At 50.0% G+C, this 97,810-nt stretch carries 102 protein-coding genes and 2 pseudogenes (1 of these 104 only partly in view); 59 read left to right on the top strand and 45 right to left on the bottom strand.

Going from position 1 to position 97,810, the window contains the following annotated elements:
* Nucleotides 1-142: 142 nt before the first annotated feature.
* The 3 genes from D9597_RS13750 to lpxL all read right to left on the bottom strand — a co-directional run bounded on the left by D9597_RS13750 (nucleotide 143) and on the right by lpxL (nucleotide 3,682).
* Nucleotides 143-829 (bottom strand): hypothetical protein, encoded by a 687-nt coding sequence (locus D9597_RS13750; RefSeq protein ID WP_130222915.1) that lies wholly within the window; start codon nucleotides 827-829, stop codon nucleotides 143-145.
* 534 nt (nucleotides 830-1,363) lie between these two features.
* Nucleotides 1,364-2,590: a multidrug efflux MFS transporter MdtG gene (gene mdtG, locus D9597_RS13745; protein ID WP_130222913.1), complete on the bottom strand. Its 1,227-nt coding sequence runs from the start codon at nucleotides 2,588-2,590 to the stop codon at nucleotides 1,364-1,366.
* Between the two features lie 171 nt (nucleotides 2,591-2,761).
* Entirely contained in the window at nucleotides 2,762-3,682 is a 921-nt protein-coding gene (gene lpxL, locus D9597_RS13740; RefSeq protein ID WP_130205487.1) for a kdo(2)-lipid IV(A) lauroyltransferase, read from the bottom strand.
* Between the two features lie 223 nt (nucleotides 3,683-3,905).
* Between lpxL and D9597_RS13735 the strand changes: the two genes are divergently transcribed.
* Nucleotides 3,906-4,958, top strand: a complete 1,053-nt coding sequence (locus tag D9597_RS13735; RefSeq protein ID WP_130222911.1) for a rhodanese-related sulfurtransferase — start codon at nucleotides 3,906-3,908, stop codon at nucleotides 4,956-4,958.
* Between the two features lie 41 nt (nucleotides 4,959-4,999).
* Here D9597_RS13735 and D9597_RS13730 read toward each other — a convergent pair whose 3' ends face one another.
* The 10 genes from D9597_RS13730 to mdtH form a co-directional block, all read right to left on the bottom strand.
* Nucleotides 5,000-5,575: a YceI family protein gene (locus tag D9597_RS13730; RefSeq protein ID WP_130222909.1), complete on the bottom strand. Its 576-nt coding sequence runs from the start codon at nucleotides 5,573-5,575 to the stop codon at nucleotides 5,000-5,002.
* A gap of 3 nt (nucleotides 5,576-5,578) precedes the next feature.
* Nucleotides 5,579-6,145, bottom strand: coding sequence for a cytochrome b (locus D9597_RS13725; RefSeq protein ID WP_130215864.1), 567 nt, complete (start codon nucleotides 6,143-6,145; stop codon nucleotides 5,579-5,581).
* A gap of 261 nt (nucleotides 6,146-6,406) precedes the next feature.
* Nucleotides 6,407-6,520, bottom strand: a complete 114-nt coding sequence (locus D9597_RS13720) for a YceO family protein (RefSeq protein WP_001253741.1) — start codon at nucleotides 6,518-6,520, stop codon at nucleotides 6,407-6,409.
* 47 nt (nucleotides 6,521-6,567) lie between these two features.
* Entirely contained in the window at nucleotides 6,568-7,686 is a 1,119-nt protein-coding gene (gene solA, locus D9597_RS13715; protein WP_130222907.1) for an N-methyl-L-tryptophan oxidase, read from the bottom strand.
* Nucleotides 7,687-7,800: 114 nt separating this feature from the next.
* Nucleotides 7,801-8,055, bottom strand: coding sequence for a biofilm formation regulator BssS (gene bssS, locus D9597_RS13710; protein WP_000414435.1), 255 nt, complete (start codon nucleotides 8,053-8,055; stop codon nucleotides 7,801-7,803).
* Nucleotides 8,056-8,339: 284 nt separating this feature from the next.
* Nucleotides 8,340-8,585: a DNA damage-inducible protein I gene (dinI, locus tag D9597_RS13705; protein ID WP_130222905.1), complete on the bottom strand. Its 246-nt coding sequence runs from the start codon at nucleotides 8,583-8,585 to the stop codon at nucleotides 8,340-8,342.
* Nucleotides 8,586-8,658: 73 nt separating this feature from the next.
* Entirely contained in the window at nucleotides 8,659-9,705 is a 1,047-nt protein-coding gene (gene pyrC / locus D9597_RS13700) for a dihydroorotase (protein ID WP_130222903.1), read from the bottom strand.
* 105 nt (nucleotides 9,706-9,810) lie between these two features.
* Nucleotides 9,811-10,371 (bottom strand): lipoprotein, encoded by a 561-nt coding sequence (locus D9597_RS13695; RefSeq protein WP_130222901.1) that lies wholly within the window; start codon nucleotides 10,369-10,371, stop codon nucleotides 9,811-9,813.
* A 133-nt stretch (nucleotides 10,372-10,504) separates the two neighbouring features.
* On the bottom strand, nucleotides 10,505-11,152 hold the full coding sequence (gene grxB / locus D9597_RS13690) for a glutaredoxin 2 (RefSeq protein ID WP_064670262.1): 648 nt from the start codon (nucleotides 11,150-11,152) through the stop codon (nucleotides 10,505-10,507).
* Between the two features lie 63 nt (nucleotides 11,153-11,215).
* A complete protein-coding gene (gene mdtH, locus D9597_RS13685) occupies nucleotides 11,216-12,424 on the bottom strand; it encodes a multidrug efflux MFS transporter MdtH (RefSeq protein WP_130222899.1) in 1,209 nt (402 codons plus the stop codon).
* A gap of 235 nt (nucleotides 12,425-12,659) precedes the next feature.
* On the opposite strand from mdtH, the gene rimJ reads away from it, so the two are divergent.
* The 4 genes from rimJ to murJ all read left to right on the top strand — a co-directional run bounded on the left by rimJ (nucleotide 12,660) and on the right by murJ (nucleotide 16,472).
* Nucleotides 12,660-13,244: a ribosomal protein S5-alanine N-acetyltransferase gene (gene rimJ / locus D9597_RS13680; RefSeq protein WP_130205501.1), complete on the top strand. Its 585-nt coding sequence runs from the start codon at nucleotides 12,660-12,662 to the stop codon at nucleotides 13,242-13,244.
* Nucleotides 13,245-13,254: 10 nt separating this feature from the next.
* Nucleotides 13,255-13,902, top strand: a complete 648-nt coding sequence (locus D9597_RS13675; protein ID WP_064528533.1) for a YceH family protein — start codon at nucleotides 13,255-13,257, stop codon at nucleotides 13,900-13,902.
* Nucleotide 13,903: 1 nt separating this feature from the next.
* Nucleotides 13,904-14,827 (top strand): Gfo/Idh/MocA family oxidoreductase, encoded by a 924-nt coding sequence (locus D9597_RS13670; protein WP_130215874.1) that lies wholly within the window; start codon nucleotides 13,904-13,906, stop codon nucleotides 14,825-14,827.
* 109 nt (nucleotides 14,828-14,936) lie between these two features.
* Entirely contained in the window at nucleotides 14,937-16,472 is a 1,536-nt protein-coding gene (murJ, locus tag D9597_RS13665) for a murein biosynthesis integral membrane protein MurJ (RefSeq protein WP_130222897.1), read from the top strand.
* A gap of 39 nt (nucleotides 16,473-16,511) precedes the next feature.
* Here the strand turns inward: murJ and flgN are convergent, their stop codons facing one another.
* The 3 genes from flgN to flgA all read right to left on the bottom strand — a co-directional run bounded on the left by flgN (nucleotide 16,512) and on the right by flgA (nucleotide 17,960).
* Complete coding sequence (gene flgN / locus D9597_RS13660; protein ID WP_130205509.1) at nucleotides 16,512-16,928, bottom strand: flagella biosynthesis chaperone FlgN; 417 nt, start codon at nucleotides 16,926-16,928, stop codon at nucleotides 16,512-16,514.
* A gap of 4 nt (nucleotides 16,929-16,932) precedes the next feature.
* On the bottom strand, nucleotides 16,933-17,226 hold the full coding sequence (gene flgM, locus D9597_RS13655; RefSeq protein WP_130205511.1) for a flagellar biosynthesis anti-sigma factor FlgM: 294 nt from the start codon (nucleotides 17,224-17,226) through the stop codon (nucleotides 16,933-16,935).
* 74 nt (nucleotides 17,227-17,300) lie between these two features.
* Nucleotides 17,301-17,960, bottom strand: coding sequence for a flagellar basal body P-ring formation chaperone FlgA (gene flgA / locus D9597_RS13650; RefSeq protein ID WP_130222895.1), 660 nt, complete (start codon nucleotides 17,958-17,960; stop codon nucleotides 17,301-17,303).
* A 153-nt stretch (nucleotides 17,961-18,113) separates the two neighbouring features.
* On the opposite strand from flgA, the gene flgB reads away from it, so the two are divergent.
* The 11 genes from flgB to flgL all read left to right on the top strand — a co-directional run bounded on the left by flgB (nucleotide 18,114) and on the right by flgL (nucleotide 28,054).
* Nucleotides 18,114-18,530, top strand: a complete 417-nt coding sequence (gene flgB, locus D9597_RS13645) for a flagellar basal body rod protein FlgB (RefSeq protein WP_130216143.1) — start codon at nucleotides 18,114-18,116, stop codon at nucleotides 18,528-18,530.
* 3 nt (nucleotides 18,531-18,533) lie between these two features.
* On the top strand, nucleotides 18,534-18,938 hold the full coding sequence (flgC, locus tag D9597_RS13640; RefSeq protein ID WP_001196460.1) for a flagellar basal body rod protein FlgC: 405 nt from the start codon (nucleotides 18,534-18,536) through the stop codon (nucleotides 18,936-18,938).
* Between the two features lie 11 nt (nucleotides 18,939-18,949).
* On the top strand, nucleotides 18,950-19,645 hold the full coding sequence (gene flgD / locus D9597_RS23190) for a flagellar hook assembly protein FlgD (protein ID WP_064528545.1): 696 nt from the start codon (nucleotides 18,950-18,952) through the stop codon (nucleotides 19,643-19,645).
* Between the two features lie 24 nt (nucleotides 19,646-19,669).
* Nucleotides 19,670-20,875 carry a flagellar hook protein FlgE gene (gene flgE / locus D9597_RS23185; RefSeq protein ID WP_130222893.1) on the top strand — a complete coding sequence of 402 codons (1,206 nt, stop codon included), beginning with the start codon at nucleotides 19,670-19,672 and terminating at the stop codon, nucleotides 20,873-20,875.
* A 19-nt stretch (nucleotides 20,876-20,894) separates the two neighbouring features.
* Nucleotides 20,895-21,650 carry a flagellar basal-body rod protein FlgF gene (gene flgF, locus D9597_RS13625; RefSeq protein WP_130222891.1) on the top strand — a complete coding sequence of 252 codons (756 nt, stop codon included), beginning with the start codon at nucleotides 20,895-20,897 and terminating at the stop codon, nucleotides 21,648-21,650.
* 158 nt (nucleotides 21,651-21,808) lie between these two features.
* Nucleotides 21,809-22,591 (top strand): flagellar basal-body rod protein FlgG, encoded by a 783-nt coding sequence (gene flgG / locus D9597_RS13620; RefSeq protein ID WP_000625837.1) that lies wholly within the window; start codon nucleotides 21,809-21,811, stop codon nucleotides 22,589-22,591.
* Between the two features lie 43 nt (nucleotides 22,592-22,634).
* Nucleotides 22,635-23,330, top strand: coding sequence for a flagellar basal body L-ring protein FlgH (gene flgH, locus D9597_RS13615; protein ID WP_130222889.1), 696 nt, complete (start codon nucleotides 22,635-22,637; stop codon nucleotides 23,328-23,330).
* An 11-nt stretch (nucleotides 23,331-23,341) separates the two neighbouring features.
* Nucleotides 23,342-24,439: a flagellar basal body P-ring protein FlgI gene (gene flgI, locus D9597_RS13610; RefSeq protein ID WP_130215886.1), complete on the top strand. Its 1,098-nt coding sequence runs from the start codon at nucleotides 23,342-23,344 to the stop codon at nucleotides 24,437-24,439.
* A complete protein-coding gene (flgJ, locus tag D9597_RS13605; protein ID WP_130215888.1) occupies nucleotides 24,439-25,380 on the top strand; it encodes a flagellar assembly peptidoglycan hydrolase FlgJ in 942 nt (313 codons plus the stop codon). Before flgI ends, flgJ begins: the two co-directional genes overlap by 1 nt.
* A gap of 65 nt (nucleotides 25,381-25,445) precedes the next feature.
* Nucleotides 25,446-27,089 (top strand): flagellar hook-associated protein FlgK, encoded by a 1,644-nt coding sequence (gene flgK / locus D9597_RS13600; protein WP_130222887.1) that lies wholly within the window; start codon nucleotides 25,446-25,448, stop codon nucleotides 27,087-27,089.
* An 11-nt stretch (nucleotides 27,090-27,100) separates the two neighbouring features.
* Nucleotides 27,101-28,054, top strand: a complete 954-nt coding sequence (flgL, locus tag D9597_RS13595) for a flagellar hook-associated protein FlgL (RefSeq protein ID WP_130215892.1) — start codon at nucleotides 27,101-27,103, stop codon at nucleotides 28,052-28,054.
* Nucleotides 28,055-28,225: 171 nt separating this feature from the next.
* On the opposite strand, the gene rne is transcribed toward flgL, so the two are convergent.
* On the bottom strand, nucleotides 28,226-31,411 hold the full coding sequence (gene rne / locus D9597_RS13590; RefSeq protein WP_130222885.1) for a ribonuclease E: 3,186 nt from the start codon (nucleotides 31,409-31,411) through the stop codon (nucleotides 28,226-28,228).
* Nucleotides 31,412-31,983: 572 nt separating this feature from the next.
* Between rne and rluC the strand changes: the two genes are divergently transcribed.
* Nucleotides 31,984-32,943 (top strand): 23S rRNA pseudouridine(955/2504/2580) synthase RluC, encoded by a 960-nt coding sequence (gene rluC / locus D9597_RS13580; RefSeq protein ID WP_130222883.1) that lies wholly within the window; start codon nucleotides 31,984-31,986, stop codon nucleotides 32,941-32,943.
* Nucleotides 32,944-33,054: 111 nt separating this feature from the next.
* On the opposite strand, the gene yceF is transcribed toward rluC, so the two are convergent.
* Nucleotides 33,055-33,639 (bottom strand): 7-methyl-GTP pyrophosphatase, encoded by a 585-nt coding sequence (yceF, locus tag D9597_RS13575; protein ID WP_064528833.1) that lies wholly within the window; start codon nucleotides 33,637-33,639, stop codon nucleotides 33,055-33,057.
* Between the two features lie 198 nt (nucleotides 33,640-33,837).
* Here yceF and yceD point away from each other — a divergent pair, with 198 nt between their 5' ends.
* From yceD to D9597_RS13465, 22 genes are all read left to right on the top strand, one after another.
* Complete coding sequence (gene yceD / locus D9597_RS13570; protein WP_001174481.1) at nucleotides 33,838-34,359, top strand: 23S rRNA accumulation protein YceD; 522 nt, start codon at nucleotides 33,838-33,840, stop codon at nucleotides 34,357-34,359.
* 51 nt (nucleotides 34,360-34,410) lie between these two features.
* A complete protein-coding gene (gene rpmF, locus D9597_RS13565) occupies nucleotides 34,411-34,584 on the top strand; it encodes a 50S ribosomal protein L32 (protein ID WP_000290727.1) in 174 nt (57 codons plus the stop codon).
* A gap of 80 nt (nucleotides 34,585-34,664) precedes the next feature.
* Nucleotides 34,665-35,735 carry a phosphate acyltransferase PlsX gene (gene plsX / locus D9597_RS13560; protein WP_074399521.1) on the top strand — a complete coding sequence of 357 codons (1,071 nt, stop codon included), beginning with the start codon at nucleotides 34,665-34,667 and terminating at the stop codon, nucleotides 35,733-35,735.
* Between the two features lie 67 nt (nucleotides 35,736-35,802).
* Entirely contained in the window at nucleotides 35,803-36,756 is a 954-nt protein-coding gene (gene fabH / locus D9597_RS13555) for a beta-ketoacyl-ACP synthase III (protein ID WP_130205541.1), read from the top strand.
* A 15-nt stretch (nucleotides 36,757-36,771) separates the two neighbouring features.
* The gene (gene fabD, locus D9597_RS13550) at nucleotides 36,772-37,701 is read left to right on the top strand and encodes an ACP S-malonyltransferase (RefSeq protein WP_130215900.1); all 930 of its coding nucleotides are present in this window, start codon (nucleotides 36,772-36,774) and stop codon (nucleotides 37,699-37,701) included.
* A gap of 12 nt (nucleotides 37,702-37,713) precedes the next feature.
* On the top strand, nucleotides 37,714-38,448 hold the full coding sequence (fabG, locus tag D9597_RS13545; RefSeq protein WP_001008542.1) for a 3-oxoacyl-ACP reductase FabG: 735 nt from the start codon (nucleotides 37,714-37,716) through the stop codon (nucleotides 38,446-38,448).
* A 210-nt stretch (nucleotides 38,449-38,658) separates the two neighbouring features.
* On the top strand, nucleotides 38,659-38,895 hold the full coding sequence (gene acpP / locus D9597_RS13540; RefSeq protein ID WP_000103754.1) for an acyl carrier protein: 237 nt from the start codon (nucleotides 38,659-38,661) through the stop codon (nucleotides 38,893-38,895).
* A gap of 89 nt (nucleotides 38,896-38,984) precedes the next feature.
* Nucleotides 38,985-40,226: a beta-ketoacyl-ACP synthase II gene (gene fabF, locus D9597_RS13535; RefSeq protein WP_130205545.1), complete on the top strand. Its 1,242-nt coding sequence runs from the start codon at nucleotides 38,985-38,987 to the stop codon at nucleotides 40,224-40,226.
* 119 nt (nucleotides 40,227-40,345) lie between these two features.
* Complete coding sequence (pabC, locus tag D9597_RS13530) at nucleotides 40,346-41,155, top strand: aminodeoxychorismate lyase (protein ID WP_130222881.1); 810 nt, start codon at nucleotides 40,346-40,348, stop codon at nucleotides 41,153-41,155.
* Nucleotides 41,156-41,157: 2 nt separating this feature from the next.
* On the top strand, nucleotides 41,158-42,180 hold the full coding sequence (gene yceG / locus D9597_RS13525) for a cell division protein YceG (protein ID WP_064528577.1): 1,023 nt from the start codon (nucleotides 41,158-41,160) through the stop codon (nucleotides 42,178-42,180).
* The gene (gene tmk / locus D9597_RS13520; RefSeq protein ID WP_130205551.1) at nucleotides 42,170-42,811 is read left to right on the top strand and encodes a dTMP kinase; all 642 of its coding nucleotides are present in this window, start codon (nucleotides 42,170-42,172) and stop codon (nucleotides 42,809-42,811) included. Before yceG ends, tmk begins: the two co-directional genes overlap by 11 nt.
* A complete protein-coding gene (gene holB / locus D9597_RS13515) occupies nucleotides 42,808-43,812 on the top strand; it encodes a DNA polymerase III subunit delta' (protein WP_130215906.1) in 1,005 nt (334 codons plus the stop codon). Before tmk ends, holB begins: the two co-directional genes overlap by 4 nt.
* 10 nt (nucleotides 43,813-43,822) lie before the next feature.
* Complete coding sequence (locus tag D9597_RS13510) at nucleotides 43,823-44,620, top strand: metal-dependent hydrolase (protein WP_130205555.1); 798 nt, start codon at nucleotides 43,823-43,825, stop codon at nucleotides 44,618-44,620.
* Nucleotides 44,621-44,914: 294 nt separating this feature from the next.
* Nucleotides 44,915-46,348 (top strand): PTS glucose transporter subunit IIBC, encoded by a 1,434-nt coding sequence (gene ptsG / locus D9597_RS13505; protein WP_000475698.1) that lies wholly within the window; start codon nucleotides 44,915-44,917, stop codon nucleotides 46,346-46,348.
* Between the two features lie 498 nt (nucleotides 46,349-46,846).
* Nucleotides 46,847-47,206 carry a purine nucleoside phosphoramidase gene (gene hinT, locus D9597_RS13500; protein ID WP_054445830.1) on the top strand — a complete coding sequence of 120 codons (360 nt, stop codon included), beginning with the start codon at nucleotides 46,847-46,849 and terminating at the stop codon, nucleotides 47,204-47,206.
* Nucleotides 47,207-47,208: 2 nt separating this feature from the next.
* Nucleotides 47,209-47,586 carry a YcfL family protein gene (locus D9597_RS13495; protein ID WP_130222879.1) on the top strand — a complete coding sequence of 126 codons (378 nt, stop codon included), beginning with the start codon at nucleotides 47,209-47,211 and terminating at the stop codon, nucleotides 47,584-47,586.
* A gap of 13 nt (nucleotides 47,587-47,599) precedes the next feature.
* Nucleotides 47,600-48,241: a penicillin-binding protein activator LpoB gene (lpoB, locus tag D9597_RS13490; RefSeq protein WP_130205559.1), complete on the top strand. Its 642-nt coding sequence runs from the start codon at nucleotides 47,600-47,602 to the stop codon at nucleotides 48,239-48,241.
* Nucleotides 48,222-49,046: a thiamine kinase gene (gene thiK / locus D9597_RS13485; protein ID WP_130222877.1), complete on the top strand. Its 825-nt coding sequence runs from the start codon at nucleotides 48,222-48,224 to the stop codon at nucleotides 49,044-49,046. Before lpoB ends, thiK begins: the two co-directional genes overlap by 20 nt.
* Before the next feature lie 10 nt (nucleotides 49,047-49,056).
* Nucleotides 49,057-50,082, top strand: a complete 1,026-nt coding sequence (gene nagZ / locus D9597_RS13480) for a beta-N-acetylhexosaminidase (RefSeq protein WP_130222875.1) — start codon at nucleotides 49,057-49,059, stop codon at nucleotides 50,080-50,082.
* A 22-nt stretch (nucleotides 50,083-50,104) separates the two neighbouring features.
* Nucleotides 50,105-50,647, top strand: coding sequence for an alpha/beta hydrolase YcfP (ycfP, locus tag D9597_RS13475; protein ID WP_075331716.1), 543 nt, complete (start codon nucleotides 50,105-50,107; stop codon nucleotides 50,645-50,647).
* Nucleotides 50,648-51,041: 394 nt separating this feature from the next.
* Nucleotides 51,042-52,346 carry an NADH-quinone dehydrogenase gene (gene ndh, locus D9597_RS13470; RefSeq protein ID WP_064528597.1) on the top strand — a complete coding sequence of 435 codons (1,305 nt, stop codon included), beginning with the start codon at nucleotides 51,042-51,044 and terminating at the stop codon, nucleotides 52,344-52,346.
* Between the two features lie 226 nt (nucleotides 52,347-52,572).
* Nucleotides 52,573-53,112 carry a glycine zipper 2TM domain-containing protein gene (locus tag D9597_RS13465; RefSeq protein ID WP_064528599.1) on the top strand — a complete coding sequence of 180 codons (540 nt, stop codon included), beginning with the start codon at nucleotides 52,573-52,575 and terminating at the stop codon, nucleotides 53,110-53,112.
* A 62-nt stretch (nucleotides 53,113-53,174) separates the two neighbouring features.
* Here the strand turns inward: D9597_RS13465 and comR are convergent, their stop codons facing one another.
* Nucleotides 53,175-53,807 (bottom strand): TetR family copper-responsive transcriptional repressor ComR, encoded by a 633-nt coding sequence (gene comR / locus D9597_RS13460; protein ID WP_130205569.1) that lies wholly within the window; start codon nucleotides 53,805-53,807, stop codon nucleotides 53,175-53,177.
* 240 nt (nucleotides 53,808-54,047) lie between these two features.
* On the opposite strand from comR, the gene bhsA reads away from it, so the two are divergent.
* Complete coding sequence (bhsA, locus tag D9597_RS13455; RefSeq protein WP_130222873.1) at nucleotides 54,048-54,305, top strand: multiple stress resistance protein BhsA; 258 nt, start codon at nucleotides 54,048-54,050, stop codon at nucleotides 54,303-54,305.
* Between the two features lie 81 nt (nucleotides 54,306-54,386).
* Here the strand turns inward: bhsA and ldtC are convergent, their stop codons facing one another.
* From ldtC to D9597_RS13440, 3 genes are all read right to left on the bottom strand, one after another.
* Entirely contained in the window at nucleotides 54,387-55,349 is a 963-nt protein-coding gene (gene ldtC, locus D9597_RS13450) for a L,D-transpeptidase LdtC (RefSeq protein ID WP_165383547.1), read from the bottom strand.
* Between the two features lie 144 nt (nucleotides 55,350-55,493).
* A complete protein-coding gene (gene mfd, locus D9597_RS13445) occupies nucleotides 55,494-58,940 on the bottom strand; it encodes a transcription-repair coupling factor (RefSeq protein ID WP_130222871.1) in 3,447 nt (1,148 codons plus the stop codon).
* Between the two features lie 127 nt (nucleotides 58,941-59,067).
* Nucleotides 59,068-60,138, bottom strand: coding sequence for an acyltransferase family protein (locus D9597_RS13440; protein WP_130222869.1), 1,071 nt, complete (start codon nucleotides 60,136-60,138; stop codon nucleotides 59,068-59,070).
* A 261-nt stretch (nucleotides 60,139-60,399) separates the two neighbouring features.
* Here D9597_RS13440 and lolC point away from each other — a divergent pair, with 261 nt between their 5' ends.
* From lolC to cobB, 5 genes are read left to right on the top strand one after another with little or no spacing between them, the layout of a single operon-like run.
* Entirely contained in the window at nucleotides 60,400-61,599 is a 1,200-nt protein-coding gene (gene lolC / locus D9597_RS13435; RefSeq protein WP_000284714.1) for a lipoprotein-releasing ABC transporter permease subunit LolC, read from the top strand.
* Complete coding sequence (gene lolD, locus D9597_RS13430; RefSeq protein ID WP_001033695.1) at nucleotides 61,592-62,293, top strand: lipoprotein-releasing ABC transporter ATP-binding protein LolD; 702 nt, start codon at nucleotides 61,592-61,594, stop codon at nucleotides 62,291-62,293. Before lolC ends, lolD begins: the two co-directional genes overlap by 8 nt.
* Nucleotides 62,293-63,537, top strand: a complete 1,245-nt coding sequence (gene lolE / locus D9597_RS13425; RefSeq protein ID WP_042003467.1) for a lipoprotein-releasing ABC transporter permease subunit LolE — start codon at nucleotides 62,293-62,295, stop codon at nucleotides 63,535-63,537. The genes lolD and lolE overlap by 1 nt, the downstream gene beginning before the upstream one ends.
* A gap of 28 nt (nucleotides 63,538-63,565) precedes the next feature.
* Nucleotides 63,566-64,477, top strand: coding sequence for an N-acetylglucosamine kinase (gene nagK, locus D9597_RS13420; RefSeq protein WP_130205577.1), 912 nt, complete (start codon nucleotides 63,566-63,568; stop codon nucleotides 64,475-64,477).
* 15 nt (nucleotides 64,478-64,492) lie between these two features.
* Nucleotides 64,493-65,314, top strand: a complete 822-nt coding sequence (gene cobB / locus D9597_RS13415; RefSeq protein ID WP_000952736.1) for a Sir2 family NAD+-dependent deacetylase — start codon at nucleotides 64,493-64,495, stop codon at nucleotides 65,312-65,314.
* Between the two features lie 137 nt (nucleotides 65,315-65,451).
* Here cobB and D9597_RS13410 read toward each other — a convergent pair whose 3' ends face one another.
* Genes D9597_RS13410 through potA form a run of 6 tightly spaced genes read right to left on the bottom strand, consistent with a single transcriptional unit; the run spans nucleotide 65,452 to nucleotide 70,564 of the window.
* Entirely contained in the window at nucleotides 65,452-66,237 is a 786-nt protein-coding gene (locus D9597_RS13410; RefSeq protein WP_130222867.1) for a TPM domain-containing protein, read from the bottom strand.
* A complete protein-coding gene (locus D9597_RS13405) occupies nucleotides 66,234-66,695 on the bottom strand; it encodes a DUF3592 domain-containing protein (protein ID WP_130222865.1) in 462 nt (153 codons plus the stop codon). The genes D9597_RS13410 and D9597_RS13405 overlap by 4 nt, the downstream gene beginning before the upstream one ends.
* 57 nt (nucleotides 66,696-66,752) lie before the next feature.
* Nucleotides 66,753-67,799 carry a spermidine/putrescine ABC transporter substrate-binding protein PotD gene (gene potD / locus D9597_RS13400; RefSeq protein ID WP_130215933.1) on the bottom strand — a complete coding sequence of 349 codons (1,047 nt, stop codon included), beginning with the start codon at nucleotides 67,797-67,799 and terminating at the stop codon, nucleotides 66,753-66,755.
* Nucleotides 67,796-68,590, bottom strand: a complete 795-nt coding sequence (gene potC, locus D9597_RS13395; RefSeq protein WP_000580316.1) for a spermidine/putrescine ABC transporter permease PotC — start codon at nucleotides 68,588-68,590, stop codon at nucleotides 67,796-67,798. Before potC ends, potD begins: the two co-directional genes overlap by 4 nt.
* A complete protein-coding gene (potB, locus tag D9597_RS13390) occupies nucleotides 68,587-69,444 on the bottom strand; it encodes a spermidine/putrescine ABC transporter permease PotB (RefSeq protein WP_060773672.1) in 858 nt (285 codons plus the stop codon). Before potB ends, potC begins: the two co-directional genes overlap by 4 nt.
* The gene (gene potA / locus D9597_RS13385) at nucleotides 69,428-70,564 is read right to left on the bottom strand and encodes a spermidine/putrescine ABC transporter ATP-binding protein PotA (protein ID WP_130205581.1); all 1,137 of its coding nucleotides are present in this window, start codon (nucleotides 70,562-70,564) and stop codon (nucleotides 69,428-69,430) included. Before potA ends, potB begins: the two co-directional genes overlap by 17 nt.
* 249 nt (nucleotides 70,565-70,813) lie before the next feature.
* On the opposite strand from potA, the gene pepT reads away from it, so the two are divergent.
* Complete coding sequence (pepT, locus tag D9597_RS13380; protein WP_130205583.1) at nucleotides 70,814-72,040, top strand: peptidase T; 1,227 nt, start codon at nucleotides 70,814-70,816, stop codon at nucleotides 72,038-72,040.
* Between the two features lie 48 nt (nucleotides 72,041-72,088).
* On the opposite strand, the gene roxA is transcribed toward pepT, so the two are convergent.
* The 8 genes from roxA to rluE form a co-directional block, all read right to left on the bottom strand.
* A complete protein-coding gene (gene roxA / locus D9597_RS13375) occupies nucleotides 72,089-73,210 on the bottom strand; it encodes a [50S ribosomal protein L16]-arginine 3-hydroxylase (protein ID WP_130215935.1) in 1,122 nt (373 codons plus the stop codon).
* Nucleotides 73,211-73,285: 75 nt separating this feature from the next.
* Nucleotides 73,286-74,746 carry a two-component system sensor histidine kinase PhoQ gene (phoQ, locus tag D9597_RS13370; protein WP_130222863.1) on the bottom strand — a complete coding sequence of 487 codons (1,461 nt, stop codon included), beginning with the start codon at nucleotides 74,744-74,746 and terminating at the stop codon, nucleotides 73,286-73,288.
* Entirely contained in the window at nucleotides 74,746-75,417 is a 672-nt protein-coding gene (gene phoP, locus D9597_RS13365) for a two-component system response regulator PhoP (protein WP_130205589.1), read from the bottom strand. The genes phoQ and phoP overlap by 1 nt, the downstream gene beginning before the upstream one ends.
* A gap of 162 nt (nucleotides 75,418-75,579) precedes the next feature.
* Nucleotides 75,580-76,950 (bottom strand): adenylosuccinate lyase, encoded by a 1,371-nt coding sequence (purB, locus tag D9597_RS13360; protein ID WP_130222861.1) that lies wholly within the window; start codon nucleotides 76,948-76,950, stop codon nucleotides 75,580-75,582.
* Between the two features lie 3 nt (nucleotides 76,951-76,953).
* Nucleotides 76,954-77,595: a high frequency lysogenization protein HflD gene (hflD, locus tag D9597_RS13355; protein WP_001297479.1), complete on the bottom strand. Its 642-nt coding sequence runs from the start codon at nucleotides 77,593-77,595 to the stop codon at nucleotides 76,954-76,956.
* Between the two features lie 35 nt (nucleotides 77,596-77,630).
* Nucleotides 77,631-78,737 carry a tRNA 2-thiouridine(34) synthase MnmA gene (gene mnmA / locus D9597_RS13350; protein ID WP_130222859.1) on the bottom strand — a complete coding sequence of 369 codons (1,107 nt, stop codon included), beginning with the start codon at nucleotides 78,735-78,737 and terminating at the stop codon, nucleotides 77,631-77,633.
* Between the two features lie 53 nt (nucleotides 78,738-78,790).
* Nucleotides 78,791-79,252 (bottom strand): phosphatase NudJ, encoded by a 462-nt coding sequence (gene nudJ, locus D9597_RS13345; RefSeq protein ID WP_022296361.1) that lies wholly within the window; start codon nucleotides 79,250-79,252, stop codon nucleotides 78,791-78,793.
* A 9-nt stretch (nucleotides 79,253-79,261) separates the two neighbouring features.
* The gene (gene rluE / locus D9597_RS13340) at nucleotides 79,262-79,915 is read right to left on the bottom strand and encodes a 23S rRNA pseudouridine(2457) synthase RluE (protein ID WP_130222857.1); all 654 of its coding nucleotides are present in this window, start codon (nucleotides 79,913-79,915) and stop codon (nucleotides 79,262-79,264) included.
* Between the two features lie 171 nt (nucleotides 79,916-80,086).
* On the opposite strand from rluE, the gene icd reads away from it, so the two are divergent.
* Complete coding sequence (icd, locus tag D9597_RS13335) at nucleotides 80,087-81,337, top strand: NADP-dependent isocitrate dehydrogenase (RefSeq protein WP_000444487.1); 1,251 nt, start codon at nucleotides 80,087-80,089, stop codon at nucleotides 81,335-81,337.
* 188 nt (nucleotides 81,338-81,525) lie between these two features.
* Here icd and D9597_RS13330 read toward each other — a convergent pair whose 3' ends face one another.
* Nucleotides 81,526-81,867, bottom strand: a complete 342-nt coding sequence (locus D9597_RS13330) for a DHCW motif cupin fold protein (protein WP_130222855.1) — start codon at nucleotides 81,865-81,867, stop codon at nucleotides 81,526-81,528.
* Between the two features lie 331 nt (nucleotides 81,868-82,198).
* Between D9597_RS13330 and D9597_RS13325 the strand changes: the two genes are divergently transcribed.
* A complete protein-coding gene (locus D9597_RS13325; protein ID WP_130205599.1) occupies nucleotides 82,199-82,915 on the top strand; it encodes a YebC/PmpR family DNA-binding transcriptional regulator in 717 nt (238 codons plus the stop codon).
* 393 nt (nucleotides 82,916-83,308) lie between these two features.
* On the opposite strand, the gene D9597_RS13320 is transcribed toward D9597_RS13325, so the two are convergent.
* Nucleotides 83,309-83,638 carry a YkgJ family cysteine cluster protein gene (locus tag D9597_RS13320; RefSeq protein WP_130205601.1) on the bottom strand — a complete coding sequence of 110 codons (330 nt, stop codon included), beginning with the start codon at nucleotides 83,636-83,638 and terminating at the stop codon, nucleotides 83,309-83,311.
* A gap of 454 nt (nucleotides 83,639-84,092) precedes the next feature.
* On the opposite strand from D9597_RS13320, the gene D9597_RS13315 reads away from it, so the two are divergent.
* The 4 genes and pseudogenes from D9597_RS13315 to D9597_RS13300 all read left to right on the top strand — a co-directional run.
* Nucleotides 84,093-84,470: a DUF302 domain-containing protein gene (locus D9597_RS13315; protein ID WP_130222853.1), complete on the top strand. Its 378-nt coding sequence runs from the start codon at nucleotides 84,093-84,095 to the stop codon at nucleotides 84,468-84,470.
* Nucleotides 84,471-84,747: 277 nt separating this feature from the next.
* Complete coding sequence (locus D9597_RS13310) at nucleotides 84,748-86,271, top strand: cyclic diguanylate phosphodiesterase (protein ID WP_130222851.1); 1,524 nt, start codon at nucleotides 84,748-84,750, stop codon at nucleotides 86,269-86,271.
* 130 nt (nucleotides 86,272-86,401) lie between these two features.
* Entirely contained in the window at nucleotides 86,402-86,620 is a 219-nt protein-coding gene (gene ymgF / locus D9597_RS13305; protein WP_130215949.1) for a cell division-associated protein YmgF, read from the top strand.
* A gap of 48 nt (nucleotides 86,621-86,668) precedes the next feature.
* Nucleotides 86,669-86,812, top strand: a pseudogene (locus D9597_RS13300) (autotransporter outer membrane beta-barrel domain-containing protein); the annotation flags it as partial.
* A 57-nt stretch (nucleotides 86,813-86,869) separates the two neighbouring features.
* On the opposite strand, the gene D9597_RS13295 reads toward D9597_RS13300, so the two are convergent.
* The 5 genes from D9597_RS13295 to minC all read right to left on the bottom strand — a co-directional run bounded on the left by D9597_RS13295 (nucleotide 86,870) and on the right by minC (nucleotide 89,808).
* Nucleotides 86,870-87,205: a YmgD family protein gene (locus D9597_RS13295; protein WP_074399524.1), complete on the bottom strand. Its 336-nt coding sequence runs from the start codon at nucleotides 87,203-87,205 to the stop codon at nucleotides 86,870-86,872.
* Between the two features lie 3 nt (nucleotides 87,206-87,208).
* A complete protein-coding gene (locus tag D9597_RS13290; RefSeq protein WP_064528662.1) occupies nucleotides 87,209-87,553 on the bottom strand; it encodes a YMGG-like glycine zipper-containing protein in 345 nt (114 codons plus the stop codon).
* A 453-nt stretch (nucleotides 87,554-88,006) separates the two neighbouring features.
* Entirely contained in the window at nucleotides 88,007-88,273 is a 267-nt protein-coding gene (gene minE, locus D9597_RS13285; RefSeq protein WP_001185664.1) for a cell division topological specificity factor MinE, read from the bottom strand.
* Nucleotides 88,274-88,276: 3 nt separating this feature from the next.
* The gene (minD, locus tag D9597_RS13280; protein ID WP_064528664.1) at nucleotides 88,277-89,089 is read right to left on the bottom strand and encodes a septum site-determining protein MinD; all 813 of its coding nucleotides are present in this window, start codon (nucleotides 89,087-89,089) and stop codon (nucleotides 88,277-88,279) included.
* A gap of 23 nt (nucleotides 89,090-89,112) precedes the next feature.
* Nucleotides 89,113-89,808, bottom strand: coding sequence for a septum site-determining protein MinC (minC, locus tag D9597_RS13275; RefSeq protein ID WP_130215951.1), 696 nt, complete (start codon nucleotides 89,806-89,808; stop codon nucleotides 89,113-89,115).
* Nucleotides 89,809-89,933: 125 nt separating this feature from the next.
* Here minC and D9597_RS13270 point away from each other — a divergent pair, with 125 nt between their 5' ends.
* From D9597_RS13270 to umuC, 6 genes and pseudogenes are all read left to right on the top strand, one after another.
* Complete coding sequence (locus D9597_RS13270) at nucleotides 89,934-90,227, top strand: YcgL domain-containing protein (RefSeq protein WP_130205736.1); 294 nt, start codon at nucleotides 89,934-89,936, stop codon at nucleotides 90,225-90,227.
* Between the two features lie 71 nt (nucleotides 90,228-90,298).
* A complete protein-coding gene (locus D9597_RS13265; RefSeq protein WP_130205613.1) occupies nucleotides 90,299-90,958 on the top strand; it encodes a fumarylacetoacetate hydrolase family protein in 660 nt (219 codons plus the stop codon).
* Between the two features lie 90 nt (nucleotides 90,959-91,048).
* Nucleotides 91,049-91,495, top strand: a complete 447-nt coding sequence (locus tag D9597_RS13260) for a YcgN family cysteine cluster protein (RefSeq protein WP_205712811.1) — start codon at nucleotides 91,049-91,051, stop codon at nucleotides 91,493-91,495.
* 37 nt (nucleotides 91,496-91,532) lie between these two features.
* Nucleotides 91,533-91,703, top strand: a pseudogene (locus D9597_RS23590) (hypothetical protein); the annotation flags it as partial.
* A 1,515-nt stretch (nucleotides 91,704-93,218) separates the two neighbouring features.
* On the top strand, nucleotides 93,219-93,638 hold the full coding sequence (locus D9597_RS13250; protein ID WP_130205617.1) for a translesion error-prone DNA polymerase V autoproteolytic subunit: 420 nt from the start codon (nucleotides 93,219-93,221) through the stop codon (nucleotides 93,636-93,638).
* The gene (gene umuC, locus D9597_RS13245) at nucleotides 93,638-94,906 is read left to right on the top strand and encodes a DNA polymerase V catalytic protein (protein WP_130222849.1); all 1,269 of its coding nucleotides are present in this window, start codon (nucleotides 93,638-93,640) and stop codon (nucleotides 94,904-94,906) included. The genes D9597_RS13250 and umuC overlap by 1 nt, the downstream gene beginning before the upstream one ends.
* Before the next feature lie 45 nt (nucleotides 94,907-94,951).
* Here umuC and dsbB read toward each other — a convergent pair whose 3' ends face one another.
* Together dsbB and nhaB are read right to left on the bottom strand one after the other, a co-directional pair.
* Entirely contained in the window at nucleotides 94,952-95,482 is a 531-nt protein-coding gene (gene dsbB / locus D9597_RS13240; protein ID WP_130215958.1) for a disulfide bond formation protein DsbB, read from the bottom strand.
* A gap of 145 nt (nucleotides 95,483-95,627) precedes the next feature.
* Complete coding sequence (gene nhaB / locus D9597_RS13235; RefSeq protein ID WP_130222847.1) at nucleotides 95,628-97,169, bottom strand: Na(+)/H(+) antiporter NhaB; 1,542 nt, start codon at nucleotides 97,167-97,169, stop codon at nucleotides 95,628-95,630.
* 221 nt (nucleotides 97,170-97,390) lie between these two features.
* On the opposite strand from nhaB, the gene fadR reads away from it, so the two are divergent.
* Nucleotides 97,391-97,810, top strand: partial view of a fatty acid metabolism transcriptional regulator FadR gene (fadR, locus tag D9597_RS13230; RefSeq protein ID WP_130215962.1) — the 5' portion only. 300 nt of this gene lie beyond the right edge of the window; the window shows 420 of its 720 coding nt (coding positions 1-420); its start codon is at nucleotides 97,391-97,393; its stop codon lies off the right edge, out of view.

Raw genomic sequence — 97,810 nt, 5'->3', positions numbered from 1 at the left:
CGATTATGCGGGATACTTACATGTTCTTGATGCGTTTGGTATTGTATTAATACAAGTTCCACTAGGTGAGCTACTACAGATACTTTTAATCATGGTTGGTGGTAGCTAACATAAGGCTGTATCATTAGATACAGCCTTATGTTTACTCTTTTCTGTACTCAATAAATACATCCTCAAATGAGGAGTCATTTAGTTTATCCATATAATTGCCAACTAAATTTAATGCTTTAAAATATGCTGTTTTATCTTCTTCAATTTCTTTATACTCGCCTATTTCTCTAGCTTTTTTTGAGTTTTCAATGGTCGTGCGGATAGATACATTGTAGGTTCTTATGGCCTTAGCCAATACAAGTAAATTAAAATCTTCAGCGATCTCAAATCCCCATATGTTAAGATGCATTCCATGAGTATTTGCTTCTAATGTTAATTCATCAAGTTTTGCAATTGAAGATGTTAATTTTTCAACTGTTGAATTGTACTGTTCGCTATTGAGTATAATTAAATCCATGCGGAATAATTTTCCTATTTCAGGATTTACCTTTAGCATTTCTAATGCAATTGCTTGTGTGCTATCAATAACAGCCTCGCATTTTTTGAAACCTTTTTCGTTTATTTTTCCATTCAACCATTTTTTTACTTGATATGCGGAATATATCGCTAAGCATAATGCACAAACTGCTACTATAGATGACAACCCTGGGGCAGTGATTTTTTTTGGGTTTTTATATAAAACCCAAGTAATAAACTCTGTAAGTAAAATACCAATTAGCATCCATCTTATATGAGTGAGTTGGAACCTTTCTAATAACTCTTTAATCCATTTTTTCATCTTATCTAAAGCCTATAAACTGAACAGTATGGCATATGATATGTCAATAAATATAGAAATGAAATCTGTATTATATAAAAAACGGATATATTCCATTTAGATAAAAAACTAGCGTCGTACCACAGATCATTTGTATTGAATAACTTTTGAGCCCATGAACATGGGCAGGTCGCAACGTTCAGATGGGTTTAAGTATTCATGACATAGCTATGATGACAGTTCAGTGCAGACGACGAAGTATGGGAGGTATGGGAACTTTGAGGGATACGGGATGAATGACATTTCAGTATAGGTATATCAATTTATCGTGATGAGTTGAATGGTATGAAAGTAACATGTGGATCGTTAATCGTTTTTTATGTTAACACTCGTTTTCGACTTTAACATAACGTGTTGATTTTTAATAATGTAATTTTGTTCTTAAATTCTTCAAGCGTTGCGTACATAGTCATCACGATTCTCCCTTTGATTTGATGATGTATTCAGGGAAAGAATAGCTGATTATGCGCTTTTGCAAGTATGAAAGGCGAAAAATCAGCCTGTCACTTGGGGCAATCGGCGGCGACGCAAACTGTTCCAGGAATAAACCGCGTTAAACAACACAACTCCTGCGGTGACCAGAAACACTGCGCGGAAACCATAGTTTGCCGAGATAGCCGCGCCCATCAATGGTCCCGTAACGTTGCCAATATCACGAAATGACTGGTTGTAGCTGAAAATTCGTCCGGCGATTTGGTTTGTTGAGTTATAGACCAGTAGCGTTTGTACTGCGGGGAGTAACGCACCATCAGCGGCCCCGAGTAAAAAGCGTAAAACCCCCAGTTGGAATGGTGTCTGGACGTAAGACATAGGGATTAACAGCAGCACAGAAAAGAGCAGCGCCGTTATCAGGATCTTCTCTGGCCCGATACGATCCCCCAGTTTGCCAAGTCGTGGCGCGCTAAGTAGCGCAGCCACGCCGGGGACCGAGGCAATCATGCCGCTGATAAAAGCAACATTACTGACATTCCCCGCCAGTTCGCGGACATAGAGTGTCAGGATTGGCGCGATTGAACCGGTGGCGACCTGGATGATTAATGTTGTGACAAACAGGCTAAGTACCAGCTTCGGGTTTTTAAGCGATGTCACGACATCCCGCATGTGCAGCATCTCTTTTTTGCTGACTGGCTGGAATTTCTCTTTGATACAAAATAGGGTGACGAAAAAGCAGAGTATTAGCACACTGGCGGTAATAAAAAATACCGGGCGTAAGCCGTAGTTATCGGCGAGCAAGCCGCCAGCCATGGGGCCGAGCAGTGCGCCGCTAACGCCACCGGTAGAAAGCGTACCCAGCGCCCAGCCGCTTTTATTGCGTGGGACCTGAGTGGCGATTAGTGCGTTGGCATTAGGGACAAATCCACCGAGCAGACCCAGCAATGCTCGCAGGATCAGAAATTGCCAGATATTTTGCACTACCCCCATCAGCACCATCACGATACCCATCCCGAGGGCAGAGCGCAGGAGCATAATTTTTCGACCTTTTCGGTCAGCTAATCCTCCCCAGAACGGAGAAGCAATGGCGGAAAATAGAAAGGTAATACTGAAGACAATCCCTGACCACATATTTAGCGCCGAGTGACCCGTAACGCCGAGTTGCTCAACGTAGAGGGGTAAGAACGGCATTACCAGACTGAAGGCGGCGCCGGTAAGAAAACAGCCAAGCCAGGCAACGAACAGGTTTCGTTTCCAGTTTATGGGAGTGTCATTTTCACAGGGTGACATAGCAATCCGCTGTTGGTGCGCCAGGGCGCGGTGAACAAGAGAATAAAAGATAAGCACACTAATTATGCGCCTGACTTATAAGTGACGCAATGCAGAGAGCTTTTATCGCTAAATCAGGGGATTTGATGCTGATGTGCCGGATGCGATGCTGCGCATCCGGCATAAAGAAGGTTAGTAACGTGAAGGAACGCCTTCCGGGCGCGTTTTGAAGCGGCGATGCAACCACATGTATTGTTCTGGCGCCATCATGATGCATTTTTCAACCACTTTGTTCATCCATGCGGCGGTGGTTTCAGCGTTATCCAGAGGCGGTGAACACTCTGGCGGCAGCATGATCAATTGATAACCTTTGCCGTCCGGCTTACGACGAGGGACAAATGGCACCAGACATGCGCCGGACATTCGTGCCAACATCCAGGTGCCGCTAGTGGTTGCCGCCTGCTCAACAGCGAACAATGGCACAAAAACGCTCGAGCGCGGACCGTAATCGTGATCCGGCGCATACCAGACGACTTCACCTTTTTTAAGTGCTTTAATCATCCCTTTTAAATCTTTGCGATCGAGCATCGATTTATTCGAACGCAGGCGGCCCCAGGTTTGCAGCCAGTCGATCAATGGATTGTCATTCGGGCGATAAACCCCGATCCCCGGCTCCTGCATTCCAAATTGTCGTGCACCGAGTTCCAGCGTCAGAAAATGGATGCCAACTAACAGGATGCCACGCTTTTGCGCCTGCACGTCACGGACATGCTCCATGCCGATAACTTCCGTCCAGCGGGCAACCCGACTTTCTGGCCAGAACCATGCCATGCCGGTTTCCATCAGTCCCATGCCAACGGATTCAAAATTCTTAATCACCATCTGCTGGCGCTCTTGTTCGCTCATTTCCGGGAAGCACAGTTCCAGGTTGCGATGCACAATTTTGGCGCGTCGTTTCATTAAACGTAACGCCAGTCGCCCCGTCGCAATGCCAAGGCGGTAGATGATTGGGTAGGGTAACTGAACGACTAACCAAAGTACGCCAATACCCAACCAGGTTAACCAATAACGCGGATGAAGCAGTGCGGTGGAGAACTTGGGTAGATTCGTCATATCAATCCTGTCTTTCAACCTATACGGGCAATTGTATGTATTGTCGCATTTTTTCGCCCTCAACCAAAATTTGAGGCTGAAGACTGGGCGAAAATGCCGCGCATGTAAACTATTAATAATTTTTAATGCGCAAATGTAGCGTAAAATGTGTGGATGTTAATTTGCGATTATTGCTATATCATGCGCCGGATTTTACTTTCCCACCTCGCAGGAACCGTACACCATGCCAGTGTTACACAACCGAATTTCCAACGACGCACTGAAAGCCAAAATGCTGGCCGAGAGTGAACCGCGCACCACCATTTCGTTTTATAAATATTTCCATATTGCCGATCCTAAAGTGACCCGCGATGCTTTATATCAGCTATTTGCTTCGTTGAATGTTTTTGGCCGGGTCTATCTGGCACATGAGGGGATCAACGCGCAAATTAGTGTACCAGCGAGCAACGTCGAGACATTTCGCGCACAGCTTTATGCTTTTGATCCTGCGTTAGAGGGTTTACGCCTGAATATCGCGTTGGATGATGATGGGAAATCCTTCTGGGTGCTGCGCATGAAGGTCCGCGAGCGGATTGTCGCCGACGGGATTGACGATCCTCAATTTGATGCCACCAATGTCGGGGAATATCTGCAAGCGGCGGAAGTGAATGCCATGCTTGATGATCCCGATACGCTGTTTATCGACATGCGCAACCACTATGAATATGAAGTCGGTCATTTCGAAAATGCGTTGGAAATTCCGGCTGATACCTTTCGTGAACAACTGCCGAAAGCGGTTGAGATGATGCAGACGCATAAAGATAAAAAAATCGTCATGTACTGCACTGGTGGCATTCGTTGCGAAAAGGCCAGTGCCTGGATGAAGCATAACGGCTTTAATAAAGTCTGGCATATTGAAGGCGGCATTATTGAATACGCCCGTAAGGCGCGTGAACAAGGCTTACCAGTGCGTTTTGTTGGCAAAAATTTCGTTTTTGACGAACGGATGGGCGAGCGCATCTCTGATGAAATTATTGCACATTGCCATCAGTGCGGCACGCCATGCGACAGCCATACCAACTGTAAAAATGATGGCTGTCACTTGCTGTTTATCCAGTGTCCGACGTGTGCTGAGAAATTCAAGGGGTGTTGTAGTGAGATTTGCTGCGAAGAGAGCGCATTACCGCCAGAAGAACAACGACGCCGTCGAGCCGGGCGAGAAAATGGCAATAAAATCTTCAATAAGTCGCGGGGACGCCTGAATACGACACTGGGCATACCTGATCCTGCGGAATAAACATCATTGCCGGATGCGCGTCATCCGGCAACATTTCAGCATTATTTCTGCTGTACACCTTCCACCGAAATAATCAGATCAACTTCCTGAGAGGCCGGACCTAAATCTGACTTGATATTGAAGTCTTTCAGCTTAATTTTACCTTCAGCTTCGAAGCCTGCACGTTTACCACCCCATGGGTCGTCGCCCTGACCAATCAACTTCGCTTCCAGCGTTACTGGTTTAGTTACGCCATTCAGTGTCAGATCACCTGTGATATCCAGCTCGTCACCGTCTTTCTTTACGCTAGTGGACGTAAAGGTTGCCTGCGGATATTTTGCTGTGTTGAGGAAATCCGCGCTGCGCAGATGTTTATCGCGCTCGGCATGGTTGGTATCCACGCTGGTGGTGTTAATGGTGACATTGACTTTATCGGCAGCCGGATTCTTTTCATCAAATGTAAAAGTACCGTCGAAATCTTTAAAAGTGCCGTAAACCCAGCTGTAGCCCAGATGTTGAATGCGGAAATTGACAAAGGCGTGCTGGCCTTCTTTGTCAATTTTGTAATCGGCAGCGATAGCTGAACCGGTAGAGAACAACAGGGAAGCGAAGGTTAAACCAAGCAGGCTTTTTTTCATTTTTTATACTCCATAGTCAGATGACGACTTTCCCAGCATGCGCTTCAGGGTGTCGTCTTTATCGATGAAATGATGTTTCAGCGCCATAAATCCGTGCATAACTGACAGGACGACGACACTCCAGGCAAACCAGAAATGTAGAGCTCCTGCTAAGTCAGCTTGCGTGCCTGCGTCGGCAAGCGTTGCGGGTATTTCAAACCAACCAAAGATGCTGATGGGTTTGCCATCGGCGGTCGAAATAAGGTAGCCGCTCAAGCCAATAGCAAAGAGCAAAAGATAAAGTGTCAGATGGCCTGCTTTCGCTCCGTAACGTATACCGGGGGAATAGCTTTTCAATGGGCCAGGCGGAGGAGAAATCAAACGCCAGAGAACGCGAATAACCAGCCCCATCATTAACAGAATACCGATACTTTTATGCAACTCTGGCGCCTTGTGATACCAACCGTCGTAATAACTTAACGTTACCATCCACAAACCTAAAGCAAACATGCCATAGACAATAATTGCCGTCAGCCAATGTAAAGCGGCAGAAATAACACCATAGCGTTGAGGGGAATTTATGAATTGCATAACTGCATCCAGAACATATTCACGAGGTAATGAAAATGGCCTGTCATGAGATGAATTGCAACTTAAAAACAACAATCCGAATGATATTTATTTTTATTTCAATAATTTTGATTTAATAATGAAAGAACCTTCATAAGTTTAGTGGTTCCAGGCTGAGGGATGTCTGGTGAATGCTGCTGCGACTGGAATAAGCTTATTCAAATTTTCACGCCAAATGAAAGGGAAATTAAATTTTTGTCAGTTTGTGTCAGCGCCTGGTGATTAAAAATAAAACACATAGATCAGATCCATAATCGCCAATACCCCCCAGAGAAAAAGATAAAGCATGAGATGTTCGCGAATATTATTGATGAGATAGTTCACCAGGCGACGCATTAAAAGCTCCTGTAAAAACGGCCTCAACTTGGAGGCCGTGATGATGATTATTGGAAGCGGGAAAGCCGGAATGGCGTTAAATCAAAATCGATTTTTTTGTCTTGCGCAAAGTCAGCGGCTATTTCCCCTAATATCGAAGCAAATTTAAAGCCATGCCCACTCAGGCCGGTAATCAGTAGCGTATTAGCGTGTCCGGGTAGGGTATCGATAATAAAATCTTCGTCAGGCGAATTATCATAGGTGCAAGCAGCGCCATACAGGCAGCAGCCGATACCAGGCAACACACTACGTAAGAATGGGAAAGCTTCGGAACCGTCACTGTCGATTTCCGCAAACGGAACACGTTCATCCGCTGAATGAATGACCTGACCACCGTTATGTTTCCCAATCTTCAGAGCATCGTTTTCCGCCGGAAAACCGTAGTATTGATCGCCATTGGGCAATTCACCGGTAAAGGCCGGGAATTTATTCTTCACGCTATAGCGGCCATCGGCCTGATACCAGGCGAATACTTTACGTACGGGCTGGATGGGCAGTTCTGGTAGCAGCTCTTTTACCCAGGTACCCGCACAGACGATCGCTTTCTTCGCCTGGTACTCGCCGTCCGCCGTTTCAATAGTTACGCCGTTATCGTCATGACGAATTGCGGTGACCGGACAGTTAAACAGTTGCGCGCAGCCAGCTTCATTCGCCAGTTTGATCCAGGTTTTAATTGCCAGTTCGCTGCGTAAAAAACCGGAATCGGCCTCAAACAAGCCGATGTAATTGTCAGGGACGCGTATTTCCGGCCAGCGGGCCATAATGGTCTGTGCATCCAGTTTTTCGACGTTGAGTTGCCATTGTTCCGCGCTGTGGGCGACATTGGCGAGAAACTCGGAGTCGGCAGGGCCGAGGTTGATGACGCCGGAGCGCACAAAAACGGGGTCTTCTTCGTTGTGACGGGAGAGTTCATCCCACAGGGTTTGCGCACGGAGTACTAGCGGGACATACTTTTCGCCTTCGCCATAAGCATGGCGAATTAATCGGGTATCTCCGTGGTGGCTGCCGTGTTGATGTGGCGGCATATGGCTGTCGGTCATCAGCACTTTCAAACCGGCCTGGGTGGCATAATACCCGGCTGCAGCGCCTACGGAACCGCTGCCAATAATGATGAGATCGTATTTCATTTTTTTCTCTCTGCTCTCATGGTTTAAGCAGAGTAAATAAGTAACAAACGATATACAACCCAGAAATGGTAAAGGCACCGTTAAGGTGCCTTTTGGGTGGATGGTCATGTCATGTTAATGACGACGATACTCATTGACATGGAAATCACCAGATTCAATTTTGGCGATTCCTGCTTCTAATATCGAAATAAATTGTCTGGCAACATCAGTAGTTAACCAGAGTGTCTGACCAACTTCAGTCCCTTCCTGCTCGGACTTATTTGGGGTCTGGTAGTGCAAACGCAACATCAGCGCATCATAGCTATCAACGGTGCTGATGTCCCACCCTACGAGCGGATGAGTCTGAATGACTTCATTGTTTTTTTCCATCATGGCCCCCTAATTCGTGTTACTAGACAACGTTATTCGAGGTTCAATGCGTTTTTATCTGAAGCAACTTCAGTATATCAATAAATATGGCTATTCACCGAAATTTTAAAGGGGTAGTGAGATATTTTTTTGCTTTTAAGATTTATATGAACAATAAAACAGCATGTCGTTCATATTTTTTTAGCATATTGTGCAATTATTTTGAGGGAGTGTAAAATTTGTACGAACAATCTTAAAATATAAAAAAGCCGGGGCGACCCGGCAAAAACAAACATCACTGCATATTATTCGCTAACAAACCAGTCATCGGCGCTTTCCCACGTTTCTTGTAGAATTTCGCTAATGCGCTGTTTATCTTCTTTTGTTGCGCCAATAACCGATAAATTATTTGCCGCAGCATATCGTACCGATACGTGACCTTCATTTTCCGGAAACGCATACTGAATGCGACGAGAAAGTTCACCCGCCAGAGCGTCAATGGCCCCAGTGGGTAGTGGAGAAGTTTTCGCTATGGTGACTTCAATTCGCATAATAGCCCCCTGTTGAATATACTGGTTATTTATACAGGCAAAATAAGCTAAAGACAACAGGTGGCTACGTTTTTTATTGCTTAAAAGACCAACGTACAGTTTCCCCAGCCAGGAAAGGAACAAGCGTGTCGTCTGTCAGAGCGATGCTTTCAGCAATTTGCTGTTCTTCGCGTATCAGCTCAATAAACGATTCATTGACCGGTAATCCATAGAATTTCGGCCCGTTTAAAGAACAGAATGCTTCAAAATGCTGTAGTGCATTCATCTCTTCAAATACGGTTGCATAGCTACCCAGCGCCGATGGCGCATTAAAGCAACCTGCACAGCCGCAGCTACTCTCTTTACGATGACGAGCATGAGGCGCGGAATCGGTACCCAGAAAAACGCGATCAAAACCACTGGCGACCAGCTCACGCAGCGCCTGTTGGTGAATATTGCGTTTGAGGATCGGCAGACAGTAGAGATGCGGACGCACACCGCCAACCAGCATATGGTTACGGTTAAACATCAGATGCTGGGGAGTAATGGTGGCGGCCAATAGTTCATTTCCGTCACGAACATAGTCGGCAGCGTCTTTGGTGGTGATGTGCTCAAAAACGACTTTCAGCGCGGTCAGGCGCTGGCGTAACGGCTCCATGACCGTCTCAATAAAGCGCGCTTCACGGTCAAAAATGTCGATGTCAGCATGGGTCACTTCACCATGCACCAGCAGCGGCATGCCGATTTTTTCCATGCGCTCAAGTACTGGCATGATTGCGTCAACCGACGTCACACCGTGGCTGGAGTTGGTGGTGGCGTTCGCAGGGTAAAGTTTTGCGGCGGTGAACACGCCTTCGTTAAATCCACGCTCCAGCTCATTGGGGTCCAGCGAATCTGTTAAATAACAGGTCATCAGCGGGGTGAAATCGTGTCCGTCCGGTACGGCGTCAAGGATACGTTGGCGATAAGCCACAGCAGCCTCAACTGTTGTTACAGGCGGTGCCAGATTGGGCATAACGATGGCCCGACCATAGGTTTCGCTGGTATACGGCACGACAGTTTTTAACATGTCGCCATCGCGGAGGTGAAGGTGCCAGTCGTCTGGGCGGCGGATCTTTAATACCAGGGATGGTGCAGTCATTAATTTCTATGCTCCGGCTGAAGGGATGTTTTTGCCGGACACAAAGGATAAGCGGAAACGTTTTCCTTTGCACGAAAAATAAAGGGCGCAAATACGCCCTCGTAATTAATCAGTGAACGGAATGACTATTTCACCTGGTTTCACTTCAATGCCTTTTGCCAGTTTTTTAGCCATTGCTTCGCCTTTGCTGCCATTTTCGCGCAGGACGTAAGCCGGCTGCTGGTTAAAGTAATTGCGTAATGCCTGATTCAAATAGGGAAGTAACGTTTGCATCACGGTTTGCATTTTTTCCGGCTGCACGGTCGCGTCGACCACTTCCATCTCTTTCAGGAAGATGGCGCCTTTCTCTTTATCAAACACAGGCAGCGCTTTCAGCTTCAGTTTCATGGTTGCTTTTTGGCTACCGAACAGAGAGTTCATATCCAGATTGGCGTCCCCGGTTAGGGTAACCTTATTAGGTTCTTCACGACCAATTTGGCTGGTCAGGTTTGTCAGAACTATATGGGCGTCAGCCACGCCGGGCAAACCGATATCTTTTGAGAAATTATTATGTTTCGCAAGCGACTGGTTAATCTCTTGTTCGGTGATGGTGTATTGGGTGAGTTGATTACAGCCAACGAGCAGGCCACTGACGATTAATGCAGCGGCAAATAAAAACTTGTTCATGGTAGTCCTCGACATGAAATCTGCGTCAATATCCTGACACAACGCAGCATGTGTCACCAGCGATAAACTCGCCAGCAGAAAAAACTGAAAACAGCGGCAACCCGCGAATACAGGCTGCCGCGACAGGTCAGGATTAAATCGCCATTGATGATAGTAAGTTGATTTGCGTCTGTTTAGCCATGTTATCGCGGTAATCAGCGACGCGGCTTGGCCAGTTTATTCCTGCAACCAGCGTCAGATTACGCAGCAGCGGAAAAAGTTGAATGTCATCTTCCGAAAGCTCGCCATTTACGGCGTTTGGCTTGACGATGAGTTTATCCAGTGCACGTAAATCATCGCTGATATTTTTAATTAACCCATCAGAATGAGAGAGTAGCTCGGCAAAATTACCCGCGCTGGCCTCTTTCTTGTCGATGAAGTATTTGCGTGCGGCGGGAGTAGAAAACTCATCAAAAGCCGATTTGGCAAAACGCGGCAACAGCAGTTTATTGGCATAGCCGTTGACCTTGCGCAGCCACTCTTCAATGGCAGGGGAGCGTTTACCAGTCAATAGCGGTTTGCCGTCGAGCTTATCAACATAGTGAACAATGTCCATGCTTTCTGGCATATAGCGGCTGTCATCTTTTTGCAGAATGGGAACCTGTTTTTGACCGACCATCCGGGTGGGTGTTTCTGCGTCGTCGTTGAGCAGAACGTGTAATTCGACGGGGATATTTTTCAGGCCGAAAATCATGCGGGCTTTGAGGCAGTAAGGGCAGTGATCGTAAATATATAGCTTCACGTGACTCCTCCATTTGGCTGTCAGTTCACTTTCAGTATGGAGGAGTCAGGGGGGAGTATCAAATCAGGCGTCGTGTTCCAGCAAGCGACGCGCGGCACGTTTATGGCTAAATTGCCAGCCCAATGCAAGGAAGGTGATGACGCCAATAACGCCCAACATCATCCACGGCAACTCCGGTTGTTGCGTGGATTTACCCAGGTCAAACAGCCAGCCGCCGCCGATATAGCCAATAGCGCCGCCTATCGCCAGGCCCAGCCGACTAAATCCCATATAACTGCCGCGCGCTTGTGCATCCGCTAACGAGGCGCTAAGAGTTTCACGCGCAGGTTCGGCAATGATCGAGCCAATATAAAACAGACAAATCAGGGTGAAAAGTTGTTGCAGGCCGCTGACCATGCCCACGGGTATCATGCTTAATGACATCACCAGTAGCCCCGCCATCAACCGGTGTTCCAGACGAAAACGCTTTTCGCTCCAGCGGGCGATAGGGTAGAGCAACGTTAACGACAGACACGCTTCGATGGCATACATCCATTTAACGGCAGAGGGCGCTCCGGCAACGTCGTTGACCATAATCGGCAGCATCAACATCACCTGCACAGCCAGCATGTAGTAGCCCGCGAGTGTCAGGACATAGGTGACAAAACGTTTATCGCGCATCACGCGGGTCATGCCTTCGCGGACTGGCGTGCGCACGGTAGAGAGTTTCCATGCGGGCAACAGCCAGGCGTTAAACGCTGCACACAATACAAACAGAATTGCCCCCGTGGCGCAGACCAGGCGAAAATCGTATTGCAATAACCAACTCCCCAACAGCGCGCCAATGACCGCACCGGCACTGTCCTGCATCATCAACAGGGAGAAAAAACGGCCCCGTTGTTCCGGACGAATTAATTTCACCACCAGCGCCGAACGCGGCGGATCAAATAACGTACCGCCGAGGCCCGAGAGCAAACAAGAAAACCACAGCATCCAGGGCTCATGGGCGATGCCCATGGTGGCGAATCCGGCGGCGCGCATCAGCATACCGGTAACGATCATCGGTTTAGCGCCAAAACGGTCAGCAATAGCACCACCGAAAATGCCTAATCCTTGCTGAATGAACTGACGCAGACCGAGGGCAATACCGACCATTACGGCGGCCCAGCCCATTTGATCAACGAAGCGGATAGAGATCAGCGGGAAGACAACAAAGAACCCCAGCACGACCAGCATATTATCGACGAGAAGGAAATATTTACCCAGGTTCCTCGCCTGCGATACGCGCGACATTTCCCCTCCCGGGAAATAAAAGATGAGCACTTTCTATTCTGCATTGCTGCTAAGATTTTTCCCATCATATCGGGGACAATATTTTTTTATCAAAACGTCGCTTTGATAGAGAATTTTTATCCAATATGTGAATAATGCAGAAAATGGCATTTTGGACTTTTCACAGGCTCTGGTTGCGCAGGTATAGTAATACTTACAGCGTATTAAAGACGTTACGGGAAGGAGTAGGTATAGAATGTTTGGCTATCGCAGTAACGTGCCAAAAGTGCGCTTAACCACCGACCGACTGGTCGTGCGTCTGGTGCATGAACGTGATGCCTGGCGACTGGCGGATTATTACGCAGAGAATCGCCATTTCCTGAAGCCCTGGGAGCCGGTGCGCGATGAAAGCCACTGCTATCCTTCAGGCTGGCAGGCCAGGTTAAGCATGATTAACGAATTTCATAAACAGGGCTCAGCCTTTTACTTTGGATTATTTGATCCAGATGAGAAAGAGATTATTGGGGTAGCCAATTTTTCCAATGTGGTACGCGGCTCTTTTCACGCCTGTTATCTCGGTTATTCGATCGGACAAAAATGGCAGGGTAAAGGACTGATGTTTGAAGCTCTGACCGCCGCCATTCGCTATATGCAACGTACCCAACATATTCATCGCATTATGGCCAACTATATGCCGCACAATAAACGCAGCGGTGATTTGCTGGCGCGGTTGGGGTTTGAAAAAGAAGGCTATGCGAAAGATTATTTGTTGATTGATGGAAAATGGCGCGATCACGTACTGACGGCATTAACCACCCCGGACTGGACGCCCGGCCGCTAAGGAGAATTTCATGAAGTATCAACTTACCGCACTGGAAGCCCGTGTGATTGGCTGTTTGCTGGAAAAACAGGTGACGACGCCAGAGCAATACCCGCTTTCCGTGAATGGCGTGGTAACGGCCTGTAACCAGAAAACAAACCGTGAGCCGGTAATGAATCTGAGCGAATCCGAGGTGCAGGAGCAACTGGATAATCTGGTAAAACGCCATTATCTGCGCACGGTGAGTGGCTTTGGTAATCGAGTCACCAAATATGAACAACGTTTCTGCAACTCTGAGTTTGGTGACCTGAAACTTAGCGCCGCGGAAGTCGCATTAATTACCACCTTGTTGTTGCGCGGTGCTCAGACGCCAGGTGAACTGCGCAGTCGCGCGGCGCGGATGTATGAATTCAGCGATATGACGGAAGTAGAAACGACGCTGGAACAACTGGCTAATCGCGAAGATGGGCCTTTTGTTGTTCGTCTGGCTCGCGAACCGGGTAAACGCGAAAGCCGCTATATGCATCTTTTCAGTGGCGAGGTGGATGATCAGCCTGTGCTTACAGAAACGTCGGACGCGGTTGGTGGTGATTTACAATCCCGCGTCGAGGCCCTGGAAATCGAGGTGGCAGAACTGAAACAGCGTCTTGATTCGTTGCTGGCCCATCTGGGAGATTAACGTGAAAAAATTACGTATCGGCGTAGTGGGTTTAGGCGGCATCGCGCAAAAAGCGTGGCTGCCAGTGCTGGCAGCGGCGTCTGACTGGACGCTACAAGGGGCGTGGTCGCCAACGCGTGAGAAAGCCATCTCAATTTGTGAAAGCTGGCGCATTCCTTACGCCGATTCGTTATCTAACCTTGCCGCCAGTTGCGATGCGGTATTTGTCCACTCCAGCACCGCCAGTCATTTTGAGGTGGTCAGTGCATTATTAAATGCAGGTGTACATGTCTGTGTCGATAAACCGCTGGCGGAAAATCTGCGCGATGCCGAGCGACTGGTTGAACTCGCAGCGCGCAAAAAACTGACACTGATGGTCGGCTTTAACCGCCGTTTCGCGCCGCTGTACTGTGAGTTAAAAACACAGCTTGCCAGTGCGTCCTCGCTAAGAATGGATAAACATCGTACCAATAGCGTCGGGCCACACGATCTTTATTTCACCTTGCTGGATGATTATCTGCATGTGGTTGATACCGCGCTGTGGTTGTCTGGCGGCAATGCAACTCTCGAAAGCGGTACGTTGCTGACCAATGAGTCCGGCGAAATGCTGTTTGCCGAGCACCATTTTTCGGCAGGTCAGTTACAAATCACCACCTGTATGCATCGTCGTGCCGGAAGTCAGCGTGAAGCGGTGCTGGCAGTGACTGAAGGGGCATTAATCGACATCACCGATATGCGTGAATGGCGTGAGGAGCGTGGTCAGGGCGTGGTGCATAAACCGATTCCTGGCTGGCAAAGTACCCTCGAGCAGCGTGGATTTGTCGGTTGCGCGCGCCATTTCATTGAATGCGTGCAAAATCAGACAGTTCCGCAAACCGCGGGTGAACAGGCGGTGCTGGCGCAGCGCATCGTTGATAAGATCTGGCGCGATGCGATGAGTGAATAAACCCTGTAACATCTGGCGGTAGCAATTCACCATAATCCAGGTAGACTATTCGCCTCTTTCAGCGCCTGCCTTGCAGGCGTTTTGCCCGTGGGTCTGGATTAGAACACCGATGAATTTATTAAAATCGCTGGCCGCCGTCAGCTCGATGACCATGTTTTCGCGTGTGCTTGGCTTCGCACGCGACGCTATTGTCGCCAGAATCTTTGGCGCAGGGATGGCAACCGACGCCTTTTTTGTCGCGTTCAAACTTCCTAACTTGTTACGCCGTATCTTTGCTGAAGGCGCATTCTCCCAGGCTTTCGTGCCGATTCTGGCGGAATATAAAAGCAAGCAGGGCGAAGACGCCACGCGGGTCTTTGTCTCCTATGTCTCTGGTCTGCTGACGCTGGCGCTGGCGGTTGTGACGGTCGCCGGTATGCTCGCCGCGCCGTGGGTGATCATGGTAACCGCGCCGGGCTTTGCGGATACTGCCGACAAATTCGCCCTGACCACCCAGCTATTACAGATTACCTTTCCCTATATCTTATTGATTTCACTGGCATCGCTGGTGGGGGCAATTCTGAATACCTGGAACCGTTTCTCGATTCCGGCATTTGCCCCAACGTTACTCAACATCAGCATGATTGGCTTTGCGCTGTTTGCTGCGCCGTACTTTAATCCACCCGTGCTGGCGCTGGCGTGGGCAGTTACGGTGGGCGGCATCCTGCAACTGGTTTATCAGCTACCGCATCTGAAGAAGATTGGCATGTTGGTATTGCCGCGCATTAACTTCCACGATGCCGGGGCGATGCGCGTAGTGAAACAGATGGGGCCGGCGATTCTTGGCGTCTCTGTTAGCCAGATTTCCTTAATCATCAACACTATTTTTGCCTCATTTCTTGCCTCTGGCTCGGTGTCATGGATGTATTACGCCGACCGTTTGATGGAGTTCCCGTCTGGTGTACTGGGCGTGGCGCTGGGGACCATTTTGCTGCCGTCGCTGTCGAAAAGTTTTGCCAGCGGTAATCACGATGAATACAACCGTCTGATGGACTGGGGGCTGCGTCTTTGTTTCCTGCTGGCGCTGCCAAGTGCGGTGGCGCTGGGCATCCTCTCCGGTCCGTTAACTGTTTCGCTGTTCCAGTACGGTAAATTTACCGCCTTTGATGCGTTGATGACCCAGCGGGCGTTAATTGCCTACTCGGTAGGTTTGATTGGCCTGATTGTGGTGAAAGTGCTGGCTCCGGGCTTTTATTCACGGCAGGACATTAAAACGCCGGTGAAAATTGCCATCGTCACGCTGATTTTGACGCAATTGATGAACCTTGCATTTATCGGCCCGTTGAAACATGCCGGGCTGTCGCTTTCCATTGGTCTGGCGGCGTGTCTGAATGCTTCGCTGCTTTACTGGCAGTTGCGTAAGCAGAAAATCTTTACCCCACAACCCGGCTGGACTGCGTTTCTGCTGCGTTTACTCGTGGCGGTTCTGGTGATGTCTGGTGTGCTTTTAGGCATGTTGCATATTATGCCGGACTGGTCGTTAGGCACTATGCCCTGGCGTTTACTGCGTTTGATGGCGGTCGTTGTTGCGGGAATTGCAGCGTACTTTGCCGCACTGGCCGTGTTGGGCTTCAAAGTAAAAGAATTTGCTCGTCGCACTGCTTAACGTAGAATTCCGGCCTGCATCGCAGGCCGGAGAAAATCTTCAAATAGAAATCTTTTTACCACCGCGCCAGGGTGTTGAGGTCTGACCGTTCGCCCCGTACAGTGTCGGCTCCTGATGCGGTTTCAGCATTTCCAGTGCCTGTTGATTGCGCTCAATCTGCCCTTCCAGTAGCCAGCCGTTATGCTGATTTAACTGGCGTAATTGCTGCGTTTTCTCGGTGATTTCCTGCCAGCATTGCGCAATATCTTCACTTATTTCTGTATCCGGTGCCTGTCGACGCAGCTGTTCCAGGTAATCCAGAGTCGCCAGCATTGAGCTTTTTTGTTCTGTAATATGTTGCAACTGGCTACCGGTGAACTGCCCCATAGAGAGATGTTGCTGCTCCTGGACCATCACTATATTAAGCTCGTTAAGCACCACAGACATCTGGTTGAGAATCTCAGCAAGACGCGGCATCTGATTATTTACTCATTAAATCTTGTTGCACTTCGTTGATCAGCGCATCGGCAATTTTGCCGACATCCATTTTTAGTTCACCATTACGAATCGCCAATTTTAATGCTTCAACGCGTTCAAGATTGATATCACTGCTGCCCGGTTGCATCAGTGTTGCCTGCGCATCGCTTAACTTGACGTTAGTACTGGCGGTAGCCGTCGTTTTTGCTGCGCGGGTATTGGCTACCGGAGCGTCACTGGTTTCACGTGGCTGAACGGTGCTTACAGGCTTCAGGGGGGAAGTGCGGTCAATACTCATGGTTTATTCCTCATTGAGGGCGCTTTATCATTTGTTGCTTATTTATCGGCAATGGACGGGCAATCTTTAATAGCTTACAGGTTTATAAGAATATTCCCATCGGCATCCACTACGCCACTGACTACCTGACCCGATATCATTCTCACGCGGGCTTTTTGCGCGACGGAAGCGTTATTCAGCGCCAGACCTTCAGCATTTGCACTGAACCCATCGCCACTGGCAATCACGTTAACGCGTTGTCCTGCTTTTACCCGCCAGGCCTGACGCAGCATAGTCAGCTGTATAGGTTGTTCGGGGACCAAATCGCGCAGGCTAACCGCATCAACCAGTTGATTAACATCCAGAACGGTACGCGGCGGTAGTGTATCCAGTCTGCCACGTTTAAGTTTTACACTGCCAGCGTCAAGCTTTCCCCCACGCACAACAGGCATTGCTGCAACAACATAATTCCCTGTCGCCTGTACATTCACTTGCACGTAATGCTTATCGTTGCCACAACGTGCCAGCACATTCACATTGCCCCACAGGCGGGCGTTATTAGTCATGGAAAGCAGCGGCTGTTCGCATGGCGGCAATAAATTGGGAGCAGTACGAATAGAGACGTGGACCTCATCACTTAGCCCTGCCAGTTGTGCAACGAAAAAGGTTTGCAATTGTGAGGGAAAATCGCCAGCCGCACTAAGTGGACTGAACAACATCGAGATGATCGCCACACAGCGCATTATTGTCAGCATTTTTGCCCCCGGCCATTTTCACAGCCTGAATTGTACCCGTACGCAATGACCATCAACGGCATAAATAGCAATCCATTTTGCTTTTATTCCGCCGATAACGCGCGCGTAAAGCCTTTAAGCTGACGGCAGAATTTTGATATCTGCGGAGGAGATATGCTCGATAAGCTCGACGCCGCCTTACGTTTTCAACAAGAGGCACTCAATCTGCGCGCCCAGCGTCAGGAAGTGCTGGCGGCAAATATCGCCAATGCCGATACCCCTGGTTATCAGGCGCGCGATATGGATTTTGCCAGTGAACTTAAAAAAGTGATGCAGCGCGGGAGAGATGAAACCAGCGTGGTCGCGCTGACGTTGACCTCGTCGCAGCATATTCCAGCACAGGCGTTGTCACCTCCTGCCACAGAATTGCAATACCGTATTCCGGACCAGCCTTCACTGGACGGCAATACCGTGGATATGGATCGCGAACGCACCCAGTTTGCCGATAACAGCCTGCAATACCAGATGAGCCTTAGCGCGTTGAGCGGACAAATCAAAGGCATGATGAACGTATTACAAAGCGGAAATTAACGGATGGCACTGCTGAATATTTTTGATATCGCCGGATCGGCGTTAACCGCTCAGTCTCAGCGTCTGAACGTGGCTGCCAGCAACCTGGCCAACGCCGACAGCGTGACGGGGCCAGATGGTCAGCCGTATCGGGCAAAACAGGTGGTGTTCCAGGTGAACGCCGCGCCAGGGGCAGCGACGGGCGGAGTCAAAGTGGCTGACGTGATTGAAAGCCAGGCCCCGGACAAACTGGTCTATGAACCGGGTAATCCGCTGGCGGACGCGAAGGGCTACGTGAAAATGCCAAACGTCGATGTGGTAGGCGAGATGGTTAACACCATGTCGGCGTCGCGCAGCTATCAGGCCAACGTTGAAGTACTCAATACGGTGAAAAGCATGATGCTGAAAACCCTCACGCTCGGTCAATAAAGGAGAAAGTCATGTCCATTGCGGTAACCACCACCGATCCGACAAATACCGGCGTCAGCACTACCAGCAGTAGTTCGATTACGGGCAGTAACGCCGCCGATTTACAGAGCAGCTTTCTGACTTTGCTGGTGGCGCAACTGAAAAACCAGGATCCGACCAATCCAATGGAAAACAACGAGCTGACGTCACAACTGGCGCAAATCAGCACGGTCAGCGGGATTGAAAAGCTCAACACCACACTCGGTTCGATTTCCGGGCAGATTGATAACAGCCAGTCGCTACAGGCCAGCAACCTGATTGGTCACGGCGTGATGATCCCCGGCACCACCATTCTTGCCGGTACTGGCAGTGAAGAAGGGGCGGTGACCACCACCACGCCGTTTGGTGTTGAGCTGCAACAGGCCGCAGATAAAGTAACCGCAACCATAACCGATAAAAATGGCGCAGTTGTGCGCACCATTGATATTGGTGAGCTCAGCGCCGGAGTCCACAGTTTCACCTGGGACGGCACGTTGACTGATGGTACGACCGCGCCGAACGGTTCTTATAACGTGGCAATTAGTGCCAGCAACGGCGGTACGCAGTTGGTTGCCCAGCCATTGCAGTTTGCGCTGGTACAGGGCGTGATTCGCGGCAATAACGGTAACACGCTGGATCTCGGCACTTACGGCACCACCACCCTCGACGAAGTACGGCAGATAATTTAAGCCTTCACATTTCAGGAGTCAGTCATGGCCTTTTCTCAAGCGGTTAGCGGATTAAACGCTGCCGCCACCAATCTCGATGTCATTGGCAACAATATCGCCAACTCCGCCACCTATGGCTTTAAATCCGGCACGGCCTCTTTTGCTGATATGTTTGCTGGTTCGAAAGTGGGACTGGGAGTAAAAGTTGCAGGCATCACTCAGGATTTTACCGATGGCACGACCACAAATACTGGTCGTGGGCTGGACGTTGCTATCAGCCAGAACGGTTTTTTCCGTCTGGTAGACAGTAACGGTTCGGTGTTTTACAGCCGTAACGGGCAATTCAAACTGGATGAAAACCGTAACCTTGTGAATATGCAAGGTTTACAGTTGACCGGGTATCCGGCAACCGGTACGCCTCCGACCATCCAGCAAGGGGCGAATCCGGGCAATATTTCGATTCCAAATACCTTGATGGCGGCGAAGTCCACGACCACGGCGTCCATGCAGATTAACCTTAACTCCAGTGATACGCTTCCCACCGTGACGCCATTCAGCGCCAGTGATGCCGATAGCTATAACAAAAAAGGTTCGGTAACGGTGTATGACAGTCAGGGTAATGCCCATGACATGAGCGTCTACTTTGTGAAGACACAGGATAATACCTGGGATGTCTACACCCAGGATAGTAGTGCTCCAAACAGCATTGCAACGATAGCGACAACACTGGAATTTGATGCCAATGGTGTTCTGACGTCGGATCCAACAAAGGATATTACCACTGGCGCGATTAATGGCGCGGATCCTGCGACATTCTCCCTCAGCTTCCTCAACTCTATGCAGCAAAACACCGGCGCTAACAATATTGTGGCAACCACCCAGAACGGTTACAAACCGGGCGATCTGGTGAGTTATCAAATCAACGATGACGGCACGGTAGTCGGGAACTATTCGAACGAACAAACCCAATTGCTGGGGCAGATTGTGCTGGCCAACTTTGCCAACAACGAAGGGCTGGCATCAGAGGGGGACAACGTCTGGTCTGCAACGCAATCTTCTGGTGTCGCGCTGCTGGGAACCGCCGGGACTGGCAATTTTGGCGCACTGACCAACGGCGCCCTGGAAGCGTCCAACGTCGATCTCAGCAAAGAACTGGTCAATATGATTGTCGCCCAGCGTAACTATCAGTCTAACGCCCAGACCATCAAAACTCAGGACCAGATCCTCAACACGCTGGTTAACTTACGCTAATTGCTGACGGGATAGCTCGATGGATCACGCAATCTATACCGCGATGGGCGCCGCCAGCCAGACGCTGAATCAACAGGCGGTGACCGCCAGCAATCTGGCGAATGCCTCCACGCCCGGTTTTCGCGCGCAGTTAAACGCCTTGCGCGCAGTGCCGGTGGAAGGGCTTTCTCTGCCCACACGCACTCTGGTGACGGCATCTACGCCAGGTGCAGATATGACGTCCGGCAAGATGGATTACACCTCGCGCCCCCTGGATGTTGCGTTGCAGCAGGATGGCTGGCTGGCCGTGCAGACCGCTGACGGCAGCGAGGGGTATACGCGTAATGGCAGCATTCAGGTTGATCCCGGTGGACAACTGACGATTCAGGGGTATCCGGTGATTGGCGAGGCGGGGCCGATTGCCGTGTCGGAAGGGGCGGAAATTACTATCGCCGCCGATGGCACCATTTCGGCGCTCAATCCGGGCGATCCGGCAAATACCGTTGCGCCAGTAGGACAGTTGAAACTGGTGAGAGCCACGGGCAGTGAAGTGCAGCGTGGTGATGATGGGATCTTTCGTTTGAGTGCGGAAAGTCAGGCCACGCGTGGTCCGGTGTTACAGGCTGACCCGACGTTACGGGTGATGTCGGGCGTGCTGGAAGGTAGCAACGTCAATGCCGTTTCGGCAATGAGCGACATGATTGCCAGTGCGCGGCGTTTTGAAATGCAGATGAAGGTAATAAGCAGCGTCGATGATAACGCTGGCCGCGCCAACCAACTGCTGTCGATGAGTTAATTGAAAGGATACATGACAAACATAAGTTGCCCGACGGGCCTGCGGGATGATTCGCAATTTATTGATTTTGCGAGCCCTTGTAGGCCGGATAAAGCGTTTACGCCGCATCCGGCAAGAAGACATATGCGATTTGTCAGCAATCCACTACAGGACATTTTATGATCAGTTCATTATGGATCGCCAAAACGGGCCTCGACGCCCAGCAAACCAATATGGACGTCATTGCCAACAACCTGGCAAACGTCAGTACCAATGGTTTCAAGCGCCAGCGGGCGGTGTTTGAAGATTTACTTTATCAAACTATTCGCCAGCCTGGCGCACAGTCTTCCGAACAAACTACCTTGCCATCCGGGTTACAAATCGGTACGGGGGTGCGTCCGGTCGCCACTGAACGCTTACACAGCCAGGGCAACCTGTCGCAAACCAATAACAGCAAAGATGTGGCGATTAAAGGGCAGGGCTTTTTCCAGGTCATGCTGCCGGATGGCTCATCAGCCTATACTCGCGACGGCTCTTTTCAGGTGGATCAGAACGGACAACTGGTGACGGCGGGCGGTTTTCAGGTGCAGCCAGCAATCACCATTCCGGCGAATGCGTTAAGTATTACCATTGGTCGTGATGGCGTGGTCAGCGTTACCCAGCAAGGCCAGGCTGCTCCGGTTCAGGTTGGACAACTCAATCTCACCACGTTTATGAACGACACTGGCCTGGAGAGCATTGGCGAAAACCTCTACACCGAAACACAATCCTCCGGCGCACCGAACGAAAGCACGCCAGGTCTGAACGGCGCGGGGCTGTTGTATCAAGGATATGTTGAAACGTCTAACGTCAACGTGGCGGAGGAACTGGTCAACATGATTCAGGTACAGCGTGCCTACGAAATCAACAGTAAAGCGGTATCCACCACCGACCAGATGCTGCAAAAACTGACGCAACTCTAAAGCATACCGGTAGGGCAACTTACCGGTTTATTGATTTTTGAAGATGATAGCCATGCGAAAAAAATACGGCATTTCCACCTTGTTGGTGCTTTCACTGACCGGCTGCGCCTGGATCCCGTCTACCCCGCTGGTGCAGGGGGTGACCACGGCACAACCTGTACCGGGCCCGACGCCCGTCGCCAATGGTTCCATTTTTCAGTCTGCCCAGCCGATTAATTATGGCTATCAGCCGTTATTTGAAGATCGCCGACCACGCAATATCGGCGATACGCTGACTATTGTGTTGCAGGAAAACGTCAGCGCCAGCAAGAGTTCGTCTGCTAATGCCAGCCGCGACGGAAAAACCAACTTCGGGTTTGATACTGTGCCGCGCTATTTGCAGGGGCTGTTTGGTAATGCCCGTGCCGATGTCGATGCCTCTGGCGGTAATAGCTTCAATGGTAAAGGCGGGGCGAATGCCAGCAATACCTTTAGCGGTACCTTGACCGTGACGGTTGATCAGGTGCTGGTCAACGGCAACCTGCATGTGGTGGGCGAAAAACAGATAGCCATTAATCAGGGTACGGAATTTATTCGTTTCTCCGGCGTGGTCAATCCACGCACTATCAGTGGCAGCAACACTGTACCGTCAACCCAGGTGGCAGACGCGCGTATTGAGTACGTTGGCAATGGCTACATTAACGAAGCACAAAACATGGGCTGGTTACAGCGTTTCTTCCTTAACCTGTCTCCAATGTAAGTGAGGCTGTGGTGATTAAATTTCTCTCTGTATTCATTCTTCTGCTGGTAGCGACCGTTGCACAGGCTGACCGCATCCGCGATCTCACCAGCGTACAGGGCGTACGACAAAACTCGCTGATTGGTTATGGTCTTGTTGTTGGCCTTGACGGTACGGGCGATCAGACGACCCAGACACCGTTTACCACTCAAACACTTAATAACATGCTCTCACAGTTGGGAATTACCGTTCCGACTGGCACCAATATGCAGCTAAAAAACGTCGCTGCGGTAATGGTGACGGCGTCACTTCCGCCGTTTGGACGCCAGGGGCAAACCATCGATGTGGTGGTTTCTTCCATGGGTAATGCCAAAAGCTTGCGTGGCGGTACGTTGTTGATGACACCGCTTAAGGGCGTCGACAGCCAGGTTTATGCGCTGGCGCAGGGCAATATTCTGGTCGGTGGCGCGGGGGCATCAGCGGGAGGCAGCAGTGTTCAGGTTAACCAACTGAATGGCGGGCGGATCACCAACGGTGCGATTATTGAGCGCGAATTGCCCAGCCAATTCGGCGCTGGCAATACCCTCAATTTGCAGCTAAATGACGAAGACTTCGCGATGGCACAGCAGATCGCCGATACCATCAACCGCACCCGAGGATTCGGCAGTGCCACGGCGTTAGATGCCCGAACTATTCAGGTTCGCGTGCCGAGCGGTAATAGTTCCCAGGTGCGTTTCCTTGCCGATATCCAGAATATGCAGGTCAATGTCACCCCGCAGGACGCCAAAGTAGTGATTAACTCGCGCACCGGTTCGGTGGTGATGAATCGTGAAGTGACCCTCGACAGCTGCGCGGTGGCGCAGGGCAATCTCTCGGTTACGGTAAATCGTCAGGCCAATGTCAGCCAACCAGATACGCCGTTTGGTGGCGGGCAGACCGTGGTAACGCCACAAACACAGATCGACTTACGCCAGAGCGGCGGTTCGCTGCAAAGCGTGCGTTCCAGCGCCAGCCTCAATAACGTGGTGCGCGCGCTCAACGCCTTGGGAGCCACCCCGATGGATTTAATGTCCATACTGCAATCTATGCAAAGCGCGGGATGTCTGCGGGCAAAACTGGAAATCATCTGATGATTAGCGACAGCAAACTGCTGGCGAGCGCCGCCTGGGATGCACAATCACTTAACGATCTGAAAGCGAAAGCGGGCGAAGATCCAGCAGCAAATATTCGCCCGGTAGCTCGCCAGGTGGAAGGGATGTTTGTGCAGATGATGCTAAAAAGCATGCGTGAAGCCTTACCGAAAGATGGCCTGTTCAGCAGCGAGAATACCCGGCTCTACACCAGCATGTATGACCAGCAGATAGCCCAACAGATGACAGCAGGCAAAGGTCTGGGACTTGCGGAGATGATGGTAAAACAGATGACGCCAGAGCAGCCATTGTCCGCAGAAGAAATGCCTGCCGGACCGATGAAATTCCCACTTGAAACAGTGATGAGTTTTCAAAATAAAGCGCTCAAGCAGATGGTGCAAAAAGCTTTACCGCACAATTTCGATGCTTTGTTGCCTGGTGACAGCAAAGCGTTCCTTGCACAGCTCTCGCAGCCAGCTCAATTGGCAAGTCAGCAAAGCGGTGTGCCACATCACCTGATCCTCGCCCAGGCTGCACTGGAATCAGGCTGGGGACAACGACAAATTCGTCGCGAAAATGGCGAGCCGAGCTACAACGTGTTTGGCGTAAAAGCGTCAGGTAACTGGAAAGGGCCAGTTACTGAAATCACTACTACCGAATATGAAAACGGCGAAGCGAAGAAAGTTAAGGCGAAGTTTCGTGTTTACAGTTCTTATTTCGAAGCATTGTCAGATTACGTTGGGCTGTTAACCCGTAATCCACGCTACGCCGCCGTGACTCGCGCTGCCAGCGCCGAGTTGGGGGCGCAGGCATTACAGGACGCGGGCTATGCTACCGATCCTGAGTATGCCCGCAAACTCACCAATATGATTCAGCAATTGAAATCGGTAAGCGACAAGGTGAGCAAAACCTACAGTATGAGTATCGATAATCTGTTCTGAATAATTCAAGTCCGGCGGGTGTCTGCCGATAATGCTCTGTAATTGAAGGCTTACAAGGAACCTCCATGTCCAGCTTGATTAATAACGCCATGAGCGGACTTAACGCTGCCCAGGCGGCGTTAAATACGGCGAGTAATAATATTTCCAGCTATAACGTTGCCGGATATACCCGACAAACCACCATTATGGCGCAGGCTAACAGTACGTTAGGTGCGGGCGGTTGGGGAGGCAATGGCGTCTATGTTTCTGGCGTGCAGCGTGAATACGATGCGTTTATTACCAATCAGTTACGTGCGGCCCAGACCCAGAGTAGCGGCCTGACTTCCCGTTATGAGCAAATGTCGAAAATCGACAATATGCTCTCTGGCAGCACCACGTCGCTGGCAACGCAAATGCAGGACTTCTTTACCAGTTTGCAAACGCTGGTCAGTAACGCAGAAGATCCGGCTGCGCGGCAGGCGCTGATTGGCAAGGCGGAAGGTCTGGTAAATCAGTTTAAAACCACCGACCAGTATCTGCGCGACCAGGACAAACAGGTCAATGTCGCGATAGGTGCCAGCGTCGACCAGATCAATAATTATGCCAAACAAATCGCCAGCCTGAACGATCAGATCTCCCGTTTAACAGGCGTGGGAGCAGGGGCTTCACCCAACGATCTCCTTGATCAACGCGATCAACTGGTGAGTGAATTAAACCAGATCGTTGGTGTTGAGGTCAGCGTTCAGGATGGCGGTACTTACAATATCACTATGGCCAATGGGTATTCGCTGGTTCAGGGCAGTTCGGCACGTCAGCTTGCAGCAGTCCCATCCAGTGCCGATCCTTCTCGTACGACAGTCGCTTATGTTGATGGGACGGCGGAACATATTGAGATCCCGGAGAAATTACTGAATACGGGGTCACTGGGCGGTATTCTGACATTTCGTTCTCAGGACCTGGACCAGACGCGTAATACGCTCGGGCAACTGGCGCTGGCATTTGCTGAGGCTTTCAATGCCCAACATAACAAGGGGTATGATGCCAATGGTAAAGAAGGGGAGGATTTCTTTGCTATTGGTAAGCCCGCTGTTCTGGAAAATAGCAAAAACAAAGGAAGCTCCGCGATCGGTGCTACGGTGACCGATAGTTCCGCTGTGCTGGCGACAGATTACAAAATCTCGTTCAAAGATAATCAGTGGCAGGTCACCCGTCTGGCCAGCAATACCACTTTTACGGTGGTGCCGGATGCCGACGGTAAAGTCTCATTTGATGGTCTGGAACTGACCTTCACCGGAACGCCAAAACCAAACGACAGCTTCACGTTGACACCGGTAAGCGATGCCATCGTCAATATGGATGTACTAATCACTGACGAAGCGAAAATCGCCATGGCAAGCGACGAAACTGCCGGTGAAAGCGACAACCGCAATGGTCAGGCGCTGCTGGATTTGCAAACTAATGGCAAAACGGTCGGCGGGGGGAAATCCTTTAACGATGCCTATGCCTCGTTGGTTAGCGATATCGGGAATAAAACCGCCACGTTGAAAACCAGCAGCACTACTCAAAGTAATGTGGTGACGCAACTTTCTAATCAGCAGCAGTCTATCTCTGGCGTCAATCTCGACGAAGAGTACGGCAATCTGCAACGTTTTCAGCAGTATTATCTGGCCAATGCCCAGGTTCTGCAGACGGCGAATGCCATTTTTGATGCGCTGATTAACATTCGCTAAGGGGAGATAAGATGCGTTTCAGTACCCAGATGATGTACCAGCAAAATATGCGTGGTATCACCAATTCTCAGGCGGAATGGATGAAGTACGGCGAACAGATGTCGACGGGTAAGCGAGTCGTTAACCCTTCTGACGATCCCATTGCAGCATCACAAGCCGTAGTTCTCTCCCAGGCGCAGGCGCAAAACAGCCAGTACACACTGGCGCGGACTTTTGCAACCCAAAAGGTGTCGCTGGAAGAAAGCGTGCTTGGCCAGGTGACGACGGCAATCCAGAATGCCCAGGAAAAAATTGTTTATGCCAGCAACGGCACGTTAAGTGATGATGACCGGGCATCGTTGGCAACGGATATTCAGGGGATCCGCGACCAGTTGTTAAACCTGGCGAATACCACGGATGGGAACGGGCGCTACATTTTTGCCGGTTATAAAACAGAATCCGCGCCGTTTAGTGAGGCTGACGGTGATTATGTCGGCGGAACAGAAAGTATTAAGCAGCAGGTCGATGCCTCTCGCTCAATGGTGATAGGGCATACCGGTGACAAAATTTTCAACAGTATCACCAGCAACGCGGTAGCGGAACCTGACGGTAGCGATTCTGAAACTAACCTGTTTGCTATGCTGGATAGCGCCATCGCGGCGCTAAAAACGCCAGTCGCAGATAGCGAAGCGGATAAAGAAACCGCCGCTGCGGCATTGGATAAAACCAACCGTGGCCTGAAAAACTCACTGAATAATGTCCTGACCGTACGCGCGGAACTCGGCACGCAACTGAATGAACTGGAGTCGCTGGATTCATTAGGAAGCGATCGCGCTTTAGGGCAAACGCAGCAGATGAGCGATCTGGTTGATGTGGACTGGAATGCAACTATTTCCTCTTACATCATGCAGCAAACGGCATTGCAGGCATCGTATAAAGCATTTACCGATATGCAGGGATTGTCACTCTTCCAACTCAACAAATAAGCTCGCTTTAAAACATATCATGAAACTGGGTATGTTTTGTCTGCCTGCTCTGGGATCGCCGGGGCGGGCATTTTTTTGCTATGAGTTCACCGATACTGATCTGCGTTGATGTCATTCACTGAAATAAAAAGCCCCGGCGGTTGCCAGGGCTTGATCACTTTGAGTTAAGTTTTACTCAACAGGTTGCGGACGCGCAGGGCCAGCAGATGCATGATGTGTTGCCGCATGACCACCTGCGGCACCTTTACCTTCAAAGGCAAAGCTTGGGCGCTGCCAGTCACTGTGACGCGGTGCTTCCGGAACATATTCCGGTGCCGGAGCGCGCGTCATCGGCGCGGTAGCGTGGTTATGTTCAACGATTACCTCGGATACAACAGGAGCTACCGTTTCAACTTCAGCTGCGACTTCAGCGACGACCGGGGCGGCAGGTTGAGCGACAACTTCAGGTTCGGTAACCACAACCTCGGCAGTTTCGGCAACTTCTTCAATGTCTGCCGTCTCTTCCTGCGGTTCAACTACCGGTTCTGCGTGCTCTGCAACGTCCTGCGCTACGGCAACATCGGCCTCGGCAATCACCTGAGGCTGTTCTGTTACCGCTGCGGCAATCACGTCAGGATGCGTTGTTTCAACAACTTCTGGTTGCGGTTCTGCAACCTGAACAGGTGTTTCTACAACTTCAGCCACCTCTTCAACAACCGGCGCAGCAACAACAGGTTCGACAGCGGCAGCAACAGGGACTTCTGTCACCATCGGCTGCACCTGCACTTCTTCCTGTTCGCGTTGCTCCTCAACCTGTACATCTTGCGGACGTACAATTGGATAGCGGATCCAGACTTTGCCAGAGGCCAGTTCCGGAGACGCGCACGCTACGGTCAACGGCATTGGCGACTGGGTTGGATAACGCTCATCACGATAGCGACGACGACGCTGACCACTCACGCGCAGGTGACGAGGCGAACGGCGAGAACGACGCGGCATGCCACCGTTGTCACGGTTGTCGGCATTGTTCTCTTCTTGCTGTTCCGGCGCAGTTTGCGCTACGACTGGCAGCGGTACTTTCACCAGTTCAGTGCTCGGGGCTTGCGCTTCCTGAGTAACCGGCTCGGCAGCGACAGTTTCTTCAACCACCGGTGCGGTGACCACTTCTTCCGCAACGCTTTGTTCATAGCGCACTTTCTGATTCAGCTGACGTTGTTTACGACGCGGCTGAACCGGACGTACACGTTCTTCCTGTTCGGTTTCCTGAACAGATTGCTCTTCAACATTCAGCGCCTTCACTTCTTGTTGCGCCTGACGTTTATCATCGTTACGGCGGCGGCTACGTTCACGGCGCGGCGCTTGCTGTTCGTCTGTGGTACGCGCTTTTTCCGTTACATCAGCCTGCTGACGGCTCTCACGCGTCTCAGCCGTTTGCTGCTGCGCCTGGCGACGATTACGACGGTTTTCTTCGCGATTATCGCTACCCTCCGTACGTTCGCTACGCGTGTCGCGGCGTTCATTACGGTCACGGCGGTTGTTCTGACGAGGCTTACGGCGATCCTGTTGGCGTTCCGGTTTCGCTTCCTCTTTTGGTGCAGGTTGCTCGACCGATTTGGTTTCTTCACCGCCACTGAACAGCGATTTCAGTACACTGAAAAGGCGGCTCAACAGACCCGGTTGTGCCGGAGCTGCTGGCGTTGCTGGTGCCGCTTTAGGTGCCGGGGCTGCTGCAGGCGCTACAGGTTCAGCCGGAGCTGGCGCTGGTGGCACATCCGGCATAGCAAAGGTTGCCAGTGCAGGTTGTTCAGGACGCTTACGTTCAGCGAACTCTTCTTCAGACGGCAACGCCATCGCTTCTTCATGCAGTTTCGGCAGCATGTAGCTTAAGGTCGGCGTTTCTTCCCCTTTACGCACGCGCAGCACGTGGTAGTGCGGAGTTTCCATCTGATCGTTTGGTACAATCACACAGCGTACGCCGTCCTGACGAGTTTCAATGGCATTTACCGCAGAACGTTTTTCGTTCAGCAGGTAAGAAGCGATTGGCACAGGAACAATGGCGTGGACTTCCTGGGTGTTCTCTTTCAGCGCTTCTTCTTCAATCAGACGCAGAATAGAGAGCGACAGGGATTCATTGTCACGCACGGTGCCAGTACCGGAACAACGCGGACAAACGTGATGACTGGATTCACCCAGCGACGGGCTCAGGCGCTGACGGGACATCTCCAGCAGGCCGAAGCGAGAAATATGGCTGATTTGAATACGAGCACGGTCCTGACGCACCGCTTCGCGCAGACGGTTTTCTACCGCACGCTGGTGGCGTACTGGCGTCATGTCGATGAAGTCGATAACAATCAGACCACCGAGGTCACGTAAACGCAGCTGACGAGCAATTTCATCAGCAGCTTCCAGGTTGGTGTTAAACGCAGTTTCTTCAATATCGCCGCCGCGAGTTGCACGTGCGGAGTTGATGTCGATGGCGGTTAACGCTTCGGTGCTGTCGATAACAATAGAGCCACCAGACGGCAGACGAACTTCACGCTGGAAGGCGGACTCAATCTGCGATTCAATCTGGTAGTGGCTGAACAGCGGAATTTCACCGGTGTACAGTTTGATTTTGCTGCTGAAATCCGGGCGACCTAATGCAGCGATATGCTGACGCGCCAGTTCGAGCACTTTCGGATTATCGATAAGAATTTCGCCGATGTCCTGGCGTAAGTAATCGCGGAATGCGCGAACGATTACGTTGCTCTCCTGGTGAATCAGGAACGGAGCAGGGCGACTTTCAGCGGCTTTTTTGATCGCTTCCCAGTGTTTCAGACGGAAGCTTAAATCCCATTGCAGCGCCTCGGCAGATTTGCCGACGCCTGCGGTACGCACGATAAGCCCCATGCCTTCCGGCAGTTCCAGGCTTGCCAGTGCTTCTTTTAATTCGGTACGGTCGTCGCCTTCAATACGGCGAGAAATGCCACCCGCGCGCGGGTTGTTTGGCATCAGAACCAGATAGCTACCCGCCAGGCTGATAAAGGTGGTCAGCGCAGCCCCTTTGTTGCCGCGCTCTTCTTTATCAATCTGAACAATAACTTCCTGGCCTTCACGCAACACATCTTTAATGTTGGGGCGACCATGAGCACTGTAGTTAGCTGGGAAATATTCGCGGGCAATTTCTTTTAGAGGGAGGAAACCGTGACGTTCAGCGCCGTAATCAACAAAAGCAGCTTCCAGACTCGGTTCAATGCGGGTGATTTTACCTTTGTAGATGTTAGCCTTTTTCTGCTCATGCCCCGGGCTTTCGATATCCAGGTCATACAGACGCTGCCCATCTACAAGGGCAACGCGCAACTCTTCCTGCTGAGTTGCGTTAATTAACATTCTTTTCATCGTAACTTACTCATTATTCTTACATTGACGACTAAGCTGCGGGCAAAGTAACGCCTTGCCGGGTGTGAACCGATGGCCTCGTGTCTAGTCGCGTCGCCAACCTCACGGTTATCGTCAGCTCAAAGAGGCGCAGAGTGTCGGTTGCCCGTTTTTCATGCGGAAAAACAGCGCAATTATCAGAGAAACAGACTGGGTATTACTCTCCAGAAATATTTCCATCTACCGGTAAGGACTGCAACCCGCAGCCCGCTAACTGCCTGAAAGATCAATACGTCTTACGCCATTGCTGCGTTGATGATCGGTCGGGCAAAATGGGTTATTCCGTAAAATTTCTTGTTTTAACAAGGTTGGACACGGAAACGTTCTCATTATTCCATTGCAAGCCTTGTTATAGCAAGATGACTTTTACCATTTATCACCCACTTACTCACAGTTTTTTCACTTCTTGCTGGCGATTGGTTTAATAACCACCAATTAGGTGATCACCCTGCGAAGTAATAAGGTGCAAAACTAAATATAAGCATAGAAAAATGAGTGGCGCGAATCCTGCTGGCTATTTAGAATCGCCCACCATGAAAACAGAGACTCCATCCGTAAAAATCGTTGCTATCACTGCTGACGAAGCAGGGCAACGTATCGATAATTTTTTGCGTACCCAACTGAAAGGCGTACCAAAAAGTATGATCTACCGTATTTTGCGTAAAGGTGAAGTACGGGTGAACAAAAAACGTATTAAACCTGAATATAAACTCGAAGCTGGCGATGAAGTGCGTATCCCGCCAGTTCGCGTTGCCGAACGGGAAGAAGATGCGGTGTCGCCACATCTGCAAAAAGTGGCGGCGCTGGCGGATGTCATCTTATATGAAGATGATCATATTCTGGTGCTGAATAAACCGTCCGGCACGGCGGTACATGGCGGCAGTGGTTTAAGTTTCGGGGTTATTGAAGGTTTGCGGGCGTTGCGCCCTGAAGCGCGGTTCCTCGAACTGGTGCATCGACTCGACAGGGACACTTCAGGCGTGCTGCTGGTGGCGAAAAAACGCTCGGCGTTACGTTCGCTGCATGAGCAGTTACGTGAAAAAGGCATGCAGAAAGATTACCTGGCGCTGGTGCGCGGCCAGTGGCAGTCACACGTGAAGAGTGTACAAGCGCCGTTATTGAAGAATATTTTGCAAAGCGGTGAGCGCATTGTGCGTGTGAGTCAGGAAGGTAAACCATCCGAAACGCGTTTTAAAGTGGAGGAACGCTATGCGTTTGCCACCCTGGTGCGTTGTAGCCCGGTTACCGGACGTACTCATCAGATCCGTGTGCATACTCAGTATGCCGGTCATCCGATAGCGTTTGACGATCGTTACGGCGACCGTGAATTCGATAAACAACTAACTGAATCGGGAACGGGGTTAAATCGTTTGTTCCTGCATGCGGCGGCGTTGAAGTTTACGCATCCGGGGACCGGTGAGGTGATGCGTATCGAAGCGCCAATGGATAATGGTTTGAAGCGTTGTTTGCAGAAACTGCATAACACGCGTTAATGCGAGCATATAAACCTGGTAGTCGGCGGTAGGCCTGATAAGGCGTTTACGCCGCATCAGGCAGTCAGCACCAATTGCCGGATGCGGCGTAAACGCGTCCGGCCCATAAAATTATCCCATCAGCGGGTTTTGCCCTTCCCGGCGCAACATCTGACAGAGCGCAATAAGCGGCAAACCAACCAGCGTGTTAGGGTCACGCCCCTCTAAGCGCTCAAACAGCGTAATACCAAACCCTTCACTCTTAAAGCTGCCTGCGCAGTGCAGGGGATGTTCTTTACGCACGTAATTATCAATCTCCGCCTCGCTCAGGTGACGGAAATGGACGTCAAAAGGTTCAACTTCTGTTTGCAGATGCCCATTCGCCGAATTAAACAGCGCCAGCCCGGTATAGAAGGTGACAATATTGCCACTGGCTTTACGTAATTGCAGACGGGCATTTTCTTCCGTTAACGGTTTGCCAGTGATTTCACCGTCCAGTACACACACCTGATCAGAACCAATAATTAAATGATCCGGATAACGTGACGCCAGGGATTGCGCTTTTTCCTGCGCCAGTCGAAGCACCAACTGGCGCGGTGATTCATCGCTGCGCGGGGTTTCGTCGACCTCCGGCGCGGCACATTCGAAAGAGATTTGCAGTTTTTCCAGTAGGACGCGGCGCCAGGGCGATGTGGAGGCTAAAATAAGTTTAGGCATATTTTTTTCCATCAGATATAGCGTATTGATGATAGCCATTTTAAACTATGCGCTTCGTTTTGCAGGTTGATGTTCGTTGTCAGCACTGAACGAAAATAAAGCAGTAACCCGCAATGTGTGCGAATTATTGGCAAAAGGCAACCACAGGCTGCCTTTTTCTTTGACTCTATGACGTTACAAAGTTAATATGCGCGCCCTATGCAAAAGGTAAAATTACCCCTGACTCTCGATCCGGTTCGTACGGCTCAAAAACGCCTTGATTACCAGGGTATTTATACTCCTGATCAGGTTGAGCGCGTCGCCGAATCTGTGGTCAGTGTGGACAGTGATGTGGAATGCTCCATGTCGTTCGCTATCGATAACCAACGTCTCGCGGTGTTAAACGGCGATGCGAAGGTGACGGTAACGCTCGAGTGTCAGCGTTGCGGGAAGCCGTTTACTCATCAGGTCTACACAACGTATTGTTTTAGTCCTGTGCGTTCAGACGAACAGGCTGAAGCACTGCCGGAAGCGTATGAACCGATTGAGGTTAACGAATTCGGTGAAATCGATCTGCTTGCAATGGTTGAAGATGAAATCATCCTCGCCTTGCCGGTAGTTCCGGTGCATGATTCTGAACACTGTGAAGTGTCCGAAGCGGACATGGTCTTTGGTGAACTGCCTGAAGAAGCGCAAAAGCCAAACCCATTTGCCGTATTAGCCAGCTTAAAGCGTAAGTAATTGGTGCTCCCCGTTGGATCGGGGATAAACCGTAATTGAGGAGTAAGGTCCATGGCCGTACAACAGAATAAACCAACCCGTTCCAAACGTGGCATGCGTCGTTCCCATGACGCGCTGACCGCAGTCACCAGCCTGTCTGTAGACAAAACTTCTGGTGAAAAACACCTGCGTCACCACATCACTGCCGACGGTTACTACCGCGGCCGCAAGGTCATCGCTAAGTAATCACGCGTCTGCGTGATGAAGCTTAGTGAGGATTTTCCCCAGGCAACTGGGGAAAGACCAAACCGGGCGGCGACGATACCTTGACACGTCTAACCCTGGCGTTAGATGTCATGGGAGGGGATTTCGGTCCTTCCGTGACAGTGCCTGCAGCTTTGCAGGCACTGAATTCTAATTCGCAACTCACTCTTCTTTTAGTCGGTAATCCCGACGCCATCACGCCATTACTTGCTAAAGCTGACTTTGAACAACGTTCGCGTCTGCAGATTATCCCTGCGCAGTCAGTTATCGCCAGTGATGCCCGGCCTTCGCAAGCTATTCGCGCCAGTCGCGGTAGCTCAATGCGCGTGGCGCTGGAGCTGGTTAAAGAAGGTAGAGCACAAGCCTGCGTCAGCGCTGGTAATACCGGAGCGTTGATGGGACTGGCAAAATTATTACTCAAGCCCCTTGAGGGGATTGAGCGTCCTGCGTTGGTGACGGTGCTGCCGCATCAGCAAAAGGGCAAAACGGTGGTCCTTGATTTAGGGGCCAACGTCGATTGTGATAGCACGATGTTGGTGCAATTCGCCATTATGGGCTCTGTTTTGGCTGAAGAGGTGGTGGAAATTCCCAACCCTCGCGTGGCGTTGCTCAATATTGGTGAAGAAGAAGTGAAGGGTCTTGACAGCATTCAGGATGCCTCAGCTGTGCTGAAAACAATCCCTTCTATCAATTACATCGGCTATCTTGAAGCCAATGAGTTATTAACTGGCAAGACAGATGTGCTGGTCTGTGACGGCTTTACAGGAAATGTCACATTAAAGACGATGGAAGGTGTTGTCAGGATGTTCCTTTCTCTGCTGAAATCTCAGGGTGAAGGAAAAAAACGGTCGTGGTGGCTACTGTTATTAAAGCGTTGGCTACAAAAGAGCCTGACGAGGCGATTCAGTCACCTCAACCCCGACCAGTATAACGGCGCCTGTCTGTTAGGATTGCGCGGCACGGTGATAAAAAGTCATGGTGCGGCCAATCAGCGAGCTTTTGCGGTCGCGATTGAACAGGCAGTGCAGGCGGTGCAGCGACAAGTTCCTCAGCGAATTGCCGCTCGCCTGAAATCTGTATACCCAGCTGGTTTTGAGCTGCTGGACGATGGCAAAAGCGGAACTCTGCGGTAGCAGGACGCTGCCAGCGAACTCGCAGTTTGCAAGTGACGGTATATAACCGAAAAGTGACTGAGCGTACATGTATACGAAGATTATTGGTACTGGCAGCTATCTGCCCGAACAAGTGCGGACAAACGCCGATCTGGAAAAAATGGTGGATACTTCTGACGAGTGGATTGTTACTCGTACCGGTATTCGCGAACGCCATATTGCTGCGCCAAACGAAACCGTTTCAACCATGGGTTTTGAAGCGGCAACGCGTGCAATTGAAATGGCAGGCATCGATAAAGACCAGATTGGCCTGATTGTTGTGGCAACGACTTCTGCCACCCACGCCTTCCCGAGCGCAGCATGTCAGATCCAAAGCATGCTGGGCATCAAAGGCTGCCCGGCGTTTGACGTTGCCGCAGCCTGCGCAGGTTTCACCTATGCATTGAGTGTGGCCGATCAATACGTGAAATCTGGCGCGGTGAAGTATGCTCTGGTCGTCGGTTCCGATGTACTGGCGCGCACCTGCGATCCCACAGATCGTGGGACCATTATCATTTTTGGCGATGGCGCGGGCGCTGCGGTGTTGGCTGCCTCTGAAGAGCCGGGAATCATCTCTACCCATCTGCATGCCGACGGTAGTTATGGTGAATTGCTGACGCTGCCAAACGCCGACCGCGTGAATCCAGAGAATTCAATTCATCTGACCATGGCGGGCAACGAAGTCTTCAAAGTTGCGGTAACGGAGCTGGCGCACATCGTTGATGAGACGCTGGAAGCAAATAATCTTGACCGTTCCCAACTGGACTGGCTGGTTCCACATCAGGCGAACCTGCGTATTATCAGCGCAACGGCGAAAAAACTCGGCATGTCAATGGACAATGTCGTTGTGACGCTGGACCGTCATGGTAATACCTCTGCCGCTTCTGTACCGTGCGCGCTGGATGAAGCCGTACGCGACGGGCGTATTAAGCCGGGGCAGTTGGTTCTGCTTGAAGCCTTTGGCGGTGGATTCACCTGGGGCTCCGCGCTGGTTCGTTTCTAGGATAAGGATTTAAACATGACGCAATTTGCATTTGTGTTCCCTGGTCAGGGTTCTCAAACCGTTGGCATGCTGGCTGATATGGCGGCGAGCTATCCAATTGTCGAAGAAACCTTTGCTGAAGCTTCTGCGGCGCTGGGCTATGACCTGTGGGCGCTGACCCAGCAGGGGCCAGCCGAAGAACTGAATAAAACCTGGCAAACTCAGCCAGCACTGTTAACTGCCTCTGTTGCACTGTACCGTGTATGGCAGCAGCAGGGCGGTAAAGCACCGGCGATGATGGCCGGTCACAGCCTGGGTGAATACTCCGCGCTGGTTTGCGCTGGTGTGATTGATTTTGCTGATGCGGTACGTCTGGTTGAGATGCGCGGCAAGTTCATGCAAGAAGCCGTACCGGAAGGAACTGGCGCAATGGCGGCAATCATCGGTCTGGATGATGCGTCTATTGCGAAAGCTTGTGAAGATGCAGCAGAAGGTCAGGTCGTTTCTCCGGTAAACTTCAACTCTCCGGGCCAGGTGGTTATTGCTGGTCACAAAGAAGCGGTTGAACGTGCTGGCGCTGCCTGTAAAGCTGCGGGCGCGAAACGTGCGCTGCCGTTGCCGGTGAGCGTACCTTCTCACTGTGCGCTGATGAAACCCGCTGCCGACAAACTGGCGGTTGAATTAGCGAAAATCACCTTTAACGCGCCGACCGTTCCGGTTGTGAATAACGTTGATGTCAAATGCGAAACCAATGGCGATGCCATTCGTGATGCACTGGTACGTCAGTTGTATAACCCGGTTCAATGGACGAAATCCGTTGAATACATGGCAGCGCAAGGCGTTGAGCATCTTTATGAAGTGGGACCGGGCAAAGTGCTTACTGGCCTGACGAAACGTATTGTCGACACCCTGACCGCCTCGGCGCTGAACGAACCTTCAGCGATGGCAGCGGCGCTCGAGCTTTAAAAGAGGAACAACATGAATTTTGAAGGAAAAATCGCACTGGTAACCGGTGCTAGCCGCGGGATTGGCCGTGCAATCGCTGAAACGCTCGCGGCTCGTGGCGCGAAAGTTATCGGTACTGCGACCAGTGAAAGCGGCGCTCAGGCGATCAGTGATTATTTAGGCGCCAACGGTAAAGGTCTGATGTTGAATGTGACCGACCCGGCATCTATCGAATCTGTTCTGGAAAAAATTCGCGCAGAATTTGGTGAAGTCGATATCCTGGTCAATAATGCCGGTATCACTCGTGATAACCTGTTAATGCGAATGAAAGATGATGAGTGGAACGATATTATCGAAACCAACCTTTCATCTGTTTTCCGTCTGTCAAAAGCGGTAATGCGCGCTATGATGAAAAAGCGTCATGGTCGTATTATCACTATCGGTTCTGTGGTTGGTACCATGGGAAATGGCGGTCAGGCCAACTACGCTGCGGCGAAAGCGGGCTTGATCGGCTTCAGTAAATCACTGGCGCGCGAAGTTGCGTCACGCGGTATTACTGTAAACGTTGTTGCTCCGGGCTTTATTGAAACGGACATGACACGTGCGCTGAGCGATGACCAGCGTGCGGGTATCCTGGCGCAGGTTCCTGCGGGTCGCCTCGGCGGCGCACAGGAAATCGCCAACGCGGTTGCATTCCTGGCATCCGACGAAGCAGCTTACATCACGGGTGAAACTTTGCATGTGAACGGCGGGATGTACATGGTCTGACCGCGATTTGCACAAAATGCTCATGTTGCGCGCAGTCTGCGTGGTTATGAGTAATAATAAGTGCAAAATGATTTGCGTTGTTGGGGGGTATGGCCTCAAAATAACGCAAAATCGTGGTAAGACCTGCCGGGATTTAGTTGCAAATTTTTCAACATTTTATACACTACGAAAACCATCGCGAAAGCGAGTTTTGATAGGAAATTTAAGAGTATGAGCACTATCGAAGAACGCGTTAAGAAAATTATCGGCGAACAGCTGGGCGTTAAGCAGGAAGAAGTTACCAACAATGCTTCTTTCGTTGAAGACCTGGGCGCGGATTCTCTTGACACCGTTGAGCTGGTAATGGCTCTGGAAGAAGAGTTTGATACTGAGATTCCGGACGAAGAAGCTGAGAAAATCACCACCGTTCAGGCTGCCATTGATTACATCAACGGCCACCAGGCGTAAGTGAACATCTCCAGGCGGTCGTTCGACCGCCTGAGTTTTTTCTTTTTTGTCCCACTAGAATCATTTTTTTCCCTCCCTGGAGGACAAACGTGTCTAAGCGTCGTGTAGTTGTGACCGGACTGGGCATGTTGTCTCCTGTCGGCAATACCGTAGAGTCTACCTGGAAAGCTCTGCTTGCCGGTCAGAGTGGCATCAGCCTAATCGACCATTTCGATACTAGCGCCTATGCAACGAAATTTGCTGGCTTAGTAAAGGATTTTAACTGTGAGGACATTATCTCGCGCAAAGAACAGCGCAAGATGGATGCCTTCATTCAATATGGAATTGTCGCTGGCGTTCAGGCCATGCAGGATTCTGGCCTTGAAATAACGGAAGAGAACGCAACCCGCATTGGTGCCGCAATTGGCTCCGGGATTGGCGGCCTCGGACTGATCGAAGAAAACCACACATCTCTGATGAACGGTGGTCCGCGTAAGATCAGCCCATTCTTCGTTCCGTCAACGATTGTGAACATGGTGGCAGGTCACCTGACTATCATGTATGGCCTGCGTGGCCCAAGCATCTCTATCGCGACCGCCTGTACTTCTGGCGTGCACAACATCGGTCAAGCTGCGCGTATTATCGCGTATGGCGATGCTGACGTGATGGTTGCAGGTGGCGCAGAGAAAGCCAGTACGCCGCTGGGCGTTGGTGGTTTTGGCGCGGCACGTGCATTATCTACCCGCAATGATAACCCGCAAGCGGCTAGCCGTCCGTGGGATAAAGAGCGTGATGGTTTCGTACTGGGCGATGGCGCCGGTATGCTGGTACTTGAAGAGTACGAACACGCGAAAAAACGCGGTGCGAAAATTTACGCTGAACTCGTCGGCTTTGGTATGAGCAGCGATGCTTACCATATGACGTCGCCGCCGGAAAACGGCGCAGGCGCAGCACTGGCAATGGCAAATGCTCTGCGTGACGCAGGAATTGAGCCTGGCCAGATTGGCTACGTGAATGCGCACGGTACTTCTACGCCAGCTGGCGATAAAGCTGAAGCGCAGGCCGTGAAAACTATCTTCGGTGAAGCTGCAAGCCGTGTGCTGGTAAGCTCCACGAAATCCATGACCGGTCACCTGTTAGGTGCAGCAGGTGCAGTAGAGTCTATCTACTCCATCCTGGCGCTGCGCGATCAGGCTGTTCCGCCGACCATCAACCTGGATAACCCGGATGAAGGTTGCGATCTGGATTTTGTGCCGCATGAAGCGCGTCAGGTCAGCGGAATGGAATACACCCTGTGTAACTCCTTCGGCTTCGGTGGCACCAATGGTTCTTTGATCTTCAAAAAGATCTAAGTCGCCATTTCCCACCTACATAAAAGGTCCGCTTGCGGGCCTTTTTTCTTAGATTTTATTCAGACTTGTTCCGCAGTGAACATGCTGCCACACTTACAATCCTATTATAAGGAGCCGGTATGTTCTTAATTAACGGTCATAAACAGGATTCGCTGGCAGCAAGCGATCGGGCCATACAATTTGGCGATGGCTGTTTCACGACAGCCAGAATTATCGACGGTAAAGTCCGCTTATTATCCGCGCACATTACGCGACTACAGGAAGCCTGTCAGCGGTTAATGATCGTTTGTGACTTCTGGGTGCAGCTTGAGCACGAGATGGCGACTCTGGCGGCAGAGCAGCAGAATGGAGTGCTGAAAGTGGTGATCAGTCGTGGCAGTGGTGGGCGAGGGTACAGTACGTTAAACAGCGGACCGGCAACGCGCATGCTCTCAGTTACGGCTTACCCAACGCATTACGACCGCTTACGCAAAGAGGGAATTCTGCTGGCACTAAGCCCGGTACGCCTGGGACGCAATCCTCATCTTGCGGGAATTAAACATCTTAATCGTCTTGAGCAAGTATTGATTCGCTCTCATCTTGAGCAGACAAACGCCGACGAGGCGCTGGTTCTTGACAGTGAAGGGTGGGTTACGGAATGCTGTGCAGCTAATTTGTTCTGGCGTAAAGGCAACGTGGTCTACACGCCGCGTCTGGATCAGGCTGGAGTTAACGGTATTATGCGACAATTCTGTATCCGTTTACTGGCACAATCCTCCTATCAGATTGCCGAAGTGCAAGCCTCGTTGGAAGATGTGATGCAGGCAGATGAAGTGATGGTTTGTAATGCGCTGATGCCAGTTATGCCTGTGCGTGCCTGTGATGATGTCTTCTTTTCGTCAACAACGCTATATGAATATTTAGCCCCACTTTGTGAGCACCCGAATTAGTCATGAAAAAAGTGTTATTGATTATCCTGTTATTGCTGATGGTACTGGGTATCGCCGCTGGTGTGGGCGTCTGGAAGGTTCGCCATCTTGCCGACAGCAAATTACTTATTAAAGAAGAGACGATATTCACCCTGAAACCTGGAACCGGAAGAATGGCTCTCGGTGAACAATTGTATGCCGATAAAATCATCAATCGCCCCCGCGTCTTTCAGTGGTTGCTGCGTATTGAGCCGGACCTTTCCCATTTCAAAGCCGGGACTTATCGCTTTACGCCGCAGATGACCGTGCGCGAAATGTTACAGCTGCTGAAAAGCGGGAAAGAAGCGCAGTTTCCGCTACGTCTGGTAGAAGGGATGCGTCTGAGCGACTACCTCAAACAATTGCGTGAGGCACCCTATATCACACACACGTTAAGCGACGATAAATACGCTACCGTGGCGCAGGCCCTGGAACTTGAAAATCCAGAGTGGATTGAGGGCTGGTTTTGGCCAGACACCTGGATGTATACCGCTAATACCACTGATGTCGCGTTACTCAAACGAGCGCACAAGAAAATGGTGAAAGCGGTCGATAGCGCCTGGGATGGGCGAGCGGATGGTCTGCCGTATAAAGATAAAAACCAGTTGGTAACGATGGCGTCGATAATCGAAAAAGAAACCGCCGTTGCCAGCGAGCGCGATCAGGTTGCCTCAGTATTTATCAACCGTTTACGTATCGGCATGCGCCTGCAAACCGACCCGACGGTGATTTACGGGATGGGAGAGCGTTATAATGGCAAACTTTCTCGTGCAGATCTGGAAACGCCGACAGCGTATAACACCTACACCATTACTGGTCTGCCGCCAGGCGCGATTGCTACGCCGGGGGCGGATTCGCTGAAGGCTGCTGCGCATCCGGCGAAAACGCCGTATCTCTATTTTGTGGCCGATGGTAAAGGCGGTCACACGTTTAATACCAATCTTGCCAGTCATAACAAGTCTGTGCAGGATTACCTGAAAGTGCTTAAGGAAAAAAATGCGCAGTAAGTATATCGTCATTGAAGGGCTGGAAGGCGCAGGCAAAACCACCGCGCGAAACGTGGTGGTTGAGACGCTTGAGCAACTGGGGATCCGCGACATGGTTTTCACTCGAGAACCCGGCGGTACGCAGCTGGCGGAAAAATTAAGAAGCCTGGTGCTGGATATCAAATCGGTAGGCGATGAAGTCATTACCGATAAAGCCGAAGTACTGATGTTTTATGCCGCGCGCGTTCAGCTGGTGGAAACTGTCATCAAACCGGCGCTGGCGAAAGGCACCTGGGTGATTGGCGATCGGCACGATCTCTCCACTCAGGCGTATCAGGGCGGCGGTCGTGGCATTGACCAGCATATGCTGGCAACGCTGCGTGATGCTGTTCTGGGGGATTTTCGTCCTGACTTGACGCTTTATCTTGATGTGACCCCAGAAGTGGGGCTAAAACGTGCCCGTGCGCGTGGCGAACTGGATCGCATTGAGCAAGAGTCATTCGATTTCTTTAATCGTACTCGCGCCCGCTATCTTGAACTGGCGGCACAGGATAAAAGCATTTACACCATTGATGCCACTCAGCCACTGGAATCAGTGATGGAGGCGATTCGCACCACCGTGACTCACTGGGTTAAGGAACATAACGCATGAGATGGTATCCGTGGTTAAGACCCGATTTCGAGAAACTGGTAGCCAGCTATCAGGCCGGAAGGGGTCACCATGCGCTACTCATTCAGGCGTTACCTGGCATGGGCGATGACGCCTTAATCTACGCTTTAAGCCGTTACCTCCTGTGCCAACAACCAGAGGGGCATAAAAGCTGCGGCCACTGTCGTGGATGTCAGTTGATGCAGGCGGGAACGCATCCCGACTATTACACACTTGCTCCCGAAAAAGGGAAGAACGCGCTGGGCATTGATGCGGTGCGTGAAGTCACTGAAAAACTGAATGAACACGCGCGTTTAGGCGGTGCTAAGGTTGTCTGGATAACCGATGCCGCCTTGCTGACCGACGCTGCGGCGAACGCTTTGCTAAAAACACTCGAAGAGCCGCCGGCAGAAACCTGGTTTTTCCTTGCTACCCGGGAGCCTGAACGTTTACTGGCGACATTACGTAGTCGTTGTCGGCTACATTACCTCGCACCACCGCCAGAACAGTACGCCGTGACCTGGCTTTCACGTGAAGTGACAATGTCACAGGACGCGTTACTTGCCGCACTGCGCTTAAGCGCCGGTTCGCCTGGTGCGGCGTTGGCGTTGTTTCAGGGAGATACTTGGCAGGCCCGCGAAACACTTTGCCAGGCGTTGGCTCATAGTGTGCAATCTGGCGACTGGTATTCCCTGTTGCCGACACTTAATCATGAACAAGCTCCGGCGCGTCTGCACTGGCTGGCAACCCTGATGATGGACGCGCTCAAGCGCAAGTATGGCGCTTCGCAGGTTACCAATGTTGATGTGCCGGGCGTTGTTGCTGCGCTGGCAAACCAGCTTTCTCCCGCGCGCCTGCAGGCTATACTGGGGGATGTTTGTCACACCCGTGAGCAGTTAATTTCTGTCACTGGCGTAAACCGCGAGCTTCTCATCACCGATCTTTTACTGCGTATTGAGCATTACCTGCAACCGGGCGTTGTGCTACCGGTTCCTCATCTTTAAGAGAGACATCATGTTTTTAGTCGACTCACACTGCCATCTCGATGGTCTGGATTATGAATCTTTGCATAAGGACGTGGATGACGTTCTGGCAAAAGCCGCTGCGCGCGATGTGAAATTTTGTCTGGCGGTCGCCACGACATTACCGGGTTATCTGCATATGCGGGATCTGGTAGGCGAACGTGACAATGTCGTATTTTCTTGCGGTGTGCATCCGCTCAACCAGAACGATCCCTATGATGTGGAAGATTTACGCCGCCTTGCGGCGGAAGAGGGCGTTGTTGCCCTTGGGGAAACCGGGCTGGATTATTATTACACGCCGGAAACTAAAGTGCGTCAGCAAGAGTCTTTCATCCACCATATCCAGATTGGTCGTGAACTGAACAAGCCGGTTATTGTCCATACGCGTGACGCCCGCGCCGATACGCTGGCAATTCTGCGCGAAGAAAAGGTGACGGATTGCGGTGGCGTACTACACTGTTTTACAGAGGACAGAGAAACGGCAGGCAAATTACTGGATCTTGGATTTTACATCTCCTTCTCCGGCATTGTGACCTTCCGTAATGCAGAACAACTACGTGATGCCGCGCGTTATGTGCCGCTCGATCGGTTACTGGTCGAAACTGACGCGCCTTATCTGGCACCTGTGCCGCATCGAGGAAAAGAGAATCAACCTGCAATGGTTCGTGATGTTGCTGAATACATGGCTGTGTTGAAAGGTGTTGCCGTTGAAGAGCTGGCGCAGGTAACCACCGATAACTTCGCCCGCCTGTTTCACATCGACGCTTCCCGCCTTCAATCCATCCGTTAAATGAATTTATTTTAAGGCTCGTAATTAATTACTAAAACGAGTAAAGTTCACCGCCGCAAATTGGGCGGTGAATAACCATGTTTGACGCATTATGGCATTTATTTTGTCAATACGTGCAACTTCGCTAAAGGTCCGAAGTTGAAACGTGATAGCCGTCAAACAAATCGGCCATGAATTATTTTACTCTGTGTAATAAATAAAGGGCGCTTAGACGCCCTGTACACGGCAAGGTTCTCCCCCCCTTGCCACGCGTGAGAACGTTAAAAGCACCCATACTCAGGAGCACTCTCAATTATGTTTAAGAATGCATTTGCTAACCTGCAAAAGGTCGGTAAATCGCTGATGCTGCCGGTATCCGTACTGCCTATCGCAGGTATTCTGCTTGGCGTCGGTTCCGCGAATTTCAGCTGGCTGCCCGCCGTTGTATCGCATGTTATGGCAGAAGCGGGCGGTTCCGTTTTTGCAAACATGCCACTGATTTTTGCAATTGGTGTCGCCCTCGGCTTTACCAATAACGATGGCGTATCCGCGCTGGCCGCAGTTGTTGCCTATGGCATCATGGTAAAAACCATGGCCGTGGTTGCGCCGCTGGTACTGCATTTACCTGCTGAAGAAATCGCCGCTAAACACCTGGCGGATACGGGCGTACTCGGGGGGATCATCTCCGGTGCGATCGCAGCGTACATGTTTAACCGTTTCTACCGTATTAAGCTGCCTGAGTATCTTGGCTTCTTTGCCGGTAAACGCTTTGTGCCGATCATTTCTGGCCTGGCTGCCATCTTTACTGGCGTTGTGCTGTCCTTTATTTGGCCGCCAATTGGTTCCGCCATTCAGACCTTCTCCCAGTGGGCTGCTTACCAGAACCCGGTAGTTGCGTTTGGCATTTACGGCTTCATCGAACGCTGCCTGGTACCGTTTGGTCTGCACCACATCTGGAACGTACCTTTCCAGATGCAGATCGGTGAATACACCAACGCCGCAGGTCAGGTATTCCACGGTGACATTCCGCGTTATATGGCGGGTGACCCGACCGCGGGTAAACTGTCTGGCGGCTTCCTGTTCAAAATGTACGGTCTGCCGGCTGCCGCGATTGCTATCTGGCACTCTGCTAAACCAGAAAACCGCGCTAAAGTGGGCGGTATCATGATTTCCGCGGCGTTGACCTCGTTCCTGACCGGTATTACCGAGCCAATCGAGTTCTCCTTCATGTTCGTTGCGCCGATCCTGTACATCATCCACGCGATTCTGGCAGGTCTGGCATTCCCGATCTGTATCCTGCTGGGTATGCGCGATGGTACATCGTTCTCGCACGGTCTGATCGACTTCATCGTTCTGTCTGGTAACAGCAGCAAGCTGTGGCTGTTCCCGATTGTCGGTATCGGTTATGCGATCGTTTACTACACCATCTTCCGCGTGCTGATTAAAGCTCTGGATCTGAAAACCCCGGGCCGTGAAGACGCAACTGAAGATGCGAAAGCTACCGGCACCAGCGAAATGGCACCGGCTCTGGTTGCTGCATTTGGTGGTAAAGAAAACATCACTAACCTTGACGCATGTATTACCCGTCTGCGTGTTAGCGTCGCTGATGTGTCCAAAGTGGATCAGGCTGGCCTGAAGAAACTGGGCGCAGCGGGCGTAGTGGTTGCTGGTTCCGGTGTTCAGGCGATTTTCGGTACGAAATCCGATAACCTGAAAACCGAAATGGATGAGTACATCCGCAACAACTAATCCGTAAGACGTTGGGGAGACTAAGGCAGCCGAATGGCTGCCTTTTTTACAGCCGCTAATCAGACCGGTCATCGTTAAATTGCGTGTTGCGCCCGGGACGATAGTTCCTTTCACGTCGATATCGTAGGTTTTGTCGAGCAGATTATTTCCAGCAATGAGACGTTTTGGGTTATCTGATAACAGGCGAACAGCTCCACCTGCGAATAGCAATTTTGCCCGACAGTGGAAGGAAACTGTCAAAGCAATGCTGGTGGTAGCAGGAAGGGCCTGGTAGCCGATATCCCTGTTATTATCTAAACCAAAGAGAAAAGGTGTTTTCGGCCTATTCATAGGCAAAAATGGGAATAATGGCGATGTATACGGCAGTAAAACGATTTTTTGCTTATAAATCGTGGCTTAAGGTTGAAAGAGCAGGTTTAACTCGACCATACTCTATACTCGCAGTGTAGCGCGGCGTAGCATGGCGCAACGCATGGCAATTTGAAAAAGGAAAATGTCGTGGCAGAAGAAACTATTTTCAGCAAAATTATTCGTCGTGAGATCCCCTCCGATATCGTCTACCAGGATGAGCTGGTAACGGCGTTTCGCGATATTTCGCCGCAAGCGCCAACGCATATTCTGATCATTCCAAATATCCTTATCCCTACCGTGAACGACGTGTCAGCTGAGCATGAGCAGGCGCTGGGGCGTATGATCACCGTAGCGGCAAAAATCGCCGAGCAAGAAGGCATTGCCGAAGACGGCTATCGTTTGATCATGAATACCAACCGTCATGGCGGACAAGAGGTCTATCACATTCATATGCACCTGCTGGGTGGCCGTCCTTTGGGACCAATGCTGGCGCATAAAGGCCTGTAACGATGAGAAAAGGGTGCTTTGGACTGGCGTCTCTGGCGTTGCTATTGCTGGTCGGTTGTCGTTCACATCCGGAAATCCCGGTGAATGATGAACAGTCACTGGTGATGGAGTCATCTTTGCTGGCAGCGGGCATTAGCGCAGAAAAGCCCGTTCTTTCAACGTCTGATATTCAGCCTTCAGCATCCTCGACGCTTTATAACGAAAGGCAAGAACCCGTTACCGTTCATTATCGTTTTTACTGGTATGACGCCAGGGGGCTTGAGATGCACCCTCTGGAAACGCCGCGCAGCGTCACCATTTCCGCACATTCAGCGGTGACTCTGTACGGCAGCGCCAATTTTCTTGGAGCGCACAAAGTCAGACTTTATCTTTATTTGTAAGGGGTGAATCTTGATGACAAAAATGAGTCGCTACGCTTTAATCACCGCGCTGGCGATGTTTCTTGCCGGGTGTGTGGGGCCACGTGAACCCGCACCGGTAGAAGAAGTAAAACCTGCGCCGGAGCAACCGGCTGAGCCGCAACAGCCAGTACCCACAGTGCCATCAGTGCCGACGATCCCGGAGCAGCCAGGGCCAATTGAGCACGAAGACCAAACCGCACCGCCTGCGCCGCATATTCGTCATTATGACTGGAATGGCGCAATGCAGCCGATGGTCGGTAAGATGCTTGGGGCCGATGGCGTGACCGCAGGCAGCGTCTTGCTGGTTGATAGCGTCAATAACCGCACCAATGGTTCTTTGAATACCGGGGAAGCGACAGAAACGCTGCGCAATGCACTGGCTAATAACGGTAAATTTACCCTCGTTTCCGCCCAGCAGCTTTCGATGGCCAAGCAGCAGTTAGGTTTGTCGCCGCAGGATAGCTTAGGCACCCGTAGTAAAGCCATTGGTATTGCTCGCAACGTGGGGGCTCATTACGTGCTGTACTCCAGCGCCTCTGGCAACGTTAACGCTCCGACCCTGCAAATGCAGTTGATGCTGGTGCAGACGGGCGAAATTATCTGGTCAGGTAAAGGTGCCGTTCAGCAACAATAATCCCATCACGCGCGACGAGTTATTGTCGCGCTATTTCCCGCAGTATCACCCCGTCGCGACGTTTAACAGTGGACTTAGCGGCGGGAGTTTTCTCATTGAACATCAGGATCAGCGTTTTGTTGTGCGTCAGACTCACGATCCTGATGCGCCGCAGTCCGTGTTTCTGCGCCAGTACCGGGCGTTATCACGATTACCGGCATACCTTGCACCAAAGCCACATCTCTATCTCCGTGGCTGGATGGTGGTCGACTATTTGCCCGGCGAGGTAAAAACGCAATTGCCGGATACCGACGAACTGGCAGGCTTGCTGTATTATCTGCATCAACAACCGCGTTTTGGCTGGCGAATAACCTTGCTGCCGTTACTGGAACGGTACTGGCAGCGAAGCGATCCGGCGCGGCGGACAGTGGGTTGGCTGCAACTATTAAAACGTCTGCGCAAAATACGGGAACCACAGCCATTACGTTTAAGCCCGTTGCATATGGATGTTCATGCAGGGAACTTAGTCTATACCTCGTCAGGGCTAAAGCTCATCGACTGGGAGTATGCCGGTGATGGTGATATCGCTCTGGAACTGGCGGCGGTGTGGGTGGAAAATAGTGAGCAGCACCGGCAATTAGTTAATGACTATGCCGTGCGGGCGAATATTAATCCGGCGCATTTGTGGCATCAGGTCAGGCGCTGGTTTCCCTGGTTACTGATGCTGAAAGCAGGGTGGTTTGAGTACCGCTGGCAACAAACCAGCGATCAACAATTTATCAGGCTGGCCAATGACACCTGGCGGCAGCTATCAATAAAACAATAAGGAGAGCAGTGTGGGTCCAGTAATGTTGGATGTTGAAGGTTATGAACTGGACGCGGAAGAGCGCGAAATACTTGCGCATCCGCTGGTGGGAGGGCTGATTCTCTTTACACGTAACTATCATGATCCAGCACAGTTGCGCGAACTGGTACGCCAGATCCGCGCAGCTTCACGCAATCACCTGGTGGTGGCGGTGGATCAGGAAGGTGGACGTGTGCAGCGTTTTCGTGACGGTTTTACCCGCTTACCGGCAGCACAATCATTCGCTGCGCTTTTAGGAATGGAAGAGGGGGGCAAACTGGCGCAAGAGGCAGGTTGGCTGATGGCCAGCGAAATGATCGCTATGGATATTGATATCAGCTTTGCACCAGTGCTGGACGTAGGACATATCAGCGCGGCGATTGGTGAACGTTCTTATCATGCCGATCCAGAAAAAGCCCTCGCAATCGCCAGTCGGTTTATTGATGGGATGCATGAAGCCGGAATGAAAACCACCGGTAAACATTTTCCTGGTCACGGTGCCGTAACTGCAGATTCACACAAAGAGACGCCGTGCGACCCACGCCCGCAAGCGGAAATTCGTGCCAAAGATATGTCGGTTTTCAGTACGTTAATTCGCGAAAATAAACTCGATGCCATTATGCCCGCGCATGTGATCTACAGCGATGTTGATCCGCGTCCGGCGAGCGGTTCTCCCCACTGGCTGAAAACTGTTTTACGTCAGGAGCTGGGGTTTGACGGCGTGATTTTCTCTGACGATTTATCGATGGAAGGTGCCGCGATTATGGGCAGTTATGCCGAGCGTGGACAGGCATCACTGGATGCAGGTTGCGATATGATCCTGGTCTGCAATAATCGTAAAGGGGCCGTCAGCGTGTTAGATAATCTGTCACCGATCAAGGCAGAACGTGTTACACGTTTGTATCATAAAGGTTCATTTTCGCGACAGGAACTGATGGACTCGGCTCGCTGGAAAGAGATCAGCGCCCGTCTGAATCAGTTACATGAACGCTGGCAGGAAGAGAAGGCAGGTCACTAACCCTGGCTTATGTGAGGAAGCGATGATTATCTATTTGCACGGTTTTGACTCTAACAGTCCGGGTAACCACGAGAAAGTCTTACAATTGCAGTTTATTGACCCGGATGTACGGCTAATAAGCTACAGTACGCGGCATCCGAAACATGATATGCAGCATTTGCTCAAAGAAGTGGACAAAATGCTGCAACTGAACGTCGACGAGCGCCCGCTCATTTGTGGTGTTGGTCTGGGCGGTTATTGGGCAGAGCGGATTGGTTTTCTCTGTGATATTCGCCAGGTGATCTTCAACCCCAATTTGTTCCCTTATGAGAACATGGAAGGGAAGATTGATCGCCCGGAAGAGTATGCCGATATTGCCACCAAGTGTGTGACCAACTTCCGTGAGAAGAATCGCGATCGTTGCCTGGTGATTTTGTCGCGTCACGATGAAGCGCTTAACAGTCAGCGGACATCTGAAGAGCTGCATCATTATTACGAGATTGTCTGGGACGAAGAGCAGACGCACAAATTCAAAAATATCTCTCCGCATTTGCAGCGCATTAAAGCATTCAAAACCCTCGGTTAATTGGCATCGTCGCATCAGGTAACCTTGTCGGTACCTGATGCGACCCGGATTAAGGCGTTCACGCCGCATCCGACAGCCGAGCACCAATGCCTGATGCGATGCTGCGCATCTTATCAGGCCTGGCAAACGCCCTTCATACACGCCTCACGCTATATAACCCTTCCGAATTAGCTCGAATAATAAACAATAAACTCTGTTTTTTGATCTCAACAGGTAAAGTCGCCTATCTTTTCAGCAACAAAACTTGATTAACATCAATTTTGGTATGACCAATGCACCATTCATGTTATTCTCAATAGCGAAGAACATTTTCATTGCTGTAACCTGTTGTTAATTAAGAGCTATGTTAATAACCATTAATTAACAATTGGTTAATAAATTTAAGGGGGTCACGTTGACTACGCCATTGAAAAAAATTGTGATTGTCGGCGGCGGTGCTGGTGGGCTGGAAATGGCAACACAGCTTGGAGATAAGCTGGGACGCAAGAAAAAAGCCAAAATTACGTTGGTCGATCGTAACCACAGTCACCTGTGGAAACCGTTGCTGCACGAAGTGGCGACCGGATCGCTCGATGAAGGCGTTGATGCGCTGAGCTATCTGGCCCATGCGCGTAATCATGGTTTCCAGTTTCAGCTGGGTTCTGTGGTTGATATCGATCGTGAAGCGAAAACAATCACCATTGCTGAACTGCGCGACGAAAAAGGTGAATTGTTAGTTCCAGAGCGGAAAATTGCTTACGACACGCTGGTGATGGCGCTGGGTAGCACCTCTAACGATTTCAACACGCCGGGCGTAAAAGAGAACTGCATTTTCCTTGATAACCCGCATCAGGCACGTCGTTTCCATCAGGAGATGCTGAATCTGTTCCTGAAGTTTTCTGCTAACCTGGGCGCCAATGGCAAAGTGAATATTGCGATTGTTGGCGGCGGCGCGACCGGCGTAGAGCTCTCTGCCGAATTGCACAATGCCGTGAAACAACTGCACAGTTACGGTTACAAAGGGCTGACCAATGAAGCCCTGAACGTTACTCTGGTGGAAGCGGGAGAGCGAATTTTGCCAGCGTTACCGCCGCGTATCTCTGCTGCGGCTCACAATGAGTTAACGAAACTGGGCGTTCGCGTGCTGACGCAAACTATGGTTACCAGTGCCGATGAAGGCGGTTTGCACACTAAAGATGGTGAATATATTCAGGCCGATCTGATGGTGTGGGCTGCCGGGATAAAAGCACCAGATTTCCTGAAAGATATTGGTGGTCTTGAAACCAACCGTATCAACCAACTGGTGGTGGAACCGACGCTGCAAACCACGCGCGATCCAGACATTTACGCTATTGGCGACTGTGCGTCATGCCCGCGTCCGGAAGGGGGCTTTGTACCGCCGCGCGCTCAGGCCGCACATCAGATGGCGACCTGCGCAATGAACAACATTCTGGCGCAGATGAACGGTAAACCGCTGAAAAATTATCAGTATAAGGATCACGGTTCGCTGGTATCGCTGTCCAACTTCTCCACCGTCGGTAGCCTGATGGGTAACCTGACGCGCGGTTCAATGATGATTGAAGGACGAATTGCGCGCTTTGTGTACATCTCGCTATACCGAATGCATCAGATTGCGCTGCATGGCTACTTTAAAACCGGATTAATGATGCTGGTGGGCAGTATCAACCGCGTTATCCGTCCGCGTTTGAAGTTGCATTAATCGGCGTACACTGGCGGATGTGGCGTAAACGCCTCATCCGCCCTGGACAAATGGTACGAGCGGTAGGCCTGATAAGACGCGTTAAGCGTCGCATCAGGCATTCCTTCAGACTCCTCCGAATCCTTAAGTATTTCCAGCTATTCCCACGCTTTTCATCTTCTGTCTGATAGCTGCTTTTCCCCTTCGCTTGCATGATTGTCATAACTGCAAAGAAGGAGGTGTTCCCGTGAATAAATCAATGTTGGCGGGTATCGGGATTGGTGTAGCGGCTGCGCTTGGCGTAGCGGCAGTGGCCAGTCTGAACGTGTTTGAACGTGGCCCGCAATACGCTCAGGTTGTCTCAGCAACCCCAATCAAGGAAACGGTTAAAACACCGCGTCAGGAGTGTCGCAATGTCACGGTGACCCATCGCCGACCGGTGCAGGATGAAAACCGCATTGCTGGTTCGGTCCTCGGGGCCGTCGCTGGCGGGGTGATAGGGCATCAGTTTGGCGGTGGTCGCGGTAAAGATGTCGCCACTGTTGTGGGGGCGCTGGGCGGTGGATATGCCGGTAACCAGATCCAGGGCTCTCTCCAGGAAAGCGATACTTACACTACCACGCAGCAGCGTTGTAAAACGGTGTATGACAAGTCAGAAAAAATGCTCGGTTATGATGTGACCTATAAGATTGGCGATCAGCAGGGCAAAATTCGGATGAACAGCGATCCGGGTACGCAAATCCCATTAGATAACAATGGGCAACTGGTTCTGAATAACAAAGTATAACAAGGCTGTACTCTGCAATTTAGCCCCTCATTCGCTCAGGCTGAGGGGCTTTTTTTTGCGTCTTACTTCACCAGTTCAGGCCATAAACGCAGCGTTGTCCGGGCAATCAGCATCAGTTTTTCCAGCGATGCGCCTTCACGGGCGCTTATCGACATCCCCTGAATAATACAATTAAGAAATTCCGCAAGATGCGTTACGTCACAGTGGGCGGGAATTTCCCCGCGTGCCTGGCGTTGACTTAAAAACTGCTGCAAGGTGCGTTCTTGCATTGCGTGACGTGATTTCACCGTATGAGCAATATCGCCCGAATCCGCTGAAAGCGTGGTGCAGTTGTTAATCATAAAGCAACCCGCGGGGGTGTCTTTGCTGGTAAAGCAGCTGGCAACGGCAGCGAAATAGTCCGCCAGTGCAGACTCCACGCTTTTTTCTTCACAAAACAACTGCGCTTCATGCTTAGCGGCAAAGCGATCGATATAACGGTCGAGTACGGCGCGAAATAACCCCTCTTTGTTGGTAAATTCCGCGTAGAGCGTTGGCGCTTTGGCTCCGGTCGCTTCAACGAGGTCCGCAAGGGAAGTCGCTTCATAACCGTGCTGCCAGAACAATTTCATGGCCTTATCAAGCGCGGCGTCCCTGTCGAACACTTTTGGGCGGCCACGGCTTTTTTTTACACAATGTGTTGAGTCTGTTGCCATGATGCCATTGTACCTGGTGGCTGTGAATGAATGGTTATTATAAAAATAATCACCTCCCTTCACCAGTCCAGAAAATAGAAAAATAAAAACTCTCTATTTAACTGAAATTTAAAGTTTTTTAATTTAATTAATGATTGTTATAAAAAACTTCTTGTATGTGATCCAGATCACATCTATCATTTAGTTATCGATCGTTAAGTAATTTCTTGCGACGCCATTCACCTGCATAAGGCCACTATTATGAAAAACGTAAAAACCCTCATCGCTGCGGCGGTTTTAAGTTCCATGTCATTTGCCAGCTTTGCTGCTGTCGAAGTTCAGGCAACACCAGAAGGCCAACAAAAAGTGGGTACTATTAGTGCTAACGCGGGGACAAATCTGGGATCGCTGGAAGAACAGCTGGCACAAAAAGCGGATGAGATGGGCGCAAAATCTTTCCGTATTACTTCAGTAACCGGTCCGAATACCCTCCACGGAACGGCAGTCATTTATAAATAAGCATTAACCCTCATTAATGCCCGCTATTGCTGCTTTTTTCCCCGCGACATACTGTGCCGCGGGGATTTTTTTATCCGGGAGTTACAGCGATTGTGGGCTCAGTTGATGACGGCGCACATCTACCGGCATCCCGGAACGGACATCCATCACATGCTGCATCACTTCAGCGTCAGTTTGCGCTGCATCTTTAAATGATTGCATTGCACTATTCAGCGTTATCGGCAATAGCTGCGGATCATCATCAATCTTCTCTGATAGCGGCTGATGCACTTCAACCAGACGCGCACCGTTTTGTTCGGCAGAGACTTTAATCGGCGTGTTGATGATATTCACTTTGGTGCCTGGGGTGACCTGGCTAAAGAGTGTTTTGATATCGTCATCACGCAGACGAATACAGCCAGAACTTACCCGCATGCCAATGCCGAAATCGGCGTTCGTACCGTGAAGCAAATAAACGCCGCCATAGGCCGCCAGACGAATCGCATGATGGCCCATAGGGTTATCTGGTCCAGCCGGAACTACCGCAGGCAACTCAATTCCCTGTGCTTTATACCGCGCGCGAATGTTTGCCGTTGGCGTCCAGGTTGGGTTTGCACGCTTGTCAGAAACGGTGGTCACCATTGTCGGTGTCAGCGTGTCACCACCCAACTGACCAATGCCGATGGGATACACGGTCACCGAATTTTTACCCGGCGGGTAGTAATAGAGACGCAGCTCCGCAATGTTGATCACAATGCCTTCGCGCGGCGCGTCTGGTAGTAGGGTTTGCAATGGGATCGTTAACACGCTACCCGCGCGTGGCACGTAAGGATCAACGCCGGGGTTAGCCTGTAACAGAGCGAGAAAGCCGACGTTATATTTTTTGGCGATCGCTTCCAGCGACCCACCGTCATTTTCCACTACATGAAATTTATTTTCGCCAACCAGACGACTGCCCGCTGGCGGCAGCGGCCAAGTATTGGCTTTTGCCGGTAGTGCCAGCACCACGGCAGCAGCGAACGTAAAAAACGTCAGCCAGCGAGAAAAACGCGTTTTGATCATCACCAAAAATCCATAATAAATATAAGGTTATTGTAATAAAAAGATAAGCCTGAATTATGGATGGTGACAGTGTCGGATAGTGCAGGGAAGTGCAAAGAATTTGTAAATGTTGCAGATGGGGGCGCAGAAACGCCCCCGATCTCACCATTAAGCGATCGCGTTCTCTTCCAGTTCACGCATAAACTGGCGAACCCATTCGATACGCGTTTTCCGCTCGCTCAAATCCTGAATAAACTTCAGGCGCGTCGGGCCATCAAGGCGATAATGCTGCGGCTGTTTTTGCAGTAAACCAATCAGCCAGGCTGGATTTACGTGATTCTTCTCGGCAAATTCGATCACGCCGCCTTTCTCATTACCTTCCAGCTTCCTGATCCCCAGTTTCTGCGCTTGCTGGCGCAGACGGGCAATATCCAGCAGGGTACGCGCCGGATCCGGCAGCAGGCCGAAGCGATCGATAAGCTCGACTTTGATCTCTTCCAGTTCGTTTTCCGTTTTGGCGCTGGCAATACGTTTGTAGAACGACAGACGCGTGTTCACGTCAGGGATGAAATCATCTGGCAATAGCGACGGCATCCGCAGCTCGACTTCTGTTTGCTGGCTGGTGAGATCTTCCAGCGACGGCTCGCGTCCGGCTTTCAGTGCATCGACGGCGTTTTCCAGCAACTCCATATACAGCGAGAAACCGATGGTTTCCATCGAGCCGCTCTGTTCTTCGCCAAGCAATTCACCCGCGCCGCGGATCTCCAGATCGTGCGTTGCCAGCGCAAAGCCTGCCCCGAGATCTTCCAGCGAGGCAATCGCTTCAAGACGTTTTTGCGCATCGGTAGTCATCGCTTTCGGATGCGGCGTCAGCAGCCATGCATATGCCTGATGATGCGAACGTCCGACGCGACCGCGTAACTGGTGCAGCTGCGCCAGACCGAAGTGATCCGCGCGTTCAATGATAATGGTGTTGGCAGTCGGGATGTCGATTCCGGTTTCGATAATGGTGGTACAAACCAGCACGTTGAAACGTTGATGATGGAAATCATTCATCACCCGTTCCAGCTCGCGCTCGCGCATCTGCCCGTGACCGATAGCAATCCGCGCTTCTGGCACCAGTTCCGCCAGCCGTTCGGCGGCTTTCTGGATGTTTTCCACATCATTGTAGAGATAATAAACCTGACCGCCGCGCAGAACTTCACGCAGGATCGCCTCCCGGACCACCAGACTGTCATACTCGCGGACAAACGTTTTGACCGCCAGACGACGGGCGGGCGGCGTGGCGATAATCGACAGGTCACGCATTCCGCTCATCGCCATATTCAGCGTACGTGGGATCGGCGTAGCGGTAAGCGTCAGAATATCCACGTTCGCACGCATCGCTTTAATGCGCTCTTTATGACGCACCCCGAAGCGGTGTTCTTCATCGACAATCAGCAGACCTAAATCTTTAAACTTGACGTCATTTTGCAGCAGTTTGTGCGTACCGATCAGAATATCGATTTTCCCTTCCGCCACTTCCGCAAGGATTTGCGTCTGCTCTTTGGCGCTGCGGAAACGGGAGATCATTTCGATACGTACCGGCCAGTTGGCGAAACGGTCGCGGAAGTTGTCGTAATGCTGTTGCGCGAGAAGGGTGGTAGGCACCAGCACCGCTACCTGCTTGTGGTTATCTACTGCCAGGAAAGCGGCGCGCATCGCCACTTCTGTTTTCCCAAAGCCAACATCGCCGCACACCAGACGATCCATTGCCAGCGGCTGACACATGTCGCTAAGCACCGCATTAATGGCCTGCGCCTGATCCGGCGTGGTTTCAAACGGGAAGCTGTCGCAGAACAACTGATACTGCTCACGATCGTGTTTAAACGCGAAGCCCTCTTTGGCGGCGCGTTGCGCGTAGATATCCAGCAATTCTGCCGCCACATCACGCACTTTTTCCGCCGCTTTCTGCCGCGCGCGTGACCACGCATCGCCGCCAAGTTTATGCAGCGGGGCGTTTTCTTCCGCTCCACCTGCGTAACGGCTAATCAGATGCAGTGACGACACCGGAACATACAGTTTGGCGTCGTTGGCATAGGTGAGCATCAAATACTCACCAGTAATACCGCCCGCTTCCAGCGTGGTCATTCCGGCATAGCGCCCGACGCCGTGCTCCAGATGGACCACCGGCTGACCAATATGCAATTCCGCAAGGTTGCGGATCAGTGTATCGGGGTTGATGGTGCGGCGAGAATCCTGACGACGGCGGGCAACACGTTCACCGAGCAGATCACTTTCGCAGATCAGCGCCAGGTTACGCACCTTATCGACAAAACCATGTTCGGCAGCGCCAATCATCAAATAACGCCCACGGTCGCTGGCTTCATCAAGACGCATAATGCGTTGCGGAGCAATTTTAATTCGCGCGAGCAGTTCACCCAGCGCTTCACGGCGACCTTCACTTTCTACCGAGAACACCACCGGACCATCGAAAGACTCGAGGAACTTACGCAGCGCATCCAGCGGTGCTTTTTGTTGTGCCTGAACGGCCAGGTCTGGCAGCTTCTCGAAGCCTAAATTGGCATTCGCTGCTTTTGTCGGTAAATGTTCAGCTTTTAGCTGCACCCGGGGCCAGTTTTTCAGCTCTGAGAAGAGCTCGTCCACCCGCAGCCAGAGCGATTGTGGTGGCAAAAGTGGGCGCATTGGGTCGACGCCACGGCTTTCAAAACGCGCCAGCGTGTCAGCCTGGAAACGTTCGGCACTGTTTTCCAGATCACCAGTATTCACCAGCAAGGTATTGGCAGGGAAATAACTGAACAGCGGCGGCAGCGGTTCGCTGAAGAATAGCGGCTGCCAGTACTCGATCCCGGCAGGCAATGTGCCTTTACTCACTTGCTGGTAAATATGTTCCGGATCGCGCTTCACTTCGAAGGTATCGCGCCACTGGCTGCGGAACAGTTCAATTGCCGCTTTATCGGTCGGGAATTCGTGTGCGGGCAGCAGGTTGATGGCTTCAACTTCTTCCAGCGTGCGCTGGCTATCGACGTCAAATACACGCAGGCTGTCGATTTCATCATCAAAGAAATCAAGACGATAAGGCAGTTCGCTGCCCATCGGGAAGAGATCCAACAACGCGCCGCGCGTGGCGTATTCGCCGTGCTCCATTACCTGGTCAACATGGCGATAACCGGCGCTGTCCAGTTGGGTTCGCAATGCATCTCGTGACAGGCGCTGACCTTTTTTCATTACCAGTGCATGACCGTGGAGAAAACTGTGCGGGCAAACGCGCTGCATAAGCGTATTCACCGGAACAATCAGTACGCCACGCTGCATTGTCGGTAGCTGGTAAAGGGTGGAAAGGCGCGAGGAGATAATGTCCTGATGAGGCGAAAAACTGTCGTAAGGGAGGGTTTCCCAGTCCGCCAGATTCATCACCATCTGATCGGTGAACTGGCTGATTTCATCATGCAAACGCAGAGCATTTTGCATATCTGGTGCAATGAGTACCACCGGACCGGCGTGACGTTCGGCAATTTCCGCCACCAGCGTCGCGCAGGCAGCGCCAGTTAACTCGCCCAGCAGACGCTGCTCACCCGCTTTGACGGGCAGCGTATAACGATATTGTTCAGGCATAACGGTTGTCAGAGTCTCGTTAGGATATGCCCCAACATATGGGGGCATATCTCTGATAAGCAATGCTGTTCATTATCCGTAAACAACATGGTTTAGCAAATTGAATCGCCCCGGCTGGGGCGATGGCTTAACGAGAGTAACTGGTGGCAGGCAGAGAAGGCGGGGAGAACAACAGGTCGCTGAATGCGCGTTGTGAAAATTTTCGCACCAGTAATCCAGCAACAGTACAAATCAACAAACTGACAAAGGGATAAACCAGCAGGAGCGTCAGTTCGAGTTGCGGCGACCAGCGGGCTGCATTCATTTGCGGAATCAGACTTAAGCTGAATATCTCTACCAGAATGCGATGGGTGGTGTAGATGGCAATGGTGTTAGAACCAATCACATTCAGCAGGCTGGAGGAACGCATACCGAAACGCTGCTCGTACTGATAAAACAGTTTCATGATCACCACAATCGATACCAGCGACAACAGCAGCGAGATATTAAACAACCAGGCAGCAACCGCCAGAACAGCCAGCAAAGAAGCCATCAGCAGATGGCGGCGCAACGGCACCTCTTTAACACAGGTCATTAATGTTGCGCCAAACCATGCACCAAGGCTGTAATAAGGCAAATTGCGGATCACACTGTTCATTCCCCACCATGGCGTGGGAACGAAATTAACCGCCACACTCATCAGCACAAACAGAACGAATAGTGGCAGTGCCAGGCGGTTAAAAATTTTACATATCACGAAATAGACAATTAACGCATACAGATACCACAAGCTGGTGCTGGCGGTGATCATCCCGTGCAGGAACTCGCCAGTGGAATCGGCATAAGCAGCATTGGAGGCATTGCTTAAATCGCGCTCAGGCGCCAGCCACGGGTTCAGTGCACTTAACGCCAGCCACTGCACCACGCCCCAAAGCACCAGCACCCAGAAGATGTTCCAGATGCGTTTATCGAGACAATTTCCCCAGGGTACGCTGTCGATATAGCGGCGAATCAAATAGCCGGAAATAAAGAAAAAAACCGGCATACGAAAGGGCGCAAGGTAAAGATTGAAATAGATCCAGCATTTGCTCAGGACTTCCGATAACGGATGCTGGAAAGTGGTCAGATGCGGATAAAAGGTAATGACCGAGTGATAAACCACCACCAGACAAATACATAACCCTTTGATCTGGTTAATCCATAGCTCTTTTTGTTTCATCAGAACAACACGCTCTTTTTATTTAACATGCTGTTGATCCTGCGGGGCGAGTCGCGTGGTGTAATGCGTATCTGTCTGTATTTGGTTATTTTTCAGATAAAGATCAGGCCATAAGGCCGATGATAAAATGAGGCCCTTTAGCCGATTGATTTGCTGGTACTTTTCAGATTAGCCCTGACGATCACTTACAGTTCAGACGTTTACCCATCCCGCTTTCGCTTATATACTCGTGTCTTTGCTAACAGCAACCAGACGGATTTCATGTACCAACCTGTCGCTCTATTTATTGGCCTGCGTTACATGCGTGGGCGTGCAGCGGATCGCTTCGGTCGTTTCGTCTCCTGGCTTTCTACCATCGGCATTACCCTCGGGGTGATGGCACTGGTCACAGTATTGTCAGTGATGAACGGCTTTGAGCGCGAGCTGCAAAACAACATCCTTGGCCTGATGCCACAGGCAATTCTCTCTTCTGAGCATGGCTCTCTTAACCCGCAGCAACTCCCGGAAACGGCAGTCAAACTGGACGGCGTTAATCGCGTCGCACCTATTACTACCGGTGATGTGGTACTGCAAAGCGCGCGCAGCGTGGCGGTCGGGGTGATGCTGGGTATCGACCCGGCGCAAAAAGATCCACTAACGCCGTATCTGGTCAATGTGAAACAAACTGACCTCGAGCCGGGGAAATATAATGTCATCCTCGGTGAACAGCTTGCCTCACAGTTGGGCGTTAATCGCGGTGATCAAATCCGCGTGATGGTGCCATCTGCCAGCCAGTTCACGCCAATGGGGCGTATTCCAAGTCAGCGCCTGTTCAATGTGATTGGCACTTTCGCCGCCAACAGTGAAGTCGATGGCTATGAAATGCTGGTGAATATTGAGGATGCCTCGCGTCTGATGCGTTATCCGGCAGGCAATATTACCGGCTGGCGTTTGTGGCTGGATGAGCCGCTGAAAGTCGACTCATTAAGTCAGCAAAAACTGCCTGAAGGCAGCAAATGGCAGGACTGGCGTGACCGTAAAGGCGAGCTTTTCCAGGCCGTACGCATGGAAAAAAATATGATGGGCTTACTGCTGAGCCTGATTGTCGCCGTTGCGGCGTTTAACATTATTACCTCGCTAGGGCTGATGGTGATGGAGAAGCAGGGCGAAGTAGCGATCCTGCAAACGCAAGGCTTAACTCCGCGACAAATCATGATGGTCTTTATGGTGCAAGGGGCCAGCGCCGGGATTATCGGTGCAATCCTCGGAGCAGCGCTTGGCGCACTGCTTGCCAGCCAGTTGAATAATCTGATGCCGATAATCGGCGTCCTGCTTGATGGCGCGGCGCTGCCGGTGGCTATCGAACCTTTACAGGTCATTGTTATTGCGCTGGTGGCGATGGCTATCGCGCTGTTGTCTACGCTTTACCCTTCCTGGCGCGCTGCCGCCACTCAACCCGCTGAGGCTTTACGTTATGAATAAGATCCTGTTGCAATGCGACAACCTGTGCAAACGCTATCAGGAAGGCAGTGTGCAAACCGATGTGCTGCACAATGTCAGTTTCAGCGTGGGCGAAGGTGAAATGATGGCGATCGTCGGTAGCTCTGGTTCTGGTAAAAGTACCTTGCTGCACCTGTTAGGCGGGTTGGATACGCCAACTTCCGGCGATGTGATTTTTAACGGTCAGCCGATGAGCAAACTGTCTTCGGCGGCGAAAGCAGAGCTGCGCAACCAGAAGCTGGGCTTTATTTATCAGTTTCACCACCTGCTGCCGGATTTTACTGCCCTGGAAAACGTGGCTATGCCGCTGCTGATTGGCAAGAAAAAGCCCGCTGAAATCAACAGTCGAGCGTTGGAAATGTTAAAAGCGGTGGGGCTGGAGCATCGTGCGAATCACCGCCCGTCAGAGCTTTCCGGTGGTGAGCGCCAGCGTGTGGCGATTGCCCGTGCGCTGGTCAATAACCCGCGCCTGGTACTGGCGGATGAACCTACCGGTAACCTTGACGCGCGTAACGCAGACAGCATCTTCCAGTTGCTTGGGGAGTTGAATCGCTTGCAGGGCACTGCCTTCCTGGTGGTCACTCACGACCTGCAACTGGCGAAACGTATGAGCCGCCAACTGGAAATGCGTGATGGACGTCTGACGGCGGAACTGAGCCTGATGGGGGCGGAGTAATGGCGATGCCTTTATCGTTATTAATTGGCCTGCGTTTTAGTCGCGGACGGCGGCGCGGCGGCATGGTGTCGCTGATCTCCGTCATTTCTACCATTGGCATTGCACTTGGCGTGGCGGTATTGATCGTCGGCTTAAGCGCGATGAATGGCTTTGAACGCGAACTGAACAACCGCATTCTTGCTGTGGTACCGCACGGTGAAATTGAGGCGGTAGATCAGCCGTGGACTAACTGGCAGGAAGCACTGGATAAAGTGCAGAAAGTGCCGGGTATTGCCGCCGCTGCGCCGTATATCAATTTCACCGGGCTGGTGGAGAGCGGCGCGAATCTGCGCGCTCTGCAGGTTAAAGGCGTTGATCCGCAACAGGAACAGCGTCTGAGCGCGCTGCCATCATTTGTCCAGGGCGATGCCTGGAACAATTTTAAAGCGGGCGAACAGCAGATTATCATCGGCAAAGGCGTGGCGGATGCGCTGAAAGTGAAGCAGGGGGATTGGGTGTCGATCATGATCCCAAACTCGAATCCCGAGCATAAGCTGATGCAGCCGAAACGTGTGCGTTTGCACGTTGCGGGTATTTTGCAGTTGAGTGGCCAACTCGATCACAGTTTTGCCATGATCCCGCTGGCGGATGCCCAACAATATCTTGATATGGGTTCCAGTGTGTCAGGCATTGCCCTTAAAATGACGGATGTTTTTAACGCTAACAAACTGGTACGTGACGCGGGTGAAGTAACCAACAGCTACGTTTATATCAAGAGCTGGATTGGTACTTACGGCTATATGTATCGCGATATCCAGATGATCCGCGCCATTATGTATCTGGCGATGGTACTGGTGATTGGCGTGGCCTGTTTCAACATCGTCTCCACGTTGGTGATGGCGGTGAAAGACAAGAGTGGCGATATCGCAGTATTAAGAACGCTGGGGGCGAAAGACGGTTTAATTCGCGCCATCTTTGTCTGGTATGGATTGCTGGCAGGGCTGTTCGGCAGCCTGTGTGGTGTGATTATCGGCGTAGTGGTTTCACTGCAACTTACCCCGATTATTGAGTGGATTGAAAAGCTGATCGGTCATCAGTTCCTCTCCAGCGATATCTATTTTATTGACTTCCTGCCATCGGAATTGCACTGGCTGGACGTCTTCTACGTACTGGTCACAGCATTGTTGCTGAGTCTTTTGGCAAGTTGGTATCCGGCGCGACGCGCCAGTAATATTGACCCTGCGCGAGTCCTTAGCGGCCAGTAAAGGCAGTACATTAAAACAAGGAGCGGCAATGTATTACGGGTTTGATATTGGTGGAACGAAAATTGCGCTAGGCGTGTTTGATAGCGGTCGGCAGTTGCAGTGGGAAAAGCGGGTGCCGACACCGCGTGACAGCTATGACGCATTTTTAGATGCAGTGTGCGAGCTGGTGGCCGAAGCCGATCAACGTTTTGGCTGTAAAGGCTCTGTCGGCATCGGTATTCCGGGAATGCCGGAAACAGAAGATGGCACGCTGTATGCCGCCAATGTCCCCGCCGCCAGTGGTAAACCGCTGCGTGCCGATCTGAGCGCACGCCTTGAACGCGATGTGCGCCTTAATAACGACGCCAACTGCTTTGCCCTTTCTGAAGCCTGGGACGATGAATTTACCCAATATCCGTTGGTGATGGGACTGATCCTGGGGACTGGCGTTGGCGGTGGACTGGTATTCAATGGTAAACCGGTAACGGGTAAAAGCTATATTACGGGTGAATTTGGGCATATGCGCCTTCCCGTCGATGCGTTAACCATGATGGGGCTGGATTTCCCGTTACGTCGCTGCGGCTGTGGTCAGCACGGTTGCATTGAAAATTATCTGTCTGGTCGCGGCTTTGCGTGGCTGTATCAACACTATTACCATCAACCGTTGCAGGCTCCCGAAATTATTGCGCTTTATGAGCAAGGCGATGAGCAGGCAAGGGCGCACGTTGAGCGTTATCTGGATTTATTAGCGGTTTGTCTGGGAAATATCCTGACCATTGTTGACCCTGATTTGCTGGTCATTGGCGGTGGCTTATCGAATTTCCCGGCAATCACAACGCAACTGGCGGACAGGCTGCCTCGTCATCTCTTACCTGTAGCTCGTGTTCCGCGCATTGAACGCGCGCGCCACGGTGATGCGGGAGGAATGCGTGGTGCGGCCTTCCTACATCTAACCGATTAAACAACAGAGGTTGCTATGCTGTCGCGTCGGGGTCATCGGTTAAGTCGTTTTCGTAAAAATAAACGCCGCCTGCGCGAGCGTTTGCGTCAGCGTATTTTTTTCAGAGATAAAGTGGTGCCGGAAGCAATGGAAAAACCAAGAGTACTCGTACTGACAGGGGCAGGGATTTCTGCGGAATCAGGTATTCGTACCTTTCGCGCTGCGGATGGCCTGTGGGAAGAACATCGGGTTGAAGATGTGGCTACACCGGAAGGTTTTGATCGCGATCCTGAACTGGTGCAAGCGTTTTATAACGCCCGTCGCCGTCAACTACAGCAGCCAGAAATTCAGCCTAACGCTGCGCATCTGGCGCTGGCTAAACTGCAAGACGCCCTCGGCGATCGCTTTTTGCTGGTGACGCAGAATATCGATAATCTGCATGAACGCGCAGGTAATACCAATGTGATTCATATGCATGGGGAATTGCTGAAAGTACGTTGTTCGCAAAGCGGTCAGGTTCTCGACTGGACCGGAGACGTTACGCCAGAAGATAAATGCCATTGTTGCCAGTTCCCGGCACCCTTGCGACCGCACGTAGTTTGGTTTGGCGAAATGCCACTCGGCATGGATGAAATTTATATGGCGTTGTCGATGGCCGACATTTTCATTGCTATTGGTACTTCCGGGCATGTTTATCCGGCGGCTGGGTTTGTTCACGAAGCGAAGCTGCATGGCGCGCATACGGTTGAACTCAATCTCGAACCGAGTCAGGTCGGTAATGAATTTGCCGAGAAATATTACGGCCCGGCAAGCCAGGTGGTACCAGAGTTTGTTGAGAAGTTGCTGAAGGGATTATAAATCAGGAGTAATTGCCTGATGCGCTACGCTTATCAGGCCTACAAGGGGACGCAATTAATTGAATTTGCGGGTTTTGTGGGCCAGATAAGGCGTTCGCGCCGCATCCGGCATAATACACGCGCACTTTACTGCCTCTTTTACCGTTTACTCGTCAATAACAACGCGGCAATAAACGCACAGACTCCAATCAGTCCCGCCCAGAGCGGCGATATTCTGGTAATCGCAAAGCTGTCATCGATATACAAACATAAAGCCTGATAACCCATATTGGCAACAGTCATGGCCACTGCAAACTTTAATGCATAAATAAAACGAGTCGTGTAGTTAAAAAATGCAGTAAAGACGATGAATGCAACCGCCCAGGCAAAAAGGCCTAATGTCGTGGTGCTGCCGGGGGGATCATTTTCATGCTGTTGTCCTGGATGCGGATAATATGTTAGTGGCGGCGTCGGTTGTTTTAATATCTGTGCTTGTAGAACAGTCAATGCATTATTGATTCCCTGATACCAGAGGCCAGCATGTAAATAAGCCAGTGTGTGATTTTCTATCAGAAGGCCGAGATGTTTATCGTCCAGACCGCTTTCAACCTGGCCGTTGGTGATCATAATTAACCGTGGTTCGCGGGTAGTAAATAGTAACAGAACACTTCCTTTTACATCACTCAATGAAGATGACGCATGCGCCAGCATCGCTTTGCCATTTTGCCTGAAGCTTGCTTCATTAACGCCAGGTACAACCACGATAAACGGTGCAATCCCTGTTTGTTGACGAAAAAGCTCCGCTTTCCGCGCAATCTCCTCAGCATCTGGTACAGTACCGGTAACATCCGTAAAAAGTGTCTTCATTATTGGGATTAAGGGCTTACTGGTTACCGTCAGAGGCAGAAGTATCAGCAAACTGAGCAGTATTATGATTTTTTTCATGGGCGGGACTTCCGTTTCCTGCGTGACTTTTTAGATGAGGGCATACTGATTAATAAACCGACGGCGATAAAAATAACGCCCATAATGCCGATAAACCCCCATTTAAAAAAATTAACCCACGGGTTATTTATCTCAGCCTTTTCAGGATGCCCCGGAGAATAATAAACATTAACTTTATCGCCTTCGCTGTCTTCATAAAAATCGCTGCCGATACTCGAAGTGAAAATTAGCGTGTAATCTGGCGTCGGGCGAAAGGCAACGACGGGATACCACGAACCATCTTTACCCGTGCGATGAGAATGACTGGAGTGCCAGACGGTATCAACAATGACGCCTTCGGTATGAATCGCATCTTTGCTATAGGTGAACTGGTTATAAAAGATAACAACAGAAATGAGGGTCAGTACCAGACCGATACCGAGGAATATACGAAAGAAAACTTTACTGTCCTGACTCATTAGCCACATCCTTGCTAAATAAAAAACGGGCGGTAATACCACCGCCCGCTTGCTGAATTAACGTCCTGCTTTCAGCTTCTGATAATACTCTTCATAAATGCTGCTGGCTGGGCCAACGTCACTCTGCCATTCGCCATTTTTAATGGTTTCAGCATCCGGGTAGAGCGTCTTGTCGTTCGCTATTTCCGGGCTTAACAGTTTGCGCGCGGCGAGGTTTGGTGTTGGATAACCGATAGTTTCGGCAACCTGTTTTGCCACATCCGGGCGCAGCAGGAAGTTGATCAATTTCAGCGCGCCTTCTTTGTTTTTGGCATTTGCCGGAATCGCCAGGCTGTCCATCCAGAAAATGCCGCCTTCTTTCGGCCATACCACGTCAATTGGCGTACCCGCCTGGCGAGCAACGAAAGCAGAGCCGTTCCAGATCATGCCGAGGTTAACTTCGCCTTCCATGTACGGGTTTGCCGGGTTATCGGAGTTAAACGCCGCGACGTTTGGCATCAGTTTTTTCAGCTCGTTATACGCAGCTTCAATCTCTTTCGGATCGGTGGTATTACCGGAGTAGCCAAGCTTACGCAGCGCCATCTGGAATACTTCACGGGCATCGTCGGTCAGCAGCAGGCTGCCTTTGTACTCAGGCTTCCACAGATCGGCCCAGCTGGTGACAGATTTCGGATCCACCGCATCACCGTTAACGCCAATCGCCGTCGCACCCCAGATATACGGAATGGAGTAGTCGTTATTCGGATCAAACGGCTTGTTGAGCATTTCTGGATCGAGATTGCTGAAGTTTGTTAACTTCGACTTGTCGATCTTCTGGATCATCCCTTCTTTACGCATTTTATCAACGTAATAGGTTGAAGGAACCACCAAATCATAGGCACCGTCTTTGTACGTTTTCAGTTTGGCGTACATGGTTTCGTTCGACTCGTAAGTCGAATAGATAACCTTAATGCCGGTTTCTTTGGTGAACTGTTCGAGCAGTCCTGGCGGTACGTACTCGGTCCAGTTGTAGAAATACAGTGTGTTGTTGTCATCAGCGTGAGCGGCGCTCATGCCCAGTGCCAGAGCACCCGCCGCGAGCAGGTGGCGTGACCATTTTTTCATTTAACGTCCCCTGTGTTACCTTTCGTTTTATCACGAGCAATAAGCTGGCTGGCAATAACCATCACCAGCGACAGCACCAGTAATATGGTTGCCAGCGCGTTAACTTCCGGCGATACGCCGACTTTGACCATCGAATAAATTTTTAACGGCAGAATTTCATAGCTTGGCCCGGTGACGAACGAAGAAACCACCACATCGTCCATCGACAGGGTAAAGCTTAACACCCAGCCTGCCGCCACCGCTGGCATTGCCAGTGGCAGGATGATTTTTCGCAGAATGGTAAATTCACTGGCACCGAGATCTTTCGCCGCTTCCAGCATTCGCACGTCAAAACCTTTCAGGCGCGAATACACCGTCACCACCACAAACGGTAGGCAGAAGGTGATATGCGAGAACAGCAGCGACCAGAAGCCAAGCTGAATACCCAGCAGCATAAACAGCACCAGCAGAGAAATCGCCATCACGATATCTGGCGACATCATCACCACAAACAGCATTCCGCTAACGAACGGCTTACCACGAAAGCGATAGCGGTACAGCGCAACTGCCGTCAGTGAACCGATAAGCGTGGCAAACGTCGCCGAAAACACCGCCATCGTCAGTGAATGCTGCGCTGCCTGTAACAGGCTGTCGTTGTTCATCAGCAGGCTATACCATTTGGTGGTAAAACCCTGCCAGTTGATGCCAAAGCGCGAGCTGTTGAAGGAGTTCACAATCAAAATAATGATTGGGATATACAGGTACGCGTAGATAGCGGTCATAAAACCGCCGCGAAGCAGTCGACCGATCATTCGAGTTCCACCTTCTTATTCAGCAAACGAGAAGCGCGCCAGTAAACCAGCAACATCAGGCCCATTACGATAGTCAGCGTAATGCTGGTGGCTGCACCAAACGGCCAGTCACGAATATTAAGGAACTGGACCTTGATGACGTTACCGATCAGCAGGTTTTTCGCACCGCCCATCAGGTCGGACACATAGAACAGGCCCATCGCTGGCAGCATCACCAGCAGACATCCGGCAATAATCCCCGGCATCGTCAGTGGAATAATGATGCGGATAAAAGTCTGCAACTTGCTGGCACCGAGATCGCGCGCCGCCTCCAGCAACGGCTTATCCAGTTTTTCGATACTGGAGTACAGCGGCATCACCATAAACGGCAGCAGAATGTAAACCAGACCGATAATCACCGCACTGGGCGTGAACATGATACGAATTGGTGTGTCGATAACGCCCAGCCAGAGCAAAAACTCGTTGAGATAGCCTTTGGTGCTGAGGAAAATTTTCAGCCCGTAGATGCGAATCAGTGAGTTGGTCCAGAAGGGAACAATCAGCAGAAAAAGTAGCAGCGGACGCACCTTGTGCGGCAGCTTCGCCAGAAACCAGGCAAACGGATAGCCCAGAACCAGGCAGGCAAGGGTAGCGATCAGCGCCATATTCAGCGAGTGCAATAGCACTTCAAAATAGAGCGGATCGAGCAGACGTGCGTAGTTTTCCAGCGTAAAGACCATTTTGACGAAACTGGCGTCGTCGCGGGTCAAAAAGCTGGTGCCAATGATCATCAGGTTGGGCAGAAAGACAAACAACACAAGCCAACCGACAATAGTGACAATCACTACATTCTGGAACTTACTTGTGTTCTTCATCAGCCAGTACGACCTCCCAGCTTTCTACCCAATTAATGGCCATTTTTTGGTCGAGAGAGTGGTCAAAGTCAGGATCGTCTTCATTGAAGAATTCGCTCACCATCACCATCTTGCCATTTTCCAGTTCAACAACCGACTCCAGCGTCATGCCTTTGTAGTTACGCTCGCGAACGTAACCAATCAGCCCTTCAGCATGGTTGTCGTCGTTAATCTCTTCAACACGTAAGTCTTCCGGGCGCAGCAGAACATGCAGTTTTTGCCCCGGTTCAACGGCGAAGTTAACGTAGATATTACACTCGCGACCTTCAACGTTAGCCCGTACGCGCTGCTCGTCGAGTCGCTCGATCACCGTGGCGTTGAACATATTGATCTCGCCAATGAATCCGGCAACAAATAAATTCTTCGGCTCTTCGTAAATTTCGCGCGGTGTACCATCTTGCTCAATACGACCCTCGCGCATCACCACAATTCTGTCTGACATGGTGAGCGCTTCTTCCTGATCGTGAGTGACAAAGACGAAGGTAATACCAAGCTTACGCTGTAACGCTTTCAGCTCGTTCTGCATTTGCTTGCGCAGTTTGTAATCCAGCGCCGAGAGCGACTCATCAAGCAGCAGGAGGCGAGGCTTGTTAACCACCGCGCGGGCAATGGCGACGCGTTGCTGTTGACCGCCTGAGAGTTGATGCGGTTTGCGTTGAGCGAAGCTTTCCAGTTGCACCATCCGCAGGGCTTCCATCACGCGAGGCGTAATTTCAGCAGCGGGGGTTTTTTGCATACGCAAACCAAAGGCCACATTTTCGAATACGGTCATGTGGGGGAATAGCGCGTAGCTTTGGAAAACGGTGTTCACATAGCGGTTTTCCGCCGGAACGTGGGTGATGTCCTCGTTATCCAGCATGATGCGTCCAGAATCAACAGTTTCCAGACCCGCAATCAGGCGAAGAACGGTTGTTTTACCGCAGCCAGAAGGGCCAAGCAGCGTGAGGAACTCGCCATTGTTGATAGTCAGATCCAGCTGGGGAATGACCTCTTTACCATCAAAGCATTTGCGAATTCCCGCCAATTGCACCAGCGGTGAAAGCGAACTCGGTTGTTTATTCAATTTTTTACTCTGTCCCATGTAAACGCAACGGATGGCTTACCGAAGCGGGGTTTGTGGTTAACCACCTTGGTGACTCTTAAAGAGGGCCGTAATTCTACGGCAAACTACTTGGATCGCCAATCCTTGTTGTGAATTACTGGCTTAGCTTTATATTCATTAAGGTAATGTTGATAAATATTCCCGATTGCAGGGGTAAAAGTGACCTGACGCAATATTTGTCTTTTCCTGCTTCTTAATAATGTTGTCACGAAAAGTGAGGGTGACTACATGGATAAACTACTTGAGCGTTTTTTGAACTACGTGTCTCTCGATACCCAATCAAAAGCGGGGGTGAGACAAGTTCCCAGCACGGAAGGCCAGTGGAAATTATTGCATCTGCTGAAAGATCAGCTGGAAGAAATGGGTCTTATCAATGTGACCTTAAGTGAGAAAGGAACGTTGATGGCGACGCTACCGGCTAACGTTCCTGGCGATATTCCGGCGATTGGCTTTATTTCTCATGTGGATACCTCACCGGATTGCAGCGGTAAAAATGTGAACCCGCAGATTGTTGAAAACTATCGTGGCGGCGACATTGCGTTGGGCGTCGGCGACGAAGTCCTGTCACCGGTCATGTTCCCGGTACTGCATCAACTGCTGGGACAGACGCTGATCACCACTGACGGTAAAACATTGTTGGGTGCTGACGACAAAGCAGGTATTGCAGAAATCATGACCGCGCTGGCGGTATTGCAGCAGAAAAATATTCCGCATGGCGATATTCGTGTTGCCTTTACGCCTGATGAAGAAGTGGGTAAAGGGGCGAAACATTTTGATGTTGAAGCCTTTGATGCCCGCTGGGCTTACACCGTAGATGGTGGTGGCGTAGGTGAACTGGAGTTTGAAAACTTCAACGCTGCTTCGGTGAATATCAAAATCGTCGGCAACAATGTTCACCCGGGTACGGCAAAAGGTGTGATGGTGAATGCGCTGTCGCTGGCGGCACGCATTCATGCGGAAGTACCGGCAGATGAAAGCCCGGAAGCTACGGAAGGTTATGAAGGCTTCTATCACCTGACAAGCATGAAAGGCACTGTTGAGCGCGCCGATATGCACTACATCATCCGTGATTTCGACCGTAAACAGTTTGAAGCGCGTAAACGTAAAATGATGGAAATTGCCAAGAAAGTGGGAAAAGGGTTACACCCGGATTGCTACATTGAACTGGTGATTGAAGACAGTTACTACAACATGCGCGAGAAAGTCGTTGAGCATCCGCATATTCTTGATATTGCCCAGCAGGCGATGCGCGATTGCGATATTGAACCAGACCTGAAACCGATCCGTGGTGGTACTGACGGTGCGCAGTTGTCGTTTATGGGATTACCGTGTCCAAATCTGTTTACCGGCGGTTATAACTATCATGGCAAACATGAGTTTGTCACTCTGGAAGGAATGGAAAAAGCGGTGCAAGTGATTGTGCGTATTGCCGAGTTAACGGCGAAACGGAAGTAAGCGAAATTGGATGCGGCATATGATGCCGCATCCGGCTTCAATTCAAATTTACCCTTCGAAGAACCAATACCCGCTATTGACCAGCGCCGCGAGCATCGCGAGGAATGACGGATCTTCCAGTGCGTCGCCAAAATTCTCAGCGGTCAGTGCAATATTGCTGGCGAGTGCATCCAGCGCCGGACGGTGCGGGGAATCAATTTTCTCACCATTGGCATAAACATCGTCGCCAATGCGCAAGACGCGCAGACCACCCAGACGCACCAGTACATCACCTTGTTTCAGCGCGTCGTAGATTTCATCCGGTTGATACGGTGGCTCTGGCGGAGCGATATCCAGTTCATGACGTGACTGCGAAATAAACTCGCCAAACCACTGTTTAAAGTGTTCTGGCTGGTTGATCAACTCAAGCATCATCTCACGCAGTTTATCCATCTCCTGCGGCAGAACGTCTGCCGGATGATCGCGAGGCGGGACATCCGGATCGCTGTAGTAATTACCGCCCAGCTCACGTTGCAGCACGTAATCGGCAAATCCGCTGATCAGTTCCCGCGTATTCGGCGCACGAAAACCAACGGAATAGTTCATCGCATTTTCCAGCGCGTAGCCTTCGTGCGGGAACCCTGGCGGAATATAAAGAATATCGCCTGGCTCCAGTTCTTCATCAATAATCGCTTCAAACGGATCAACCTGTAACAGATCCGGGTGAGGGCAGTGCTGCCTCATGTGCAGTTTTTCACCTACCCGCCAGCGACGGCGACCTGTACCCTGAATAATAAATACATCGTACTGATCGAGATGCGGACCGACGCCGCCGCCAGGCACGGAAAACGAGATCATCAGATCGTCAATGCGCCAGTCCGGTAATTCACGGAACGGACGCATCAGCGCGGCGGCCGGTTCATGCCAGTGATCAACCGCCTGGACCAGCAATGACCAGTTGGTTTCGCCCAGATGGTCGTAGCTTTCGAATGGCCCGTGACTGACCTGCCATTTGCCATCCTGATGACTGACCAGCCGACTGTCGACTTCACTTTCCATCGCCAGGCCCGCCAGCTCGTCGGGAGAAATAGGGTCAATAAAATTATTAAAGCCGCGTTTTAACACCACGGGACGTTTCTGCCAGTGGCGTTCAAGAAAATCGGGCCAATTAAGGGTGAGTTGGTATTCCATGTTAAGCGTCCATAGGCGGGTATCTGCAACCGATTATAACGGATGCATACTGTAATGCGCGAACAAAGGACATATTTATTCATCTTTCGACAAGGAATGCTGGCGACCAAAAATCACCTCCATTCGCGCACCGCCGAGCATGCTCTCTCCGGCGATGATTCTTCCGTCGTACTGTTCAGTAATTTCACGAGCGACCGCCAGCCCCACGCCTTGCCCGGGGCGTAAGGTATCAACACGCTGACCACGGTCGAAAATCACCTCACGCTTGCTTTGCGGGATCCCCGGCCCATCATCTTCGACCACGATGTAGAGATGTTTGTCAGTTTGCCTTGCGGAGATTTCGACAAACTCGAGGCAATACTTACAGGCGTTATCCAGTACATTGCCCATTACCTCAACAAAATCGTTCTGCTCGCCGACAAAACTAATTTCTGGCGAGATATCGAGGGAAATATTGACGCCTTTACGCTGATAAACTTTATTCAGTGCCGATGTGAGATTGTCCAACAACGGGGCCACTGGATGTAGTTCGCGGCTCAGTAATGTCCCGCCACGCATACTGGCTCGGTGTAGGTAGTAACCAATTTGTTGCGAGATACGGCTAATTTGTTCCAGCATCACCGGTTCCGCCTCACTGACGTTCATCTTTTCACTTCGCAAAGAACGTAGCGTACTTTGTAGCACCGCCAGAGGCGTTTTCAGGCTGTGAGTCAGGTCAGTGAGCGTAGTGCGGTATTTGTCGTAACGCTCACGCTCGCTTTTTAAAAGTCGGTTCAGGTTACCCACCAGGCTGGTCAGTTCTCTCGTTGTTGTAGGGTTGAGCAGTTCACGGTGGTGTTCTTCCAGTTCGCGGACTTCGCGCGCCAGGGCTTCAATAGGGCGTAAGCTCCACCAGGCGGCGACCCACAGTAACGGGATCACTAACAGCAGGTTGGCCAGGAGTACATAGAGAAACCAGCTCCATACCGTATAGGAACTTTTAAGCTCTACGGGAATGGTATCGACCACCACAATGGTGAGTTTTGGCATTCGCGCCGTTGCCGGATAGACATTAACGGCTACCGAGTGGGTCATTTCTGCATCGTCGTCGTCTTCCCGAACTTCCTGCAACTGCTGCTGAATAGAGAGATCGTTACTCAGTAGCAGGCTGGTATCGTTCACGTCAGCCTCTATTTCGTGAAAACCATTGGATTTCAGCCAGTCAGGCTGGATCATTTTCATCAGCCAGGGAACGTCACGCTGCGCCCACAATAATTTGCCGTTCTCGTCATAAATCAGAGACATCGTGGGACTTTGCTTGTCGATATTTTCCGGCAGTTCAACATGTAGCTTATTGTTTTCCCATTTCGCCAGTGTATAGAATAAATTGCTCTCGCCGCGTAACAGACGAAACGTCGTTTTATCGAAACTAACGCTATAACCGATCAGGGCAACCATACCGTAGGAAAGTGAAAGCACCAGTACTACCGCGGCCGTCGCCAACAGAAAACGTACCCGCAGCGAGAGCGGGAAAAAAACACGCAGTAATTTTTTCATCAGCGCAATTCGAAAAGATAACCCTGGCCGCGAACGGTGGTAATCACCTCGTGCGGGTATTGCGCCTGAATTTTTTTGCGCAGCCTGCCCATCAGAACATCAATGGTATGACTTTCCCGCAGTTCGGCATCCGGGTAGAGCTGTAGCATCAATGAATCTTTACTGACCACTTTGCCGTTGTTACGGATCAAGGTTTCCATAATGGTGTATTCAAATGCGGTCAGTTTGATGACTTCGTCACTAATGGATAATTCGCGACGGGAGAGATCAACCTGAAACGGCGGCAGCGAAATAACCTGTGAAGCCAGGCCGCTATTACGCCGCATTAATGCCTGCATTCGTGCCATCACTTCTTCAATATGAAAGGGTTTAGTCACGTAATCGTCAGCACCGGCGCTTAATACTTCAACTTTGTCCTGCCAGCTTTCACGGGCGGTTAATACAAGAATTGGCAGTGAAACATCATTACTACGCCAGCGACGGATCAGCGACAAACCATCTTCGTCAGGCAAACCGAGATCGACAATCGCAATATCCGGTAAATGTTCGTTGAGATAATAATCGGCTTCTTTGGCATCTTCTGCGTCATCGACCTGATGACCCGCGTCCTGAATCTGAACTTTAAGATGGTGACGTAACAACGCATTGTCTTCGACAACCAGTACGCGCATTTTTATTTCTCCCTGTCTTAATTATAAAAATAGTGTAACGCGATTATGTGGTTGTGGGGGTAAACATTAAATAAACCAGTGGGGAAGGGAGGTGTAAATAGAAAAGCGGATTATCTTAATAAACAGGCCGGACGGCATCACCATCCGGCACTGATACGAGGCTTATTTCAGCTCATCAACCATAGTGATGGCACGACCAATATAGTTAGCCGGCGTCATCGCTTTCAGGCGTGCTTTTTCTTCTTCTGGCAGCGCCAGACCGTCGATAAATTGCTTCATGCCATCGGCGTCAACGCGTTTACCGCGAGTCAGCTCTTTCAGCTTCTCGTATGGCTTCTCAATCCCGTAACGGCGCATTACCGTCTGGATCGGTTCCGCCAACACTTCCCAGTTGTGATCCAGTTCATCCAGCAGATGATCACGGTTCACTTCCAGTTTGCTCACACCTTTCAGGGTGGACTGGTAAGCAATCAGCGCATAACCGATACCCACGCCAAGATTACGCAGCACGGTGGAGTCGGTCAGGTCACGCTGCCAGCGGGAAACCGGCAGTTTGCTTGCCAGATGCTGCAATACCGCGTTGGAAAGGCCCAGATTCCCTTCGGAGTTTTCGAAGTCGATCGGGTTAACTTTATGCGGCATGGTGGAAGAACCAATCTCACCAGCAATGGTTTTCTGTTTGAAGTGGTTAAGGGCGATATAACCCCAAACGTCACGGTCAAAGTCGATCAGAATGGTGTTAAAGCGCGCAACGCAATCAAACAGCTCGGCGATGTAGTCGTGCGGTTCGATCTGGGTGGTGTACGGGTTCCACTGAATACCCAGCGAGGTGACGAACTCTTCGCTGAACTGATGCCAGTCAACTTCCGGGTAAGCGGCGATGTGGGCGTTATAGTTACCGACCGCGCCGTTGATTTTTCCGAGGATCTCCACCTGGTTAAGCTGGCGGTACTGGCGCTCCATACGGTAGGCGACGTTTGCCATCTCTTTACCGATGGTTGACGGCGTGGCTGGCTGACCGTGGGTACGAGACAGTAGCGGGATATCGCGATACTGAACGGCGAGATCTTTAATGCCGTCAATCAGTTGACGCCAGTATGGCAGGATCACTTCATCACGCGCGGTTTTCAGCATCAACGCGTGGGAAAGGTTATTGATATCTTCCGAAGTACAGGCAAAGTGAATGAATTCAGAAACCGCGTGCAGTTCCGGGATCTCCGCCACTTTTTCTTTCAGGAAATACTCAACCGCTTTAACGTCGTGGTTAGTGGTACGCTCGATGGTTTTGATGCGTGCAGCATCTTCTTCGCTGAAACTGGCGACAATTGCATCAAGGTAACCGATTGCGTCGGCAGCAAAAGCAGGAACTTCCTTGATCGCTGCGTGCGCGGCCAGTTTTTGCAGCCAACGTACTTCGACTTGTACACGGAATTTCAGCAAACCGTATTCGCTGAAAATCCCGCGCAGCGCGCTGACTTTATCGCCGTAGCGTCCATCGACAGGGGAAACGGCGGTCAGTGAGGATAATTCCATAGATCACAACTCCGGGGTTAAATGAGCAAGAATTTGTTTTGCCTGAGTGGTCAGGCGATTACGAGAAAACATCAGTTGCAGACGTCCGCCGCCGACCTGGTGCCAGAGCACGGCGGCGCGAATGCCTGCCAGCAGGGTTGCGCGAACTTTCGCCTGCACTTGTGGGCTTTGCAGTACAGCAGGGGAGCCGGTGACCTGAATGCGTGGGCCAAGCGGGCTAATCACATCAACATAGATAGCAGCCATCGCGCTCATCAGCGTTTCGGACTGTAAATCGAAGTGTTCGAGCTGGCGTTGCAGACCGTTGATCCGGTTGCCCAGAGTGTCGAGCGCACCTTTCGCTGAGGAAAGTTTGCGCTCAAGCACCATCAGGCTGAGTGTGTAGCGGGTTAACTCAGCGTTTAAGCCCTGGCGACTGCTGGCATTGAGCACGCCGAGCAGGGTTTCCAGTCCGACGCGCAGGTTGGCTTCACTGCCGCCAAAAACCGCCAGCGTCGAGCTGGGGTTCATATCAATAATACTGTTGAGTGAGACGTGTAGCGCATCGGCATCACAATGACCCTGGTGAGCGAGTTGTTGCACCAGGCGTGCCGACTGACAAATACCGGCCAGGGCGAGGGTGATGTCATAGTAATTCTTTGCCACGTTCACTGCTTCCTTGTTGTAATTAAAGACAATAATCAGACCGGCAGCGGCAGACGCTGCTCAATGATACCGCCACCGAGGCACACTTCACCGTTATAGAAGACGGCAGACTGGCCCGGCGTCACGGCGGCAACTGGCTCATCGAAAATCACTTCAATGCGATCGTCGTCCAGCGCCTTGACGGTGCACGGAATGTCGGTCTGGCGATAGCGGGTTTTTACCGTGCAACGCATAGTGCCGGTGAACGGTTCGCGATCGACCCAGTGTAGCTGCTGGGCAATCAGACCGACAGACATCAGACGCGGGTGTTCATGGCCCTGCGCAACAATCAGAATGTTGTTTTCGACGTCTTTATCGACCACATACCACGGTTCTTCGGTGCCTTCTTTAGTGCCACCGATACCCAGACCTTTACGCTGACCGAGGGTGTGATACATCAGCCCCTGGTGCTCACCAATTTCATCGCCATCGACGGTAATGATTTTGCCCGGTTGCGCCGGGAGATAACGGCCCAGGAACTCGCGGAATTTACGTTCGCCAATGAAGCAAATGCCGGTAGAGTCTTTTTTCTTCGCAGTGACCAAACCGAGATCTTCAGCAATCTTACGCACCTGCGGTTTTTCCAGTTCGCCGACCGGGAACAGGCTTTGCGCAATCTGCTCATGGCCGAGCGTATAAAGGAAGTAGCTCTGGTCTTTATTGCTGTCCAGACCACGCAGCAGGCGGCTCTTGCCATCGACATCTGCCCGACGCACGTAATGACCGGTAGCGATATAATCGGCACCTAAATCTTCGGCGGCAAATTCGAGGAAGGCTTTAAATTTGATCTCTTTGTTGCACAGAATATCCGGATTCGGCGTGCGACCGGCTTTATATTCGGCAAGGAACAGTTCGAAGACGTTGTCCCAGTATTCGGCAGCAAAGTTGACGGTGTGCAGTTCAATGCCGAGCTTATCGCAGACCGCCTGGGCATCAGCCAGATCCGCTGCCGCTGTGCAATATTCCTCACCGTCGTCTTCTTCCCAGTTCTTCATAAACAGGCCTTCGACCTGATATCCCTGTTGTTGCAACAGCCAGGCAGAAACGGAGGAATCGACACCGCCGGACATGCCGACGATCACTTTTTTTGCGGTTTCAGACATTGGATTACTCACGACATTGAACTTCAAGGCGGCGTATTCTATCACGCAGCTTTTTAGATGACACCCTTTGTAAAAGGCCAGTTAAAATCGCCAATCATCTCCAGCGGATAGCGTTGCCCGCTTTGATAACAACGAATACTTTCCGCCACCAGCGGCGAACGAAGATTTGACGCCTGTAAAATTTCTTCGGCGCTGACCCAACGGCAGCAGTCGATATCGCTGTCATGAGGCTGGGTCGGGCATATTTGCTCAAGCTCGATGGCAAACAGGAAACGCAAAAACGGCGTTTTATCTGGCGCAATCCACTGATGCATGCGGATGAAGTGTTGCGGTCGCGCGCTGATGCCGGTTTCTTCCCACAGCTCACGCGCAGCCGCTTCCACTAGCGTCTCATCCGCTTCCAGATGTCCCGCCGGTTGGTTCCATAACGCTTTACCGTTAATCGTCTCTTCAACAACTAAAAATTTGCCCTCTGCATGTACCACGCAGGCGACGGTAACGTGCGGTTTAAACATTGTGCATCCTTATTCTGTTGCTTCTCGCCATTCGCCGTTAGCGAGATTATCCAGTGTGTAATTGCCCATGGCATAACGAATCAGTCGCAGCGTAGGGAAACCGACATGGGCGGTCATGCGGCGCACCTGGCGATTACGTCCTTCATATAAAGTAATCTTCAGCCAGCTGGTGGGAATACTTTTGCGTTCACGAATTGGTGGATTCCGCGGCCATAACCACTCTGGTTCTTCAACCAACTCCGCGCCTGCGGGCAGGGTAGGACCATCATTTAAGGTTACGCCATTGCGCAAGGCTTCAAGAGCGTCTTGTGTGGGAATGCCTTCCACCTGCACATAATAGATTTTCCCGGTGCGTTTGCCCGGCTGAGTTAAACGTGCCTGTAGTGCACCATTATTGGTCAGCACCAGTAACCCTTCGCTATCGCGGTCAAGACGACCTGCCGCATAAACGCCCTGAACCGGGATGAATTCTTTTAATGTTTTGCGCCCGGCTTCATCGGTGAACTGTGGCAGGACATCGTAAGGTTTATTGAACAGGAGCACACGCGTGGGCTGGTTTTCTGGCTTGCGTTTGTTAGTGCGTTGCGAGCTGAATCGCTTAACCTGGTGATTTCTAAAAGAAGTTTTTTGCATGGTATTTTCAGAGATTATGAATTGCCGCATTATAGCCTAATAACGCGCATCTTTCATGACGGCAAACAATAGGGTAGTATTGACAAGCCAATTACAAATCATTAACAAAAAATTGCTCTAAAGCATCCGTATCGCAGGACGCAAACGCATATGCAACGTGGTGGCAGACGAGCAAACCAGTAGCGCTCGAAGGAGAGGTGAATGGAAAGTAAAGTAGTTGTTCCGGCACAAGGCAAGAAGATCACCCTGCAAAACGGCAAACTCAACGTTCCTGAAAATCCGATTATCCCTTACATTGAAGGTGATGGAATCGGTGTAGATGTAACCCCAGCCATGCTGAAAGTGGTCGACGCTGCAGTCGAGAAAGCCTATAAAGGCGAGCGTAAAATCTCCTGGATGGAAATTTACACCGGTGAAAAATCCACACAGGTTTATGGTCAGGATGTCTGGCTGCCTGCTGAAACCCTTGATCTGATTCGTGAATATCGCGTTGCCATTAAAGGTCCGCTGACCACTCCGGTTGGTGGCGGTATTCGCTCTCTGAACGTTGCCCTGCGCCAGGAACTGGATCTCTACATCTGCCTGCGTCCGGTACGTTACTATCAGGGCACTCCAAGCCCGGTTAAACACCCTGAACTGACCGATATGGTTATCTTCCGTGAAAACTCGGAAGACATTTATGCAGGTATCGAATGGAAAGCAGACTCTGCCGACGCTGAGAAAGTAATTAAATTCCTGCGTGAAGAGATGGGCGTGAAGAAAATTCGCTTCCCGGAACATTGCGGTATCGGTATTAAGCCGTGTTCTGAAGAAGGCACCAAACGTCTGGTTCGTGCAGCGATCGAATACGCAATTGCTAACGATCGTGACTCTGTGACCCTGGTGCACAAAGGCAACATCATGAAGTTCACCGAAGGCGCGTTTAAAGACTGGGGCTACCAGCTGGCGCGTGAAGAGTTTGGCGGTGAACTGATCGACGGCGGCCCGTGGCTGAAAGTTAAAAACCCGAATACCGGCAAAGAGATCGTCATTAAAGACGTGATTGCTGACGCATTCCTGCAACAGATCCTGCTGCGTCCGGCTGAATATGATGTTATCGCCTGTATGAACCTGAACGGTGACTACATTTCTGACGCCCTGGCAGCGCAGGTTGGCGGTATCGGTATCGCCCCTGGCGCAAACATCGGTGACGAATGCGCCCTGTTTGAAGCTACCCACGGTACTGCGCCGAAATATGCCGGTCAGGACAAAGTTAACCCAGGCTCTATCATCCTTTCCGCTGAGATGATGCTGCGCCATATGGGCTGGACTGAAGCCGCAGACCTGATTGTTAAAGGTATGGAAGGCGCAATCAACGCGAAGACCGTAACCTATGACTTCGAACGTCTGATGGAAGGCGCTAAGCTGCTGAAATGTTCAGAGTTTGGTGATGCGATCATCAAGAACATGTAATTCGGTAATTTATTAAATCCATTAACGGGAGCGTTACGCTCCCGTTATTTTTGTCAGGATGCTAACGGTTATCAAAATAAGTTATCAAAACCCCCAGGTAGTTGGGGGATGGTCAGATGGTTGTTCTACTGCCAGGTTCCAATTCTGTGCCAGAATCGGACGTCGCAATCGCAACAACGACGAATCCGTTAGTCCACAATAAAGAGTTTTGCTCCTGTCTCCGTTCTGGACTGATGTGGCTCTGCGTTATCACCAACCTGATAACTCATCCCCGCAGTTAAAGTGAATTTGCGGCCATCTGCGAGCTGTGTTTCGAGTTCTCCCTCTATGCATAAAAGGATATGACCTTTACTGCACCAATGATCCGCCAGGTAACCTGGGGTATATTCAACCATTCGCACACGGATTTGGTTCGGCTTGTGACCAAAAAATTGTGTGCGCCAGTAGGCCATGCCTGTTTCCCCGGGATGTTCTGTTTTTTCGACTTCACCCCAGTTGGTGGTGCCAAAAGCAAATGCTTCGATATTCATTTTATGGCCTTTCGTTGTTAAGAAAGAGTGCTTGAGCTCAGGTTGGAATGAATTAACATTAACATAAGAAAAAATAATTTATATATCAACACATTATTTTTGCCTTAGGTATTATTATAGCGTTTCAATAATTAAGAGCAAAAAGCTAAAACTAAATCCGAAAAATAATCTGGTAACATTATTTAAATAATGGAGAATTAAACTGTCGCTATACATTTATCTTATTTCTAATTCTCATAGACGAAATTTTCCATGTTATGATATAATATGACGAAAATCGCAGGTTATCAACCTGTTATTGATGTAAATAAATTTCGAGGAGATTATTCCAGTGGGACGTAAATGGGCCAATATCGTAGCTAAAAAAACGGCTAAAGACGGGGCAACGTCTAAAGTATATGCAAAATTCGGTGTGGAAATCTATGCTGCGGCTAAACAAGGTGAACCAGACCCAGAATTAAACACTTCTTTAAAGTTCGTTATTGAACGCGCGAAGCAGGCGCAAGTTCCAAAACACGTTATTGATAAAGCTATTGATAAAGCCAAAGGTGGCGGAGACGAAACGTTCGTACAAGGACGTTATGAAGGCTTTGGACCCAATGGTTCAATGATTATCGCTGAAACGTTGACTTCAAACGTTAACCGTACGATTGCTAACGTTCGTACAATTTTCAATAAAAAAGGCGGTAACATTGGCGCGGCAGGTTCTGTCAGCTATATGTTTGACAATACTGGCGTGATTGTATTTAAAGGAACTGACCCTGACCGTATTTTTGAAATTTTGCTTGAAGCTGAAGTGGATGTCCGTGATGTGACCGAAGAAGAAGGAAACATCGTTATTTATACTGAGCCTACAGACCTTCACAAAGGAATTGCAGCTCTAAAAGCAGCTGGAATTACTGAGTTCTCAACAACAGAATTAGAAATGATTGCTCAATCAGAAGTTGAGCTTTCACCAGAAGATTTAGAAATCTTTGAAGGACTTATTGATGCCCTCGAAGATGACGACGATGTTCAAAAAGTATATCATAACGTTGCAAATCTCTAATTATAAATTAAAGAAATCTGTCTTTATGGCAGATTTCTTATTCTTAAAGAATGTTAAAAAACATATAAAAAGACTCTCATCTAAAAAATAAGACTAATCGAAATTACTGATTGTAACTATCTCATGATTAACGGCAAAGGATCATCCGATGGGGGGTAATTGCGCGAAAAACGTAATGGTTTACAGTCGAAATATCAGAATGTAATGCCTGTTAATTGTTACGTAAAATATCAAGAATGATCATCAAGAACTGAATTTTTAAAATGGCAGTTTTCACCAAAATGTTGCCCGGTACCAGGAACATATGGCATTGTATTCTTGATACTCGGGCAATGGGCATGTTACATCAGAATATAATCATGGATACGCAGTTTTATAGCGTCCATTAAAAATTTAAATTGGAGGTAGCCCATATTTTGCGCGGGCGCGATTACATGCCTCATTAATCTTCCCATCCTCGCCAGACATGGCGAATTCTCGACATGTCGATGAGCGATTCTTGTATATGGTGCAACATGCGTTTTTTCCAGGCGTTCCTGCCAGGGCGACACAACGTGGATCCTTCTGGTTAGTACCGCTCATACATCGGTGGTAAGGGGATATTTGCTCAGTAAGATGAGCCGGGATAGTGCCGCCTGCATCATCTGCTTCGGCCCAGTAAAAAGAGACGCGGAAAAATGCACAACAGGCACCACACGCCAGGCATGGATTCAGATTGCTCATAATTCACCAGTACTACTATATACATCACAATACATCATAACAAAAAATGCAGACACGCCCTGTAAAGATGCGTGTCTGTGACCGGCTGGCGAATTTTCTATAGTCAACTACTGAATGATCACCAGCTGTTATTAATTTTACATATCCACTGAGATATAACCAGACAGTCAAAATATAAACAAAGTAAATTAATCTTTACAATTTGTAACTACAGAGTTTCGGAAGGGAGTGCTTTATGGAATCAGAGTCTACATTATCTTGTCAGCATAGGGTGATTTTATAAACATAGTGGATATTGCGATTGTTTTAATTCTGGTTGATTAAAGGGGCTCATCAGAAAATGTTATTTCTCTGATGTTCAAAAATATGAGCAAGCTCAGGTTATAATATTTTGTATTTATATTACGGTTGTCTCATCGTTCACATTGATTATTGTGTTAATGGTAAAAACGTTATGATTCAATTCAATAGTGCATTTGACTTCGAACATACCAGAACACGTCTTCTTAAGGCGGTATCAGATAATGGTCTGGTTTTATTTGGCGAGTTTGACCACGCAAAAGCTGCCCGTAATGCAGGGCTTGTAATGCCGCCAACTACTGTTCTGGTATTTGGTAATCCTGAAAAGGGAACGCCTTTGATGTTGGAACATCCAGACCTCGCTCTGGATTTACCTTTCAGGGTACTCCTTCGCCAGTTACCCGGAGGTCAGGTCAACGTTAGATTTCACTCGGCAGAAGAATTGAAATGTTATGGACTTGACGCAACGGCGATACAAACGTTGAAAAAGCTGGAATTGCTGGTACAGAAATACATTCAACCTATTGATTAACATATGCATAAAGGCGAAAGTTAAAGCTAAACAGAAACGTGCTCAACCTGTATTTTTGTTCCCGAATTATTACCCCATGCCTCTTCTCTGCTTAAAGACCCATTGATCAGCGCGAACATTAGTTTTTCATCAGTCATTGAAAGACTTGCGGCATGTTGGGCAAAATTTCATCTGATGCGTGGATATTTCTGATTCTCTCGACCATGCTCTCTGTAGACGCCAGATTGAGCGAATGAATGTCAACCCCCTCTATTAACCTGTTGTCAGGGACACGCAGATGCGCAATACACTTATCCCTATCCTCGCTGCGGTTTGCCTGTTTATTACCGGCGTCTCTATTTTGAACATCCAGCTCTGGTATTCCGCAAAAGCGGAGAGCCTGGCAGGGGCGAGATATGCCACAAACAATATCAATTATATACTTGAGGAAGCGTCACAGGCGACTCAAACGGCACAGGAAATAGCCAGAAAAGGGTGTGATCTGGATGAACAATATCAACTAGGTACAGAGGCAGCGCTCAAGCCACATCTGCGTACGATCATCATTCTCAAACAAGATGCGGTCTGGTGTACTTCACTGCCGGGGAACCGCGTACTGCTATCACGTATACCCGTGATTCCTGAAAGCAATTTACTGCTAGCTCCGGCAATCGATACTGTTAATAAAATGCCCATTTTGCTTTATCAGAATCAGTTCGCTGATACCCGAGTTTTGGTGACTATTAGCGATCAACATATTCGTGGCGCGCTCAATGTGCCGTTGAAGGGGGCGAAATATACTTTACTCGTTGGCGGTAGCATTATTGGCCCGTCGGGAGATGTGACAGCTCTCAATGGTAAAAATCATTTTTCTGGGCGAGTCAGTTCCACAAAATATCATTTCAGTATTATTTATAACCAGCCACCTCTATTTAGCTTTAGCAGACTTATCGATAAAGGTCTGGGGATTTTGATATTCATTTTGTTAATTTCCTGCGCCGTTGCCTTCCTGCTTGATAAATATTTCAACAAAAGCGCGACACCGGAAGAGATCCTGCGGCGGGCAATACATAACGGTGAAATTGTGCCTTTTTATCAACCAGTGGTAAATGGGCGGGAAGGGACGTTACGCGGCGTGGAAGTCCTTGCCCGCTGGAAACACCCTCGGGGAGGATATATCTCTCCTGCGGCTTTCATTCCTCTTGCTGAAAAATCAGGGTTGATAGTTCCGCTCACCCAAAGTTTGATGAGCCAGGTCGCCAAACAAATGAATGCGATCGAAAGTAAACTGCCAGAAGGTTTTCACGTTGGGATAAATTTCAGCGCCTCGCATATTATTTCGCCGACATTTGTTGAAGAATGCCTGAAATACAAGGACAGCTTCACGCGCCGTGATTTGAATCTCGTGCTTGAAGTCACTGAGCGTGAGCCTTTGCATGTTGATGAAAGTCTGGTCCAGCGACTAAACATTTTGCATGAAAATGGTTTTGTCATCGCACTGGATGATTTTGGTACTGGATACTCGGGGCTTTCTTATCTCCATGATCTACATATTGATTATATTAAGATTGATCACAGCTTTGTCGGGCGGGTCAACGCAGATCCCGATTCCACCCGGATCCTGGACTGCGTGCTGGATCTGGCGCGCAAACTTTCTATCAGTATTGTCGCTGAAGGTGTTGAAACGAAGGAGCAGCTCGATTACCTGAACCAAAACAACATCACGTTCCAACAGGGATACTATTTCTATAAACCGGTGACATATATTGAGCTGGTCAAAATTATTCTCTCAAAACCGAAGGTGAAAGTGGTGGTTGAGTGAAAAATGATCGCTTGAGCGTGAGGTGACGTAATTATAGACAGCTAATTAGCTCGTTTCGTCTTGTTACTATTGTTCATTATTTTGTTTGCTATAATTGTCTGAAATTTTTGACAGGATTACCATCAGTAGCATGAACAAGAGTAATAATCTGGATTATTTTACTTTATATATCATTTTCTCCATTGCATTTATGCTAATCACTTTCCTGGTTATCCTTTTTGCCAAACCCAGCACCTGGTTGGGAGAAGTGCTTGTTACTATAAATTTGCTAAATGCGTTGGTTTGGTTGGCGATCAATGTGGTTAATCGGTTAAGAGGAAAACTCGTTAGCCATAGGGATCAGCCTTAATCCTTCTGTTATCACTGTCAGAAAACGGCTAAATGAGTTGCTGGCAGTGCGCGTAATCTGGGGGAAATTAAACCTGGCGTAAATGGCAATCTGAATCCAGCGGTCAGCGTCTGGGGAAATGTTGGCGTTCAACTCGGTGATAATGGCTACAATGACACCGCAGTGATGGTGGGATTTAAATATAAGTTCTGATTCCTTCGCCTGCTAAAAAAACGCGCCGAATCAATCGGCGCGGTACTGCATTAATGATTATTTTTTGCCAATGGCACGCATGGTGTCATCAATGGCGGTAATTAACAGCATTTGCGGATCTTTAGCACAAACCTGGTTCAGTTTTTCTACCACTTTGGCACTGAGTTCCGGAGATTGCTCGATTTTTAAATCACGGCTCGTAACGCTGGCGTTACCCATTACAGCCACAATTTCTGCAACCTGTGCGCTGTCAGTTTTTGCCATTTCGTTAGCTTCAGCACAAGTAATATAGGTTTCTGCCGGCAAACCGTTCTTAATATTGTAGTCCTGCGCCCAGCTCATTGGTGCGAAAACAAACAGACCAGCCAGTAATGCAAATTTTTTCATCATCATTCCTTATTTCATTTTACCCAGAATGGCACCACCTGTGCCGCCAATTACAGCACCTTTAATCGCGCCTTCCAGACCATTGCCGGTCAACACGCCAGTGACTGCACCAACGGCAGCACCCACTTTCGCACCTTTGCGGGCATTTTTGCCGTCACGACCTTTTTCAGTTACTGCACCAACACCAGCGCCCACAGCAGCGCCTTTCAGCACACCATTAACGCCATTGCCAGTCAGTAAACCTACGCCTGCACCTAACAGCGCACCTTTCGTGGTGCGATTCATATCCGCCATTGCTGGTGCGGAGCAGAACAATGCTGAGATAAGCCCGAAGGCGAGTATTTTTTTCTTCAACTTAGATGTCCGGTATTAAGTAAGTTGCACACACAATAATTTCGTCTTTAATTAATATTCACTTAACTAAAGAACGCTCGCTATTATTCAGATAATTCAAAATGAGCGCGAATGGTATAATAGTAATTGTGTTTTATGCTTGAATGGGAATAATCTTAAATAAGGATTAACTCATTGATTTGAAATATTTTCTTCAAGAAATGTCATCAGGTGTTAACATGGTATTGTAAAGGTTAGGCGATCTGAAATATCAATATTGTTGTGTGATTTAAATGTAAAAAATATTTATCAAAAAAGGCAAGGTAAGTAATTTCGCTCTGGTGGCAATAGTGTGAATTAGCGGCGATTTGAGCTGACAATAGAAGGGGAGAACAAAATTTAGACCAAATGCAATCTGACAGATACCAGTATAAACAACCGGTAACTGTCAGATCAGGTTTGAGCTAATACAGCTTATTTTAGCTCTTCTGCTTCTGGTAAGGTCACGTTAAGCTCAAGAATGGAAATATCGCCATCCTTTTGCTCGAGCTGTACGGTTACCATCTCGGGATCAATTTGTACGTATTTACAAATGACATCAAGAATATCTTTACGCAACTGCGGCAGATAGTGTGGTTCTGCATCGCTGCGACGACGTTCAGCAACAATAATCTGCAGCCGTTCTTTTGCAATGTTGGCCGTGTTTTTCTTCCGTGAGAGAAAGAAATCGAGTAATGCCATAACTTATCCTCCGAACAAGCGTTTGAGGAAGCCTTTCTTCTCTTCTTCAATGAAGCGGAAAGGGCGTTCTTCACCCAACAGGCGTTCTACGGTATCTGCGTAGGCTTTACCCGCATCGGCATTGATGTCGAGAATGACTGGTTCACCCTGGTTAGAGGCGCGCAATACGGATTGATCCTCTGGGATCACACCGACGAGTTTGATGCGCAGGATTTCCAGCACGTCTTCCATACTCAGCATGTCTCCTCTGTGCACGCGACCAGGGTTATAGCGCGTTAACAGCAGGTGCTCTTTAATGGGTTCTTCGCCGTTTTCTGCGCGACGTGATTTCGACGCCAGAATACCTAAAATACGGTCAGAGTCACGAACTGATGAGACTTCCGGGTTCGTGGTAATAATGGCTTCATCAGCGAAATAAAGAGCCATTAATGCACCGGTTTCAATACCCGCCGGTGAGTCACAAACGATAAACTCAAAGTCCATCGCTTTTAGGTCATCAAGAACTTTGGCCACCCCTTCGCGGGTGAGGGCATCTTTATCGCGAGTTTGCGATGCCGGGAGAATGTAGAGGTTATCAGTACGCTTATCCTTAATTAGCGCCTGATTTAGCGTTGCATCGCCCTGAATGACGTTGACGAAATCGTACACGACCCGACGCTCACAACCCATAATCAGGTCGAGGTTACGCAAGCCGATATCAAAATCGATCACGACAGTTTTCTTTCCCTTCTGGGCCAAACCAGTGGCGATGGCCGCGCTGGAGGTGGTCTTTCCAACGCCCCCTTTCCCCGAAGTAACAACAATAATGCGTGCCATAAAAATTCCTTGTTAAAAAGGGATCAATTTAACGATTGAACGGTCAAAGCGTTTTCGACTAATTGCAGCCGTGCCGCTTTGCCATAAAATTCTACTGGGATTTTATCACTCAGCCAGTATTCACCAGCAATAGATACTAGTTCGGCCATCAGGTTAGTACAAAATATTTGCGCTTCCCGGTCACCACTTGCCCCGGCCAGCGCACGACCGCGCATCATGCCATAGACATGAATGTTACCATCCGCGATCAATTCTGCTCCTGCACTTACATTACTTGTAACAATCAAATCACATTGTGGAGCATAAATGCGCTGACCGGAACGCACAGGCGTATCTATTAAACGTGTTTTTGTGTCCGGGATCGTATTTTGCGCTGGTGCCTGGGGAACGGGAGCTGAACGTGGCGCTTTTTCCTTTCCTTCAGTCAGGATTGGTAGCCCCATCTTTTCTATTTCAGCTTTCAGTTTCGCATTTTTACAACCGCTGACGCCAATTATCCGCAAGCCAGTTGCTGAGATAGCTTTGTGCATTGCTGACCAGTTGACCCGTTCTTCGAGGCCACTGACATTGAGTACGACGGGGGCATGCTTTAAAAATGCGGGGGCCTGAGCGATTTTGTCTTCCAGCGCTTGATGAATAATCTTAGGCTCTGCCTCATGCAGATGAACCACTGATAAGGTGAAGTTGCTACCTTTAAGCTCGATTGGCGTGTTTGACATCCTGGCCTTACTCAATTAGCTAATTATCATCATCAGCGAGCGATGATATTACGAAGACTATCAGGCATGTTATAGTCTGGATTATATTGAGGCAAGTCACCCCCACATTTATTCAGAGTAAAATTATGTTTTGTGTGATCTATCGAAGTAGCAAACGTGACCAGACCTATTTATATGTCGAAAAAAAAGACGATTTTTCGCGTGTTCCAGAGGAGCTGATGAAAGGGTTTGGCCAACCTCAACTCGCGATGATTCTGCCATTGGATGGGCGGAAAAAACTGGTAAATGCCGATATTGAGAAAGTTAAACAGGCATTAGCCGAGCAAGGTTATTATCTCCAGTTACCACCACCACCTGAGGATTTGCTTAAACAACATCTTTCTGTGATGGCGAAAAATACAGACAGTACTGACAAATAACCGATATCCGGCGGTGGCATCATATTCGTTGGAGCGGGTTTTAAGAACCACGATGAAGTGAGAGGAACGTTATGTATCAACATCACAACTGGCAAGGTGCGCTGCTGGATTATCCGGTGAGTAAGGTCGTCTGTGTTGGCAGTAACTATGCCAAACATATTAAAGAGATGGGGAGTGAAGTGCCCGAAGAGCCCGTGTTGTTTATTAAACCTGAAACGGCACTGTGTGATCTGCGCCAGCCCCTGGCTATCCCCTCTAATTTCGGCTCGGTTCATCATGAAGTTGAACTGGCGGTGTTGATTGGCGCGACGCTACGTCAGGCCACGGAAGAGCATGTGCGCAAAGCTATTGCAGGTTACGGTGTGGCGCTCGATCTGACATTACGTGATGTTCAGGGAAAAATGAAGAAAGCCGGACAGCCGTGGGAAAAGGCCAAAGGGTTTGATAACTCGTGCCCACTTTCCGGGTTTATTCCTGCAGCAGAGTTCAGCGGTGATCCACAAAATACGTCGCTGGGTCTAAGTGTAAACGGCGAACAACGCCAACAAGGTACGACTGCGGACATGATCCACAAAATCGTTCCACTGATTGCTTATATGAGCAAGTTTTTTACCCTTAAGGCCGGTGACGTTGTGCTGACAGGCACGCCTGATGGTGTTGGTCCGCTGCACAGTGGCGATGAATTGACGGTTACTTTCGGCGGTCATTCTTTGACAACTCGCGTTTTGTAATACTTTTGCCGCCTGAAAGGGGCGGCAAAGCTTGCATCGCCGTGCCAGACTGGTTATAAGGTGCGTTTTAACGTAATGGTGGAACACCTGATGAGCGATATACCTTTCTGGCAAAGTAAAACCCTGGACGAAATGAGCGATGCAGAATGGGAGTCGTTGTGTGATGGTTGTGGTCAGTGCTGCCTGCATAAACTGATGGATGAAGACACCGACGAAATCTACTTCACTAACGTTGCCTGCCGTCAGCTCAATATTAAAACCTGTCAATGTCGGAACTACGAACGCCGCTTCGAGTTTGAACCCGACTGCATTAAGTTAACTCGTGAAAATCTGCCCACGTTCGAATGGCTACCGATGACTTGCGCTTATCGCTTGTTGGCGGAGGGTAAAGATTTACCTGCGTGGCATCCGCTACTTACTGGTTCAAAAGCAGCCATGCATGGCGAACGCATTTCAGTGCGCCATATCGCGGTGAAAGAGTCGGAAGTGATTGACTGGCAGGACCATATCTTAAATAAACCTGACTGGGCGCAATAATCCGCATCAGTCAAGCCGCAGCGAAAATGGTCCTTGCGGTTTTCTGGTCATCAATAACAAGGTCTGGCGCACAGTGTATTAGCGATTTGCTACCCGGGAAGAAATGACCCCGATTTTCCAGACGTGTCGCCAGAGTGCCGCGATGAAGTTAGGGCTGGCGGTATATTGGAAGTATGAAATATTTTGTACTGATGGGCTGAAGTATTAATCCTGAATCCTGCAAAAAATTTTCGAGCTAAAAAGTGAGAGCGTCATCGCTGTTTCTAAGTAAATCGTAGCACGCGAAAAAAGATAATCTACGGTATGACAATAATTCAAATGCCGTAACCAATGGACACATTCATTAGACCGCCTGAACATGCATGCTTATTCTACTCAGGTGTTCTGGTGGGTATAAAGCGAAAGACGGTAAATTCGGATATCAAACGACGTCGTTATATATCCGATCTACAGGTAGTTGATATAAAAATACTCGTGAATATGCTTGTAGAATATGCGAAAAAGTTCATAAAGTCCTTTTATGTTGTTAGTTTTATTTAGCGCTATGCACTGGCGGTTGAAACTGAGAATCATCCGCTATATGGGTGATTCTGATTACGTGAGACTGTTCAATTCCAGTCTATGTTTACTCTACAATCATGCAAATGACAGTGGACAAAGAAGCGCCATCAGGCGATGGATCCGCCGTAGAATGCTACTGCCTGAGCAGGATAAACCACAGCAAGATCCTGATCTTCCCCATGATTTTCAACATAATAAACACACCTATCTTCCTGAGCGTAAATATCCAACGTTACGCAACGCCCTCCACTCATGGAAAAGTCCTGCATTAACGTCTCGTCTGTCATATTGCTTTTCATCATCCAACTCGAAATGATTAATATCACGCCGTGCTGAAAAAACTCCGTTCATACTGTTAATCCACGGTAACGTGTCTTTAGTTGAACGATAAACTTTAGCGCTATATTAAAAACGCTTCACGATAAAAATATAAATATCGGAAGGTATTATTGGCTTGATCATTTTCAATGACCATCTTGAAGTCCGCCCCCGGGAACAATGTGTCAGGAAAACAATAACTACTCTTTATATCATTTTAATATTGAAGATATCCCATTAACTAAAACACCTGTAATTCTATTGATCATTAAATCCTCGTTGTTAATAAAACAAATGGCTTCTTTTATTATTTTTTTTTGAGGCTTATTTATGGTCAGTGTTATTGCTCTCGTTGTCCATCTTCTCAGATTTATTGTGGTGGGCAGAGTCCAAAGTGATGAAACCAAAGAACTGGTTGATGTCGTAACCGGATAACTCACTGCTATCCATTCATTACGTGGCCAGGATCACACGGGTACAGGATGAGCCGTAGAGCAAGGTCCGTAGGTTTACGGTGGGTTAGATAGTAAAAAGAAACGCGGCTGTCGGATTGTAGCCGCGGGACAAGGTCCAAAAATTTCCAAGAGTCGTTGAATTTCCCAGCTTTTTTGGAAGCACAGGTATCTTACTAATAACTAAAAAAGGTTTAAACTATAAAATTAACCGTATTTTTAGGTAATGCTTACCGACATATCCATACCGCGTTCAGACAGTTAACAGTGGGGCGGCAATCCTTAAGGATCAGCCTACGCAGCGACAGATATTGATAGCCTGAATCAGTATTGATCTGCTGGTAAGAACAGACTACTGTATATAAAAACAGTACAACTTCAGGCAGATTATTATGTTGTTTATCAAGCCTGCGGATCTCCGCGAAATTGTGACTTTTCCGCTATTTAGCGATCTTGTTCAGTGTGGCTTTCCTTCACCGGCAGCGGATTACGTTGAACAGCGTATCGATCTGAATCAATTGCTTATTCAGCATCCCAGCGCGACTTACTTCGTCAAAGCGAGCGGAGACTCCATGATTGACGGTGGGATTAGTGACGGTGATTTATTGATTGTCGATAGCGCTATTACCGCCAGCCACGGTGATATCGTCATCGCTGCTGTCGATGGCGAGTTTACGGTGAAAAAATTGCAGTTGCGCCCGACGGTACAGCTTATTCCCATGAATAGCGCGTACTCGCCGATTACCCTCGGCAGCGAGGATACGCTGGATGTCTTTGGTGTAGTTGTCCATGTAATAAAGGCGATGCGCTGATGTTTGCCCTTTGCGATGTGAACTCGTTTTATGCCAGTTGTGAAGCGGTGTTTCGCCCTGACTTATGGGGTAAACCGGTGGTTGTGCTATCGAATAATGACGGTTGCGTTATTGCCCGAAACGCTGAGGCAAAGGCGCTGGGCGTTAAAATGGGCGATCCCTGGTTCAAACAAAAAGAGCTGTTTCGTCGCTGTGGCGTTGTCTGCTTTAGCAGCAATTATGAGCTTTACGCAGACATGAGCAATCGGGTGATGTCGACGCTGGAAGAGCTATCTCCTCGCGTGGAGATTTACAGTATTGATGAAGCGTTCTGCGATTTGACGGGGGTACGTAACTGCCGCGATCTCACTGACTTTGGCAGAGAAATTCGCGCAACGGTATTGCAACGCACGCATCTCACCGTGGGGGTGGGTATCGCTCAGACCAAAACGCTGGCAAAACTTGCCAATCATGCGGCAAAAAAATGGCAGCGGCAGACCGGTGGGGTGGTGGATTTATCCAATCTGGAACGCCAGCGTAAATTAATGGCCGCTTTACCCGTAGATGAAGTCTGGGGGATTGGACGGCGCATCAGCAAAAAATTGAACGCGATGGGTATCAAAACCGTTCTGGATTTGGCGGATACAGATATCCGGTTTATTCGTAAACACTTTAATGTGGTACTCGAAAGAACGGTGCGTGAACTGCGCGGCGAACCCTGTTTGCAGCTGGAAGAGTTTGCTCCGACGAAGCAGGAAATTATCTGTTCCCGCTCGTTTGGCGAACGTATCACGGATTATGAATCGATGCGGCAGGCCATTTGTAGTTACGCCGCCCGGGCGGCAGAAAAACTCCGCAGTGAGCATCAATATTGTCGGTTTATCTCCACGTTTATTAAAACGTCGCCATTTGCGCTCAATGAATCCTATTACGGTAATAGTGCGTCGGTAAAACTGCTGACGCCTACCCAGGACAGCAGAGACATTATTAACGCGGCTACGCGATCTCTGGACGCCATCTGGCAAGCGGGCCATCGCTACCAAAAAGCGGGCGTGATGTTGGGCGATTTTTTCAGTCAGGGAGTGGCGCAGCTAAATTTGTTCGATAACAACGCACCGCGTCCCGGTAGTGAACAATTGATGGCGGTAATGGATATGCTGAATGCTAAGGATGGCAGGGGAACACTCTATTTTGCAGGGCAGGGGATCCAGCAACAATGGCAGATGAAGCGAGCCATGCTTTCACCACGTTATACAACACGAAGTTCTGATTTACTGCGGGTCAAATAAACATAGCGGCAGGAAAAAGACGCTCCCGCAGGAGCGCCGAATTGATTAGCGACCAAACAGATCACGTTTTTTCGCTTTAAACGGCTGGGAAATCACCACCAGCACCGCGACAATCAGGTAAGCGATAAAAATACCGAGCAACCACTGTGGCATTTCCAGACCTAAAAATTCCCACTGACGCTCGGCACAATCGCCAGAGGCGACAAACACTTGTGGCACCCATTTATCCAGCGGCAGCCAGTCCGGGAAGCGAACCATAAAATCACAGGTCGCAAACGGTGACGGATAGAGTTGAAGCATAGTGTGTTCGTAAGTTAACTGCACACCGCGGAACGCACTGTATAACCAAATAATCATCGCCACATAACGCAGCGGAGTTTTCGGAGCAATAGCGCCAATCAGCGCGGCACCCAGAACGCCGAATAACGCACAGCGTTCATAAATACAGAGCACGCAAGGTTTAAGTAACATCACATGCTGGAACCACAGCGCCGTCAGTTCCAGTGCCAGAGCGGTAAACGCCATCAACAGCCACGCACCCCGACCCTGTGAACATTGGTTCAAAAATCGCAACATAATAATATCCCTGCAATATGCATAGAATGCGCAGTTTAAACCAATTCATTCGCTGCGCCACCAGGGGGAATCAAAAATCGATCGTAATCGAACAATTATCGGGCGAAAAGGCAAACCGGGCATCAATATGCCCGGTTAGTTGTTATCAAAGCGCTGCTATCCAGCCCATTTGCATAAACCATTCGGTTACAGGGGCAAGAGTAAACTCGACGCAGAGCAGTCCGACGAGAGTCAGGACGAGGGTATAAGGCAGGGCCATCCACACCATGCGGCCATAAGAGAGGCGAATCAATGGCGCGAGTGCAGAGGTCAGCAGGAACAAGAATGCAGCCTGGCCGTTCGGCGTGGCGACAGAGGGCAGGTTGGTCCCGGTATTAATGGCAACTGCCAGAAGTTCGTATTGCTTCAACGTAATCGCACCACTCTCCATTGCCGCTTTCGCTTCGTTGATATAAATCGTCCCCACAAAGACGTTATCCGAAATGGATGACAGCAGGCCGTTGAAAATATAGAACAGCGAAAGCTGAGCATGTTCCGATGCCTGCAGCACAAACTGGATAATCGGGGAGAACAGCTGCTGGTCGATAATGACTGCGACTACCGAGAAAAAGACGGTCAACAGTGCGGTGAATGGCAGAGATTCGGTGAAGGCTTTGCCGATGGCATGTTCATCGGTGACACCGGTTAATGATGTCGCCAGAATAATGACCGACAAACCAATCAAGCCAACTTCCGCCAGATGCAACGCCAGTGCAGTCACCAGCCAGACGCCGATAATCGCCTGGACAATCAGACGAATTTTATCCTGACGGGTACGCTGGTGGCGGCTTTGATCGTCAAACTGTTGCAGCACTTCGCGGACTTTCTCCGGCAGCGTTTCACCGTAGCCAAACCAACGCAGCTTCTCCACCAACAGGCAGGTTAACAGACCGCAAACCAGAACCGGAACGGTCACTGGTGACATGCGCAGGAAGAAATCGCCAAAATGCCAGCCAGCGGCTTTGGCGATAATCAGGTTTTGCGGCTCACCCACCATGGTCATTACGCCACCTAATGCGGTACCGACGCCAGCGTGCATCATCAGACTACGCAGGAACCCACGGAACTGCTCCAGAACAACTTTGTAATGCTGGTCGATATGACTATCGTCTTGCAGGTCGGTATCTTCGGTACGGGAAGAGGCTACGCGGTGATAAATGCCATAAAAGCCTACTGCAACACTGATCACCACCGCCACGACGGTTAAAGCATCGAGGAACGCGGAGAGAAACGCTGCCGCAATGCAAAAAGAGATCGATAGCAGCATTTTGGAGCGAATGCTTAACAGCAAGCGAGTAAAAATGAACAGCAACAGCTGTTTCATAAAATAGATGCCCGCCACCATAAACATCAGTAACAGCAAGACTTCAAGGTTTGCCGCCACTTCTTCACGGACATGTTTCGCGCTGGTCATGCCGATGAAGACGGCTTCGATAGCCAATAGACCGCCGGGGAGCAGCGGGTAGCATTTCAGGGCCATTGCCAGTGTGAAAATAAACTCCGCTACCAGCAGCCAGCCAGCAACAAAAGGACTGATGAGAAAAATGAGCGGGTTAATAATTAAAAAAATGATGAGGGCAAGTTTGTACCAGTCAGGTGACTGGCCTAAAAAATTGCGCCATAACGCGCGGCCCCAGGAGATTTCCATGATGGTTTCCCTTACCTTAGTAATAATCAATGATGTTTTTATGTTTAAGCGCAAAGCTTAACGGTCGTGCAGGAGTGAGGCAAGTATTGATGATCAAGGAGAAAGAGATGCAGAAAATGAAGCCTTGATCCCTTTTTTCTTCTTTTTGTCTGCTATCAGCGTGATTAGCCCTCTGGTATGATGAGTGCAACTTTGTTTTGCTGTGTTATGGAAATCTCACTATGGTCATTAAGGCGCAAAGCCCGGCGGGTTTCGCGGAAGAGTACATTATTGAAAGTATCTGGAATAACCGCTTCCCGCCCGGGACTATTTTGCCCGCAGAACGTGAACTTTCAGAATTAATTGGCGTAACGCGTACTACGTTACGTGAAGTGTTGCAGCGCCTGGCGCGAGACGGCTGGCTGACTATTCAACACGGCAAACCGACGAAGGTGAATAATTTCTGGGAAACCTCCGGGTTGAATATTCTTGAGACGCTGGCGCGACTGGATCACGAAAGTGTGCCGCAGCTTATTGATAATTTGCTGTCAGTGCGTACCAATATTTCGACAATTTTTATTCGCACCGCATTTCGTCAGCATCCTGATAAAGCGCAAGAAGTGCTGGCAACCGCCAATGAAGTGGCCGATCACGCCGACGCC

The organism is Escherichia sp. E13S3 (assembly GCF_004212325.1).
Taxonomy (GTDB): domain Bacteria; phylum Pseudomonadota; class Gammaproteobacteria; order Enterobacterales; family Enterobacteriaceae; genus Escherichia.
The sequence above is the reverse complement of the archived record's forward strand: the minus strand, read 5'-3'. Positions and strand labels throughout refer to the sequence as shown.

Coding starts and splice junctions, on each gene's coding strand:
- D9597_RS13750 (WP_130222915.1), bottom strand. CDS start 829: ATGAAAAAATGGATTAAAGAGTTATTAGAAAGGTTCCAACTCACTCAT.
- mdtG (WP_130222913.1), bottom strand. CDS start 2,590: ATGTCACCCTGTGAAAATGACACTCCCATAAACTGGAAACGAAACCTG.
- lpxL (WP_130205487.1), bottom strand. CDS start 3,682: ATGACGAATCTACCCAAGTTCTCCACCGCACTGCTTCATCCGCGTTAT.
- D9597_RS13735 (WP_130222911.1), top strand. CDS start 3,906: ATGCCAGTGTTACACAACCGAATTTCCAACGACGCACTGAAAGCCAAA.
- D9597_RS13730 (WP_130222909.1), bottom strand. CDS start 5,575: ATGAAAAAAAGCCTGCTTGGTTTAACCTTCGCTTCCCTGTTGTTCTCT.
- D9597_RS13725 (WP_130215864.1), bottom strand. CDS start 6,145: ATGCAATTCATAAATTCCCCTCAACGCTATGGTGTTATTTCTGCCGCT.
- D9597_RS13720 (WP_001253741.1), bottom strand. CDS start 6,520: ATGCGTCGCCTGGTGAACTATCTCATCAATAATATTCGCGAACATCTC.
- solA (WP_130222907.1), bottom strand. CDS start 7,686: ATGAAATACGATCTCATCATTATTGGCAGCGGTTCCGTAGGCGCTGCA.
- bssS (WP_000414435.1), bottom strand. CDS start 8,055: ATGGAAAAAAACAATGAAGTCATTCAGACTCATCCGCTCGTAGGGTGG.
- dinI (WP_130222905.1), bottom strand. CDS start 8,585: ATGCGAATTGAAGTCACCATAGCGAAAACTTCTCCACTACCCACTGGG.
- pyrC (WP_130222903.1), bottom strand. CDS start 9,705: ATGACTGCACCATCCCTGGTATTAAAGATCCGCCGCCCAGACGACTGG.
- D9597_RS13695 (WP_130222901.1), bottom strand. CDS start 10,371: ATGAACAAGTTTTTATTTGCCGCTGCATTAATCGTCAGTGGCCTGCTC.
- mdtH (WP_130222899.1), bottom strand. CDS start 12,424: ATGTCGCGCGTATCGCAGGCGAGGAACCTGGGTAAATATTTCCTTCTC.
- rimJ (WP_130205501.1), top strand. CDS start 12,660: ATGTTTGGCTATCGCAGTAACGTGCCAAAAGTGCGCTTAACCACCGAC.
- D9597_RS13675 (WP_064528533.1), top strand. CDS start 13,255: ATGAAGTATCAACTTACCGCACTGGAAGCCCGTGTGATTGGCTGTTTG.
- murJ (WP_130222897.1), top strand. CDS start 14,937: ATGAATTTATTAAAATCGCTGGCCGCCGTCAGCTCGATGACCATGTTT.
- flgN (WP_130205509.1), bottom strand. CDS start 16,928: ATGCCGCGTCTTGCTGAGATTCTCAACCAGATGTCTGTGGTGCTTAAC.
- flgM (WP_130205511.1), bottom strand. CDS start 17,226: ATGAGTATTGACCGCACTTCCCCCCTGAAGCCTGTAAGCACCGTTCAG.
- flgA (WP_130222895.1), bottom strand. CDS start 17,960: ATGCTGACAATAATGCGCTGTGTGGCGATCATCTCGATGTTGTTCAGT.
- flgB (WP_130216143.1), top strand. CDS start 18,114: ATGCTCGATAAGCTCGACGCCGCCTTACGTTTTCAACAAGAGGCACTC.
- flgC (WP_001196460.1), top strand. CDS start 18,534: ATGGCACTGCTGAATATTTTTGATATCGCCGGATCGGCGTTAACCGCT.
- flgD (WP_064528545.1), top strand. CDS start 18,950: ATGTCCATTGCGGTAACCACCACCGATCCGACAAATACCGGCGTCAGC.
- flgE (WP_130222893.1), top strand. CDS start 19,670: ATGGCCTTTTCTCAAGCGGTTAGCGGATTAAACGCTGCCGCCACCAAT.
- flgF (WP_130222891.1), top strand. CDS start 20,895: ATGGATCACGCAATCTATACCGCGATGGGCGCCGCCAGCCAGACGCTG.
- flgG (WP_000625837.1), top strand. CDS start 21,809: ATGATCAGTTCATTATGGATCGCCAAAACGGGCCTCGACGCCCAGCAA.
- flgH (WP_130222889.1), top strand. CDS start 22,635: ATGATAGCCATGCGAAAAAAATACGGCATTTCCACCTTGTTGGTGCTT.
- flgJ (WP_130215888.1), top strand. CDS start 24,439: ATGATTAGCGACAGCAAACTGCTGGCGAGCGCCGCCTGGGATGCACAA.
- flgK (WP_130222887.1), top strand. CDS start 25,446: ATGTCCAGCTTGATTAATAACGCCATGAGCGGACTTAACGCTGCCCAG.
- flgL (WP_130215892.1), top strand. CDS start 27,101: ATGCGTTTCAGTACCCAGATGATGTACCAGCAAAATATGCGTGGTATC.
- rne (WP_130222885.1), bottom strand. CDS start 31,411: ATGAAAAGAATGTTAATTAACGCAACTCAGCAGGAAGAGTTGCGCGTT.
- rluC (WP_130222883.1), top strand. CDS start 31,984: ATGAAAACAGAGACTCCATCCGTAAAAATCGTTGCTATCACTGCTGAC.
- yceF (WP_064528833.1), bottom strand. CDS start 33,639: ATGCCTAAACTTATTTTAGCCTCCACATCGCCCTGGCGCCGCGTCCTA.
- yceD (WP_001174481.1), top strand. CDS start 33,838: ATGCAAAAGGTAAAATTACCCCTGACTCTCGATCCGGTTCGTACGGCT.
- rpmF (WP_000290727.1), top strand. CDS start 34,411: ATGGCCGTACAACAGAATAAACCAACCCGTTCCAAACGTGGCATGCGT.
- fabH (WP_130205541.1), top strand. CDS start 35,803: ATGTATACGAAGATTATTGGTACTGGCAGCTATCTGCCCGAACAAGTG.
- fabD (WP_130215900.1), top strand. CDS start 36,772: ATGACGCAATTTGCATTTGTGTTCCCTGGTCAGGGTTCTCAAACCGTT.
- fabG (WP_001008542.1), top strand. CDS start 37,714: ATGAATTTTGAAGGAAAAATCGCACTGGTAACCGGTGCTAGCCGCGGG.
- acpP (WP_000103754.1), top strand. CDS start 38,659: ATGAGCACTATCGAAGAACGCGTTAAGAAAATTATCGGCGAACAGCTG.
- pabC (WP_130222881.1), top strand. CDS start 40,346: ATGTTCTTAATTAACGGTCATAAACAGGATTCGCTGGCAGCAAGCGAT.
- yceG (WP_064528577.1), top strand. CDS start 41,158: ATGAAAAAAGTGTTATTGATTATCCTGTTATTGCTGATGGTACTGGGT.
- tmk (WP_130205551.1), top strand. CDS start 42,170: ATGCGCAGTAAGTATATCGTCATTGAAGGGCTGGAAGGCGCAGGCAAA.
- holB (WP_130215906.1), top strand. CDS start 42,808: ATGAGATGGTATCCGTGGTTAAGACCCGATTTCGAGAAACTGGTAGCC.
- D9597_RS13510 (WP_130205555.1), top strand. CDS start 43,823: ATGTTTTTAGTCGACTCACACTGCCATCTCGATGGTCTGGATTATGAA.
- ptsG (WP_000475698.1), top strand. CDS start 44,915: ATGTTTAAGAATGCATTTGCTAACCTGCAAAAGGTCGGTAAATCGCTG.
- D9597_RS13495 (WP_130222879.1), top strand. CDS start 47,209: ATGAGAAAAGGGTGCTTTGGACTGGCGTCTCTGGCGTTGCTATTGCTG.
- lpoB (WP_130205559.1), top strand. CDS start 47,600: ATGACAAAAATGAGTCGCTACGCTTTAATCACCGCGCTGGCGATGTTT.
- ycfP (WP_075331716.1), top strand. CDS start 50,105: ATGATTATCTATTTGCACGGTTTTGACTCTAACAGTCCGGGTAACCAC.
- comR (WP_130205569.1), bottom strand. CDS start 53,807: ATGGCAACAGACTCAACACATTGTGTAAAAAAAAGCCGTGGCCGCCCA.
- bhsA (WP_130222873.1), top strand. CDS start 54,048: ATGAAAAACGTAAAAACCCTCATCGCTGCGGCGGTTTTAAGTTCCATG.
- mfd (WP_130222871.1), bottom strand. CDS start 58,940: ATGCCTGAACAATATCGTTATACGCTGCCCGTCAAAGCGGGTGAGCAG.
- D9597_RS13440 (WP_130222869.1), bottom strand. CDS start 60,138: ATGAAACAAAAAGAGCTATGGATTAACCAGATCAAAGGGTTATGTATT.
- lolC (WP_000284714.1), top strand. CDS start 60,400: ATGTACCAACCTGTCGCTCTATTTATTGGCCTGCGTTACATGCGTGGG.
- lolD (WP_001033695.1), top strand. CDS start 61,592: ATGAATAAGATCCTGTTGCAATGCGACAACCTGTGCAAACGCTATCAG.
- lolE (WP_042003467.1), top strand. CDS start 62,293: ATGGCGATGCCTTTATCGTTATTAATTGGCCTGCGTTTTAGTCGCGGA.
- nagK (WP_130205577.1), top strand. CDS start 63,566: ATGTATTACGGGTTTGATATTGGTGGAACGAAAATTGCGCTAGGCGTG.
- cobB (WP_000952736.1), top strand. CDS start 64,493: ATGCTGTCGCGTCGGGGTCATCGGTTAAGTCGTTTTCGTAAAAATAAA.
- D9597_RS13410 (WP_130222867.1), bottom strand. CDS start 66,237: ATGAAAAAAATCATAATACTGCTCAGTTTGCTGATACTTCTGCCTCTG.
- D9597_RS13405 (WP_130222865.1), bottom strand. CDS start 66,695: ATGAGTCAGGACAGTAAAGTTTTCTTTCGTATATTCCTCGGTATCGGT.
- potD (WP_130215933.1), bottom strand. CDS start 67,799: ATGAAAAAATGGTCACGCCACCTGCTCGCGGCGGGTGCTCTGGCACTG.
- potC (WP_000580316.1), bottom strand. CDS start 68,590: ATGATCGGTCGACTGCTTCGCGGCGGTTTTATGACCGCTATCTACGCG.
- potB (WP_060773672.1), bottom strand. CDS start 69,444: ATGAAGAACACAAGTAAGTTCCAGAATGTAGTGATTGTCACTATTGTC.
- potA (WP_130205581.1), bottom strand. CDS start 70,564: ATGGGACAGAGTAAAAAATTGAATAAACAACCGAGTTCGCTTTCACCG.
- pepT (WP_130205583.1), top strand. CDS start 70,814: ATGGATAAACTACTTGAGCGTTTTTTGAACTACGTGTCTCTCGATACC.
- roxA (WP_130215935.1), bottom strand. CDS start 73,210: ATGGAATACCAACTCACCCTTAATTGGCCCGATTTTCTTGAACGCCAC.
- phoQ (WP_130222863.1), bottom strand. CDS start 74,746: ATGAAAAAATTACTGCGTGTTTTTTTCCCGCTCTCGCTGCGGGTACGT.
- phoP (WP_130205589.1), bottom strand. CDS start 75,417: ATGCGCGTACTGGTTGTCGAAGACAATGCGTTGTTACGTCACCATCTT.
- purB (WP_130222861.1), bottom strand. CDS start 76,950: ATGGAATTATCCTCACTGACCGCCGTTTCCCCTGTCGATGGACGCTAC.
- mnmA (WP_130222859.1), bottom strand. CDS start 78,737: ATGTCTGAAACCGCAAAAAAAGTGATCGTCGGCATGTCCGGCGGTGTC.
- nudJ (WP_022296361.1), bottom strand. CDS start 79,252: ATGTTTAAACCGCACGTTACCGTCGCCTGCGTGGTACATGCAGAGGGC.
- rluE (WP_130222857.1), bottom strand. CDS start 79,915: ATGCGGCAATTCATAATCTCTGAAAATACCATGCAAAAAACTTCTTTT.
- icd (WP_000444487.1), top strand. CDS start 80,087: ATGGAAAGTAAAGTAGTTGTTCCGGCACAAGGCAAGAAGATCACCCTG.
- D9597_RS13330 (WP_130222855.1), bottom strand. CDS start 81,867: ATGAATATCGAAGCATTTGCTTTTGGCACCACCAACTGGGGTGAAGTC.
- D9597_RS13320 (WP_130205601.1), bottom strand. CDS start 83,638: ATGAGCAATCTGAATCCATGCCTGGCGTGTGGTGCCTGTTGTGCATTT.
- D9597_RS13315 (WP_130222853.1), top strand. CDS start 84,093: ATGATTCAATTCAATAGTGCATTTGACTTCGAACATACCAGAACACGT.
- D9597_RS13310 (WP_130222851.1), top strand. CDS start 84,748: ATGCGCAATACACTTATCCCTATCCTCGCTGCGGTTTGCCTGTTTATT.
- ymgF (WP_130215949.1), top strand. CDS start 86,402: ATGAACAAGAGTAATAATCTGGATTATTTTACTTTATATATCATTTTC.
- D9597_RS13295 (WP_074399524.1), bottom strand. CDS start 87,205: ATGATGATGAAAAAATTTGCATTACTGGCTGGTCTGTTTGTTTTCGCA.
- minE (WP_001185664.1), bottom strand. CDS start 88,273: ATGGCATTACTCGATTTCTTTCTCTCACGGAAGAAAAACACGGCCAAC.
- minD (WP_064528664.1), bottom strand. CDS start 89,089: ATGGCACGCATTATTGTTGTTACTTCGGGGAAAGGGGGCGTTGGAAAG.
- minC (WP_130215951.1), bottom strand. CDS start 89,808: ATGTCAAACACGCCAATCGAGCTTAAAGGTAGCAACTTCACCTTATCA.
- D9597_RS13270 (WP_130205736.1), top strand. CDS start 89,934: ATGTTTTGTGTGATCTATCGAAGTAGCAAACGTGACCAGACCTATTTA.
- D9597_RS13265 (WP_130205613.1), top strand. CDS start 90,299: ATGTATCAACATCACAACTGGCAAGGTGCGCTGCTGGATTATCCGGTG.
- D9597_RS13260 (WP_205712811.1), top strand. CDS start 91,049: ATGAGCGATATACCTTTCTGGCAAAGTAAAACCCTGGACGAAATGAGC.
- D9597_RS13250 (WP_130205617.1), top strand. CDS start 93,219: ATGTTGTTTATCAAGCCTGCGGATCTCCGCGAAATTGTGACTTTTCCG.
- umuC (WP_130222849.1), top strand. CDS start 93,638: ATGTTTGCCCTTTGCGATGTGAACTCGTTTTATGCCAGTTGTGAAGCG.
- dsbB (WP_130215958.1), bottom strand. CDS start 95,482: ATGTTGCGATTTTTGAACCAATGTTCACAGGGTCGGGGTGCGTGGCTG.
- nhaB (WP_130222847.1), bottom strand. CDS start 97,169: ATGGAAATCTCCTGGGGCCGCGCGTTATGGCGCAATTTTTTAGGCCAG.